This window comes from Mesorhizobium sp. B1-1-1 (assembly GCF_006442955.1).
Classification (GTDB): Bacteria; Pseudomonadota; Alphaproteobacteria; order Rhizobiales; family Rhizobiaceae; genus Mesorhizobium.
In genome coordinates, this window is record NZ_VFWW01000011.1 from 1 (window position 1) to 115,343 (window position 115,343).

Below are 115,343 nucleotides of genomic sequence, written 5' to 3' on the forward strand. Positions count from 1 at the left end.
CTGGCGGGTGTAGATCTCGCCCTTGAAATCCATCACGCCGATCATCTCGCGGCCGGTCGATTTGTTGAATTCCTCGACCTCCGGCATGGGTTCGGTCAGGAGATACATGTGCTCCATGGCGAGCACCGGCAGCTCGAGGCCGACCATGCGGCCGATCTCGCGCGCCCACAGGCCGCCGCAGTTGACGACATGCTCGGCGTGAACCGTGCCTTGTTCGGTGATGACGTTCCAGGTGCCGTCGACCTGCTGCGTCAGTTCGACGACGCGGTTGCGCAGCACGATCTCGGCGCCGAGTTTCTTCGCCGCCTTCGAGTACGCAATCGTGGTGCCGGACGGATCCAGATGGCCTTCGACCGGATCCCACATGGCGCCGACGAAATTCGTCTCGTCCATCAGCGGGAACATCGCCTTGGCCTCGGATGGCGTGATCAGCTCGGTATCCATGCCGAGGTAGCGACCCTTGGCGTGGGCAAGCCGCAGGAAGTCCATGCGCTCGGGCGAATCGGCCATCATCACGCCGCCGGTCAGGTGCAGGGAACAGGACTGGCCGGAAAGCTCCTCGATCTCCTTGTAGAGCTGCACGGTATAGGCCTGCAGCTTGGCGACGTTGGGGTCGCCGTTGAGCGTATGGAAGCCGCCCGCCGCGTGCCAGGACGAGCCGGAAGTGAGCTCCGAACGCTCGATCAGCATGATGTCGGTCCAGCCGGCCTTGGCCAGGTGATAGAGCACCGAGCAGCCGACGACGCCGCCGCCGATGACAACCGCTTTTACATGGGATTTCATGAAGCTAGGTCCGTTTTTGAAGAGATTGAATCGGGTGAGTGCGGTATGAAAACAAAGCGGAGGTCGGATGCAGCGATGTTTTCGACCAGCCTGTCGTCGAGCGCGGCGAGGATGGTTTCGCACACGGGAGTACGGTGTTTCAGGACGTCATAGCTCCAGAGGCGCAGGATCGAGTAGCCTTGGGCGCGCATGAAATCGTCACGGCGGCGGTCGTAGGAACTGTCGGCGTGCTGTGAGCCGTCGAGCTCGACGATCAGCCATTTTTCGCGGCAACAGAAGTCGGCGTAGTATGGTCCGATAGAGAACTGGCGTGTGAACTTGTAGCCACCAAGTCTGCGGGCTTTTAGCTCGAGCCAAAGCAGTGCTTCGGCTTGATTGTTGCCTTGCCTCAGCTTTCGCGCGCGTTGAGTGGTGCCCATCTTGCGGCGACTGCGGGTTTCACGAGCGGCTTCCCCCACTCCGTCTCGGCTTCGCCGAGCCACCTCTCCCCCCTCCGGAGGGAGAGGAAGGGAGCCAGCCTGGCCAAGCCCGCGCCCTTCCTCTTCCCCGTCGATCGGGGGAGAGGTGTCGAGCGTAGCTCGACGGAGTGGGGGTCGACCGTTCATCGAATCCATACGCGTGATCAGTTCATCGACAACGCAGACGATCAAAAATCGGTCGGGGCGCCGCCTTCGGCGCGGCGCTTCTGGACGAAGGCGTTGAGTTCTTCGCGGATCGCCGGGTCCATGTAGGGCTCGTCATAGGAGGCCAGCCGCTCCTTCCACACCTTGTTGGCCTTTTCGAGCGCCGTCGGCGAGCCGGCTTCGGCCCAGGTCTCGAAATTGCGCCAGTCGGACAGGATCGGCGAGTAGAAGGCCGTCTTGTAGCGATCCTGCGTGTGCTGTGTGCCGAAGAAGTGGCCACCGGGGCCGACCGACTGGATGGCGTCGAAGCCAAGCGCCTGTTCGGACAGGTCGAGCGGGGTCAAGAATTCCGCCACCATCTGCAACAGGTCGATGTCGAGGATGGTCTTCTCGTAGGAGCAGCGCAGGCCGCCTTCGAGCCAGCCGGCGGCGTGCATCATCAAATTGCCGCCGCCCTGAATGGCGCCCCACAGCGAGAACACGCTTTCATAGGCGGCCTGTGCGTCGACCGTGTTGGCGGCGCAAGTGTTGGAGGTGCGGTAGGGGATGTTGTAGCGGCGGGCGAGCTGGCCGCCGACGAGCTGCGCCTTCATGTATTCGGGCGTGCCGAAGGCGGGCGCACCGGACTTCATGTCGACATTGGAGGTGAAGCCGCCATAACCGACCGGCGCCCCCTTCCTGACCATCTGGGCAAACGCGATGCCGGACAACGCCTCGGCGTTCTGCTGCACCAGCGCGCCGGCAATGGTCACCGGCGCCATGGCGCCCGACAGGGTGAAGGGCGTGACGATGACGACCTGGCCCTTGCTAGACATCTGGATGATGCCTTCCATCATCGGCACGTCGAGTTTCAGCGGCGAATTGGTGTTGATGATGGTGAAGACGGACGGTTCTTCGAGCAGCTGCTCGTGGCTGATGCCGCGCGCGATACGGGTGATCTCGATGCCGTCGACATTTCGCTCCTTGCCGAGCGAATAGATGTGGAACACCTTGTCGGTCAGCGTGGCGAGGTCGCGGATGCATTCGAGGTGGCGGACGGAGGGGTGGATGTCGATCGGCTCGACCGGATAGCCGCCCGTGCAGTTCAGTATGTTGTGCATCTGCGCCAGGCGCAGGAAATTGCGATAGTCCTGCTGGTTGCCGGGCCGGCGGCCACGATCGATGTCCGAGCAATTGGGCGCCGAGGCCATCATCGAGATGATCAGATTGTCGCCGCCGAAGCGCACATTGTGCGCGGGGTTGCGGGCATGGATGGTGAATTCAGGTGGGCAGTGCGACACCAGATCGAGGATCATGTCGCTGTCGAAGCGCACGCGCTCGCTGCCTTCGCGCACGTCGGCGCCATGTTCCTTCATGATGCGGCGGGCTTCGTCATGCAGGACGTCGACACCGATCTCCTTCAGCACCCGCAGCGAGGCCAGGTGGATCGATTCCAGCTCGTCGTCGGAAACCAGCTTGGTCGGCTGGAGCGGGATTTTCAGCTGGCGGAACGGCGGCTGCTCGAACGCGGCCGAGCCGCCTGCGCGTTTTCCGGCGCGGCCGCCGCGGCGGGCACGATCGGTTGCCAATGCCGGTTCGGCGGGTTGAAGGGCGGCGGTCATGAGGGGCCTCGTACGATGCGAAAGTGGGCGGCATAATGGACCGGCGGCTGTCCGGCCATTGCGGAGGCGGCGACCACTAGAGCGAGGGAAGCGACATGCCGGAACGGCAGCTGCGTGGTCCCGAGGCGGGCCCGCGGATAAGGGGGCGCCATTCGTTGCAGTGTCGTCTTTTGCTTCTGATAAACTTGTGCGTCGAATATCTCCGGAGGGAGAGCCATGCCTGACGTCGTCAAAGTGCGTGCCGCCACCAACAACGAAGTCGCGTTCCTCTCCTGGGACCTCGACGGGATGATCCCGGGCTGCCTGGGCTTCGAGATCGTTCGCCTCTATCCCGACACCGGCGAGGAGCGTTGCCTGGCTTCCTGGGTGCCCTTCAAGGGACAGCGCAACAAGGATTGGATCCCCCAGGATACCGGCGTCTGGCCGGTGCAGAAGACATTCTGGCGCGATCTCACTGTCCGGCGGCGCCGCGACAGCCTGGATGTCAGGCCAGACGGCCAAATGATCGCCTACCGGGTGCGTCCGGTCGGCGACATGAAGGCCGGGCTCGATCCCGTGCCGGTGCGCCCGGAAAAGACCTATACCGGTCCAGCGCGGCCGCTGGGCTATCTCGGCCGGGGCGCGGTCAGTCCGCCGATCTTCCTCGGCCAGATGTTCGGCAAGGCGCGCGTCGCCTTCACGAATGGCGTGCTGTCGACGCAATGGATGTCGCGCGCGCTGGCCGAGGCCGGCATCAAGGTCGGGCAGCGCGATAAGATCAGGGCTGTGCTGCAGGACCCGACCAGCAAGATACGCGCCTACCTGCATGGCGACGTGCCTGATGTGCTGACCAGCCTGCTGAAGCGGGCCAAGGCCGAGGGCGGCACGGTCAGGCTTGCGCTCTACGAGCTTGGCGACGACGAACTGTGCGACGCAATCATTGCCGCCAAGGATGTCGTGGAGGTCATTCTTTCCAACTCGGGCAGGGATGACCAGACGAAGGCCTGGGACGCTGGCAACGCGCCTTACAGGAAGCGGCTGCACGACGCAGGCGTCGCGGTGACGGATCGCCTGTTCAACAACAACCATATCGGCCACAACAAGTTCGCCGTCTATCGCGATGCCCAGGGCAAGCCGCAATCGGTGATGACGGGCAGCACCAACTGGACCTCGACGGGCATTTGCGGGCAATCCAACAACGCCTTCATCCGCGACGACCCGGCGATGGCCGAGATATTCGACGCCTACTGGCAGCGCATGAAGGCCGACCTGTTCCCGCCGCCGGCCACGGAAAGCGCCGCCGGCCATGTCGCGCAGACGCAAGGCGTGCCGTTTCGCAGGGAGAACCACAGGTCAAACCCGCTCAACGGCGCCACGGCGGCGCTGGACGGCATGACGGTGTGGTTCTCGCCCAATGATCCCGAGCGCAACAAGAAGGACATCTCGGTGCGGCCGGTCGATCTCGAGGACCTCTTCGCCCGCATCAAGGCAGCCAAGCGTGCCGTGCTGTTCCTGGTGTTCAATCCTTCGCGGCTCGGCGACAATTCGATCGTCGACCAGGCGGTGGCGGCGGCAAGGGCCGATCCGAAGCTGATCGTGCAAGGGGCGATCAGCGATGAGACCGCCATGCCCAACTATGTCGCGTCGACCAAGGATCCGGTCACCCATAAGTCGAACAGGGACGGCAAGTCGCCCTTCGTCTATCCGGAGAAGGTCTGGGAGGCGCCGAACGTTTCCATCGTGCGGGCGGCAAACCTGACCGGCGCCACGATCGCCCGCGATTTCCAGGCGGAGGTGCTGACCGTCGGCCATGCCATCGTGCACGACAAGATCGTCATCATCGATCCGATGGAGGACAACGCAACGGTCGTCACCGGCAGTCACAATCTCGGCTACAAGGCTTCCTACGAGAACGACGAGAACATGGTGATCGTCGAAGGCGACAAGACCTTCGCCGCGGCCTATGCCGTGCATATGCTCGACGTGTTCGACCACTACAAGTTCCGCGCCTGGCGCAGGACCATCGGCAAGGGACCTTCGGATGACGATGGGCTCTCCATCGACGACAAGTGGCTGAAGCCTTACGCGCAAGGCAGGAAAGGCGCGATCGCACGGTATTTTCCATAGTGCTGCCGGCGGGTGCCAACGGCTTTTGACGCGAGCCTTCCGGTGCACGGCGCCGGCCGTTGGCGCAAGCGGATTTCGCTGTCCGGCCCTTCCTTTCCCGTGATCGAACCGGTAGCTGATGGCTTGCCGATCCGCAGGTCGGCGATTCACTCATGGAACGGCAGCATGGTCGCGACCGGCTCGAGCCAAGGCGAAGCGGCAACGCAGTGGGCAGCGCTCGCCGGCGTCACCGCAGCGCTGGCGATGTTCGGCGCCGCGCAAGGGCTGAGCTCGCCGCTGTTCACGCTGCTGATGCAGAAGCAAGGCATGTCGCCGGGCCTGATCGGCCTGTCGGCGGCGATGATGCCGGTTGGCTTGATCCTGTCTGCCTCGTTCGTGCCCGCTGCCGTGCGGTTGGTCGGCGCCCGCACGCTCGCCGTCGGCTGCTCGCTGATCGGTGCGCTGTGCTTCCTGGGTATCGGCTATCTGCAGGACTGGGTGGCGTGGTTCCTCCTCCGTTTCCTCATCGGCGTGGTCATCAACCCGCTCTATATCCTCGGCGAGGTGTGGGCGCTGTCGCTGGCGCCGCCGGCGCGGCGCGGCCGGGTGATGGGCGTGTTCAACACGCTGATGGGGGCCGGCTACGCGGCCGGGCCTTTCACACTGACCCTGCTCGGCACGTCCGGCTGGGCTCCCTTCAGCGTCGGCATTGGCGGGTTCGTGCTCTGCGCCGTCATTCTGCGCCTTGTCTCCTCAAAGCTCACCGGTTTCGAGGATGACGGCCAGCCAGCCGGCAGCTTTATCGGTTTTGCCCGGCTGGCGCCGGCGCTGCTGCTGGCGGTGCTGGTCTCGGCAGCGGTCCAGCAAAGCACCTATGCGCTGGTTCCGGTCTTCGGCGCCGGCTATGGCTTGCCGGAAGCCGTGCTCGCCGCTCTGGTGATGGCGTTATCCCTGGGCAATATCCTGCTGCAGATCCCGCTCGGCCTGCTCGCCGAATGCTTCGGCGGCCGCCCCATGATCCTGGCCTGTGCGGTGGCGACCACCGTTTGCGCGCTTCTGCTGCCGCTGCTGATCACGACGCCGCTGATCTGGGCGGTGCTGCTGGTGATGGGAGCGGTCGGCTATGGCGTCTACACGATGGCGTTGGTGGAACTCGGCAGCCGCTTCAAGGGCTCGCTGCTGGTCACCGGCAACGCCGCTTTCGCCTTGTTGTGGGGCGTTGGCGGCATTGTCGGTCCGCCCAGCGCCGGTCTGCTGATGCAGGCGATCGGGCCTTTGGGATTGCCGGCGGTGATCGTCGGCCTGGACGCGCTGCTGGTCGCCTTCGTGCTCTACAGATCGGCCAGCCGCAGAGGCTCCTGACAGGGTTTGGCCGGAACAAGCGTGGGTTCGGACTTTGGGGCTTACGGCTGTCGGGTCGAAACGCTAAGCCTGCAGCCGAGAGGCGATGTGGATCATGGACCGGGTGGAACCGAAGCGCGACGATACGATGCAGTGGGCAGCGATCACCGGTGTGATCGCGACCGTGTCGGTGTTCGCCATCGCGCAGGGACTGTCCTATCCGCTCTTGAGCTTCATCCTGCAGCGGCAGGGCGTTTCGCCTGTCATGATCGGCCTGTCGGCGGCGATGACGCCGATTGGCTTCATCGTCTCGTCGCCGCTCATCCCGTCACTGGCGCGGCGGTTCGGGGCAGGGCGTACGGCGCTGACCTGCGCGGCGCTTTCGGCGGTCGTGCTGGCGCTGATCGGCTGGACACAGAACGTCTATCTCTGGTTTCCGCTGCGGTTCCTGATCGGCGCGGTGACCAATCCGCTCTATGTCTTAAGCGAAATCTGGGTGATCGCGCTGGCGCCGCCGGCCCGGCGCGGCCGCATCATGGGCGTCTATTCCACGATCATCTCGGCCGGCTTCGCCGCCGGGCCGCTTTGCCTGCTGGCCGTCGGTACGGAGGGCTGGCCGCCATTCCTGGTCGGCATTTCCGCTTTCATCTTCTGCGGCGGGTGCCTCGCCCTGGTGGTCGGGCGCCTGCCTAAGGTCGACGAAGCCGGGCATCGGCTTTCGGTGATGGGCTTCATGCCGCTCGCCTGGCTGCTTTTGTCGGCAGTAATCGTGGCTGCCGGCTTCGAGCAGGCGGTGCTGGCGCTGCTGCCCGTCTACGGCACGCATTATGGCATCGCCGAGAACCGCATGTCGGCGCTGTTGTCGACGATGATCGCCGGCAACATCGCCATGCAGGTGCCGCTCGGCCTGCTGGCCGAGCGGCTGACGGCGCGCCTGGTGCGGTTCATCTGCCTGGTGCTGACGCTGCTCGGCTGTCTGCTGCTGCCGCTGTTGATCGAAACGCCGCTGGTCTGGCCGATGATCTTCGTCTGGGGCGCGGTGTCCTACGGCATTTATACGATGGCGATCATCGAACTCGGCGAGCGTTTCAGCGGCTCGGCGCTAATTGCAGGCAATGCCGCTTTCTCCCTGATGTGGGGCGTCGGCGGCATCCTCGTTCCGCCGCTTGCGGGCGGCGTGATGGACGGGATCGGCGCGAGCGGCCTGCCGGTGACGCTCGGCGCGATCTGCCTGGCGCTGGCGGCTGCGACTGTCATCCGGCGGCGGATCGTGTGACGGCCTGAAGCGATCTGCCGCGATGACGCGGCTTCAACACCTTGAATCCGGCGCCCTTTGACGCGATGTAGGCAGGGCCGCCCCCCGACTTCCCGGAGACCCGCATGACCATTTCGACGACAAAGCCTGGCTTGGCGACCGATGATCCCTTTCTTTGGCTGGAGGAAAGGACGAGCAAGGAGGCGCTCGACTGGGTACATCGCCAGAACGAAGTCACGGTGGCGCAATTGCAGGGTGATCCGTCCTACCAGGCGTCGTTCGAAACCGCGCTCGATCTGATGACCGCCGAGGACAACATAGCCGTCGGCTCCGCGCTCAACGGCTACGTCTATAATTTCTGGCAGGACAAGAGCAATGTGTTGGGCCTGTGGCGCCGCACGACGGTGGCTTCCTACAAGACCGACAGACCGGACTGGGAAACCATCATCGACTTCGACCAGCTCGCGGCGAAGGAGGGAGTGAAGTGGGTGTTCGGCGGCGCCAGCCGGCTCTACCCCGATTTCAACCGCTGCCTGGTTTCGATGTCGCCTGATGGCGGTGACGCCAGCGAGATGCGCGAATTCGACATCGCCGCCAAATCGTTCGTCGAGGACGGTTTTCGCGCGCCCGCTTCCAAGTCCGGTTTCGGCTGGCTCGACAAGGATATGGTGATCGTCTCGGCAGCCTTCGAAGAGGCCGACAAGACCGAATCCGGCTACCCGCGCGTCGTCAAATTGTGGACGCGCGGCACGGACCTTGAAGACGCGACGCCGATCTTCGAAGCGCAGAAGGAAGACCTCGCCGTCGGCGCCGGCCTGGAGTTCGATGGCGAGAAGCGGCATTTGTTTCTAACGCGGACGCTCAACTTCTTTGCATCGCACAGTTTCCTGCGTCTCCCGTCAGGTGAAAACAGACGCATTCCGTTGCCCGACGACGTTACCGACACGGCGCTTTTCAAGGACCAGATGGTGTTTGGCGTGCGTACGCCTTGGACGGCGCCGGATGGCACGTCCTGCAGGCCGGACGGGCTCTATTCGTTCGATTTCGCGCATTGGATCGAGACCGGCAGTTTCGGCGTCATCGAGACCTTGCTCGCGCCGGCGCATCGCGTGTCCATCGCCACTCTTGCCAGGACGCAGGACCGCCTATTCATCAGCCTGATGGACAATGTGCGCGGCAAGGTTGTGGCCTGCGAACGCAGGGACGGCGCCTGGTCGCTGAAACCGGTCGCGTTGCCGGAAAACGGCACGGTAGGCATCAGCCATGCCGAACATTTCGGCGCCAGCGTCTCCTTCTCTTTCACCGATTTCCTGACGCCGAGCTCGATCATCTGGTCCGACGACAATGGCGAGACGCTCGCCACAGTGAAGTCGCAGCCGTCGCGATTCGATGCTTCGCAGCTCGTCTCGGAACAGTTCGAGGCGCGCTCGAAGGACGGCACGATGATTCCCTATTTCGTCGTCAGGCGGCGTGACCAGAAGGGCCCGGTGCCGACGCTGCTCTACGGCTATGGCGGCTTCGAAGTGCCTTTGCTGCCTGGCTATGCCGGCGTGCGCGGCAGGCTGTGGCTGGAGAAGGGCAATGCCTATGTGCAGGCCTGCATCCGCGGCGGGGGCGAGTTCGGCCCGGCCTGGCACCAGGCAGCGCTCAAGGGCAACCGGCAGAACGCTTTCGACGATTTCGCGGCGGTCGCGCAGGATGTCGTCAGGCGCGGCATTGCGACAGCTGCCTCGCTCGGCATCCAGGGCGGCTCGAATGGCGGCCTGCTGACGGGCGTCTCGTTGACGCAGCATCCTGAGCTGTTCGGCGCCGTCATCATCGAGGTGCCGCTGCTCGACATGCTGCGCTACACCGAATTGCCGCCCGGCGCTTCGTGGATGGCCGAATATGGCGATCCGTCGAAGCCGGAAGATGCGACCTGGCTGGCCGCCTACTCGCCTTACCAGCATGTCGAGGCCGGTGCCTATCCGCCGGTGCTGCTCACCACCTCGACCGCCGACGACCGGGTGCATCCCGGCCATGCGCGCAAGATGGCCGCCCGCCTGCAGGAGGCCGGCCACGCCGGGACGCTCTTCTTCGAAGAGACCGAGGGCGGCCATGGCGGCCGCGGCGACCGCCGGCCGCAGGCGGCACAGGCCGCGATGAAGTACGTTTTCCTGCAGAGGACGCTGGGCGGGAAGGGCTGAACCGAAAGCCTTCGGACCGGAGCGAAGGGTGGTTCACCTCGAACCTTCTTTGCTCTAAGGTGCCTTCATGGCTCCCGTGGTGACATTGGCCGGCCTTTTCGGGGTTCGGGCATTTGGGGGCGCGGTGACGCCGTCGCTGCGCACGTTGCGCGCCGAGCTTTTGCGGCTTTGCGCCCGCATAGGTTATTCGCCACCCGCTATCCTCTGAAGAATCCGCCCCGGCGCAGCCGGATTGGTTCCAGAGGAAGATCAGATCCATGACCTATCAAAATTATTCGCTGAAGCAGCTTCAGCAGATCGACGCCGCGCATCATCTGCATCCGTTCACCGACCATAGGGAATTGCGCGAGGCCGGATCGCGCATCATCACCCACGCCAACGGTCCCTTCATCTACGATTCCGAAGGGACGGAACTGCTCGACGGCATGGCGGGGCTGTGGTGCGTCAATATCGGCTATGGCCGCGACGAGCTCGCCGAGGCTGCCTATGCGCAGATGAAGGAGCTGCCTTACTACAATTCCTTCTTCAAATGCTCGACGCCGACGCCTGTGCTTCTGTCGAAGAAGCTGGCGGAGATCGCGCCGAAGAATGTCAACCAGGTGTTCTATGGCTCGTCCGGCTCGGAAGCCAACGACACTGCGCTCAGGCTCGTGCGCCACTATTGGGTGCTCGAAGGCAAGCCGCAGAAGAACCGCGTCATCTCGCGCAAGATGGCCTATCACGGCTCGACCATCGCCGGCACGTCGCTCGGCGGCATGGACGCCATGCACAAGCAGCTCAACGGAGAGGTGCCCAACATCGTCCATGTGATGACGCCGTACGCCTATGAGCTGTCGCTGCCGGGCGAGAGCGATCATGATTTCGGCCTGCGCGCGGCAAAGGCGGTCGAGGACGCCATCCTCGAAGCCGGCGCCGACAAGGTCGCCGCCTTCATTGGCGAGCCGGTGATGGGAGCTGGCGGCGTGAAGATACCGCCGGCAAGCTATTGGCCCGAGGTACAGCGCATCTGCCGCAAATACGATGTGCTGCTGATGCTGGACGAGGTCATCACCGGCTATGGCCGCACGGGCGAATGGTTTGCCGCGCAGACGCTTGGCATCCAGGCCGACACCATCACCACCGCCAAGGCGCTGACGTCGGGCTACCAGCCGCTGTCGGCGCTGCTGGTCGGCGATCGCATTGCCTCGACGCTGATCGAGAAGGGCGGCGAGTTCAATCACGGTTATACCTATTCCGGCCACCCCGTGGCTTGCGCCGTGGCGCTGAAGAACCTGGAGATCATGGAGCGGGAGGGTCTGGTCGACCGCGTCAGGAGCGACACCGGGCCCTATTTCGCCAAGGCGCTGCAAGAGCGCATCGCCGGGCACGAGCTGGTCGGCGAGGTGCGTTCGATCGGGCTGATGGGTGCGATCGAGATCGTCAAAGACAAGGCGACCAAGGAGCGGTTCCTGCCGGCTGGAAGTGCCGCGGTGACCGTGCGCGACCATGCAATCGCCAACGGCATGATGCTGCGCGCCACCGGCGACACAATGATCCTGTCACCGCCGCTGATCTGGACCCGCGACACGATCGATATGGCCTGCGAGCGTATCGGCAAGGCGCTCGACCTGGCGCAAGCGGATCTGCGCAAACGGTAAAAGAAATGGCCGGGCGTTCGTGATCGAGACGCCCGGCCGCTGGCCCCAGACAGACTGAGGGTTCCGGTCGCCGGCGCTATCGGTTCCAACCCGCCAAGGCAGTTTTGCCGACGGGGAACGCGATGGCCGGACAACCGCTCAACCAGCCCGCCGAAATCCCGGCTGAGCTCGATCGCTGGAATTGGGGCGCCTTCTTCCTCAACTGGATCTGGGGCATCGGCAACTCCACCTTCATCGCCCTGCTGGCGCTGATCCCGATCGTCAACATCGTCATGATCTTCGTGCTCGGCGCGCGCGGCAGCCGCTGGGCATGGCGGAACCGGGTGTGGCGCGATGCCGAGCAGTTCCGCAGAACGCAGCGCAACTGGGCGATCGCCGGTCTTGCCGTCTGGGTGCTTAGTATCGGGGGCTGCGCGACGATGGTCGGTGGCATCCCTTTCATGATCAAAGGCAGTGACGCCTATCACATGACCATGGAGGTCGTTCGCGCCGATACCCGGGTGAAAGCCGCCATCGGCGACGACGTGACCGCCAATTTCTGGGTCGGCGGCCATCTCAACGTCAACGCAAACGGGACGGGTGACGCGCAGTTCAGCATTCCCATCCACGGCACCAAGGGAAAGGGCACGGTGTTTTCGCATCTTGTTCGCAATGCAGGCACGTGGAGCACGCGCCTGCTCGTGGTCGGGGTCGATGGCGCCGATGCCCCGATCGTGCTGACCAATGAAGATCACGTGCCGATCCCGAACGCGGCAATCGGAATATGAGAGATGTCGGATCCTGGAACGCAAAAACCGCGCCCCACCGGGAACGCGGCTTTGCCAGATACGCTTGGCGTTTCGCTACGCAAACACTTGGCGAAACTTACGGGCTCCGGTACGCGAGACCTGATCCGGAGCGCCGGGCGGACGCGATATCCGCCTCGCAGTCCGTTTTATAGGGACATCGTTACCGCGGAGTTATCGAGAGCTTAAGCAAACCTAAATTTTGCGGTTCTCCGGCGGGGCGTACGAAAGAAAGACGAACTTTATCAATCGCTTATTGATTGACGCCGCGCAGAAAATTTATGATCCCGGAAAAATCGGCGCCGGCGTTCCCTTGCGCGTTGAACAGGCCGTAGAGCTGTGTCGCTTCGGCGCCAAGCGGTGTCACCGCGCCCGCGGCTTGTGCGGCTTCCTGCGACAGCTTCAAATCCTTCAGCATGAGCGCGGCGGCGAAGCCGGGCTTGTAGTCGCGGTTGGCGGGCGAGGTCGGCACCGGGCCGGGCACCGGGCAATAGGTGGTCAGCGACCAGCACTGGCCTGAAGAGGTCGAGGCAACGTCGAACAGGGCCTGGTGCGCCAGGCCGAGCTTTTCGGCCAGCACGAAGGCCTCGGCGACGCCGATCATCGAAATGCCGAGAATCATGTTGTTGCAGATCTTGGCCGCCTGGCCGGCGCCGTCGCCGCCGCAATGGACGATGCGCCCGGCCATGGGCTTCAGGATCGGCTCGGCGGCGGCGAAGGCGTCGTCCGAGCCGCCGGCCATGAAAGTCAGCGTGCCGGCGGCGGCACCGCCGGTGCCGCCCGAGACCGGCGCATCGACCGACAGCAGGCCGTGCTTTGCGGCGATGGCATGCGCCTTGCGCGCCGATTCGACGTCGATGGTCGAGGAATCGATGAAAAGCGCGCCCTTCTTTGCCTTGGACGCGATCTCTTCGTAGACCGACAGGACATGCTTGCCGGCGGGCAGCATGGTAATGACAACATCCGCATCTTTCACTGCGGTCAAGGCATTGGCCATGATCGTAACGCCATGTTCTTTGGCGACGGTGAGGTTTTCGGACATTAGGTCGTAACCGTGCACGGCATACCCCGCTTTGACCAGGTTCGCCGCCATTGGATTGCCCATATTCCCAAGGCCGATGAAGGCGATTGTGGTCATTGTGTCTCTCCCGGAGTTTGCACGCTTCAGCGACCGATCAACGCGCGGGCGATGATGACGCGCATGATCTCGTTGGTGCCTTCGAGGATCTGATGCACACGCAGGTCGCGCACCAGTTTCTCGATGCCGTAATCGTGCAGGTAACCGTAGCCGCCGAGCAGCTGCAGCGCATCGTTGGCGACGTTGAAACCGGTGTCGGTGACGAAGCGCTTGGCCATTGCCGACCATTTCGAGGCATCCGGTGCCTTGCGGTCGAGCTTGGAAGCGGCGGCATAAAGAAAGATGCGCGCCGCCTGCAATTCGGTCTCCATGTCGGCCAACTTGAACTGCAAAGCCTGGAACTGGTTGATCTTCGAACCGAAGGCCTTGCGCTCGGCTGTGTAGGACAGCGCCTTGTCGAGAGCCGACTGCGCGCCGCCCAGCGAGCAGGCGGCAATGTTCAGCCGGCCGCCGTCAAGCCCGGCCATGGCGATGCCGAAGCCGGCGCCTTCGCCTGACAAAAGGTTTTCAGCCGGCACCTTGCAATCCTCGAAAATGACCTGGCGGGTCGACTGCATATGCCAGCCCATCTTGTGCTCATTGGCGCCGAAGGAGAGTCCCGGCGCATCTTTCGGCACGACGATGGTGGAAATGCCTTTCGGTCCCTCGGCGCCGGTGCGCACCATGACGGCATAGATATCGCTGTCGCCGGCGCCGGAGATAAACTGCTTGGCGCCGTTCAGCACGTAGTCGCCGCCGCTCTTCACCGCCCGCGTCTTCAGGGCAGCGGCGTCCGAGCCGGAACCCGGCTCGGTCAGGCAATAGCTCGCCAGCCATTCCATGGAGGTGAGCTTCGGCAGGAAGCGCTGGCGCTGGCCGTCGTCGCCGAAACGATCGATCATCGAGGCCACCATATTGTGGATCGAGATGAAGGAGGAAAAGGCCGGGTCGGCGTGGGACAGCGCTTCGAAGATCAGCACGGCGTCGAGCCGGCCGAGCGCGGAGCCGCCGACATCGTCCCTGACATAGATGCCGCCGAGGCCCAGCGGGCCAGTCTCGCGGATCACGTCGGCGGGGAAATGCTTATTGCGGTCCCAGTCTAGCGCATTCGGCGCGACGCGATCGGCGGCGAAGGCCTGAGCCATCTCCTGGATGGCGCGCTGGTCCTCGTTGAGTTCGAACTGACTGGTGCTCGCATCGACCGCGGCGTCCATGGCGTGCTCCCTATATGCTGGCCAGCTGGCTCGCTGGCCTGTCGTTTTTGGCTTTGCGCGCGCACCAATCTAGACCAATGATGCCGCCGCGCAACCCGAGCCGCCGCGGAGCGGCTGTGCGTCAATGCATGTCCGGAGCAAGATGTGACGACAAAATTCGATGAGCTGCTAGAGCGGTTCCACGCCTATCTCGCTTCCGTGGATGACTTCCTGGTGCAGGATGCGGTGGCGCGCATAGGGTGGGATATGCCCGCCCGCGAGCTTGAACCGCACCCACTCGGCTGCCTGCGCCATCTCGATCGCGCCGCCGAATTGACGCCGGCGCGGACCAAGCAGCTGGTGCAATTTCTGGCGCAGGAGCGCGGCGAATTGCGCTGGGGCCAGACCTACGGCGAGTCGGATTTCGGCAAGGCGTTCATCGACAATTATGGCTGGCTCGAAGTATTCGGCACCCGCGGCCACTTCGCCAACGACGAGGTCGCCGCCGGCGTGCTAATCCTTGGGCCTGATATCGTCTATCCCGACCACCATCATGTCGCCGAGGAGATCTATATCCCGCTGACCGGCGGCACCGAGTGGCGCATGGGCGAGGACAGCTTTCACAAGCGAGAGGCCGGCGAGGTCATCCACCACGCTTCTAAGGTCAATCACGCCATGCGCACCGGCAAGGAGCCGTTGCTGGCGCTCTATATCTGGCGCGGCGGGCCGCTGGCGCAGAAATCCACGATCACCGGGACCGCGACGCAGGGCAGGGGCTGAGCCATGGCTAAAGCCATTATGCTGCAAGGCACGGGTTCGGATGTCGGCAAGACCGTGCTGGTCGCAGGGCTGTGCCGCGCCGCAAAAAAGCGTGGGCTGAAGGTGCGTCCGTTCAAGCCGCAGAACATGTCGAACAATGCCGCTGTCGCCGATATTCCCGGCGACAACAGGGCTGGCGGCGGCGAGATCGGCCGCGCGCAATGGCTGCAGGCGATCGCCTGCGGCGTGCCGCCATCGGTTCACATGAACCCCGTGCTGCTCAAGCCGCAGACCGATGTCGGTGCGCAGGTCATCGTGCAAGGCAAGGTGTTCGGCGAGGCGCGGGCGCGCGACTACCAGGCGCTGAAGGGCGGGCTGATGGACGCGGTGCTGGACTCCTGGGGCAAGGTCGGCGAGGGCGCCGATCTCGTCATCGTCGAGGGCGCGGGTTCGCCGGCCGAGATCAACCTCAGAAGCCGCGACATCGCCAATATGGGTTTTGCGACGCGTGCCGATGTGCCTGTCGTGCTGGTCGGCGACATCGATCGCGGCGGCGTCATCGCCTCGGTCGCGGGCACGCATCTGATCCTGCCGGAGGAAGACCGGCGCATGATCGTCGGCTATCTCATCAACAAGTTCCGTGGCGACGTGTCGCTGTTCGACGACGGCATCAAGGCGATCGAAGCGTTCACCGGCTGGCGCTGCTTCGGCGTCGTGCCGTGGCTGAAGGCGGCGGCGCGGCTGCCCTCGGAGGATTCAGTGGTGCTGGAACGGCTTGCCTCCGGGGAGTCGCGTGCGCTGAAGGTGGCGGTGCCGATGCTCGGCCGCATCGCCAATTTCGACGATCTTGACCCGCTCAAGGCCGAGCCGCAGGTGGAAGTGGTGTTCGTGCCGCCTGGAAAGCCGTTGCCGCAGGATGCGGGACTGGTGGTCATTCCCGGCTCGAAGTCGACGATCGGGGACCTGCTGAAATTCCGCGACAATGGTTGGGACCGTGATCTTCTCGCCCATCGCAGGCGCGGCGGCCATGTCGTCGGCATTTGCGGCGGCTTCCAGATGCTTGGCCGCATCGTGCGCGATCCCGACGGCATCGAGGGCAGCGTCACCGAAGCGGAAGGGCTTGGCCTGCTCGACATCGAAACAGTGATGGAACCGGAAAAGACGGTGCGCAACGTCAGCGCCCGCTCGGTGCCGTTCGACCTGCCGCTCGAAGGCTACGAGATCCATCTCGGCCGCACCACCGGCCCGGACATGCTGCGGCCGTCGGCGATCATCAATGGCGCCGAGGACGGTGCGGTCTCGGCGGATGGCAAGGTGGTCGGAACCTACATGCACGGCCTGTTTGGCGCCGACGCCTTTCGAGGGAGGTTCCTCGAAAGCCTCGGCGTCAAGGGCGGCGGCATCGACTATCGCGCCGAGGTCGAGAGGGCTCTCGACGAGGTCGCGGCCCAGTTGGAGAGCCATCTTGACTGCGACGCGATCTTTTCGCTGGCGCGGTAGCTAGCTGCTCTTTTCTCCCGCCTTCGGCCAATAGGTGCCGAAGGACCAGACATTGCCCTCCGGGTCGCGGCAGATGAACTCGCGACTGCCATAGTCGCGGTCGGTCAATTCCTGGAGGATCGTGGCGCCTGCCTTCTTCGCCTTGGCGTAGGCGGCGTCTGCGTCGTCGACGGTGATGTAGATTGACTTGCCGCCGCCTGTGCCGGGTTCGCCAACCATTTTGCCGTAGTCGTCGTCGCGCGCGCTGCCGAGCATGATCATCGAGGAGCCGAAGACCAGTTCGGCATGGTGCACGACATCGCCTTCGCCGTAGCGAGCACGGATGCTGAAGCCGAAGGCTTCGCACAGCCAGCGGATCATTTTTGCGGCGTTCCTGTAACGCAAGGCGGGGTAGAGGCGGGGGGCTTCAGCGGGCATGGCAACTTCCTTCATTCGAGCTCATCGATGAACCCAGTCTGAGCGACAGCCGTTCCGGCGTCTTGAAGAAATGTTACCCGGGACTTCAGGCCTGTGCCGAACGCTCGATCGCGGTCGGTGTCTCGCCGGCAAGGTCGCGGAACTCACGCACCAGATGCGCCTGGTCGGCATAGCCGCAATCGGCCGCGATGTCGGCCCAATCGCAGGCTTGCTGCCTCGACAGGCCAAGCGCGCGGTTGAAGCGGACGATGCGCGACAGCGTTTTCGGGCCGATGCCGGTCGCGTCCGCGAATTTCCCCGCCAGATGCTTGCGGCTCCAGCCCAGCCTGTCGGCCAGTGACGAGACGCGCACGCGGCCGCCGGAGGCGAGGATCCTGTCATAGGCCCAGGCAACCCCGGCCTGCGTTTCCGGCGCATCGGCCAGCCGGGCGGCGACGAACATCTCGACAAGGGCAAAACGTTTGCTCCAGTCCGCCGCGTTGCCAAGCCGCTCGCGCAAGGCGACGCCTTCGATGCCGAGCACATCGTCCAGGCTGACCATGCGGTCGGTCAACCCGCTCATCGGCTGGCCAAAGAATCGGCGTGCGCCAAGCGGGGTGAAATTGACCTGGACGCAGCAGGCGCCGCCGAAGGATTCGATCATCACGGGTCCGGCATAGAGGCCGGCGGCGAAACTGGCGAAGCGATCATTGTCGCCGGGCGGCTTGCCAAGGCCGATGGCGAAAGGTTCGGCGAAGCTGATGACCAGAGGCACGGTAAGGGAGGCATATTCGACATTGCGGTAATGGCCGGGCGCCGTTTCGCGATAACCGCAAATGTCTGACACAATGCCCGCGAGGGCAGGGCTGGGAAGGCGCCGCCGCATCTCGAACCGCCCGGGGACTGACCGGTCCTGTTCCTCCTGACATGGCATCTCGATTGGCATCGACAGGACTCTAGCAGAGCCCGGACCCGAATCAAAAGCGCCCGGCTTTTGGCCGGGCGCTCCGAATTGCCTGAGATTTGAATGTCAGGCGCCGCGCATCAGGCAGCCGCCGGCACGCACGAGGTAAGCAATGGGCACGGTCCACACCGACGCGAGTGGATGAACGAAAGAGGCCGAGGGCGGCGAGAATGCCGATGAGGCGATGACAAGGGAGATGATGAAAACAATCTCGGTAGGTGCGCTGAGATTCATGTGCGGGTCCTCTCCTCGACATGATTCGAACAGCGGCATTCCATCAGGCGCGCGGGTCACACACCAATCAGGACGCGCAGCGGGTTCGCCGGGTCGGCCAGGAGCTTCGCCGCCAGAGCGACGCAGACGATGACAAGCAGCGGCTTGATCAGCCTGGCGCCGATGCGCATGGCCAGGCTGGCGCCGAGGCGGGCGCCGAGGAACTGGGCGACGCCCATCATCAGGCCGATCTTCCAGGAGATGACACCGACCGCGGCGAAGACGACGAAGCCGCCGATGTTGGAGGCGAAGTTGAGCAGCTTGGTGTGGGCCGTCGCCTTGAGTACGCCGTAGCCGGCAAGCGCGACGAAGGCCAGCATGTAGAAGGACCCGGCACCCGGCCCGAACAGGCCGTCGTAAAAGCCGATGGCCGGCACCAGCGTTATCCCGAACAGGAAGGGCGTCATACGTTCGGCGCGGTCAACGTCGGTCATGTTGGGCTTCAGGGCGAAATAGAGCGCGATGGCGATCAGCACCAGCGGCAGAAGCGCCCGCAGCAGATCGCCGGGCACGACCGTTGCCAGCAAGGCGCCGACGGCACCGCCGGCAAGCGCCAGCAGCGCAGAAGGCAGTTGCCGGCGAAGGTCGACATGGCCTTTCGCGGCATAGTGGATGGTCGCAGATCCCGAGCCGAACATGCCCTGCAGCTTGTTGGTTCCCAGCGCCTCGACCGGCGAGAAGCCGGCCAGCAGCAGTGCGGGAATAGTGATCAGCCCACCGCCGCCGGCAATCGAGTCGACAAAGCCCGCGGCAAAACCGGCGAAGGCGAGCATGGCGACGGATTCTAAGGTGAAGTCGATCATCAGGGAGAAATCAAGCCAGAGATGCTCCGGCTTCGATCACGAACACCCCGTTTGCGCAAGACCGATTTCACGCTACTTCTATCCAAGCGCGTCGCGCCTGGATTTCGCGTTGTGCTGTCATTATCCCAAAACCGCTGCGCTTTTTTGGGCTACATGGATTAGAGGAATCGGCAAAGGGGCTCCCGATGGCATTCGAACTGCTCGACCAGATACGCTCGATCTTCGATGGCGACCCCGGGGTGCGCAAGGTGGCGGACGACCCCGTGTTGTCGGCGGAACTTCTGATGCTGTTCCGCATGATCCTGGCTGACGGAACGGTCAGCGAGAGCGAGATGGTTGCCTTCCGGCGCATCTGCAAGGATGCCTTCGGCATTCCGGAAACCAGCATCGACGCCGTCATCGAATATCTCAACGAATTCGGCTACGAAACCAATGGCTCACAGGCCATCGCGCTGTTCCGCGACCTCGATGTCGAGCGGCGCAAGCAACTGGCGCAGCATATGGCCGAGATCGCCAAGGCGGACGCGCAATTGGCCGAGACCGAGGTGCGCCTGCTGCGCCGCACGCTCGACCTGCTCGACATCAGCCCGGTCGACGTGGTGAAATCTGAGCAGTAGGTTGATGGGATCCCAGCCGGGCCGGCTGTCTACGGCAGCCTCCGGCATTTGCGGCCTTTCACTCACACGGCGGATTCGCTTCGCGAACCGATCGCTCACCCCTGCTCCTGCATACGGCGTGCAATTGCCCTGTGCAGGTCCGGCGCTGCGGCGACAAGCGCCTTGGCCGCCTCGGATTGCGGGTGATCCAGCACCTCGCTCGTCCGGCCACGCTCGACGATCTGGCCGTCATGCATGACCAGCACTTCGTCCGTTATGGCGCGGGCGACGGTGAGGTCGTGGGTGATGAAGAGATAGGCGATGCCGAGTTTCTGGTTGAGCTCGGCGAACAGGTCGAGGATCTGAGCGCGGATCGAAACATCGAGCGCCGAAACCGGCTCGTCGGCGACGACCAGTTTTGGGCGGGTGATGATGGCGCGGGCGATCGACAGGCGCTGGCGCTGGCCGCCGGAAAATTCGTGCGGATACTTTTCCATGTCGTGCTGGTCGAGGCCGACCTCGTGCAGCGCCTGCGCCACCATCTCGCGGCGCTCGGCGCGCCCCGGTTTCCTGTCCAGCACGTGCAGCGGCTCGGCGACCAGTTTCTCGACCTTCTGGCGCGGATCGAACGAGCCATAGGGGTCCTGGAACACCACCTGCATGTCGCGCCGCGCCGGCTTCAGGTCCGCCTCGCTCTTGCCGGTGAGGGGCTCGCCGCGAAAGCGGATGGTCCCCGAACTCGGCCGGTCCAGCGCCAGGATCATGCGCGCCAAGGTGGACTTGCCGCAGCCGGAGCGGCCGACCAGCGCCACCGATTGGCCCGGCGCCATCGACAGCGACACGCCGTCGACGGCGCGGATATCAGGCGCGCGCCGGAACAGCGAGGTGCGCCGGCCTGGATAGTCGCGCGTCACGCCCTCCACCTCGAGCAAGGGCCGGGCTGCCGAGGCGCCATGCGGCCGGGCGCGGGCCGGCACGTGCATCGAGGCCAGCGCCAACTGGCGGGTATAGGGGTGGAGCTGTTCAGAGAGCGTGCGGGCCGTATCGCCGGCTTCCATGACTTCGCCCCGACGAAGAATGGTGATGCGATCCGCCATCTCGGTGACCACGGCGAGGTCATGCGAGATCAGGAGCAGGCCCATGCCGCTCTCCGCGACAAGGTCGCGCAAGAGGGTGAGGATTTGCGCCTGCAGCACCACGTCGAGCGCCGTGGTCGGCTCGTCGGCGATCAGCAGCTTCGGCTTCAGCGCGCAGGCCATGGCAATGACGACGCGCTGGCGCTGGCCGCCGGACAGTTCGTGCGGATAGCGCGACAGCGGGAATTTTGCCGACGGCAAGCCAACCCGGTCGAGCGTTTTTCGCGCCCGCTCTTCCGCCTCGGCGCGGCTCGCCTTGGCATGCCAGCGTATACCTTCGGCGACCTGCTCGCCGATGGTCTTGAGCGGGTTCAGCGCGGTCATCGGCTCCTGGAACACCATGCCGATATCGTCGCCGCGCAGGGCGCACATCTGATCCTCGCTTGCCGCGAGGATGTCGATGCCGTCGAAGGTGATGCGCCCGCTGGCACGCGCGGCATATGGCAAGAGCCGCATGACGCTCAGAGCCGTCATCGATTTGCCGGAGCCGGATTCGCCGACCAGCCCCATTACCTCGCCGGGCGCGATGGAGAACTCGATGCTCCGGAGGATCGGCGTGTCGCCGATCGCCAGCGACAGATTGTCGATTTCCAGCAGGCTCATCGTTGCCGCCGCGATTTCGGATCGAGGATGTCGGCGATGCCGTCGCCCAAAAGGTTCAGCCCAAGCACGGTGATCACGATCGCCATGCCGGGAAAGATCGCCATCCAGGGCGCCACCACCATGCGGGTCTGGGCGTCGAACAGCATGCGGCCCCAGCTCGGCATTGGCGGTTGGGCGCCAAGGCCCAGATAGGAAAGCCCGGCCTCGGCCAATATGCCGAGCGCGAACTGGATAGTGCCTTGCACCAGGAGCAAGGTGGCGATGTTGGGCAGCACATGTTCGATGGTGATCAGCGCCTTGCCCTTGCCCGCGGCGCGGGCGGCGAGGATGAATTCGCGCGGCCAGATCGCCAAGGCGCCGGCGCGGGCGACGCGAGCAAAGACAGGGATGTTGAAGATGCCGATGGCGATGATGGCATTAACGGCGCCGGGGCCGAAGATGGCGGTGATCATGATGGCCGACAAAAGCGCAGGGAAGGCGAAGACCAGATCGTTGACGCGCATCAGCGCCTCGTCGACGAGGCCGCCGCGCGCCGCGGCGAAAGCACCGAGCGGCACGCCGATGCCCATGCCGATGCCGACCGCGACCAGCGCTACCGCGATCGAATTGCGGGCGCCGACCATGATCATCGACAGGATGTCGCGGCCGAAATGGTCGGTGCCGAACCAGTGCGCCCAGGACGGCGCCAGCGTCTTGTCGGATATCACCAGCCGGGTCACGTCATAGGGCGTCCAGAGATAGGAGAGGATCGCCACCGCCGCCACGAACAACGTGCCGGCGAAGCCGGCAAGAAACGAGCGGTTGCCGAACGCGTTGACGAGGATGCCGCCCAGCGTCTCTTCGGGGATGTCCGGATGCAACATCATTGCCGGCTTCGGAGGCGCGGATCGACGACGGCATAAGAGAGGTCGACGACGAGGTTGACGGCGATGACCGCGGCGACCAGCAGCATGACGACGCTTTCCACGACGATCAGGTCGCGCTGGGTGATCGCCTGGAACACCAGCCGGCCGAGGCCGGGCAGGTAGAAGACGTTCTCGATGATGATGGTGCCGGCGAGCAGGAAGGCGAATTGCAGGCCCAGAATGGTCAGCACCGGGATCATGGCGTTGCGCAGTGCGTGCCGCCACAGGACCGCGCGATAGGGCAGGCCCTTGGCGCGGGCGGTGCGGATATAGTCCTCGTTCAGCACCTCGATCAGTGCCGAACGGGTGACGCGTGCCAGGATCGCGGCCTGCGGCAATGCGAGCGCCACAGCCGGCAGCAGCAGTGATTTCAGCGCCGGCCAGGCACCGGCCCCCCAACCGGGAAAGCCGCCGGCCGGAACCAGCCGCAGCCAGACCGCGAAGAGATAGATCAGCATCAGCGCGAACCAGAAATTGGGAATGGCGACGCCGAGCTGCGCGGCGCCCATCGCCGCTGTGTCACCCATCCGCCCGCGATGGTTCGCTGAAAACAGGCCGACCGGGATGGCGATGAGGGTGGATAGGGCGAGCGCGATCAGCGCCAGCGGCAGCGAGACGACGAGACGCTCGCGCACGAGGTCGATGACCGGCACCGAATAGGTGTAGGAGCGGCCGAAATCCAGGCAGAGCAGGCCGCCGGCCCAGTGCAGGTAGCGCCAGGGCAGGGGCGCGTCGAGGCCCATCTGGTTGCGCAGCAGCTCGACCTGGTCGGCGCTGGCATTCATGCCCAGCATCAGCCGCGCCGGGTCGCCGGGCAGGATCTCCAGCACCGCGAAGACGACCATGGAGGCCAGCGCCAACGTGGCGGCGGCGATCGCGAGACGCCTGAGGAGGTAGGCGGTCATCGCTTGATCGGCCAACAGTCGAAATCGGCGCTGCCCCTCATCTGCCTGCCGGCATCTTCTCCCCGTATAGAGACGGGGAGAAGGACGCCTTCGCAAAGGATTTCGCCAATCTTCAGCGTTGCAGAAAGGGTGCCGAGGTTGCGGCCAGCCCCCTTCTCCCCGTCACTATACGGGGAGAAGTGCCCGGCAGGGCGATGAGGGGCGGCGCAAACCTGAAGCGATCGTCCTGCGGCTCGGGTCAGGCAGCCCGGCAGGGCAGAGGGGGGTGAGGAGCGCAAGCGTCGCCTCTTGGCCAACGGCTTCACTCGTTCCACTTCACCTTGGTGAGATCATTGGCCTGGATCGGCGCGTTTTCCCACAGGCCCTGCAGCTTGGCGTCCCAGACGCCGACCTTGGGCAGTTCGTAGAGGAAGCCGACCACGGCGTCGTCGGCCAAGATCTTCTGTGCCTGCCCCAGCAATTCCTTGCGCTTGGCTTCGTCGGAGGTGACGTCCAGATCGGCGATCACCTTGTCGAAGGCCGGATTGTCGTAGTTGAAGTAATAATCCTTACGCGCATAGATACCGATGTCGTTGGGCTCGGTATGGGAGACGATGGTCAGGTCGTAGTCCTTCTGGGTGAACACCTGGTCCAGCCACTGCGCCCATTCGACCGGAATGATCTCGAGGTTGATGCCGACGTCACGGAGCTGCGAGGCAATGATCTCGCCGCCGAGCCTGGCATAGGTGGGCGGCGGAAGCTTCAGCGTCGCCTTGAAACCGTTCTCCAGGCCTGCTTCCTTCAAGAGTTCCTTGGCCTTGGCGACATCGTGCGGATAGCGGCCGGTGAGGTCGACGTAGTCCTTGTTGGCCGGCGACATATGCGAGCCGATCGGCAGGCCGAGGCCGGCCGAGGCACCGTCGATGATCGCCTTGCGATCGAGCGCGTAGGAGATCGCCTGCCTGACCAGCAATTTGTCGAAGGGCGGCTTCTTGTTGTTGATCGACAGGATGGTTTCGCCTTCGGTCGAACCGATCACCACCTTGAAACGCGGATCGTCCTTGACCTGCGCGAGACTGTCGGGATCGAAGAATGGGAACGCCTGGATATCGCCGGAAAGCAATGCCGGTACGCTAGCAGCGGCATCGGGCACGATGCGGAACTCGACTTTGTCGAGGTAAGCCGGCGTGCCCCAATAGCTGTCGGATTTCACCAGCGTGATCGAGGATCCCTTGGCCCAGCTCTGGAATTTGAACGGGCCGGTCCCGACCGGCTTTTCCTTGTTGGCGTCAGCGGATTTCGGCGAGACGATGACAGCATCGCCCCAGCCCATATTGTAGAGGAAGGATCCCTGCCGGTTCTTCAACGTCACCTTGACCGTTGCCGGGTCGACCACGTCGACCATATCGATGGCTGCGAACAGGGCTTTTTGCGCATTGACCGAATTGTCGGCGCGGGCGCGGTCGAGCGAGAATTTCACGTCGTCGGCGCTGAAGCCGGCGCCATCGTGGAATTTCACGCCGGTGTGCAGCTTGAAGGTGTAGGTCTTGCCGTCGTCGGAGATGGTCCAGCTTTCAGCCAAATCCGGCAGGACCTCGCCATTTGGCCCGATGCGGGTCAAGCCTTCGAACACGTTGGCGTAGAGAACCTCGTCGATTGCCGCGGCCGCGCCGGCGGTCGGATCGAGATGTGGCGGTTCGAGCGGGATGCCGATGACCAGATCGGTTCGCGCCGCCAGCGCGGGAGTGCCGACGGCCAGCGCCAGGACGGCCGCGGCCAGGATGGTTTTCCACAATTTCATCGTGCTACTCCCCGTGTGGTCAAACATGCGCTCAAACCGGGCGAATAGAAGCGTGATTTCGCACGGGAGTAAATTGCGTTTCGTGCCGCGCGGCGGCGTAGCCGGGAATGTTTTTCTCCGGACGGCCGCGTCGACCGTTGGCTCTTGCCCGTGCGGCGCTATCGGGCGCCGCGCAGCAGCACGTTGAGCCCGAACGCCATCACCTTGGCCGATTCCACCATATCCGAGATGCCGACCCATTCGTCAGGCCGGTGGGCGAGATCGAGAATGCCCGGGCCATAGGCGATGCAATCATAGACATGGCCGATGCGGGCAATGTGCTTCTGGTCGTAGGTGCCCGGTGAAATGACGTAGTCGGGCTCGCGATCGAAGATCGCGTGGACGCCTTGCGCGATTGCCTTGACGACCGGAGCGTCGCGTTCGGTCATCAGCGGCAGCACCTCCATCAGGTCACGGATCTCGTAGTCGAACTTTTGCCGATCGCGCTTCAGCCGCTCGAGAATGCCGATCACCTCGCCCTTGACCGTGGCGAGATCCTCTTCGAGCAGGAAGCGGCGGTCGATGGTCAGCCGGCAGGAATCGGGCACGTTGGGCGAGGGCAGGCCGGGCCGGAAATCCTCGGTCTGGCCGCCATGGATGGAGTTGATGTTCATGGTCGAACGCTTCGCCCCTTCGGGCACGACCGGCATGCGCGTCATCTTGCGGTCGAGCGCGGGGAACAATTCGTCCTCGAAGGCCTGCAGCACGGCGCCCATATGGCGCACCGCATTGTCGCCGAGGAACGGCATCGAGCCATGCGCGATTTCGCCCTTGGTCTCGATCTCGGCCCACCAGACGCCGCGATGGCCAAGGCAGATGCGGTCCTTGTTCAACGGTTCGGGAATGATGACGTGGTCGACCCTGGGTTTCGAGAAATAGCCGAGCCTCGCCAGATGCGCGACACCGCCGAAGCCGCCAGATTCCTCGTCGACCGTGCCTGATATCTCGATAGCACCGGGAAAATCGGGAAATACCTCCATGAAGGCTTCGGCCGCGATGATCGAGGAAGCCAGGCCGCCCTTCATGTCGCAGGCGCCGCGGCCGTAGACCTTGCCGTCCCTGACGATGCCGGCGAAGGGATCGACGGTCCAGCCGTCGCCGGCCTCGACGACATCGATATGCGAGTTGAAATGGACGCAGGCGCCAGGCGAGCGCCCATCGAAGCGAGCGACGACGTTGACGCGCGGGTAGCGGTCGGTGTCGCCGGGCGTGCCCTCGGCACGGATGAACTCGGTCTGAAAGCCGCTCTTCTTCAGCCGCGCGGCAAGAAATTCGGCGCATGGCCGGTACGCTTCGCCGGGCGGGTTGATGGTGGGAAAGCGGATCAGCTCGGCGGTCAGCGCGACGAGATCGTCACGCCGGTCATCGATCGCTTGGAAGAGTCGCTCGTTCATGGCCCGAGTTGAGCAGCGATCGGCGTCGTTTTGCAAGTCCGCTGGCAATTAGGCCGTTGCGGCGTGTCGTTACGGCAACTCTTGCGGGAATTCGTTCAAATTCGCTGCTTTGGATTGGCGAATTGGTCAAGGGTATATGTTATGCCGTTCACCTGTCATTAAAGAGATGAAAAACGACGTGAAGGCAGGCAAGGGGCAATCAAAGGGGTTTGATCGCATGAAAAAGACAGTTCTCATGGCAGCAGCACTTGTCACGATGCTGTTGGGTGCTTCGGTGCAGAGCTGGGCAGCCAGCCTCATTGCAAATATAGACGTGTCGTCGCAGACGATGACGGTCAGGTACGGCCAGGACGTTTACCGGTGGAGCGTGTCCACGGCTCGGTCCGGCTACTTCACGCCACGCGGCACCTACCGGCCGCAGCGAACGGCCCGGATGTGGTATTCGCGCAAATACGACATGTCGCCGATGCCTTATTCCGTGTTCTTCCACGGCGGCTATGCCATCCACGGAACGGGCGCGGTGAGGCAGCTCGGCCGACCGGCGTCGCATGGCTGCGTGCGGCTGCATACGGCCAATGCGGCGGCTTTCTACTCGATGGTGCGAGAAGTCGGCTTCGGCAACACGCGCATCGTCGTGAGGAACTGACTGCTAAGCCGGCTTGTGCCGGAGGCGCATCGGACGGCTCCAGACTACGCGCTTCGGGTCTTTGCCTTGCGTCGCTTGCGGCTGATGTCCCATCTCTTGTGGAACCACATCCACTGGCCGGGATCCTCGCGCACCCAGCGCTCGACCACGTCGTTGAGAAGCTGGGTGGTGGCGCGCACGTCGACACTGCCATCGGCGGTGCGGGGCAATGTCAGCTTCTCTTCTATCTCGAGCCTGAAGCGATTGCCCGGCAGCCTGACGCAGCGCGCCGGGTAGACGTCGCAATCATAATGACGGGCAAGTGTGCCGAGCACGCGATTGCTCTGGCAGGGGCGGCCGAAGAATGTCGTTTCCAGGCCGCCCGTGAACTTCTGGTCGACGAGGACCCCGATATTGCCGCCGTTTTCCAATACCGAGGCGAGCGCGAACGAAGCGCCCGCCATCGAGGGCAGCAACGATCCCATGGTCGCGCGGCGCGTCGAGAGGATGTAGTCAGCCAGGTACGGATTGTTGGGCGGGCGAAACAGCGCGGTGATATTCATGCCGAAAGTAGCCGCCGCCACCGGCAGCAATTCAAAATTGCCGAGATGTCCGGTGAAGACGATGTGCGGCTTCTTTTCGGCCGCGATCTCGACGAAATGGTCTACTCCCCTGACCTCGACACGGCCGGGACTGGTGGCGGCTGGATCGTAGTCGAACAAGGCGTCGAGAAAGATGTATTCGGCGGCCAGACGCGCCATGTTGCCCCACATGTCGGAGGCGATGACCTGGATCTCGGCTTCGCTCTTGTGCGGATAGGCCTTGCGCAGATTGTCGACGGCCACATTATGGCGTCCGACCCATGGACCGATGCGGCGGGCGACGCGGTCGGCGAAATTCAGCGCGCTGTCGGGCGGCAGCAGGCGCAGCACCGAGATGATGATCATCGCAATGCGCGCGACCAGCCAGTGCTCGAACCGGCGCAATTGCCGGCCGTAGCGGAACATCAGGTCGCGGCGAAGCTTCTTCAACACAGAAGTCAGGGCCTAGACGACGCGTAGGATGATCTTGCCAAAGACGTCGCGGCCTTCCATGCGCTTCAGCGCGGCGTCGATGTCGTCGAAGCCGACTTCGGTATCGATGACGGGTGCGACCTGTCCCGCCGCCATCTTCTGCATGGCGTTGGCCATGTTCTCCATGCGGCAGCCGAAGGAGCCGAACAGCTTCAACTGCTGCTGGAAGAGCTGCATCAGATTGACCTGCGCCGACACGCCGGACGTCGAGCCGCAGGTGACGAGCCGGCCACCGCGCTTCAGGCACAGCATCGAGCCGGCAAAAGTGTCGGCGCCGACATGTTCGAAGACGACGTCGACGCCCTTCTTCTTGGTCAGCTTGCGCACGACGCCCTCGAACCGGTCGTCACGGTAGTTGATGACATGATCGGCGCCGAGCGCCTTGGCCTTGTCTATCTTGTCGCTCGAGCCGACCGTGGTGATGACCGTGCAGCCCATCCGCTTCGCCAGCTGGATGGCGGCCGAGCCGATGCCGGATCCGCCGGCGTGGACAAGGATCGTCTCGCCGGGCTCGAGCCTGGCATTGTCGAAGAGCATGTGTTCGACGGTGCCGAAAGTGACGGGGGCGACAGCCGCGCCGATCTCGCTCACGCCTGGAGGGACGGGGACCAGCAGGCGCGCCGGCAGGTTGATCTTCTCCTGCGCGAAGCCGTCGAGGTGGAAGCCATGAACGCCCGAGACGTGTTCGCAAAGATTGTCGCGGCCTTCGCGGCAGGCACGGCAAAGGCCGCAGGTGCGCGCGCCGTAGATCGAGACCAACTGTCCCGGTAGCAGGCCGGAAACGCCGGGACCGACGGTCTCGACCTCGCCGGAGGCTTCCGCGCCGACGACCAGCGGCAGCTTGCGCTTGGCGAAAGCCATGCCGCGCCAGCCCCAGACGTCAATGTGGTTCAGCGCCACTGCCTTGATGCGCAGCGTCACCTCGCCGAGCGCGGGCGGCGGCGGGGGCGGCAGGTCCACCGTTTCAAGACGGCGGTCCTCGATAAGTTGCAGTGCGCGCATGGAGCCTGTCGGTTCTGTTCTAGCGGAAGTGGCTCGCTTAGACCGGTTCCCGCGCCATGACAAGGCAAGTGTTCTGGCCGCCAAAGCCGAAGGAGTTCGAAAGCACGGTGCCAACCTGCGCATTGCGCTTCTTGTTGGGCACGACATCGAGCACGATCGCCGGATCGGGATTGTCGTAGTTGATGGTCGGCGGAATGACGCCTTCGCGCATGGTCATGAGAGAAAACGCCGCTTCCACCGCGCCGGCGGCGGACAGCGTATGGCCGATCATGGACTTGTTGGACGAGATCGGCATCGAGCCGATCCGCTCGCCGAACACCGTCGACAGCGACAGGTGCTCCATCTTGTCATTTTCCGGCGTCGAGGTGCCATGCGCGTTGACATAGTCGATCTCGTCCTCGCCCAGGCCGGCATCGGCGAGGGCGGCGCGCACCGCCGCGATGGCCGGCGAACCATCCGGCTTGGAGCGGGTGCGGTGGAAATCGTCCGCCTTTTCGCCGCAGCCGCGCAGAATGCCCAGAACGCTTGCTCCACGGGCGAGCGCTGCCTCCAGCGATTCCAGCACCAGAGCGCCGGAACCTTCGGCCAGCACGAAGCCGTCGCGGTCCTTGGAGAAGGGCTTGGAAGCCTTTTCCGGGATGTCGTTGTGGGTCGAAAGCGCCGACAGCAGCGAAAAACGGATCAGCGCCTCGGCGGTCGCCGAGCCGTCCGCGCCGATCGACAGCGCCCGGTCGCATTCGCCTCTGCGGATTGCCTCGACCCCAAGCTGGATGGCCGTTGCACCGGAGGCGCAAGCGGTCGACAGCGTGATCGGCAGGCCGCGCGTGCCGAAACGGTCGGCGAGCCGGTCGGCGATCGACCCGAACTGCGTGGTCTCGAATGTATCGAGCTCCTTCAAGCCGCGCGCTACCCGAAGCAGCCTTTCGGCACCGGCGTCGTGCTTGTCGGAATTATAGAGCGCGAACCGCTCATGCCAGTCGAGTTCGACCGGCGGCGAGGCCAGAAACAGCGGTCCGCCGAAGTCGCTGGAATTGAGGCCGGCTTCGGCAACAGCTTCCTGCGCGGCGGTCTCCGCCAGTTCGTAGGTGAGGGGACTGGCGCCCTTCGAGCTCGACGCAAGGAAATCGACCATGCCGGAAATGCGGGTGTTGAGGTGGTCGACAGGGAAGCGGGTGATCGGGTGGATGCCCGATCTGCCCGAGGTCAGCGCCGTCCAGTTGTCTGATTTGCCGGCTCCAAGGGAAGTAACCACGCCGATGCCTGTGACGGCAACGATCGGCCTGCCCATGTGATCTCTGAGATTGGCCATCCGGAAGCCCTAACCTTTATCGTTGTATGTGGCTGGCCGCTCTATGCGGCGTTGACCAGCGCCATGCCCTCGAATTGGTGGTAGCCGATCGCCGTTGCAAGGACGCTTCTTGGAATGCCTTCGAACGGTTTCTCGGCAGCGGCATCGAAAACGGGATAAGCGGCCTTGCGGTCGACGGCGAGCGCCGCCAGCGCCACGGCGAAGGGAAACTGCGCTTCCTTCATGTGGCCGGTCAGCGTCGCGAAGCCGCGCACCGCGATCGCGGGATTGGCGTCGAATGCCGACTTCTCGGCGGCGGTAGCCGCGTGAGCGCCTGAGGCGCCAGACAGGGAAAGCAAGCCGCCAGTCGGCACGGCGGTCTTCTTGAGCAGCGCGGCGATCTCGGAATCGAGCTCGCCCTGCCGCCGCCTGGCACGGCCGGAGACGACCGGGCCGAGCTCGGCATAGATCTTGCGCCCCCGGCTTGCCGCGTGTTCGCGCTGCTCCAGCACCAGGAAAGCGCCGCCGGATCCCGACACCACGCCGCCACCTTCGGCGCCTTGCCGCTGCCAGACGGGCTTCCAGGCGCCGCGATGCAGGTAGCCGGCAAGCTCATAGCCGAGCAACATATCGGAATGTTCGGTCTGAAAGGCGCCGCCCACCAGTATATGCGTCGACTGGCCGGAACGAATGCGCGCGGCAGCCGTCTCGACGGCGGCTACGCCGGCGCCTTCCTCGCCCATGAAGGTCCTGGACGATCCCGTCACCTTGTGGACGATGGAGATGTTGCCGGCGAGCAGATTGGAAAGCTGTGCCAGGAACAGGGTGGGGCGCAGTTCGGTGGTGAGCTTCTCGTTGAGCAGCACGTCACGGTCGTTGCGGCTTTCCGAGGCGGCCAGGATGGCGGCATCGACCGCTTCGTCGCGCTCGCCGCCGCCGGCGGCCACGACCATGTCCATGGTCGTGCAGAGCTCGTCATTGCCCTTGATGCCGGCATCGTCCAGCGCAAGACCCGCGGCATAGGTGCCGAGCCTCTGCCAGGTTTCCATCTGGCGCTGGTCGCCGCGCTTGGCGATCTGCAGGTTCCAGTCGATCTCCGGCAGCGGATGGACGGTGTAGGGCGCGAAACGCTCGGCTTCGAGCACCGGCTTCTGATCCGGCTGAGTGAGCTTGCGCCAGTGTTCATCGGGGCCTTCTCCCAACGAGGAGACAAGGCCAATGCCGGTGATGACGACGTCGCGGGGGCTCATGGATGATCGGGTACGGATCAGGCGGTCTTGGCGGCGACCAGTGCGTCGATCTTGGCGCACAGGTTCTTCATGACAAAGTAATCGTCCGTCGAAGCCTTGCCGTCATTGACTTCTTGGGTCCACTTTTCCAGCGGCACCTTGATACCGAATTCCTTGTCGATGGCGAAGACGATGTCGAGGAAATCGAGGCTGTCGATGCCGAGATCGTCGATCGTGTGGCTCTCGGGCGTGATGGTGTCGATGTCGATCTCGCTGGTGTCGGCAATGATCTTGGCGACTTTGTCGAACGTGGTGGACAAGGGCTTTTCCTTCGGTTGCGGGCGGAATCTGTCCGCATCTTGTTTGGGCGCTGTCTAATCGGTTTTTCCCGGCAGGAAAAGGCCTGATACGCCGGGCGCAGATGGGTAGCGTGCCCAAGAAACGCAAGACGGGCCGCCGGTCAACCCGGCGGCCCCTCCATGGCTGGCGACCGCGGATGATGTTGGCCTCATCGTCGCGGCCCTAGCGCGGCATCTTTTTTGGGTGGTATTTTGGCAACATTACCTCTGTCGCAAGTCCTCATCGCGTGGCTGCTCGCGGATGCGCCGGTCGGCCCCGATTTAGAACGTAACCCGGCCGAGCACACGCAGACCCTCGCCCTGCGGCTCGACGACAACGGCTTCGCCCTCGCGCGGCGAGACGCCGGTCAACGCAGCGATATTTTCCAGATGAGTGACCATGACCAGGTTGTCAGAGCCGGAATAGGCGCGGATTTCCTTCATGATCGCGGCGATCTGGGCCGCCTTTTGCGCCGCGTCGCCCTTCAGCAGGTCGAGCGGCGCGAAAGGCTCCGGCTCGGTCTCGAAGGCGATGCGCGCGGTGTCGAGGCAGCGGCAATAGCGGCTGGACAGCACGCGCTCGATCGGCGCGGCGCGGGCGGCAAGCAAGGCGCCGATCTTGCTCGACTGCTGCTTGCCGCGTGCGGACAGATTGACCTGGGTGGCGCAGCTGTCGATATCAAAATTGGCGGGATCGGTGGTGCCGGTGACCATGGCATGGCGCAAAAGCACGACATGGCCGCCATCGCGCAGCAGCGCCCAGCCGGCATCCGTCGCATGCGCTGCAGCCGGAACGCCAAACAGGAACAACGCCAAGGCAAATCGGATCATCGTAATCCTTCCAGAAGCCGGGCACCGGCCACCCGCATATAGGGATCGGAAAGCAGGTACAAAGACAAGCGAAAGGCCTGCGGTCTCCGCGGTCTCACTTCTCCTTCGTCATCCGCTGCTTCACCAGATCGGTCTTCCGGTCGTGAGCGGGATGGGAAACGTCCAGCCGCCTTCGGCGATGCCCGCTTGGCAGAACAAATTCGGGGTCGAAGAAATTCGGGCGCGATTGCACCGCGACCTTGGCTCGCCTATCCCTGGAAAAATGTCTCCGCTTACCGAAACCGTCCTTTTCGTCTTCAGCCTCGTGGCGCTCGGCTACCTCGCCGGGTTCACCGGTTATATGAAGCCGGCGAGCGGCGAGGGGATATCCGATTTTGCGGTCAGCGTTGCGATGCCGCTGCTGTTGTTCCAGACGATGGTGAATGCCGATTTCCACGGGGTGGCACCGTGGTCGCTATGGGGGGCCTATTTCGCGGCGGTGGCAATCACCTGGGCCGCCGGCCATGTCGTTACCACGCGGATATTCGGACGCGACGCACGCGCGGGTGTCGTCGGCGGGGTGTCGTCGGCCTATTCCAATGTTGTCCTGCTCGGCGCGCCGTTCATTCTCGGCATATTCGGGCGGGATGGATTCGAGGTGCTGTCGCTCCTGGTTTCCGTGCATCTGCCTGTCATGATGATGGCTTCGATCGTGCTGTTCGAGATGTTCGGCCGCGGCGGCGGCGAGCATGTGCACCCCGTGCGCGTCGTCCGCAATTTCCTGAGGCGGCTGTTCATCAATCCGCTGATCATCGGCATTCTTTTGGGTCTCGCATGGCGCTTCAGCGGCATCCCGCTGCCCGAACTGGTCATGCGGCTGGTGGACGCGCTGGCCGGCACCGCCGGGCCGGTGGCGCTGTTCGCCATGGGGCTCAGCCTGCGCCGCTTCGGCATATCAGGCAATGTCCGCCCGGCGCTGGCGCTATCAACGCTGAAGCTGTTCCTGATGCCGGCGCTGGTTCTGATCTTCGTCTGGTTGCTCGGCCTGCCGCCCTTGACCGCCAAGGTAGCGGTCGTGGTGGCGGCGCTGCCATCCGGCATCAATTCCTATCTCATTGCCGTGCAGTTCAACACAGGCCAGGCGCTGGCGTCGAACCAGATGACCATCGCGACCGCGAGCGCGGTCGTCACCACTGCTTTCTGGCTGGCGGTGAGCGTGCACGTGTTCGGCTGACATGAATAAGACCGGGGTCTGAGCCGCTCGGCGTGAATCCGGTTTGACGCGATGTCTCAGCGGTGAAATCAAACCTCGGCTCTCGCCTTGCACTGGCATAACCCCTATATGCCATCTTGCGATTGCTTGCGGGGCTTTCCCTAGGTTAAGAGCAATGGCCCCAGCGCACGGTGCGCTAATCGAAGACATCCAGATAGCGGCCCGTGAGCGCCGAACGGAGGCTAGACCATGCTTCAGAAAACCAGCCATTTCATGCGCCAGGCCAATCTTATTAACGGCGAATGGGTGCAGGCCGACAGCGGCCAGACGGTCGACGTCACCAATCCGGCAACCGGCCTCAAGATCGGCACCGTGCCGAAAGCGGGCAAGGTCGAGACCCGCCGCGCCATCGAAGCCGCCGACGAAGCTTTCAAGACCTGGCGCAAGACGACCGCGCTCGAGCGCTCGAAGCTGCTGCGCAAGCTGCACGATGCCATGATGGACAATCAGGACGTTCTGGCGGAGCTCCTGACCATTGAACAGGGCAAGTCGCTGTTCGAATCGAAGGGCGAGATCGGCTCGGCCGCCTCCTACATCCTGTGGTTCGCCGAGGAGGGCCGCCGCACCTATGGTGATGTCGTGCCGTCGCCGTGGGCGGACCGCCGCATCCTGGTGACCAAGGAACCGGTCGGCGTCATCGCCGCCATCACGCCGTGGAATTTCCCGTCCTCGATGCTGGCCCGCAAGCTCGGCCCGGCACTCGCCGCGGGTTGCACCGCCGTGGTCAAGCCCGCCTCGCAGACGCCTTACTCCGGTCTCGCCTGGGGCGCGCTGGCCGAGGAAGTCGGCTTCCCCAAGGGCGTAATCAACATCCTGACCGGTGCGGCCGGCGAAATCGGCGATGAGATCTGCGCCAATCCGCTGGTCAAGAAGATCACTTTTACCGGCTCGACCGAGGTCGGCAAGATCCTGATCCAGAAGTCGTCCGTCACCGTGAAGAAGGTGTCGATGGAGCTCGGCGGCAATGCGCCGTTCATCGTCTTCGACGACGCCGACATCGACCGCGCCGTCGCCGGTGCGATCACGGCCAAGTACCGCAATTCGGGCCAGACCTGCGTCTGTACGAACCGCTTCCTTGTCCAGGCCGGCGTCTATGACCGGTTCGTCGAGAAGCTGGCTGCCGCCAGCGACAAGCTGAAGGTCGGCTCCGGCCTGGAGGAGGGCGTGCAGCAGGGGCCGCTGATCGACGAGAAGGCGGTCGAGAAGGTCGAGGAACTGATCGCCGATGCGACTTCGAAGGGCGGCAAGGTCGTCGCCGGCGGCAAGCGCCATGCGCTCGGCGGCTCGTTCTTCCAGCCGACCGTCATCGCCGATGCGACGCCCAAGATGCGCTTCATGAAGGAAGAGATATTCGGGCCGGTGGCGCCCGTCTTCAGGTTCGAGACCGAGGAAGAAGCGATTGCGCTTGCCAATGACACCGAATTCGGCCTCGCCTGCTATTTCTACACCGGCGATCTCGGCCGCGCCTTCCGCGTCATGGAAGGGCTGAAATATGGCATGGTCGGCGTCAATGAAGGCCTGATCACCACGCCGGAAGCACCGTTCGGCGGCGTCAAGGAGTCCGGGCTCGGCAAGGAAGGCGGACATCAGGGTATCGAGGATTACCTCGACACCAAATATGTCTGCATCGGCGGCCTCGGCCTCTGATAGACTGTCGCCGGGACAGGCAGGCCTATGATCTGCCTGCCCCGGCTACGAAACGGGCCGTCTGGATCAACTGACGTTTGCGGGCATGGCAATGAAGGACGGCGAGGTTTTCGGCACCACCCAGGCGGGCGACCCGATTCGCCGCTTCACCATCAGAGGCGGCGGACTTAGCGCCAATATCCTTGGGCTCGGCGCGATCATCCAGGACCTGCGCCTGGCCGGCCACGATGCGCCTCTCGTGCTCGGCTATGATAATCTATCATCCTATGAAACCGACACGGCTTTCTTCGGCGCGGTCGTCGGCCGCTATGCCAACCGCATCCGCGACGGCCGTTTCACCATCGCCGGCAAGCGCTACCAGACCGAGCGCAATTTTCTCGACAAGCACACGCTGCATGGAGGCTCGCAAGGCTTTTTCCATCGGCCGTGGACGGTTTCGCTGCACGGGCGGGACTTCGTCACGCTGACGCTGCACGATCCCGACGGCACGATGGGCTTTCCCGGCGCACTCGACGTCACCTGCACCTACCGGCTGAAGATCCCCGGCACGCTCAGCGTCGAGATATCAGCCACATGCGAGGAGCCGACGCTGTGCAATCTCACGCAGCATTCCTACTTCAATCTCGATGATGGCGGGACGGGCGACATCCTCGATCACCGGATGATGCTCAATGCCGGCGCCTATCTGCCGGTGGATGGCGAGATGATTCCAACGGGCACGGTGAAGCCTGTCGACGGCACGCCTTTCGATTTCCGCCAGGCACGGCCGCTGCGCATGGAGATCGAGGGCGAGCAGCTTGCCTATGACCAGAACTTCTGCCTCGCTTCGGCGCGCGGGCCGCTCAAGCAGGCGGCGTGGGTGCAAGGCGCGAGCTCCGGCGTCGAGATGGAACTGTGGACCACGGAGCCCGGCGTCCAGCTCTATACCGGCCAGTATGTGACGCCGCGCACGGGGCTGGAAGGGCGAAACCACAAAGCTTTCTGCGGTTTCTGCCTGGAGCCGCAAATATGGCCGGACGCGCCGAACCGGCCGTATTTCCCGCAGGCGACGCTGTGGCCGGGTGCGATCTACCATCACGTGACGGAATATCGGTTCCGGCTGCCCTGACCCTCAATCCGTTTCGAATGCCGCACGCAACGTCTCGAATGGCGCCAATGCGCCGCGAACCTGCACCACGCTGGCCGCGACACGGTGCGCGCGCTTTGTAGCCTCCGCAGGGGTGTGTCCGGCGAGACGCGCGGCGAGATAGCCGCCGTTGAAGGAATCGCCCGCGCCCGTGGTGTCGACGGGCGTGGCCACATGGATCGCCTGAACGTCCCGCAGCATCCCGTTCTCGACGATCAGCGCCGGCTGTTCCCCGTTCTTGACCACGACTTCGCCGACCAGTTGCCCGAGCCGCCCAGCCGTTGCCTGTGGCGCTTCATCGCCGAACAGCATCTGCTCGTCCGGGAAAGTCGGCAATGCGATGTCGGTGACGGCGAGCGCCTCCAGGATCGCGGCTTGCGCCTCCTCGCGATCGCGCCACAGCCGTGGCCGGTAGTTGGGATCGAAGGCGATCAGCGACCCCGCGGATCGCGCCTCGGCCACGGCCGATAGCAACGTGGCGCGCGCAGCGGAGTCCAGAATTCCCAAAGTGATTCCGGAAAAGTAGACAAGCGCCTGCTTTTCAAGGCTTTTTGCCAACGCAGCCGGATTGGAGGCAAGCTGCCTGGCAGCCGCATCGCCGCGCCAATAGGTGAAGGAGCGTTCCGCGCCGGTCAGCGTGATGGCATAGAGGCCGGGCCGCGCCCCCGGGATAACAGGGCTTTCGCCAATGCCGATGCCATTGTCCGCGAAGAAGCCGATCTGGTCTTGCGAGAAAGGATCGTCTCCGAAAGCCGAGACGTAGGTCGCTGGCCTTCCACTCAGCGCATGCAGGGCCCACAGCGTGTTGAACGTATCGCCGGCAAATCCCATGCGCCAGTTCGAACCTGTTTGGCCCGAAAGCTCGATCATGCATTCGCCGATCGAGGCGACACCTTTGCCGATCATGATCCATCCCCTGTTACGATGCTGCTGTAGCTTTTTGGAGAGTAGAGCGCCATGCTTGGCAAGGGCGGTTTTTTCCGTCACCTGCGATTCCAACAGGTTTGGCGGGATGCGATCGGTGCGGCAAAACGTTATCCCCTGAAGAGGAACCGGCTTGGCTTCGATATGGCGTTATCTTTTGGCGGGTCTTGGTCTGGCAGCCTTGCTGGCTGGCATCCTGGCAGTGGTCTATCTGACCGCACCGCGAACCGCGCAGGTTGCCGGCCCGGATATCTCCCGAACCAAAAAGACCGAGAACGGATTGTTCATGGCGAGCTTCGCGCCGGAACGCGGCGTCGTCCGTCAAGGCGAACTGGAAGCCTGGCTGTTGACGTTGAAGACGATAGCCGGGACGCCGGTGGAAGGGGCCGCGATCGCGGTATCGGGAGGCATGCCGCAGCACCGCCACGGCCTGCCGACCAGCCCGCAAGCGACGGACTATCTCGGCGACGGGCGCTATCGCATCGAAGGCGTGAAATTCACCATGAGCGGCTGGTGGCAGCTGCATTTTGTCATCTCCGCGACGGCTGGGTCGGATACGGTCGTCTTCAACGTCGTGCTGTGAGCCGCAGATGAGGCGTCTTGCGCGCTTTTTCGTCTTGATGGCGATGGCCGTCCTTGCCGGCTGCGGCAAGCCGGACTTTTCCGATGCCGAGAAGAAGACCATCGCCTCGCTGGCGCTGTCGAGGCTGCCGGCGCTGAAACCCGACACCACCAACCGGTTCGCCGATGTCCCGGCCGCCGCTGCCCTTGGCTCGACGCTGTTCTTCGACGCCAGCATGAGCCGCGACGGCACGGTGTCCTGCTCGACCTGCCACAAGATCGACAGGCAGTTTCAGGACGGCCTGCCGCAGGCGGTTGGCGTCGGCCGCACGAACCGGCGTACCATGCCGCTCGCCGGCATCGCGCGCGATCCCTGGTTTTTCTGGGACGGACGGCGCGACAGCCTGTGGGCGCAGGCGCTGACGCCGCTGGAGAACCCCCTGGAGCAGGCGGGAAACCGCGCCGCCTATGCGCATTACATCAAGGCGCGCTTCGGCGACCGCTATGAGCGCATCTTCGGTCCGCTGCCCGATCTGTCCGACATACCAGCCAATGCCAGTCCGCTCGGCAGCGATGCCGAGAAGGCTGCATGGCGCGCCATGAGCGACCAGCAGCGTGACGCGATAAACGGGGTGTTCGCCAACATCGGCAAAGCAATCGCTGCCTTCGAACGCTCGATCGAGCCGCCGCAGGCCCGCTTCGACCGGTTCGCGCTGGACCTGGCGACCGGCGCCGAGCCGAAAGGCGACGCCGCCTTCTCCCGGGAGGAAATCCTCGGCCTGAAACTGTTCATCGGCAAGGCCAATTGCGTGACCTGCCACAATGGGCCGCGCTTCACCGACAATGGGTTCCACAACACCGGCGTGCCGCCGGTCAACGGGCTGCCGCCGGATCGCGGCCGCGTCGACGCGGTACGCCAAGTTCAAGCCGACCCGTTCAACTGCTTCGGCGCCTATCGCGATGGCGATGTCGGCGCCTGCGGCGAATTGCGGTTCATGGTCAAGGATGCGCCGGAATTGGTGCGCGCCTACAAGACGCCTTCGCTTCGCGGCGCGGCGACGCGGCCGCCCTACATGCACGCCGGTCAGTTTGCGTCGCTCGACGAGGTGGTGGCGCATTATGCCAAGGCTGCCCCCAGTGTGGAGGGGACATCCGAAATTCATCCGCTGGCGCTGTCGGACCGCGAGCGCGCGGCGCTGGTGGCGTTTTTGAAGACCTTGGCGGAGTGAATTATCGATCCTTCACAGTCTCCATCGCCACGAAGGTCGAGGTCTGGGCGACATGGGGCAAGGCGGAGATGCGTTCACCGAGCACGCGGCGGTAGGCGGCGATGTCCCGGGTCCGCACCTTCAAGAGGTAGTCGAAGCTCGACGCCATCATGTGGCACTGCTCGATCTCGGGCACGGCCTGTACGGCACGGTTGAAGGCATCGAGTGCGGCCGAACGGGTGTCGGACAGTTTCACCTGGACGAAGGCGACATGGCCTTCGCCCATGCGCTCGCGGTCGATAATCGCCTGGTAGCCCCTGATATAGCCGTCCTTCTCCAGCCGCTTCACCCGCGCCTGCACCGGCGTCTTGGACAGGCCGACCTTGGCGGCGAGCTCCGACATGGAAAGCCTGCCGGCGCTTGCCAGCGCCGACAGGATGTTCCTGTCGATGCGGTCCAATTGGTCTTCCCTCATCGAAAATGCAGCCTTCTTCGGGTAGTTTGCGGTGATATGATAGATCGATCGAACTGCAATGTCGATTTCTTCAGACCGCCTGAAAATCGGGACTTGTGCTAGCTTGCGCCATTCGGTCCGGTGACCGCCGGCCCGCTCCCTTGTGCTTGCCCGTAGGACCCGCCATGCCAGCGCTCGACGCCATCCGCCAGCAAATCCGCGCCAACTATCTGCCCGACGAGGATCAGGCCGTGAAGGCGCTGGCCGAGGCGAGCGGCCTCTCGGCGGAGGACCGCCGGGCGATCTCGGCTCATGCCGCCGATCTGGTGCGGGCGGTGCGCGGCTCGTCCGATCCGCGGCTGATGGAGGTTTTCCTGTCCGCCTATGGCCTCTCCACCAAGGAAGGCGTGGCCCTGATGTGCCTGGCCGAGGCGCTGCTGCGCGTGCCCGATACCGAGACCATGGACGACCTCATCGCCGACAAGATCGCGCCGCACGACTGGTCGGCGCATTCGGGCGGCTCGAGCTCCATCTTCGTCAACGCCTCGACCTGGGCGCTGATGCTGACCGGCCGCGTGCTCGACGAAGGCGAGGGCGGCATCGAAGGCACGCTGCGCGCCATGGTGCGCAGGCTCGGCGAGCCCGTCATCCGCAAGGCGGTGGCGGCGGCGATGCGCGAGATGGGCGAGCAGTTCGTGCTCGGCCGCACCATCGCCGAAGCCGTGAAGCGCGGCCGGCCGATGACGCAGAAGGGTTATCTCTATTCCTTCGACATGCTGGGCGAGGCGGCCCGCACCGAGGCCGATGCGCTGCGCTACCACAAGGCCTATGCAGACGCCATCTCGTCACTCGATGCCGGTTCAAACGGGCCTGATATCCGCCACAACCACGGCATCTCGGTGAAGCTCTCGGCGCTGCATCCGCGCTACGAGGAAGCGCAGAAGGAAGAGATGCTGCCTGTCATGGCCGAGCGGCTCCTTTCGCTGGCGCTCGCGGCGCGCCATTCGCGCATGGGCCTCAATATCGATGCCGAGGAGGCCGATCGCCTCGACCTCTCGCTCGACGTCATCGAGCGCGTGCTTGCCGAGCCGGAGCTTGCAGGCTGGAACGGCTTTGGCGTCGTCGTCCAGGCCTATGGTCCGCGCGCTGCCTTCGTCATCGACTGGCTCTATGCGCTTGCCACGAAATGCGATCGCACCATCATGGTGCGGCTGGTCAAGGGTGCCTATTGGGATACCGAGATCAAGCGGGCGCAGACGCTGGGGCTCGCCGGCTACCCCGTCTTCACCCGCAAGGTCAACACCGACGTTTCTTATCTCGCTTGCGCGAGAAAGCTTTTGTCGATGACCGATCGCATCTATCCGCAATTCGCCACCCACAATGCCCACACTGTCGCCGCCATCCTGTCGATGACGAAGAACCGTGAGAGCTTCGAGTTCCAGCGCCTGCACGGGATGGGCGAGGCGTTGCACGAGACGGTGCGCAAGGCCGAAGGCACGCGCTGCCGCATCTACGCGCCTGTCGGCGCGCATTCCGACCTGCTCGCCTATCTGGTGCGCCGGCTGCTGGAGAACGGCGCCAATTCATCTTTCGTCCACCAGCTTACCGACGAGGATGTCGAGCCCGAAGACATCGCGCGCGACCCGCTAGAAGCGGTCGAGAGCCAAGGCCCCGCCGCCAATCCCGCGATCCCCCGGCCTGCCGTCATCTTCGGTGCAAGCCGCCGCAACTCGAAAGGGTTCGACATCACCGATCCGGTGACGTTGGCAGCGATCGACAAGGAGAGGACAGCCTTCGCGGGCCCTAACCGCTGGCACGCCAAGCCGATCACGCGCGCGGCCGGCTATGGCGAGCAACGCCCGGTCGTCAATCCCGCCAGGCCTTCGGAAGTGGTGGGCATGGTCAGCGAAGCCACCGCCAAGCAGGCGGCAACCGCCGTGCGCATCGCCGTCGAAGCGCAGCCAGCCTGGGCAAAGCGTCCGGTTGCCGAGCGCGCGGCCATCCTCAATCGCGCCGCCGATCTCTACGAGGCCAATGCCGTCGAATTCTTCGCGCTGGCCACCCGCGAGGCCGGCAAATCGCTGGCCGACGGCGTCGCCGAAGTGCGCGAAGCGGTGGATTTCCTGCGCTATTACGCGGCCGAGGCGGCCAATGCCGAAGCGGGCACCGAGGCGCGCGGCGTCATTGTCTGCATCTCGCCGTGGAATTTCCCCCTCGCCATCTTCACCGGCCAGATCGCCGCAGCGCTCGTCACCGGCAATTCGGTAATTGCAAAGCCCGCCGAACAGACGCCGCTGATCGCTTTCCGAGCCGTCGAAATGCTGCGCGAGGCCGGCGTGCCGGAAGACGTCATCCAGCTTCTGCCGGGCGATGGCCCCTCGGTCGGCGGGCCACTGACATCAGATCCGCGCATTGCCGGCGTCTGCTTCACCGGCTCGACCGAGGTCGCCAAGCTGATCGAGAAGCAACTGGCCGAGACAGCCGCGCCCGATGCCATGCTGATCGCCGAGACGGGCGGGCTGAATGCCATGATCGTCGATTCCACCGCGCTGCCTGAGCAGGCGGTGCGCGATATCCTCGCCTCCGCCTTCCAGAGTGCGGGCCAGCGCTGTTCGGCGCTGCGCGTCCTCTATGTGCAGAAGGATGTCGAGAAGAAGATGCTGGAGATGCTGAAGGGCGCCATGGAGGCGCTCAAGGTCGGCGATCCCTGGGCTATCTCGACGGATGTCGGTCCCGTCATCGACGACGAGGCGCAGGGTTCGATCCGCGATTACTGCACGACGATGGGTTTGCAGGGACGGCTGATCGCCAAGCTCGAAGCACCCAGGGATGGCCGCTTCGTCGCGCCGCATGTGTTTCGGGTCAAGGGTATCGAGGAGATGGAGCGCGAAGTGTTCGGGCCGGTGCTCCATGTCGCCAGTTTCGACGCCGATGAGATTGACGCGGTGATCGCCGCCATCAACCGCAAGGGCTACGGCCTGACGTTCGGTCTGCACACCCGCATCGAGGGTCGCGTGCAGCATTTCGTCGACGGGATCCATGCCGGCAACATCTATGTCAACCGCAACCAGATCGGCGCGGTCGTCGGCTCGCAGCCATTCGGCGGCGAGGGGCTGTCCGGGACCGGGCCCAAAGCCGGCGGACCGCATTATCTCCGGCGCTTTCGCAAGGGACCGGAGGCAGGCACGCCTGTTGGCGACGGCCACAAGGTGACGGCGACCGAACTCGCCGACAATCTGCCCGATCCCGCGCTTGGCGGCTGGTCGACGCGGCCGGACCGCATCGCCATCCTGCGCAAGCATTTGCGCGGCAAAGGTGCCGCGGCGATCGGTGCCGCCGCCGCAATCGATTTCGGCCAGGTCGACCTGCCCGGGCCGACCGGCGAGGCCAATACACTGTCATTGGCGCCGCGCGGCCGGGTGCTGTGCTTGGGACCGGACGGCGACACGCTGTTTGCGCAGACGATCCAGGCGCTCGCCGCCGGCAATGCGGTGCTGGCGGTGGCGCCAGGCGCGCCGGCGGCGCTTTCGGCGCTGACCGGCAAGGGCCTGCCGCTGGCGGCGATCGACGGCCGCCCCGATCCGGTTGAGGCGCGTTCGTTACGCGTCGACGTCGTCGCCTTCTCGGGGACGCCGGAGGCGGCGCGCATCGTGCGCAAAATGATCGCCGAACGCTCAGGGCCGATCGTGCCGCTGGTCAGCGAGGTGCTCAATCCGGCGGCTTACGCGCATGAGCGGGCCGTTTGCGTCGACACGACCGCCGCGGGCGGCAATGCCAGCCTGCTTGCGGCGGCGTGAGGACCCTTATCCGGCTGGCGAGGTTGCTTCAGGCGCCCTCGACGACCGAAAAACCCTCGAACTGGGGATGGCCGAGATAGTGGACCTTCGTCGTGCCGACGTTCCTGTGGGCGGCGCGAAAGTTCTCCGACTTGGTCCAGGCGATGAAATCGTCGTGGCTTGCCCAGACCGTGTGCGAGGCAAACAGCGTATAGCCTTCGGTCTCGTTGACTGGGCCGCGCAGCAGATGGAACTCCCGGAAGCCCTTCATTTCCGCAAGGCTGGAATCACGGTTTTTCCACACGGCCTCGAAATCGGCTTCCGAGCCGTTCTGCACCTTGAAGCGGTTCATGGCGATGTACATGGAGTTCCTTTCGATTTCCTGGACTTAGACGGGTGGTGCCGCAGGATGCCGCGTGCGGCCCCACGCCGTGCTCAGACCCCGAAGGCGATGCCGGTCTTGGCATCTGTCTTGAGTTTTCGCATGCAGGTGTTCGGCTCGACGCCGGTGCCGACGCATTCGGTCGCGCTGTTGATCAGCACGCGGCTGACCTTGGCGCAGTTGGTGCCAGCGAGATCGAAGCGCGTCACCTTCGTCTTGCCGGCCGGCAAGTCCTTGAAATCGAGCACGGTCAGGCGGTCTACGACGCCGGCGTCGTTGAACAGCGCGATCTCGAACGCCGCCCTGGAAAGGTCGGCGCCGAGATTGTTGGTGACCACGAAGGTCAGGCGGCAGCCCTTTTCAGACGGTTGCGCGCCATTGAGTTCGAGGGAGAGAGCAGGCGCCGGCGCGGACTCTTGTGCCCACGCCGGAACCGCTGCAAGCGACATCGCCAGCGCCGAGGTCAGCAGACGAAGGGATGCCGTCAAGTTCGTCATCATCATCCTCCAAATCGCATCGTTGCCGCCAGCTTCAGCGTTATGCCCGGTTCATAGACCGCGACCGTGGTGCTGCCGTTCAACGGATTGGCGTATTTGACATCGAACAGATTGTCGGCGCGGAAATCAACCTTCAGATTGTCGGTCGCCTGGTAGCTGGCGAAAGCGTTGACCAGCGTATAGTCCTCGGCGATCAGGTTACCCTTGGGCTTGCCATTGTACTGCACCTCGCCGCCGACAGTGAGTTTGTCCTCGAGGAAGCGCAGGCCGAGCTGCACGGTGACCTGCGCGGACGGTATCGTGGCAAGGTCCGCCCGATCGCCTTCGTAGGATATGGTGTGACCATTGATGATGGAGACGGAAAGTCCGGCGTAGCCCCATGCTGCATCATAAACGCCTTCCATCTCGAAGCCGTTGATCTTTGCCTTGGCGAAGTTCTGGTACTGGAAGCAGATCGGAATGCCCGGCCCGAAGGGGCAGCCGCTGGTCGGATCGAAGGCCGACAGCGTAACGCCGTCAATATAATCGTCGACGTCGTTGTTGAAATAGGCTGCCTTCAGCCGAAACGCGTCGCCGGATTCCAGAATGTCGTTCTGCTTGTAATTGACACCGAATTCGACGGTCTTGCCGGTTTCGGGCTTCAAATTGGGATTGGGCAGGAACGGGAAGCTGACGCCCGCCGGATGGTTGCCGCTGATCAGGGTTTCGGTCAGCGAAGGCGACCGGTAGCCCTCCGCGTAGGTGCCGTAGAATTGCAGGCCGGCAAGGCCGGCGCTTTCGAAAGGCGAGACGCCGACGGTGATGCGCGGCGACAGCCGGTCGCCCGACGTTTCGTGCGTGTCGTCCTCGAGGCTGTAATTGTCATAGCGCAGCCCGGCAATGACTTCGAGCCAATCCCAGCTGAGCTTGTCCTGAACGTAGGCGCCAGAAACGTTGCGCTTGCCGGAAGGCGTGTAGAAGCTGTCACCGCCTGCCGTGCCGCCAGTCTCGACGTCGTCATTCACCCAGTCGCCGCCATAGGTCAGTTCATGCGCGAGGCCGCCTGTCTCGAATCGCGACGTGTTCCAGATGTCGATGGCGGCGGTGCCGACATCGAAGGCCGACGTCGAACCCGCCGGCAACATCACGGGAAGGCCGGTGACGGGATCGAAGCGGTTTTGCGGAACAAGGCCGGTCAGGTCGAGATTGGTCTTGTTGTAGGAGGTGTTGACGTGGAGGTCGAGCCAGCTCCTGTCTTCGTCCGTGATATTGTAGCGAGCGGTGAAGGTGTTCGACTTCAGGTCGACGTCATTGACCGGCATGCCGCCGCTGATCTCGTTCCAGCCGTCGCTCGAACCGACCCAGCCGAGCTTCAGTTCGCTATTGTCGCTCGGGCGGATTGTGGTCTTTAGCAATCCGCTCAATACGTCGAAGCCGGTGCCCTTGACGGTGTCGCCGTCGCCATCCTTGTAGTCGTCATAATTGCGGTAGACGATGTTGCCCAGCGCATCCAAATTGTCGTTAAAGCGATAGGCGCCGGATGCGCTGGTGGTCCAGCCCTTGCCGTTGCTCTCGTAGCGTCCGGTGACGGAACCAGCCCATGTCTCGTCCGGCTTGAGGAAGTCCTGGGCGTCCTTGGTGTCGAAGAAGACCACGCCGCCGATCGCGCCCGAGCCATAGGTGTTGGCGACCGGCCCGCGGATCACGTCGACGGATTTGATAAGCTCGGGGTCGACGTAGAAGGTCGATTGGGTGCCATGGTCGGAACGTTGGAAGTTCTGCCGCGCGCCGTCGACGATAACCGCGACGCGACCGAAATCCTGCAGGCCGCGGATATTGACGCTGGTGCTGACGCGCCTGGCATCGGCCTGCGCCGCGACGCCGGGCACGCCGAACAGCATTTCGTTCGGCGTCGTCGCCATGCGGCGGTCGAGCTGTTCCTGGTCGACATGGCTGGCCGAGGCCAGCGATTGGATGGCCGTTTCTCCGGTGCGGCTGATGACCAGAACCTTGTCGAGCAGTGTTGCGCCCGCTGGCGCCGGCTTTTCCTGCTCAGCCTGCTTCGATTGATCGGCCTGCTCTCCCGCCGCCTGTGCTGATTGCTGAGCGTTGGCAGGTGGCACGAACAAGGCAATCGCCGCCACGCCCGCCAGCAAAGCCGCTGCACCGTTCGGCCCCGACCAGCCGCGCCGTTCCCAAATCGCTAACCCCATGTGCCCCAACTCCAAAGTTTCCAGGTTCGATGCGGGCTGGCCTGGGGCTGGCTGGCATTTGTGATCGTATTCGCGTCTTAAATCTTGACTAATTTAATCCGGTATTGCACTGACTAGTAAACATGATTATTCAAGTCAAGAATGAATCGGATTACGCAAACGCCTAGCCAGACGCCCGGCACAGGAAAGGGACCGATCCACATGAACACGCACAATCCCAACGACTTCCGCTATCGCGTCCGCCGGTCCGACGATGCTTCCGCCCGCTTCGACCGCGTTCAGCTGGCGGTGCGGACGCTGTCGAGCAACACGCTGTTCCAAGGTGAGCACGAGATCGGCATCGAGCATCACGGCGCGCTCTACCGGCTCAAGATCACCCGTCAGGGCAAGCTCATCCTCAACAAGTAAGCGTAAGGCAGCAGGACAATGGACCAGCGCGTAAAACCCACCCCGCACGAAATCCGGCGGGCGCGGACGGATAATCCGAAAACGCGCGAGCGCGATCTGGCCGCACAGCTTGGCATTTCGGAGGCTGAGTTAGTGGCCGCGCATTGCGGCGACGGTGTCGTTCGCGTCGAGCCACGCGTCAACGATCTTCTGACCGGCCTCGAAGCCGTCGGCGAGGTGATGGCGCTCACCCGCAACGAAAGCGCCGTGCATGAAAAGATCGGCGCCTACGACAAGGTCGTCACTGGCAATCACAATGCCATGGTGCTGGGCGAGAACATCGACCTGCGCATTTTCCCGAAAATATGGGCGCACGGCTTTGCCGTGGAAAAACGCGACGGCGACGACATCCGCCGCAGCCTGCAATTCTTCGACGCGGCGGGCGAGGCGGTGCACAAGGTGCATCTGCGGCCGGGGTCAAACCTCTATGCCTATCAGAAACTGGTCGCTTCGCTGGAATCGCCGAACCAGGAGCCACTGGTCGCCATTTCGGGGCCAGCCGCCGAGAACGAAGGCGAGGCGGTGACAACGACCGCGAATCTCGACGATCTGCGCGATCGCTGGAGCCGGCTGACCGACGTGCATCAGTTCTTCGGCATGCTGAAGACGTTGAAGCTCAGCCGTCGCCAGGCGGTGCGCATGGTGGGCCAGGACTATGCATGGCTGCTCGACAATGATGCGGTGAGAGCCATGTTCAATCGTGCCGCCGAGGGCGAGATGCCGATCATGTGCTTTGTGGGAAACCGTGGCTGTATCCAAATCCATTCCGGTCCGGTCAAGTCGATCAAGCCAATGGGGCCATGGATCAATGTGCTGGACGAGACCTTCCATCTGCACCTGCGCACCGACCACATTCATGAGGTCTGGGCCGTGCGCAAGCCGACCAAGGACGGCCATGTTACGTCGCTGGAGGTCTACGACGCCGGCGGCAACATGATCATCCAGTTCTTCGGCAAGCGCCATGAAGGAGAGGGTGAGCGCGACGACTGGCGCTTCCTGGCCGAAAACCTGCCGCGCATTCCAAGCCCGACGGCAGCCTGAGGAAACGATGATGGGTCTTCTCTCCGGATTGACGGCTGCGCGCGGATCGATGCTTGGCCCGATGGTCGGCCTTTCCTTTGCTTTCACAGCGCTGCAGCCGGCCGGCGCCAGCGACGGTGTTTCCGTCTTCGCCGATCCCACCAGGATCGCGTCGATCGGCGGCTCGATCACCGAGATCGTCTATGCGCTCGGCGAGGAAAAGCGTCTTGTGGCGCGCGATTCCACCAGCCGCTATCCGAAAGCCGCTCTCGACCTGCAAGATGTCGGCTACATGCGCCAGCTGTCGCCGGAGGGTGTGTTGTCGGTCAACCCTTCGGGCATGCTGGCGCTGCACGGTAGCGGCCCCAAGGAGGCGCTCGATGTGCTGAAGAAGACGAGCATCCCCTTCATCGAAGTGCCTGACCGGTACGACCGTGAAGGCATCCTCGAAAAGGTCCGCGTGATCGGCAAGGCGCTCGGCGCCGACGCCAAGGCCGAAGCGCTGGCCAGGGAGATCGATGCCAAGCTGCAGGCGGCGGAAAAGCAGACGGCCTCGATCGAGGAGCGCAAGCGCGTTCTGTTCGTGCTGTCGATGCAGGGCGGCAAGATCATGGCGGCCGGCAGCGATACCGCTGCCAACGGCATCATCAAGCTGGCCGGCGGCGTCAACGCGATCGAAGGCTTCTCCGGCTACAAGCAACTGTCCGACGAGGCTGTTGTCACCGCCAGGCCGGACGCGATCCTGATGATGAGCAATGCCGGGCCGCCGGTATCGGACGATGAACTGTTCGGCAACGCATCGATCGCCTCGACGCCGGCCGGAACCGCGCGCAAGCTGATCCGCATCGACGGCGGCTATCTGCTCGGCTTCGGACCACGCACGGCCGACGCCGTCCACGACCTCGCCGCCGCGCTCTATGGCACGCAAATTACGGACTGAGCGGCATGGTCGACCAGTCGATCGCCGGGCCGGCGGAGAGGAAGATGGCCAGCGACGGTGACCGTTCCGGGCGCGCCCGTCTGGTCATCGCGCTCGCCTGCGTCATGCTTGCGGCAGCGGTAGTGCTGTCGCTGACCTCCGGCGCCTCGGATGCGTCCGCCGTCAAGGTCGTCGGCGACTGGCTGTTCGGCGCAGCGCCTGGCGACGTGGCGATGAGCGCGCGAGATCGCCTCATCGTCTATGATATAAGGCTGCCGCGCGTCGTGCTCGGCGTGCTGATCGGGGCCGCCCTCGCGGTGTCCGGCGCGGTCATGCAGGGGCTGTTCCGCAATCCGCTTGCGGATCCCGGCCTTATTGGCGTTTCGGCGGGCTCCAGCCTCGGCGCGGTGGCCGTCATCGTGCTCGGCACGACCGTGCTGTCGTCGGTGACCGCCTGGTTGGGCGCGCTGACCCTTCCTCTGGCGGCCTTCGGCGGTGGTTTGTCGGTGACGTTGCTGCTCTACAAGGTCGCGACGCGGCAGGGCCGCACATCCGTCGCCACCATGCTGCTTGCCGGCCTGGCGCTGGCCGCACTTGCCATGGCGCTGACCGGTATCCTGATCTTCATGGCCGACGACCGGCAACTGCGCGACCTGACCTTCTGGCAACTCGGCTCGCTGGCCGGTGCGACATGGCAGAAGATCGGCTCTGTCGGCCCGGTCATCGTGCTTTCGCTGGCGGCGATGCCGTTCCTGGCTCGCGGCCTCAATGCGCTGGCGCTGGGCGAGGCGACCGCCGGCCATCTCGGCATCCCGGTGCAACGGCTTAAGTACACGGCCATCGTCGGCGTCTCGGCGGCGGTCGGCGCCTCCGTCGCCGTCAGCGGCGGCATCGGTTTCATCGGCATCGTGGTGCCGCATCTGCTGCGCCTGCTGATCGGCCCCGACAATCGCTATCTGCTGCCTGCCTCGGCGCTGCTCGGCGCCTCGCTGCTGCTTTTGGCCGACGCGGTCGCGCGCACCATCGTGGCGCCCGCCGAACTGCCGATCGGCATCGTCACGGCGATCGCCGGGGCGCCGTTCTTCCTCTGGATCCTGCTGCGCAAGCGCGGCGTCATCGACCTGTAGGGGTGTTTCATGATCGAAGCGCGCGATGTTTCGGTGGCGATCGGCAGGAAAGGCATTGTCGCCGGCGTCGATTTCGAGGTCAGGCCGGGTGAGATTTCGGCCATTGTCGGCCCCAATGGGTCGGGCAAGACGACCTTCCTCAAGGCGCTGTCGGGGGAACTCGCGCATACCGGCCGGATTGCCATCAACGGCCGCGAGCTCTCGACGATAACGCCAGTCGAGGCGGCGACGCTGCGCGCGGTGCTGCCGCAGGCGACGACCTTGTCGTTTCCCTTTACCGTGCGCGAGATTGTCAGGCTCGGCCTTGTCGGAGGCCGCTCGGGTGTGCTGCCGGGCGTGGACGAACGTCTGCCGGAACGGGCGCTGGCGCGTGTCGACCTCGACGGTTTCGCCGGCCGCTTCTATCAGGAGCTTTCCGGCGGCGAGCAGCAGCGCGTTCAACTCGCCCGCGTGCTGTGCCAGGTCTGGGCGCCGGTGCTCGACGGCAAGCCGCGCTATCTGTTCCTGGACGAGCCGGTGTCCAGCCTCGACATCAAGCACCAGCTGATCATCATGAACATTGCTCGCGACTTCGCCAGAAGGGGCGGCGGCGTGGTTGCCATCCTGCACGACCTCAACCTGACGGCGATGTATGCCGACCGGATTTTCGTCATGCACCGCGGCCGGCTTGCCGCCACCGGTTCGCCGCGGGATGTGTTGAGCGACGATCTGATCGAAAGGGTGTTCGGTTGCCGCTTGAGGGTCGGAGTCCTGCCCGCCGGCAATATGCCGTTCGTGCTGCCTCAATCAGCGGCCTAGATTCTGGCAGCGGCCTAGATTCTGGACGTTCGCCGCAGGTCCAGCCTGCGGCGAACCGGATCAGGCCGCCGGTGCGCGGCGCTCCAGCAGGTCAATGCCGAGCAGGTTGCGCACGTTCGGACGCGCCGCCACGAGATCCGCGATCGTGTAGCGGGCAAGCACCGCGAAGAAGGCGTTGAGCGCCTCGCGCAATGCGGAATTCAACGCGCAACTGTCGACCAGAGGGCATTCCGCGGCATCGTTCTCGAAGCACTCGGCCATGGCGAAGCTTTCCTCCGTCACGCGCACGACGTCGAACAGATTGATCGATTCCGCGGCACGGCCAAGCCTGACGCCGCCATTGCGGCCACGCACCGTCTCGACAAGGCCATTCTCAACCAGTGGCTGGAGGATCTTGAACAGGAAAAGCTCCGACACCGAATAGGCGGCGGCGATCTCGGGGATGCGGCTCAGCCGATCGGTATTGGCCGCGCAATACATCAGGATGCGCATGGCGTAATTGGTCTGGCGGGTAAGTCGCATCTTGTCCTCACAAAGCGCCGGCGAGCTGCGATCACGCCAGATTTTGAACTTTGCTGGTGGGGCTTTGCTCCGAGCTTTCGGATTCGCCACACTGGCCTCGGCGGAATATGGCCTATACCTTGGAATAATTCCAGACTAGCTTCGCATAATAGCTGAATATCTCCGTCAACTTTGTGTGCGCAAGGCGGCAAGACGCGGGCCGAATCGGCTGTCACGCGCATTTTCTCAGGCGAAACACCAGAGCGGTCCAGTGATCGGCAGAATGGCCGACCGCCCTAACTCTTTGTTTTCACGCAATTCCCTGGGGAAAGCGCTAGGCGCTTTTCCAGAGAACAGCGTTACACACCTTTCCTGGAATGCTCTAAATAGATCAGAGATCGACGAGGAGCGGCTCTGACATGTCACAATCAGCCACGGCCCTGGCTTCCGGCGGATATGATGCCGACGCGCATGCCAAGATTGTAATGCTGCGGCGGACCAAATTCGTCGCCACGGCGGCACTTGCGCTTTGCGTCGCCGTGTTCGCCCTGGCCAAGTCCTTCGAGAGCACCTATCCCTGGCTCGGCTTCGTCGCCGCTTTTGCCGAGGCGGCGACCATTGGCGGCCTGGCCGACTGGTATGCGGTGGTCGCGCTGTTCAAGCGGCCTCTCGGTCTGCCGATCCCGCACACCGCGATCATTCCCGAGAACCAGAACCGTATCGCCGATAATCTCGGCCGTTTCATCGAAGCCAATTTCCTTGCCCCCGAGCCGGTGCGCGAAAAGTTGGCCGAGGTCGATTTCTCGGCGCTCGTAGCCGACTGGCTGGCCGATTCCGAACGTGCCGCGGGCCTGTCGCGTTTCGTCGTGCGCCTGGTTCCGCAGACGCTTGCCGCCGTCGAGCAATCGGGGCTGCGCGGCTTCGTCACCAGCCGGATGCTGGAGCAGATCGAAAAAGTGCCGCTGGCGCCGTTGGCGGCCGAATTGCTCTCGGCCCTGACCGACGATCGCCGTCACCAGAGGCTGTTCGATGAGTTCATCAAGGTGATCGGCCGGTTCCTCAACGATGAACAGGCGCTGACGACCATGCGCGAAAAGATCCGCGAGGAACTGCCGTCGCTGTTCAACCTGTTCAGGGCCGACGCCTATCTCCTGAAGAAGATCGTCGCCTCGGCCGGTTCGCTGCTCGACGAGGTGAGAGCCGATCCCGAGCACCCGATGCGCGCAGAATTCGATCGTTTCGCACAGGGCTTCGTCGAGCGGCTGAGAACGTCGAAGCAATATGCAAGGCGCGCCGAGAAGCTGAAGCGCGATTTCCTCGCCAGGCCGGAAGTCAAGGCGCTGGCCGGCGACATGTGGGAAAGCCTCAGCCTGTTCATCGAGCAGGATGCCAAGGCGCCGCGATCGATCATCCGCGCGCATCTTGCCAACATGTTCGTCGAGGTCGGCCGGCATCTGGCCGGAGACGCCAAGATCAGGGCCGACATGAACCAGGGATTCGTGGTGGCGCTGTCCTCTTTCGTCGAGAGCCAGAAGAGCGGCGTATCGAAATTCATCGCCGACCAGGTCAAGCGCTGGGACCTGGCGCAGCTGACGCGGTTGATCGAGATGAATATCGGCCGGGACCTGCAATATATCCGCTTCAACGGCATGATCATCGGCGGTCTGGCCGGCATCGCGCTTTACACAGCTGAGCGGCTGTTTCTCGTCAATTGACGGGCGCACGCCATGCCCTATTCTCATGGACGGGCATCAGCAGTCGCGGCAACAGGGGAGCAGATGAGCATGGCCAAACAACCGGATTCCGATTCCTTCACGGACATGTTCGGCCGGTTCGGCCGTGACCTGAAACTGCCCAATGTCGATGTCGAGGCGATCCTCGCGCACCACCGCAAGAACCTTGAAGCACTGGAGAAATCGGCGCGGGCAAGTGCCGCCGGCGCGTCGTCGCTGTTCTCCAGGCAACGCGAGATGCTGCAGGACACGCTGCGCGAAATTGCCGACATGACGCAAGGCTACAGAGCGCCCGGCACGCCGCAGGACCTGATGGCCAAACAGACTGAGTTCGCCAGGAAATCCTTCGAGACTACGTTGAAGAATGCCAGCGAAGTGGCCGAGCTGGTCAGGAAATCCGGCACCGAATCGGTCGACATCCTGCGCATGCGCATCAAAGAGGCGATGGAGGAAATCCGCGCCGGCTACGAAAAGAAGTAGCTTGCGTGACAAAGACCGGTTGCCTGCCAACCCTGCGCCAGGCGAAGTTTGTTCGGATGCTCTTTCATCGGCCGCTATGCCTTTACACCATGGGTACCCTCAAATGCCAAGGCCGGGCGAACACGGCTTGACGTAGAGTGATGCCAGGATTCGCATCGATCCCAAGGGGACCGAATCATGCAGGGCGAATTGACAGAGGCCGCCGGTTCGTGGTCCGGAAGCGTTGGAAACTATCGGGAAAACAGGAATGACCGAAATACGGCCTAAGACGCCGCCGACCTACGAGCAGTTGAGGACGATGTCCGGGCAGGAGCTTGGCGTCTCGGAATGGACGACAGTCGACCAGAACCGTATCAACCAGTTCGCCGAATGCACCGGCGATCATCAATGGATCCATGTCGACCCCGAACGGGCGCGGCGGCAAAGCCCGTTCCGCACGACGATCGCCCATGGCTATCTGACGCTGTCGATCATCGGCGCGCTGGCGCTCGGCATGGGAATCGTGCCCGAGAACACGCAGGCCGCCTTCAATTACGGCTTCGACAAGGTGCGTTTCCTGGCGCCGGTCAAGGTGGGCGCACGCATCCGGCTGCGCACCACGCTGCTGTCCATGGAGGACAGGGGGCCGGGCCAATACCTGATGAAGGCCGCCAACACCGTCGAGATCGAGGGCGAGGAAAAGCCGGCGCTGACGGCCGAGACGCTGGTCATGCTCTATGAGCGCCGCAAGCGGGCAGGGGCCTGAGCGGCATTCGCCCAAGCCCCTGAATTGATCTTCGTCAGGCATTCTCCGCCCGCCGGCTCGGCAAAAGGCTGAGCGCCAGCGCCGCCACCGCCAGTGCCGTTGCCGTCTGGAAGGTCACCTGCATTCCGCTGGCCGCCGCCGCTGACGTCAGCATGCCTTGGCCGCCGGCTTCGCGTCCTCCGGCCGATGCGGCGGCGAATAGGGCGCCCATCACGGAGGCGCCCGTGATGAGGCCAAGGTTGCGCGACAGATTGAGCAGGCCGGAGATGACGCCGCGTTGACCGCCGCCGACGCTGCTCATGACGGCGGCGTTGTTCGCTGTCTGGAACAGGGCATAGCCGAAGCAGGTCACGGTGATGGGGACGACATAGCTGGCGATGCCGAGTGTCGTTATCGCCAGGGACAGGAGGAACGTGCCCGTGGCAAGGCCGAGCAGGCCCGCGACCATCATCCTTTTGGCTCCGAAGCGATCGGCAAGGCGTCCGGCAAGCAACGCCGACAGCGCCGAAACCAGCGGGCCTGTCGAGAGCACCAGTCCGGCGTTTGCCGCGTCCAGTCCGAGCCCGCGCGAGAGATAGAACGGCGCGACCACCAAGGTCGCCATCATCACCGTGGCGACGATCAGGTTCATGGCAAGGCTGGTGCTCAGTGAGAGATCGCGGAAGGCGGAAAGCTCGACCAATGGGTTTTTCGCCATCCTTTGCGCCGTGGCGAACAGGAAGATGCCGATGCCAGCCGCGACCAGCAGGCCGATGTTGATGGGGCCGAAACTGCCTCTACCCAGTGTCATCGCCAATGCGTAAGCCGCCAATGCCAGGGCCAGCAGGCCCGTGCCCAAACCATCGAAGCCGGCTTGGCCGGTCCGCACCGTCCGGTTGCCGGCAGGCAAAGCACGCCAGGCCATTGCAAAGGTCAGGATGCCGAGCGGCACGTTGACCAGGAAAATCGAACGCCAGCCGAGAGCGGCGATCAGCAGGCCGCCCATGGAGGGGCCGAGCGTGGTGCCGATGGCAGACATGGCGCCGAGCAGGCCCATGGCGCTGCCGGTCCTGGCCTTGCTCACCGTCTCGGCGACAGCGGCCAATGTCAGCGCCATCATCAGCGCCGCGCCAAGCCCTTGCACCGCCCGCGCCGCGATCAGCAGCCACAAAGCGGGCGAGAGGCCGCAGAGCACCGACGCCGATGTGAACAGCGCGATGCCGAAAAGCAGCAGCGGCCGCCGGCCGAGCATGTCGGCGAGGCGCCCGGCACCGACGATCAGGATGGTGATGGCGAGCAGATAGGCAATCACGACCCATTGCACCTGTTGGAACGAGGCATCGAATGCCTGCATCAGCGAGGGAAGGCCGACGCTGGCGATGCTGGTGCCGAGCGACGACAGCAGCGTGGCCAGCGACAGGCTCGCCAGCGCCCATCCAGCCGATGGGATTTTCTGTGCGACCGATGCGTGCTCGTTGCGATGTTGCTCAGTGACTGCCACGGCGATCTCCCTTTGTCGGCTTCAGGTCGAAGCTTCGAAGATCTAATCGTTTGCAGGATGTGGCGGAACGCGCAGCATTTGCATTCTATTCGTGCGTTGCACGCCACATCAGCGGATTTCGTGCTAGGATCGAACCATGTCGCCGCCCGATCTCAACCTGCTCGTCGCCCTCGATGTCCTGCTGGACGAAGGCAGCGTGGCGCGTGCGGCGACGCGATTACGGCTCAGCCCCTCGGCGATGAGCCGCACGCTGGCGCGGTTGCGCGCGGCGACGGGAGATCCGCTGCTGGTGCGGGCCGGTCGCGGCCTTGTTCCAACGCCACGCGCGCAGGAACTGCGCCAGCAGGTCGGCCGTGTGGTTCAGGATGCTGAAACGCTGCTGCGCCCGGCGAGGCTGCTTGATCTGCCGGGCCTGGAGAGGACCTTCACGCTGCGCACCAATGAAAGCTTCGTCGAGGAGTTCGGGCCGCGCCTGATCGCCCGCATCCAGGCCGATGCGCCGGGCGTGCGGCTGCGTTTCGCGCCGAAGTCGGACAAGGACATGGCGTCACTGCGCGAAGCGGCGATCGACCTGGAAGTAGGTGTGGCCGGCGAGACCGGGCCGGAGGTGCACATCCAGGCGCTTTTTCGCGACCGTTTCGTCTGCGCGGTGCGCAGCGGCCATCCGCTGGGCCAGGGCGCGATGACGCCGGAACGCTATGCGGCCGGCCGCCACATCAATGTTTCGCGGCGGGGCCGCGAAAGGGGGCCGGTCGACGAGGCCTTGAGCCGGCTCGGATTGCAACGAATGGTCGTGTGCATGGCTTCCGGTTTTTCGGCCGCGCTCGCGATGGCGCGCGCCTCGGAGTTGATCGCCAGCGTGCCCGAGCGGCATACGCAAGGCGCGCGCGCCGGCATGCAGACTTTTTCCCTGCCGGTCGACATTCCGGCGGTCACCATTTCCATGCTCTGGCATCCGCGGCTCGATGCCGATCCGGCGCAGCGCTGGCTGCGGAGTTGCGTGCGCGACATTTGCGTGAAGTCCTGATCGCGCAAGCCGCGCCGCAGCCGTCAGCGCGGCATGGCTGCCTCCAGCACCTTGAAAATCCGCTCGTCTTCGCATTGTGCAACGTTGAAGCGCAGGAATCGGCTGGCTGATCGCGACAGGCTGAACGCGTTCCCGGGCGCCAGCACGACATTGGCCGCAAGCGCGCGGCGGGCAATCTCGGCTGCGTCCACTGCATCCGGCAGACTGCACCAGAGGAACAGACCGGCGGGCTGCTCGATCCAGGGCGTGATCCCGATCGCCTTCAGCCGAGCGCCTGTCTCGATCATGGCGCGTGAGAGCCGGGCGCGCAGCAGGTCCATGTGCTTGCGATAGCTGCCATCCCTGAGCAGGGTCAGCACCAATTCGGCCGCGAGCCGCCCGCCGCCGAAGGTGGTGGCGATCTTGAGGTCGGCCAGCCCTTCCATCCAGTCACGGGGCGCGGCGATGAAGCCGCAGCGTATCGAGGCCGAAAGCGTCTTGGAGAAACTACCGATATGGACGACACGCTCGAGACCGTCGAAAGCCGCGAGCCTTGGGGCAGGAGCGTGTTCGAAATCGGCGAAGATGTCGTCCTCGACGATGGTCAGGTCCGATTGATCGGCGAGCTTGAGCAGCCGGTGCGCGGTGACCGGCGACAGGATCGCGCCGGTCGGGTTGTGGATGGCGGAGTTGGTGATGTAGAGGCGCGGCCGATGCTCGGCCAGCGCCTGCGCAAACAAGTCGATATCCGGCCCCGATGGCGTATAGGGGACGCTGACGACCTTGGCCTGATGGGCACGCAACAGTGCGTGGAAATTGAAATAGCAGGGATCGTCGACCAGCACTGTATCGCCGGGTTCGAGCAGGAACCGGCACAGGAGATCGATGGCCTGCGTGCCCGATTCCGTCAGCATGATCTGTTCGGGTGAAGCCTCGATGCCATGCGTGGCCATGCGCCGCGCCAGCAATTGACGCAGCGGCGGCAGCCCGAGCGGCGTGCCGTAGTCGGCAAGGGCCACATCATCGGCGCGCGCCACGTTGCGCAGCGCGCGACGTAGCGCTGCCTGCGGCATCCACGAGGCGGGCAGCCAGCCGCAGCCGGGCTTCAGCATCTCATCGCCCGCTTCCAGCGACTGCCGCGAAACCCAGAGCGGATCGACGGCGCGATCGAGTCGGGGGCCGATCTCGGCCAGCGACAGCGGCGCCAGCGATCCGGCGGCATAGAAGCCGGAGCCTGGCCGGGAACGGATCGCGCCTTCCGCCGCCAGTCGCTCATAGGCCTCGACCACTGTCGATTTGGAAACCTGCATGGATTTGGCGAAGGCGCGGATCGAGGGCAATCGGGCGCCGGGCGTGAGGCTGCGCGCGGCAATTCGCTGGCGGATGGTGGACATGACGCCTTCGACAAGGGTTCCGCTGTTGTCGAATCTCGCTGATACGTTCATCTGTACCTTCCGGCAAACCATTACAGTTTTGTTGAATTGTACTGCATTGTCTCTGGTGACGCCATGGGTATGGGCCCGATAGAGGGCGCAACGGATGGAGTGCCTGCAATGGACAAGACGACGAGCGGCTGGGTGAGCGGATTCATCGGCGTGTTGATTTTCAGCGGCTCCTTGCCGGCAACGCGCGTGGCGGTGATGGATCTCGATCCGACATTCCTGACGTCGGCGCGCGCGGTGATAGCAGCTTTGCTTGGCCTCGCGCTGCTGCTCGTCTTCCGCGAGAAGCGCCCGGAGCGTCATGACCTGATGTCGCTTGTCATCGTCGCGTTGGGTGTGGTGGTCGGCTTTCCCTTGCTGACAGCCTTGGCGCTGAAGCATGTCACCTCTGCTCATTCCATCATCTTCGTCGGCCTGCTGCCGCTGGCGACCGCGATCTTCGGCGTGCTGCGCGGGGGCGAGAGGCCGAGACCGGCCTTCTGGCTGTTCTCATGCCTCGGCAGCGCGCTGGTGGGCGGGTTTGCCCTTGCGCAAGGCGTGACGGCCTCGCCGGTTGGCGATGCACTGATGCTCGCCGCAATCGTCGTTTGCGGCCTGGGCTACGCAGAAGGCGCCGCGCTGTCGCGCAGGCTGGGCGGTTGGCAGGTGATCTGCTGGGCGCTGGTGCTGTCACTGCCGGTCATGCTGGTGGTGACCCTGGTCACCTTGCCACCGTCCTTCGCCACGGTCGGGACCAATGCATGGATCGGGCTTGCCTATGTCTCGCTGTTCAGCATGCTGATCGGCTTCGTGTTCTGGTATCGCGGCCTCGCGCAAGGCGGCATCGCCGCCGTGGGGCAGTTGCAACTGCTGCAGCCCTTCTTTGGCCTCGCCCTGGCGGCGTCCCTGCTGCATGAACAGGTCAGCCCCCTGATGGTCGTCATCACGCTCGGCGTGGTGCTGTGCGTATTCGGCGCCAAAAAGTTTGCCAGGCGGGATTTGCCACGGCCCGCAACCGGCGCCGCTGGCTAAAACTTCGTCACCACACCGATGCCGATGCCTTCGAAGCCGCCCATCGCCATCAGTGCAGCCGGCGCTTCCTCAAGGCTGATCTTCTTGCCGACCAGAAGCTCGGGTTTCAGCTTGCCGGTGCGGATCATCTCCATCATCGCGGGGTAGCGGTAGGCCTGCATGCCGTGGCTGCCGAGGATTTCGAGCTCGAACGCGATCACCTTGTCCATCGGAACCTGCGGGCGGGCGTGATCGCCCAGCATCAGGCCGACCTGCACATGGCGGCCGCGCCGGCGCAGATTGGCGATCGAATTGAACGAGGTCGTGGGATGACCGAGTGCATCCATGGACATATGCACGCCGCCATTGGTGATCTGCTTGACCGCCTTGACGACGTTCGGGGTCGTCGCCGCGTTGATGGTCGCCACCGCGCCGATCTTCCTGGCAAAGTCCAGCTTCTCTTCGGTGAGGTCGATGGCGATGACATTGGCACCCATGGCGCTGGCGATCATGATCGCCGACAGGCCGACGCCGCCGCAGCCATGCACCGCCACCCATTCGCCCGGCCTCACCCGGCCCTGGTCGACGATGGCGCGGAACGAGGTGACGAAGCGACAGCCGAGGCTGGCGGCAGTGGCGAATTCCATCTCGTCGGGCAGGCGCACGAGGTTGGTGTCGGCGTGCTCGATGGCGACATATTCGGCGAACGAGCCCCAGGCGTTGAAGCCCGGCTGGGACTGGTGCTCGCAGACCTGGTGATTGCCGGACGTGCATTCGAAACAATGGCCGCAGCCGACGGCGAACGGGACGGTGACGCGCTCGCCAGCCTTCCAGCGGGTCACCTGCTTGCCGGCGGCTACCACGACGCCGGCCAGCTCGTGACCGGGGACATGCGGCAAGCGGATATCGGCGTCATGGCCCATCCAGCCGTGCCAATCGCTGCGGCACAGGCCTGTCGCCTCGACCTTGATGACGACGCCGTCCGGCGCCGGCTTCGGATCGGGAACGGTCTGGATCGTCGGCGCCTCGCCGAATTTTTCGAAGACGACGGCTTTCATCGGCAACTCCACCTTGCGCGCACTTCGGGAAACGATAGCCGATTCCCTGGCCGGTCAAGCGGAAATCGATTCCGCCAGACAAGCCGGCCGTTTGGGCATACGCCGATGGCGACGCTGCGCGTCGCCGAAAAGGTTACTCGGCATCGATCTGGTTTTGCGGCGCGGCGTTCTGAAAGGCCGGCAGGGCCATGCAAGCGGCGTTGATGCGCGAGATCGTCGGGTAGGGCGCCATATCGACGCCGAAACGGGCATTGCTGGTGACTTGTGCCGCCAGGCAGATATCGGCCAGCCCCGGCGTGTCGCCGTGGCAGAAGGTGCCGGTCTCGGGCGAAGCCATCAACAGGTCTTCGAGTGGCTTGAAACCCTCTTTGACCCAGTGCCGGAACCACTTGGCGACATCCTCGTCGCCGGCGCCGAACAGGGTTCGCAGCGCGGTCAGGATACGCAGATTGTTCACCGGATGGATATCGCAGGCAATCATCTGCGCCAGCATCCTGACACGGGCGCGCCCAACTGCGTCCTTCGGCAGCAGAGGCGGTTCGGGCGTCGTCTCGTCGAGAAATTCGATGATCGCCAGCGATTGCGTCAGCAGGGTGCCGTCGCCCAGGATCAGCGCCGGCACTAGGCCCTGCGGGTTGACCGCGAGATAGGCCGGTTCGAGATGCTCGCCATGGCGCAGGTGATGCGGCACGTAGTCATAGGTCAGCCCCTTCATCTCCAGCGCAATCCGCACCCTGTAGGAGGTGGAGGAGCGGTAGTAGTTGTGAAGGACGATGTCGCTCATGCACTCACCGATTTGGCTGGCCGATGGTCACTTCGATCGTGCCGATGCCGTCGACGCCGCCGGTCATCGTCTCCCCAGGGTTGACCGCGCCGACGCCGGCCGGCGTGCCGGTGAAGATGAGGTCGCCTGGCTGCAATTCCATGCCTTCGCTGCAGATCGAGACGATGTCGGAGATCGGCCAGATCAACTCGGCGAGGTCGGCGTCCTGCCGGACCTTGCCGTCGACGGCCAGCCAGATACGGCCTTGGCTCGGATGGCCGGATTTTTGCGCGGGAACCAGAGGACCGCACGGCGCGGAGCGGTCGAAAGCCTTCGACCAGTCCCAGGGCCGCGCCGCTTTCTTGGCTTCGTCCTGGAGATCGCGGCGGGTGAGGTCGATGCCGACGGCATAGCCCCAGACATGATCCAGCGCCTGGGCGCGCGGGATGCGGAAGCCCGGCTTGCCGATCGCGGCCACCAGTTCGATCTCATGGTGCAGGTTGGTCGTCAGCGGCGGGTAGGGGATCGTGGCGCCGGAGTCGGCCACCGCATCGGCGGGCTTGGTGAAGAAGAAGGGTGGATCGCGCTCGTCATTGCCGAACTCCCTGATATGCGCGGCGTAGTTGCGCCCGACGCAAAAGATGCGGCGCACCGCAAATCGTTCGTTCGAGCCGGCCACCGCGACCGAGGGCGTTGGCGGAGCGGGGAGGACAAAGGCGGTCATGGTCTGTCTCTGCTGTTGGATGTCGGGGTCGCGGGCACCTTCGGCCGAATTAAGGGGTCGGGCAAGGCGTCGCTTTTCATAAAGCATTGGCTTGCCGGCCCGTATAAGGAATCCGGAGTTTCCATCACTTTCGCGGCGATGCATCCTCCGTTGGGATAGACTATTTGCCAATAAGTCGGCCATGGTCGCGGGATTATGCTGCGGCCGGCAAACCGAAACGAGCCACATGACAGCAGCCACTGACAGCGCCCGGTTCCTGATCATCGACGATCATCCGCTGTTTCGCGAGGCGCTGCACAGCGCCGTTCAGATGGCCTATCCGGAGGTCGACACGGTGGAGGCGCGGTCGATCGCCGAAGCACTCGACCTGCTGGCCGGGACAAAGCCGTTCGACCTTGCCCTGCTCGATCTCAGCATGCCCGGCGTGCACGGATTCGAGGGGTTGCTGCAGCTTCGGACCCGCTATCCGCGCCTGCCCGTGGTCATCGTGTCCGGATACGAGGAGCCCAAGATCATCTCCGAGGCGCTGTCCTACGGTGCTGCCGGCTTCATCCCGAAATCGGCGCGCAAGAGCGATCTGGCCAACGCCATACGCTCGGTGATGGAAGGTGCCATCTATGTTCCGGAAACTTATGAGGGCCGCCCGCCCGACGCCGACAGCACCGACCGTGCCGACATGGTGCAGCGCCTTTCGACATTGACGCCGCAGCAGTTGCGCGTGTTGCAGATGCTACGCCAGGGCCTGCTCAACAAGCAGATCGCCTATGAGCTGCAAGTGGGCGAGACCACAGTCAAGGCGCACGTCTCGGAGATCCTGCGCAAGCTCAACGTCTACAGCCGCACGCAAGCGGTGATCGAGGTTTCGAAGCTTGATAATGCGGAGCTTTTCAGGGATCAGGCGGGGTTTTGAGGGGCAGGTCTAAGCCAGCAGATGTGCCAGCAGCGCCCTTAGTTGCGCGGGCTTGAGCGGCTTGCGCATCAACTCGATGCCGCCGGCCCGCGCCGCCTTGGCGACGGCTTCGGAACTGTCGGCGGTGACGATCAGCGCCGGCACCGCGCGGCCGAGATAGCGGCGGACCTTCGATATGGTGGCGGTGCCGAGATCGCCGCCGTCGAGATGCTGGTCGGCTATGACGATGTCGGGCACCCAGTCCGTGTCGCCGAGCATGTCGAGCGCGTCGTCGGTCGAGGTCGCGGCGCGCACCAGGCATTGCCAGCGTTCGAGCAACGAGGTCATCGCCTGCAGCACCTCGACATCGTTCTCGACCAGCAGAACCTTGGTGCCGAACAAGCCGTAGCCGCGCGGCCGCTCCAGGCTTGCAGCGCTGGCGACGGCGTCCGCCGTGGCACCGATGCCGACGGGGACATCGATGTGAAAAATCGTGCCGCGACCGACCTTCGAGGAAAACGTCACGGGATGGCCGAGCGCGCCGGCGATGCGCCGCACGATGGCCAGCCCAAGGCCGAGGCCGCCGCCGGCGAGTTCGGCATTGGCAGGCATGATGCCGCGATGAAATTCCTCGAACACCGCCTCGCGCTGGTCGTCGGGAATGCCGCAGCCGGTGTCGGCGACATCGATGCGGATGGCATCGCCGCGGTGCCTGGTGCCGACAAGGACACCGCCCGAGCGGGTGTAGCCCAGCGCATTGGAGAGGATGTTCTGCAGGATGCGGCGCAGCAGCGTGCGATCGGAGCGAACCACTGCGTTGACGGCGCGGAATTTCAGCGACAGGCCCTTCAGTTCGGCCACAGGCTGGAAATCCGACCGCAGCGACGAGAACAGCGCCTCCAGGCTGACGTCGCCAATGTCGGGCTGGACCACACCCGCATCGAGCTTGGAGATGTCGAGCAGCGTGCGCAGCAGGTCCTCCATCGTCTCCAGCGAGCGCTCGACCTGCCGTACCAGTTTCCGGCCCTCGTCGCTGGTCTGCACTTCGGCAAGGGCGGAGACGGACAGATGCGCCGCATTCAACGGCTGCAGCACGTCGTGGCTGGCCGCCGCGAGAAAGCGGGTCTTGGACAGGTTCGCCTGCTCGGCATTTTCCTTGGCGGCGCTGAGGTCGATGTTCGATTGTTCCAGCCGCCGCAAGGTCGAGTGCAGTTCCTCGGTGCGGGCGCGTACCCTGCTTTCCAGTGAGATCGCGGTCTGGAACAGCGAGAAGGCGTTGCCTTGCTGGTCCATCGAGCGCTCGACGCGGCTGACCAGCGCGGCGTTGATCTTCTTCAGCCTGTCGGGATCGTCTATGTCCTTGAGGGGCACGGCAGCGCTCACTCGGCGGCCGGGCGCTCGCCGAAGGCGATGCCGGTGAAGGTCTGGTTGAGATGCATCGACCGGTATTGTTCGCCATAGGTGCCGAAGCCGATGACGTTGTTGACCCGGTAGAGTTCGGAAATCTCGCGAAAGACCTGGCGGTTGCGCGCATCCAGCCGGCGCAGGACACAGTCGAAGCCGATGATCATATCGATGCCGCCAAGCCTCGCCTCGACGTCGAGCAGAGCCGCGCGGGTCGATTCCACCATGTCCTTGGGTTGGGCGATCGACAGCACGACACCATCGTCGATGGCGCAGAAGAACGACAGCGAGCCGTCCGCATGCATCTTCTGGATGGAGCGGCAGTAATATTCACCGCCTACCTTCACCACCACCGGATGCGAGGCGAAGCTCAGCGGTGTCAGCGTCTGCGCGACGATGCCGACCGAAGCGGCATATTCCTCGGCCGCATTGGTGGCATTGAACTCGCGCACGATGCGGTGATCGGGATCGGAGGCGGTGACCACCAGCTTTTCGTCGGTGGGAACGAAATTGTCGGTCTTGAAGACATGGAAAGGGATTTCCGTGGCGACCAGCACGATGATGGCGCTGTCGGAGGTGACCTTGCCGTTGGAGATCAGGCTCGTCGTCTCGAATTTCAGGTCGTCACCGGCGGAACCGCCGAGCAGTGGTATGTCATCGAGGCCCCAATGGATGGCCGAACTCACCGCTTCCTCGGCATAGGACAGTCCGTCGATGAAACAGAGCGCGAAGGTGTTCCCAGCCCGCTCGCCGCCGATGCGCCCATACAGCGTGCGCCGCAGATCCTCGACATCACCAGTGACCCTGTCCAAGCCCGATGACGACAGGTTGTCGACCGTGGTGCTGACCGCGGTAAACGACGCCGAAGGGAGCAGCATGGCGAGGATATGGCCCTCCTCGAGGCCCTGCGGCGTGATTTCGCCGGCGGTCGAGCAGCCGGCGTAGTGGAGCGCCGGCGCATGAGCCGCGATTGCGCGCGAAAGGGCGCCGGCCTCGACAAGGCGCTGGGAAAAGAACAACAGGGCGAAGCCGGCCTCGATGGCGGCCGCCTCCGCCGCCACCGCGCGTGCGAAGACGTCCGGGTCGGGCTCGTCCGTGGTCAGCGCCGACAAACCGCATGCGTAGCGCGTCCGTGAAACGGTCAGCGACGTTCTCCCGCATTTCCTCCGACGCTGCCTGTGCGCGGCTGTTTATGTGCTTCTTGCGCGCCAACGTCGAAAGCCATTGTTGCCGCCAATCGGCATTTTGGCAATGGGGCGAGGGCAATGCGTGTTTCGCCCTGCCATGGCCGAAAGTACAATGATCCGGCTTTGCGCTGCGCTGTTTTTTACGGCTTGTGCGGTGTACGAATAACGCATGGCCGAAGCCAACACCGCGTCGGCAGCGTGATGACCAAGGTGATACCCAGGGAGGATTCATGTCGGACGTTTCGTTGATGGTGAACGGAAAACAGGTCCGCGGTGCGGCCGAGGACCGGACGCTGCTGGTTCACTTCTTGCGGGAGAATCTCGGTCTCACCGGTACCCATGTCGGTTGCGACACCTCGCAATGCGGCGCCTGCGTCGTCCATGTCGACGGCAAGGCGGTGAAATCCTGCACGATGCTCGCGGTGCAGGCGTCCGGATCGAGCGTGGTGACGATCGAGGGGCTTGCCAATGGTGCCGACCTGCATCCCGTGCAGACGGCGTTCAAGGAGCATCACGGACTGCAATGCGGCTTCTGCACGCCGGGCATGATCATGACGGCGACCGACATGATCAAGCGCCACCCCGAAGGCCTCGACGAAGCGACGGTGCGCGCAGAGCTCGAGGGCAACATCTGTCGCTGCACCGGCTACCACAACATCGTCAAGGCGATCCTCGCCGCATCGGAGGGGATGAGCGGCAAGGTCAGGCAAGCGGCGTGAGAAAAGTTGAGTAGTGAGTAGTCGGTACGAACCGGCGCCGATCTCCACCACTCACTACTTCCTACTCACTATTTCGGGAGGAATTTCTGATGGGCATTGAAGGTGTTGGCGCTAGCGTGGCGCGCAAAGAAGACAAGCGGTTCATCACCGGCGCCGGTCGCTATGTCGACGACATGGTGGTGCCCGGCATGAAGCATGCGGCCTTCGTGCGCAGCCCGCACGCGCATGCCCAGATCGTGAAGATCGACGTCGACAAGGCTCAAGCCATGCCGGGCGTCATCGGCGTGCTGACCGGCAAGGAGCTGAAGGCCGATGGTATCGGCAATCTCATCTGCGGCTGGATGATCCATTCCAAGGACGGCTCCCCGATGAAGATGGGAGCCTGGTCTCCGCTGGCGTTCGACAAGGTTCGCTATGTCGGCGATGCAGTCGTCGTCGTGGTCGCCGACACCAAGGGGCAGGCGCGCGACGCCGCCGAAGCGGTCGAGATCACCTACAATGAACTCGAGGCGGTGGTGGATGCGACGAAGGCGCTCGAAAAGGGCGCTCCGCAACTCCATCCGGAAGCCGAAAACAACCTGATCTTCGACTGGGAGATCGGCGACGCCAAGGCGACCGACGCGGCGATCAAGGCGGCTTCCCACGTCACCCGCATGAAAATCGTCAACAACCGGCTGGTGCCCAACGCCATGGAGCCGCGGGCAGCGCTGGGCCACTACGACAGGGCGGAAGACCACTATACCTGCTGGACGACCTCGCAAAACCCGCATGTCGCCCGGCTGGTGATGAGCGCCTTCTACAACATCGCGCCGGAAAACAAATTGCGCGTCATCGCGCCCGATGTCGGCGGCGGTTTCGGCTCCAAGATCTATATCTATCCCGAAGAGATCGTCTGCCTGTGGGCGTCCAAGAAAACCGGCGTGCCGGTGAAATGGGTGGCCGACCGCACCGAGAGCTTCCTCTCCGATGCGCATGGCCGCGATCATGTCTCGACAGTGGAAATGGCCTTCGACAAGAACAACAGGATCACCGGCCTCAAGGTCGACACGTTGGCCAATCTCGGCGCCTACATGTCGCTGTTCTCGTCCTGCGTGCCGACCTATCTCTACGCGACGCTGCTGTCGGGCCAGTACGATATCCCGGCGATCCACGCCAATGTCCGCACGGTCTACACCAACACGGCACCGGTCGATGCCTATAGGGGGGCAGGGCGGCCCGAAGCCACCTATCTCATCGAGCGCACGATGGAGACCGCGGCGCGGGAACTCGGCGTCTCGCCGGCGGAGCTTCGGCGGACCAACTTCATCACCACGTTTCCGCACCAGACGCCGGTCATCATGAACTATGACGCCGGCGACTATGGCGCCTCGCTCGACGCGGCGATGGAGGCCGCCGACTATGCCGGCTTTGCCGGACGCAAGGCGGAGGCCGCCAGGAACGGCAAGCTGCGCGGCATCGGCATGAGCTGCTACATCGAAGCATGCGGCCTGGCGCCGTCGGCCGCGGTGGGCTCGCTCGGCGCCGGCGTCGGCCTTTGGGAATCGGCCGAGGTGCGCGTCAATGCCGCCGGCACCATCGAGGTGCTGACCGGCTCGCACAGCCATGGCCAGGGCCATGAGACGACCTTCGCGCAACTGGTCAACGAACGGTTTGGGGTGCCGATCGACAGCGTCTCGATCGTCCATGGCGACACTGACAAGGTGCAGATGGGTATGGGTACCTACGGCTCGCGCTCGGGCGCGGTCGGAATGTCGGCGATTGCCAAGGCGCTGGACAAGGTCGAGGCCAAGGCCAAGAAGATCGCGGCGCACCTGCTCGAGGCCGACGAGGGCGACATCGTCATCGAGAACGGCACGCTGAAGGTCGCCGGCACCGACAAAAACGTGCCGTGGTTCCAGATGGCGCTGGCGGCCTATACCGCTCATAATTTGCCCGGTGGCATGGAGCCGGGATTGAAGGAGACGGCGTTTTACGACCCGTCCAATTTCACCTTTCCGGCCGGCTGCTACATCTGCGAGGTCGAGATCGATCCGGAGACCGGAACGACCGAGATTATCCAGTTCGTCGCGGCCGACGATTTCGGCAACATCATCAACCCGATGATCGTCGAGGGCCAGGTGCATGGCGGCATCGCGCAGGGCATCGGCCAGGCACTGCTCGAAGGCGCCCACTATGATGCCGACGGCCAGCTTCTGACAGCGAGCTACATGGACTATACCATGCCGCGTGCGGATGACCTGCCTTCGTTCAAGGTCTCGACCTCGAACACGCCGTGTCCGGGCAATCCGCTCGGCATCAAGGGCTGCGGCGAGGCCGGCGCTATCGGCTCGCCGCCGGCGGTGATCAACGCCATCACCGACGCCATAGGAATCGCGGATATCGCCATGCCGGCTTCGCCGTCTACGGTGTGGGCCGCGATCCGTGCGACGGCGAAGCACTGAAAAAAGGAGAGTGAGTAGTGAATAGTGAGTAGTGAACAAAAACGCGGTTGCCGCGGCAATTGATCACCCGCTATTCACCACATTACCGACCAATGCCTACTCACTAATCACTACTGACTACTGACTATCCACTCTTCACCAGGGAGAGCCTCCAAATGTACGCAGTCAATTACCACCGCGCCGCCTCAGTCGCCGATGCCGCGAAGCTCGTCACGGGCGGCGACGCCAAGTTGCTGTCGGGCGGCATGACCCTGATCCCGGCCATGAAGACGCGGCTGGCGGCCCCCTCCGATGTCGTCGACCTGTCGCGGATCAAGGAGTTGCAAGGGGTGACAGTGTCCGGCAGGACGGTCACGATCGGCGCCGCCACCACGCATTTCGATGTTGCCAGCGACGACAAGTTGAAACAGGCCTGCCCGGCGCTCGCGCATCTGGCATCGCTGATCGGCGATCCGGCAGTGCGCTATAGGGGCACGATTGGCGGCTCGATCGCCAACAACGACCCTGCGGCCGATTATCCAGCGGCCATGCTGGCGCTAAATGCCACCATCATTACCAACACGCGCCAGATCGCGGCCGACAAGTTCTTCGTGGGCCTGTTCGAGACGGCGCTGGAGGACGGCGAAATCCTCACGGCCGTCACCTTCACCGCGCCGGCAAAGGCAGCCTATAAAAAATTCCGCAATCCGTCCTCCCGCTACGCCATTGTCGGCGTGTTCGTGGCCAAGGGTGAGGACGGCGTCAGGGTGGCCGTGACCGGGGCCGGCGACGATGGCGTCTTCCGCTCGAAGGAGATCGAGGCCGCGCTCGCGAAGGACTTCGTGGCTTCGGCGCTCGACGGCGTCAAGGTGCCGGCGACCAAGCTGATGAGCGATATCCACGCTTCCGCCGACTACCGTGCCAATCTGGTCGCGGTCATGGCCAAGCGCGCGGTGGCCGCCGCCAACGCCTGATTCCTTCCTGCTCCTGTCAGGCAGGAGAGGGACTTCTCGCCCCTTTTCCGCAGACGGGCGCATTGTGGCAATCTCGCACTTGCACAAAGCAATATTGCACTGCACTATGCCGGCGATCAAACGCGAGCCGGGTTCGGAGTGTTCATCACGACCTGCGACCCTATTCGCATGTTTCAATGCGAAGGGAGCGGCATGACCGACATCTCCGCGACGCATGTTGTGCCGCCAAGATCCGTCGCCGACAGATCCGCCAGGACAAGACTGGCCTATCTCGACGGCTGGCGCGGACTTTCGATCGCGCTGGTGCTTATCGGCCATTTCTTTCCCGTTGCAGGGATCAATCTCGGCGTACTGGGCGTCGAATTCTTCTTCGTGCTCAGCGGCCGGCTGATGGCCGAGATCCTGTTCGTCGAGCGCTACCCGCTGAAGAAATTCTTCAAGCGCCGCTTCTCCCGCATCTATCCCGCGCTGCTGGTGTTCGTGATCGTTTCGATGATTGCGTTGTCGGGCACGTTCGTCGCCTTCAAATGGAAGGCGGCGCTGACGGCGCTGACATTCACCTACAACTATGCCGGAATTCTCGTGAACCGCGCCGGCGCGCTCGACCACATCTGGTCGCTCTGTGTCGAAGAGCATGCCTACATCATCCTGGCAGCGATCAGCGCACTTGTCGCAAGCCGTAGCCGCGTCATCCCGCTGCTCCTGGTGCTGGCGGTGCTGGCCATGGCAAACGGTGCGGTTTCGTACTGGTTCCTGCACATGGACTACGAGACCACATACTGGCGCACCGACGTGCATATTGCGTCGATCCTGCTGTCGGCCGCCATCTGCCTGCTGAAGACCGACGGCAAGCTGCCGGCCCTGTTGAAGGGCCCTTATGTGGCGGTGGCGGCGGCCATCGCGGCGGTGCTTCTGTTCATGGACCCGGTACCAACCCCGATCCACTATCTGGTCGCCGTGCCGCTCCTGGCGCTTGCCGTCAACGCTCTCGATTTCAGCACGAGATTGTTTTCTGGACTGCTGTCGTCCTGGCCTATGGCGACGCTGGGTCTATGGTCCTATTCGCTCTATCTGTGGCAGCAGCCATTCTATAAATTCGTCTATGAGCGAGGCAGCGACCCATGGCTGATGCTGGCTGGGGTCTTTGCCTGCGCGCTCTGCAGCTATTATGTCATCGAGCGGCCGTCGCGTGAGTGGCTGAACCGCAACTGGTGAGTGACGCCGCAGTGTCCCTCCCTTGCGTTGCCTAGCGGCCAAGGTCAGCCTCGCTCGATGCCGCCTGTCCGGCAGCTTGTTTGGTAAGTTCGTCCTAATATAGCCAGGGGTTACCTGGCGATCTGCTTGCCGGATAGCCCAATGTCCTTAGACATTGGTATTATGGCAGCTATTCCTTGTTGTCCCGCCCCGTGCTCCGCCTAGTTTATTCGAATCGGAGCATTGCATGGGAGGATGGAATGGCAACGACCAGGGAAAACGCTGGCGGCTGGCTCGATCGCTCGCGCACGATCGCCGAGCCCGGTTTCAGCAGATGGATGGTGCCGCCGGCGGCGTTGTGCATTCATCTTTGCATCGGTCAGGCCTACGCGTTCAGCGTCTTTAACCTGCCGATGTCGAAACTGATCGGTATCACCGATTCGGCGCCCGACGACTGGAAGCTGACCGGACTCGGCTGGATTTTTTCGATCGCGATCCTGTTTCTTGGCCTCGCGGCAGCCTTCGGCGGCGGTTGGCTGGATCGCGTCGGCCCGCGCAAGGCGATGGTCGCGGCCGCCTGCTGTTTCGGCGGCGGTTTCATCGTGTCGGCGCTCGGCGTCACCTTGCATCAACTGTGGATCATCTATCTCGGCTACGGCGTCCTGGGCGGCATCGGCCTCGGGCTCGGCTACATCTCGCCGGTCAAGACGCTGATCACCTGGTTTCCCGACCGGCCGGGCATGGCGACCGGCATGGCGATCATGGGGTTTGGCGGCGGAGCCTTCATCGCTTCGCCGCTTTCGGTCTATCTGCTGAAGCTGTTTTCGACCCCGCAGCATATCGGTGTCGCCGAAACCTTCATCGTGCTGGGCATTGTCTACTTCATCTTCATGCTGATCGGCGCTGTCATCGTCAGGGTGCCGCCCGATGGCTGGCGTCCGGCCGGCTGGACGCCGCCGACGACACAAAACACGATGGTGACAACCGCCAACGTCCATCTCGACGACGCGTTGAAGACACCGCAGTTCTGGCTGTTGTGGGGCGTGCTGTGCCTCAACGTGACGGCCGGCATCGGCGTCCTCGGCCAAGCCTCCGCCATGAGCCAGGAGATGTTCCCGGGACGCATCACGCCGGCCGCCGCCGCCGGCTTCGTCGGCCTGCTATCGATCTTCAACATGCTCGGCCGCTTCTTCTGGGCGTCGACCAGCGACTATATCGGCCGCAAGACGACCTACGCGGTCTTCTTCGTGCTGGGCGTGATCCTTTATGCGGTGGTGCCGTGGACGGGCCAGTCGGGCAACGTGTTCCTGTTCGTGCTGTTCTATGGCATCATCTTGAGCATGTATGGCGGCGGCTTTTCCACCATTCCGGCCTATCTGCGCGATGTCTTCGGCGTGCGGTATGTCGGTGCCATCCATGGCCGCCTGCTGACGGCGTGGTCGGTGGCGGGCGTGCTGGGGCCGGTCCTGGTCAACTACATCAGGCAGTACCAGATCGATGCAGGAGTAGCGAAGGCCGATGCCTACACGGTCACCATGTACATTATGGCCGGCCTGCTCGTCGTCGGTTTCCTGCTCAACCTGATGATGCGGCCGGTGGATGCACGGTTCCACATGAAGGCCGAACCGGCTGCAGCGTAAGGAGAGTGATCATGGCGCAAGACAACAGCAATTCTGTCAAATTGGTCCTTGCCTGGCTGCTGGTCGGCATCCCGCTGTTGTGGGGGTTCTGGACGACGCTGGTCAGTGCAGCGGCGTTGTTCCAGTAGCGGCAGAGACCTGGAAAGGAGCAGCGCTCAGGCGATGATCCGCCTGACGTAGTAGCGCACCGCCTTCTTGCCGCCGTGGATCACCGCGTCGCCGACCTCGGTGAAGCCGAGCGCGGCATGGAAGGCGTCCGAAGCCGGGTTGGGCGGGTCGGCATTGACCTCGCATGTGACCAGTGCGTGGCCGGCGCGCGTGGCGTGCTCGAACAGGTCCTGGTAGAGCAGGCGGGCATGGCCGCGGCCACGAGCTTGCGCGGCCACCACGACGCGATCGACATAGACGAAGCGCTCGTAGCGTTCGCGAAACCAGAGAAAATTCGGACTGTCGTACCGGGCCCCCTGATCGAAGGTCATGATGAAGGCTTCGAGCGCGCCGATGCGGCGCGCATAGAACGCCTCGCCAAGCAGGAAGGACAGGCGCTCGGGCTCAAGCCAGGACAATTCGGCGGCATGCTCGTTGTTGAGCGCGAGTATGGCCGCTTCGTCGCTTTGCGAGACACGGCTGATCGGGGAGAGAGCGGTCATGCCTTGGCCGCCGCGATCGTCGCTGCCACAAGCGGCGTATCGGTTAGCGTATTGCGATACTCGCGGTCGAGGTCGGAGCCGCCCATGCCGACCTTGGGATTGCGGTAGCGCATGGCGCTGGGCACGTCCTTGAGGGCGGCGAAATGCATTTCGGACAGTCCAGTCCTTTGCCGCACCTCGGCAATGTTGCCGAGATCGAGCCCGCCGCAGCCGAGAATGACGATGCGGTCGCCCCCCTGTCGCACCAGGTCCGCCAACAGCGACAGGCCCTCCATCGCCGTGTCGCGTTGGCCGCTGGTCAGCACGCGGCCGACCTTGCAGCGGATCAGCGCTTCCAACGCCTCGGCCGGGTCGCGCGTCATGTCGAAAGCGCGGTGACACGTGACGTTAAGGCCGCCGGCGGCCTCCGTCAGTTCGCTCATGCGGCGCTCGTCGATGGTGCCTTCGGCGGTGAGGCAGCCGAACACCACGCCGGGCACGCCGAGGTCGCGCAGGGCGGCTACGTCGGCCAGCATCGAACGGTACTCGGTTTCGCTGTAGAGAAAATCGCCGCCACGCGGCCGCACCATGACATGGAACGGCACAATCGCCTGGTCGAGCGCGGCGCGCACGGTTCCCAAGCTCGGCGTGATGCCGCCTTCGACGAGGCTGGCGCACAGTTCGACCCTGTCGGCGCCGCCGGCCTGTGCGGCCAGAAGGCCATCAATGCCCTCGACACAGATTTCGATCAGCGGCGGGCGGGCTTCTTCAGTCAAGGTGTGATCCTGTCCATGATGTTGTGAGAAGCCCGTAGCACCCGCGCGGCGGGCGCGAAAGCAGGAACGGCACGGCGCATTGGACCAGGGGGCATTTCCCTGCTTGACAGTCTTATAACTACATGGTTATGAGTTAACCCATAGCCATCGAGTTATTGATCGCGAGCGGTGGCTCGACGACGACTAAGAGGAGCACGGCATGACACAGACCAAATCGATCGTCGTTGAACGGCTGATTCCGCATTCGGCGGAGAAGATATGGCGTGCGCTGACAGTGCCCGAACTCGTCGCAGAATGGCTCATGCAGAATGACTTCGCGCCGCAAGAGGGGCATCGCTTCACGTTCCGCGCTTCACCGGTACCGGGCTGGTCCGGGGTGACGAACTGCGTCGTGCTGAAAGTCGAGGCGCCACGCCTGCTTGCCTATAGCTGGGGCGACGGAAGCGAATCCGACAGCGGACTGAAAACCGTGGTGACCTGGTCGCTCACGCCTGAGGGCGCGGCGACCCGGGTGCGGATGGAGCACTCGGGGTTCCGGCCGGCCGACGAGCGTGGATATGTCGGCATGGGAAGCGGCTGGCCGCGTATTCTTGAGCGACTTGAGCAGGTGGCTGCGAAGCAAGGCTGAGCGCCGACTCTCCTCGACCGACCGGTCGCCATGGCCGGCGAACCACAACAAGTCTCCCGGATGCGCCGCTCCCGGGCATGGCAAACCGCGCCCTGACCAAACTTTTCAAACGGAGAAACACCATGGAAGCCAGGCTCAAGAACCCCGTGATGCTCATCCCCGGCGCCCTGCAGGCGCTGCTGGCGCTGGACAAGTCGACCGAGGCGGCCGATTTGCCCTATGTGACGCGCAAGCTCGTCCATCTGCGCGCCAGCCAGATCAATGGCTGCTCGGTTTGCGTCGACATGCATGCGCGCGAACTCAAGAAGGCTGGCGAGAAGGACGAACGCATCTTTGCCTTGTCGGCCTGGCGGGAGACGCCGTACTTCACCGATGCCGAACGCGCCGCGCTTGCCCTTGCCGAAGCCGGCACAAGGCTGGCCGACAGAACGGATGCCGTGACGGACGAGGTATGGGACGAGGCCGCCCGGCACTATGACGAAAAGGCGCTTGCCGGGCTCGTCATCCAGATCGCCGTGATCAACGCCTTCAACCGGCTGAACGCCACGACACGCCAAATGGTCGGCGCCTGGGGCTAAGGCCGCGCGAAGGCGAGCCGTGCCACGGTGCAATGGCGGCTGGACTCGCGGTGCACCAAACCTGCTTGCCTAGCCCGGCCGGGTCGCGGCCGGCGGCAATTCGAACAGTTTGGCGCCATTTTCCTCGCCGCGTTCGACATAGCCGATGGTGCGAAACCATTTTGCGATTTCCGGTCCCGTGAGCCAACTGCGGGAGTGAATAGGGAGATTGCCGGCGAGCGCCTGGATCTGCCTGATATGCCGCCTGCAGAAACGCACGGTCGCGGCCCTGAAAAAGCCCTCGCGCGCCGCGAACAGCGTGTCCGCGGCGTCGCCATGCTCGTGCCAGGCGACGATTGCTACGGTCCCGTCGCTGTCGACAAGGGCATGGGCGCGGCCCTCCTTCAGGTTCATCATCAGATTGTCGTAGGCGACCTTGCTGTCCTTGCCCGCGGCGATGTATTCGTCGGACATCCGCTTGGACAAATGGCGAAACACGTCTTCCAGATCGCCGACCGTCGCTGTTCGTGCTCTCATTTCTGCTCCTTGAGCCCCGGCAGGGAGTTTGCTCCAGGAAAAGGCATTCACCAAGCAAAGGGATTTCGCGAAAAACCCAACGGGGGGAATCCGGTTCCGCCGGTAAGGCGGGCAACCGGCGTAGCATCGTCAGCCCGGTCGTGCGGAACCGGATGTGAAGAGCTGGGCCAACGCTTAACGCGGCGCGCTCCCGTGGCGAGACAGTTCGAGGAGCCGGAGCAGCGGTGGCTTACTGGCGCAAAACCGTGTTCTTGGTGCCTTCCTCGACCTGGTCGATCACCAGCAGCTTGACCGGGCCTTCACCGATATTGGTGGCCTGATGCCACTGCCCGATCATCTCGATGATGAAATCGCCAGTCTTGTAGGTGTTGCTGTTGCCGGTCTCGACATTGGTGACCTTCAACGTGCCGGCCTCGACATAGGCGTAGCGCGGGAACGGATGCTTGTGCACCGGCAAGGTCGCGCCCGGCGCTATGTCGTAGGTCGACACCAGCACCTGCACGTTCTTCTGCGGCAGCGTGATCGGCTGGCCGGAAGCGGTGGTCGTGCGCGAGGCGAGGGGTGTCACGACGACGGGTGTGCCGCTGCTGTCCAGCGCATGAGCGCCGGTCGCGAACGCCGCAGCCGCCAGCAGCAATGCCGATGCCAGGACTTTTCGCATGATTCCTCCCCAAACCGCCGCATCTATCGCGCCGCGAAGGCCGGTGCGCAAGCATGTCCCTGACGAATCTGATTGGACTCGCTGGCCTGGACGTGGCGGGCGACGTGTCAAATCGCTGCGGTAAGCTGGATCTCGACACGGATCTCGGGCAAGGCGAAGCTCGCCCCGACCGTGGCGCGTGCCGGTGGCTCCACGCCGTCGAGCCATGTGACCCAAGCCTTGTTCATCGCGTCGAAGTCTTCGACATCCCTCAACCAGATCTGCGCGAACAGCAGCTTCGATCTATCCGAACCGACGCTCGCCAGAAGGCGATCCGCCTTTTCCAATATCTCCTTCGTCTGGTCAGACGTGCCGGTTTTCTTGTCATCGGCCGTCAAGCCCGAGAGATAGGCCGTGCCGTTGTGAACGACGATACGGCTAAGCCGTTCGTTCTTGTCGAATCGTTCGATGTTCCCCATGGCGGAGGCCCCTGGTTGCGTTGGTCAAAAGCAGGCCGCCGTACGCAATCCAGCGGTCTGCTGAGCGGGATCAGACGTGCGCGACAGCGGAGCGCTGGGCGTGGGCCTGGAAGAAGCGTTGCGGACGAAACGTTTCCATTTCGTCATGGATTTTGCCGCGCACGACTTCGTCGGCGACCACCTTGCCCAATTGCGGGCCGATGGTCACACCACTGTGCGTTACGGCCATGTAGTGGCCGACGATATCCGGCATGGCGCCGGCACAGGTGTAGCCGTCCTCCGGGAACGGCCGGACCGTCGTGCGAATGGCTTCCACACCTGCGTCGCGGAGCGAAGACAGGACCTTGGTCGCCGCATCCAGGAGCGTCGCCGCCTCGTTCCCGGCAGGGCTGAGCACCTCCGGCTTCTCCAGGGTCATGTCCACCGAGACCTTATGGATCATGATGCGGCCCGCTCCGTCGGGACGGATATCCAGATCGTCGGCATGCAGCTGGCTGCGGAGCGTCAAGGCCACCGGCGGGGTGAAGGCGAGCACGCCTATGGTCGAGGAAAGTGGAATACCCTGGGCATCGCCGAGCCTCTCACTAGAGCAGCCGCCGGTGCAGCTCACGACGGCATCCGCAGGGTGTCGGTCTCCGTTCGCCGTCCGAACTGCCCGTACGCGCCCGCTTTCGGTCTCGATCTCGGTCACGCGGGAACCGAGTCTGACCTGTGCTCCCCAGCGCTCCTTCGCCGCCCGCAAAAGCCAGGCCGAGTAGAGCACCGGATCGACCCAGCCTTCTTCCGGATAGTAGGAGATTGGACAATCACCGAAGGCAGAGACATCGATATCGGGCTCCATCTCGGCGACGCGCTTCTTGTCGATCCACTCGACGCCGTAGCCCCATTCCTTCATCTGCCTGAAGTTCTCGAAATAATCGTCCATCGACTCCGGCACTGTTCGCCAATCGAAACTGCCGGTCTGGGTGAACCAGGGAGCGACGCCGAAGTCGCGCTTGAGTTCAAGATGGGCGCGCATTCCCGAGACGTTCAGATCGAAATACGGCCGGGGCTGCTTGGTCGTCGCATTTGTCCAGGCAAAGCTTACCGCCGACGTGCCGCCTGCTATCCGTCCGGCCTCCAGCACGACGACGCTTGCTCCCGCCTTGGCGCATTCATAGGCGGCGGAACTGCCGACGATACCGGAACCAATGACCACGACACGCATAAAGATGACCTCCAAAAATTCCCGGGCTAATGACGTCATCCGATACGAGTAATCTCTGAAAGACGAATCGATGCAAATGCCGCTATATCGTTGAGAGATGTTGCTGGAGTTCTTGACAGTACTGCTGACGCCGCTCTTCTTAATTCGATCGGCGCCTGCGATGTGTTTGCAACCCCGCACAACATCCTCGGTTGCCTGAAAACATTGCAATGGGTGCCAACTGCGGTCAATTGAACTGGTCGCTGCCGTTCATGGCCAAAAGTTATGAACCAATGTCCCAGCCATCTGCGGCTGCCCAGGTCGGCCCATTAGCCCGCACGGGCAACTTCTCGTGCGAAGTTATCAAATTCGGGCGCAACCGTTTGCGAGAGCAATGCTACGCTTATCGGCGCATCGGGGATCGCGGAATGGAAGAGACTGCACGGTGAGTGGCGAGCCGGAATTCCTCCTGATCGACAAGAACGCGATCCGGGACATTTTGAGCCTATCCCTGGCTCTTGAAGCGACCGAGGCCGCACTGCGCAAAACATCGAGCGGCATGGCGCGCCAGCAGATCAGGCGCACACTTGAGCTGCCGGGTGCGGCCGGGAGTTGTCTGTCGCTTATGTATGCTGCGCTGGATGACCGGCCGCTGTTCGGGGCGAAGGTGCTTTCCGTGTTTCCTGACAATTTCGCGCATGGGTTCGCGTCTCATCGCGGCGGTGTCTTCCTGTTCGACAAGGATCATGGACGGCCTGTAGCCTTGATCGACGGGGGAGAGCTTACGGCTTGGCGGACCGCGGCGGCCAGTGCTGTCGCGACGAGGGCACTTTCGCGCGAAGACAGCACCACGCTGACACTGTTCGGATATGGCGAGCAAGCGCGCCGGCATGTCGCGGCTATTGCGGACGTCCGGCCGATCCATGCGATCCATGTTTGGGGTCGCGACTTTGCAAAGGCGCAGCACTTCGCCGAGGAGCAGTCAGCCGCCGGATTCCAGGCGAAGGCACATCGCGACCCTGGCGAGGCCGTTCGCGAGGCCGACATCATCTGCACCACGACATCTTCCGAAAAGCCGGTGCTGTGCGGCGAATGGCTTCCGCCTGGTGTCCATATCAATGCGGTCGGGGCGAGCGTCGCTTCATGCCGCGAGCTCGACCTCGACTGTGTGCGCAGAGCGCAGATCTGGGTCGACTACCTGCCTATGGCGCTGACGGCCGCGGGAGAACTGATCGAGGCGATTGAAACCGGCGTGATCGGCGTCGATCATATCCGTGGCGAGGTCGGCGACGTGCTGGCAGGTGCGAAACCCGGCCGCACTGGCGACGATCAGATCACGCTTTTCCGGTCTCTCGGCGTTCCCGCGCAAGACATCGAGCTTGCCAATCTTGTCTATATCTCCGCCCGCAACGCCGGACTCGGCACCTCAATTGATTTCAGGTTGTGATGCCATGCTGAGCTGCCAACGAGATCTCTTCTCCATTCCCCGCGAGACAGCTTATCTGGATGTCGCATACATGTCTCCGATCCCGACCGCCGCCGTCGCGGCCGGCGAGGCCGGCGTCAGGGTGAAAGCCGAACCCTGGAAAATGACCATCGCCTCCTATTACGACGAGGTGGAAGAGGCTCGGCAGCTCGCCGCATCAATGGTGGGCGCCGATGCCGATGAGATCGCCATTGTGGCCGCCACCAGCTATGGCATGGCTATCGCAGCCGCCAACGTTTTGGTTGCGGCAGGTTCGGCCATCCTTCTGATGGAGAACGAACACACCTCGCACAGATATGTCTGGTATGACCTCGCGCAACGCGCCGGCGCCTGCGTTGATATCGTCCCGCAACCAGCCGACGGCGACTGGACCAGCGCGATCGTATCGGCAATCCAAGACTCGAGCCGTCCCATCGCGGTCGTTGCGGGGACGCTGGTGCATTGGTTCGAGGGCGTGGCGATCGACCTGGAGGCGGTGGCCGCCGCCACACGGGCAGCGGGCGCCAGTCTTGTCGTTGACGGAACCCAGTGGGTTGGCGCGATACCCTTCGATGTCCGGCGCGTCCGACCGGACTTTCTCGTCTTTGCCACCTACAAGTTCCTTCTGGGGCCATATCGCCTCGCATTCCTTTACGCCGACCGGCGTTGGCACACAGAGGGGCGCACTCTGGAGCATCATTCATGGAACCGGATGGGCGGGGACAAATCGGACTTCTACAAGGTGGCCGTGGCCGAGTTTCTTCCCGGCGCGCGGCGGTTCGACATGGGGGAACGCTCCGATTTCGCGGTCCTGCCTATCGCAATCGCCGCAATGAAGCTCATCCGCGGTTGGACCGTCGGGCGCGTGTTTGAGCGCCTGCGTCACCTTAATGAGCTTGTCTGGGCGCAGGCGGAAAGCAGAGGGCTGCCGGTCGCGCGTCCGCGACACCCAACGCCCCATATCGCGATCCTCGACATAGGGGGCCGTCTCGCGCCGAATGCGGCACAAGAGCTGAAGCGGGCTGACGTGCACGTCACGCTGCGCGGCACGAAGATGCGCGTGTCGCCGCATGTCTACAATGACGAAGCCGATATCGGCCGCCTGTTCGAATGCCTGCCGCTCCGCTAGAGGCTTTCAGCGGTGAATGAAAACAGTTCTGTCGGCCTGGCGGCGAGGACCCAGGGCGGTGATTCCTGCCTCTACGCCGTTCATAAAGCTTCGCGTCGTCTGGATAAGATGCTCGGTGAAGGCGTCCGCCGCCGTCGATGCAATGACACCCCAAGGCCGGTAGACGCTGAGGTTCAGATCGAGACGTGGCCGGAAATCCCTGATCTCGATCGGCAGGTCGCGTGCCAGCCACGCCGAAAGCCTGTCGACGACGCTCACGCCCGCCCCGGACGCGACAAGGGCGATGCACGCACTGGACAGACTGGCCTCTATCTTCAACAGACGTCCCACTCCGCGTTCTTCGCACAAGGCATCGAGCTGCTGCCGCATCGGATCAGCGGAGCCCATCGAGATGAAGTCGAGACCGTCGAGATCTTCTGCCTGCACCACGTCGAGCTCGGCCAGACGGTGACCCGCCGGCATGACGCAAACCGGTGGGGTCGCTGTCAGCGCTCGCCTGACGATTGAAGAATTCTCGTCCGATGCCGTTACGCCTATTCCGATGTCGAGCTGATTGCGGCTCGCCCGCTGCACCACCGTGGCGGAGCTGCGGATATCCAGGGAAATCGACACGGATGGATGCTGTTTTGAGAAGCTCGTGATGATGGATGGCAGCAGCGTGGACCCGAAGGCCGGGAGCGCGCAGATATTCAACCTGCCACTTCGTAGCTCGCGTATCTCCCTCGCGGCGCGCGAGATGCCGCGCGCGGACTCGAAAACGCGCTTCACCTCGGCATAGAGCATGTGCGCTTCAGGTGTGGGGATCAGCCGCTGCCGGCTTTTCCTGAACAGCTGGAAATCCGCCTTCTCGCTGAGTTGCTGGAGCATCTTGCTGACAGCCGGCTGCGTGATGTCAAGTGCGTCGGCCGCCTTGGTGGTTGTTCCATGCAGCATGACCGAAGCGAAGACCTCGATCTCGCGAGGCGTAAACTCTGCCTCCTTCGTGACGGTGTCCTTTTCGCCAAATTTCATGCCCGCTTACCTTGCCAGGCAGCTGGATCGCTGTGCCGAAACAGCGAGCTGCGAACGCCAAGATTAATGGGAAGGGTCGGATGTTCCAAGAGGCGCGCGAAGGAAGTTTATTCCTGGAGGTTATGAACTTTCAGCGATTTGGCGGAACTGATTTCAGTTGCTTGTCAACATTTCGGCGAGATCGAGCAAACCGGCGTCCTGACCCGGACCTGCGGCCAGTTGCACCGACACCGGAAGCCCGTCAGGAACCGGCAAAGGAATAGCCAACGCCGGCATGCCAAGCATATTTGCCCAGCGGCGGAAGCGGCCGCCGGCCAGTCCCCACGGCACCATTTCCCCATTCACCTCGGTAAGTTCGTCGGAAAGCCGCGGCGCCGATCCAGGCGCCGTAGGAATGGCAAAAGCGTCCAGGCCCGCGATTTTCTCCAGAAACCGGCCTCGCACGCCGTTACGGATTTCGATGGCGCTATCATAGGCGCCGGCATGGATGCGAATGCCGCCCTGCAGGAATGAGTGAACCGCGTCGCCGACCATGTCCGGCTTCTGCTCGATTGCATTGCGGTAGATTCGCGCGAACTCACATTGGAGGATTGTCAGTCCCGCGGCAACGAACGCCTCCCTGTCGTCGAAGGTGATCTCGACCGTGCGCACTTCAGGACGATCGAGCATGGTAGCCAACGCGATATCGACTGACGTGTCGACGTGAGCGCCAAGCAGTTCGGGGCAGATGCCGATCGTGATGCCCGTTGTCGTTTTGCTGCCCCCGCTTGCCGACGGGGCGAGCCGTTTTCCGGCAAGCGCCTCGGTCATCAGGCGAACGTCCCTGACCGAGCGTGCAAGAACGCCGACGCAGTCCAGCGAAGGCGCTATGCTCATGACGCCCTGCACGGCGATCAGATCATTCGTCGGCTTGTAACCGAACAAGCCGGTTGCAGCAGCCGGGGATCGGTTTGACCCGCCGCTGTCCGTGCCAACCGCTGCCAGGCAAAAACCGGCCGCGACCGCTGCGGCCGACCCGCTGCTCGTGCCACCTGTCCCACGGTCCGGATCAAGCGGGTTGGCGACCTTGCCGTGCCAAGGATTGTCGTGGCCGCCGACGCACAGTTCGTGCAGGTTCGTCTTGCCGATGATGATGGCGCCGGCCGCCTGAAGATTGGCAATGCATGTTGCCGTTTCCGTCGCGACGTGATCCCGAAACAACCGGGAGCCAGCCGTTGTCGGCCAATCCTTGACGTCGATAACGTCTTTGACCGCGATCGGCACGCCATGCAGCGGGCCGCGCCTGTGACCGGATCTGATTTCGCGTGTGGCCTGAAGCGCGGCGTCCAGGGCATCAGCTTCGGCCACGAAAATCATCGCCTTGATGTGTTCATTCAGTTCCTGGATGCGATCGAGGCAACCCTCCATGATTTCCACGGGCGACAGGCCGGCAGCGATCTTTTCGCTCATCTCCTCGATGGACCGGCAAGGGCTGCTATTCATATGACGACCTTAGAGCGAACGCACCGGACCGACCGCATTGCGGCCGGCCATCCCGGAACCAGCCGACGATGCCACATCAGAAATTTGGTGGACAGTCGCGAGCTTATTCCCGTGGGCGCGGGACTATCGCTGAAAACTCATAGGCGCGATCAATGGCGGCGTCGTGAACCGTTCAATTCAGCCCTGTCCTCGCACGCGCCGATCAATGAGCGCCGATCGTTTGCCGGTCGCCGGACTGCGTCACTCGAAGGGGCTATCGTCATAACTATTGGTGATGAACCGCACGGCAGGGGGCATTAGATCGAGATCATTTGAACTGTTAGCGTTTTCAAACACCGCCCTGAAAGAAGGTCGACTGAGCCGAATGGCCAAGTTCGCATCGCCGACATCCGAACCAGTCCACGATGCTCGATGCTGCCGGCTGGCCACGGGCCGACGTCGAAAGATCGGCAGATGCCCGGCTACCAGCATCATCATTGCGGAAGATACAAATCCACATAAACAAAAAGGGGAACAATCATGAAAAAGCTTGCACTCGCCTTGTCACTGATCGTGGCGGTATTTGGCGCCGCCAATTCATCGTCGGCGGCCGACGATGTCATCCGTTTCGGTGTCGCCGCGGAGCCATACCCGCCTTTCTCCGTCAAGGATGCCAGCGGCACCTGGCAGGGCTGGGAAATCGACCTGATGAATGCCGTTTGCAAAGAGATGAAGGCGAAATGTGAGATCGTCGATATCGCCTGGGACGGCATCATTCCCGCGCTGTTGGCCAAGAAGTTCGACGTCATCTGGAGCTCGATGTCGATCACGGACAAGCGCAAGGAGGTGATCGATTTCACCGACAAGTACTACTATTCGCCCAACGTGCTTGTCGGCGCCAAGGCGGATACGCGGCAGTTCGACGTGACCAAGCCGGAGACATTCAAGGGGATTGCGGTCGCGGCACAGAGTGCCAGCCTGCAGGCGACCTACATGCAGGATAAGTTCAACGGCATTGCCGAAGTGAAGATCTATCCAACACTCGATGACGAAATCGCGGACATCCAGGCCGGACGCGTGGATCTCATGGCTGCGGCAGGCATCCAGATCCAGGATTTCTTGAAGAAGCCGGAGGGCCAAGCTTATGAAATCAAGGTGACGCTGCCGCATGAGAAAATGTTTGGATACGGCGACGGCGGCGGCCTGCGCAAGGAAGACACCGCTCTGAGGGACCGCCTCAATGCAGCACTCAAGGCGGTGCGCGCCAGCGGCGAGTACGAGACGATCACCAAGCGCTATTTCGATTTCAACATTTACGGCGATTGATCATCTGGTTCAGGCCCGGGGGACGGCCGGCCCGGGGCGGCCGTCGCCATCTTCATTGAACTGGAACGCGCTGTATGAACTCGACCGTGTCTTGGGCAACCCTGCTCAGCTTCGGGGACAAGGGCTGGGGCGACGAATTGCTTCTTGGCGCTTGCCTGAGCCTTGGAATTTCGATCAGCGCCTATCTCGTGGGCCTGACCCTCGGCCTCATGGGTGCGGTGGCCAAGATCTCGAAGAACCGCGTGGCGGTCTCCGCAGCCGTTGCCTATACGACAATCATCCGGTCCGTACCGGACATTCTCATCATATTTCTCGTCTACTATACCGCGACGGACGCGTTGCGCTGGGCCGTGAGCCTGGCGGGACTGACTTCCGAATTCCAGGTCAATGGGTTTGTCGCCGCGACGCTGTCGCTTGGGATCGTTCAAGGCGGCTACAGCACGGAGGTCCTGCGCGGCGCGATCGTGGCCATCCCGCGAGGTCAGGTCGAGGCAGCCTATTCACTCGGTCTGACACGGCGCCAGACCTTCTTCCTGGTGACCGTGCCGCAAATGGTTCCCCTGGCCTTGCCGGGGCTTGGCAATTTGTGGCTGGTCGTCTTGAAGGAAAGCTCACTGGTCAGCCTGATCGGTTTTACCGAGCTCGTTCTCGCCGGCAAGATGGCTGCCGGCGCGACGCGCGATTACTTCATGTTCTATTGCGCGATCGCGTTCGTGTTCCTCGCCATGTCGGGCATATCGGCGATGCTTTTCCATGCCCTCGAAACAGCCACCGTCCGTGGCGGGAGGCGGGGCTAGCGTGACTGAGTTTGGAGCCTACCTCGCCAATCAGCTTCTGGCCGGCGCCCAGGTCACCATAATCCTGTTCCTCGGCTGTGCGGTGGTCGGCAATTTGCTTGCTATCCCGGTTGCACTGGCCCGGTTATCCAACAGGAAATGGCTGCGATATCCTGCGGTTGCGTTTATCCTCGCGTTCCGGGGGACCCCGCTCCTGGTCCAGCTTTACCTCTGCTACTTCGGTATCGGCCAAATTCTCTCGGGGATCCCCTCGATCCGCTACAGCCCGCTCTGGCCCATTTTGCGAGGCGCGGACTTCTATGCGTTTTTTACCCTTTCCCTGAACACCGCGGCCTACTGTGGCGAGATTTGGAGAGGGGCGATACAGGCCATTCCAGAAGGGCAGCGTGAGGCCGGCCAATCGCTTGGCCTGTCGAAAACACGGATCATGATTTCCGTCCTTCTCCCGCAGGCTTTCAGGTTGGCTTTGCCGGCGATCGGCGGCCAGAACATCCTGCTTTTGAAGGGGACCGCACTGGCGTCGACGATCACGGTCTTCGAACTGATGGGCGCGGCGAACCTCGTTCGCGCGCAGACATTTCGGGTCTACGAGCCTCTGTTCGCCGCCGCGCTAGGATATTTCCTGCTGGCGGCATTGATCACTATCGGCTTTGGTTTCTTCGAGAGACGGCTTGCTCGACAACATTGAGCGGAACGGATCGGTGTATCGAGCCGCTGCGTGGAAGGCGACGTGACCTTCAGGCACGCCGAATTCGACATAGAATCGCGCCGCTTCGATGACCTCGCCAAATCCCGTTTTGCAAGCAGCGGCTATTTCGTCGCGGAACTGATCCCACTCTGTCGGGGCCGTTCGCGCGCTTGACCGCGTCGGACAAAAAACTTCTCGGCCCCTACATGAACCCCAGGGTATTTCTTGAGGGCCTCCTGGTCAGTGGCGCCAAGCGGGCACGAGGTGTTCTCGCGTGCCCAAAATAACCCGAAGTTCTCCAGGGATTTTGCGCCTGTAGCGCCATCCGGCTTTGCCGCGTTTCTGAATGTGGTTCACGCCGATCGTCATAGCCCAGTGTACCCCGCAGTGTACCTCTGGGAGGCGGAAAGCCTTGCAGTGCTTGGGTTTAAAGACATTTCTGGATTAAGTGGCTCCCCGGGCCGGACAAGTTCGACAAATCGAACCGGGTGCAAAAAGTCCAGAAAACTCCTTATTTTCAATCGCTTGATGCGATCACTTCCACAGAGCGTCGGCCGCTTTGGTGTATCTCAAGCGGTAGCAGCGGTGTATCTCTCAGTCAAGAGCCGTGCCAAGAGTGCCACACCATATGCGTCTGAGCCTCATGCGGATTAACAAGGCCAGCCAGCTTGATTGCTCTGAACGACCGTAACGGCCTACCAACAAAGGATCGACTGAAAACTTTGCTGCTCATATAAGCGTTGGTCGGCCAAACACGATTGCGGCAGATTCTGGGGGCTCAATGTTAGACGGCATCAAGTTGATCGATATTCAAGCGGAAACTCGATATCCAATAGTAAGCGCATATGAATTTGAGTTTCTGAAGGGTGAAGAGGAGGTAAAAGAGCGGCTTAAAGGTTGTACAGTTTACTGCATCGTGCAACGCCCTCTTATGTGGTTCCAAAACATAACGATGGGTCAAGGGGTAATCAATTTCGAAATTTTGGACGGAATCAACAAGCCCTTAGTGTGTCGGTTCGACCTCGCGGAAGCCGAAATTATGGAAGCAGGGGGATTAGTTCAGGTCGAGATACAATACTATAAGGATGAGCCTGATGAATATCCTCCATATATGGACGTTGCTGCTTTTAAGATACTTTCAGACGATGGTAAATTTATTCTATGGGAAACTCCTCAAAAATTTTTGTATGAGGTAATAGTCAATGGGTTGCCCGCTGATATTGAGGGAGACATCGAGCCATATCTTGAGTATCATGTCCATTACATAGGAAAGGCTTGGTCTCAGGAGATTTGGGAACGCCTGACTGGACACGAAAAACTCCAGAAGATACTGACTTTGGAGGATGCGATTTCACTCCAAAGTCGAAAGACCAGCTTCGAGATCGCAATCCTTCTTCTTGATATCGTTGGATTCGATGAAGCCAATTTGATTGGCGGATACGAGTTTGCCATTCCAAAAGGTGTCAAGCCAATCTTATTTGAAATGAAGAATGAAGAAGAGATGGATAAGTTTTTCAACCAGCCAATTATAAAGCCACGCGCTCCCGAACTTACGTCTGAAGTAGAGGCTTTGCTTATCCACTTGTTTAGACCGCAATACAACGACGTATTATTTCAGAAATACCCAAATATTACGAAAGGTACCCGCTCTGTCGGCTACACGTCCGCCAGTCTTACGATAAATAGGATGCCAGTGCTTCTGAAGACGGAATATCGGCCAGCCGCAGCAATGGGGGACATGAAACTTGAAATGGAGGAGGATTCTTAGTGCCTATTCTGATTGTGTTTGAGGGATGGCCCGGTGCCGCCGCCGCTGACTATGTAATCTGACAGCCTATGCAAAATGCACATGTATGGATGCACCCCTAGTATCCTAGTAATCACCATCCGAGAGCTCCTCCTGCTCGTGAAGGTAGCTTAAACGAACGTCGGCCCAGGCTTCCGTCTCCAGCAATCTCCCGGGGAGCCTCTCGTCCAACAAGAGGAGAGCCCGCGCGAAACCCTCAGGGTCTTTGTGAGGTCGATCCTTCAGTGCCCGAGCTAGGCTTTTGACGTAACCTTGAGCGCGGCGTTCTGTTGCGGTGTCGTGATCAATCTCTGGACGATCCTCACCTTTAGCCACGCGTTGGGCTTCTGCCCAACTCATTCCCAACATCTGGTCCGCAGTTACTGCCTGCTTGGTCAATTGTCGCTTGACCCGCCTCATATTGGCCACTGAACTCTCAGCTACGGCGCATTCTAAGGCGACTTGGCTCTTGGAATAGTCGGTCCGAGCTGTGAGCTTCCATGCGGCATTTGTCTTGTCCTGAAGACTCATAGGCATCTTGTTCTTGGAATTCAGAGAGACCGCTTTCGCGAGAGCCTGTGCGAGGTCACCTGTGAATACACGGACCGGGATATCCCTTACGACTTTCGCTCGCTTGTAGGCGAGCCGCCTGTGGTGCCCGTCAAGAATGTACCAGCCCGATCCGCCCCACCAAACGGTGATTGCCTCAAGGTAGTTGGGTTTCTCAGGTCTTCCGATGGCCTTCGCCAAGACATCAACGTGAGCTTCGTGTTCTCCCTCCCGAAAGGTCAAATCCCTTGGCTGGAAGACGCTTTCGACAGCACGCAGCTGGTCGAGGTCGAGAGTCTCAGGCTCACCCTGAGGAGCCCCCGGGGTGATGGCAAGGGCCTTTCCTATTGCCTCCATAGCTTCTGCTGTATCTAGATCGTCGATGTCAGAAGCAGTCAAAACAGGCTTCCCTTGATTGCAATGGTATAGGACGCTGCGCTCAGGCCGCGTTAGCTCTGTGAAGGCCGATGCGCACAGATGCGAGGAGCGTCGCGTAGCCTTCGCCGATTGGTGATTTCACCGGCTGATCCCACAGGGACACCCCAAGATGCAAGGAGCTCTTTGCCGCAGCCAGAGCGTCAGCGCCAAGCAGCCGCTGGACCGTGCCGGACACCTTCTTCCGCTGCAACTGCGTGTGCGAAGACCAGACAGTCGGGTGTCTTGGGCCGTTGGCCGTGTAGAGGATTGTCGTCGTGTCCTTCGTCATCACAGGCATAGTCCATTTTCGGCTTGGGGTTCCCCTCTGGGTCGCCCAGCTTCCCGCCTGCGTCTCTATGAACCTCTTGCGAAATTCGGGGAGGCCATCGAAATGGAGCAGAGCCCAGCCCTCGACCGCTGCCGCGCGAATGAACCATTCCCGGAAGTCCCCGCCATTCTTGGCTATGGTAGCTTTGACGATCTCGGCACGGCCTCGTTGGGTGATCCTGCGGTGCAAATCACCTGGCCGCACGGCCCAGCTCTCCGGACGGTTGAACTTCCGGGCCTGGAAGCGCAGTTCTTGCTCGATCTGGTCTCGCTGCATCGGCAGACAGTCCTGCTCGATCCATCGCTCGATGGCCTTGGAGAAGACCTCAAGTTGCCCAAGGCTGGGCACGGTAGCAACAGGGTCTCCGATGTCCCGTAGCCGATCAGCATGGGACCGGCAGAAGCGGCTAAGCCCGGCTCGCTGATTGGTGCAACCTTTGTGGCTACAAATTAGGGCTTGGTTCCGGAGCTTCCGAAACTTGGTGAGACTGGAGCGGTCGCTTCGGTCCGTGGTCATCCACGTTGTTGGGTTTCCCCTTTGGCTCGTCACTGTGATTCTCTGGGTTATCATAAAGAGCGTGGAAGTAGCACTGGCTCCACGCCGGTATAGGATTATAAGTGTAGCAACGAATCATGGAGAATGTATGGTATCTCATCAAGGATGCTGCAGATATTTCTTCAGTTTGCTTACCTCCAGCTTGTGTCCTTTGCTGCGCCCACCAGCAACCACACGCAGCTGGATACATGTGGTGATGGTGACAGCGGAAGCGATGTCAGCGAGGAGTTCTCGATACCTAGCAGCAAACCCTTGCAGCAGAGACCTCTCTGCAGCTTCACTCCCGAAGGGCTTTTGCACATACATCAACTCCCCACGTGGTCGACGGTATTCAGCGGGACGTATTAGAAACTCATGTTCGACCCTGTTGATAAACTTTGGGTCAAACTGCTCGCGACCGGCCCCCGGGTGCCAAGAGACGATGAGGTTGCTAAGCTGGTTGTAATAACCGTGGATCTCAACGGATGGGCGCTCCGTTAGCCAGTTTGCAGGCTTCAGTAGCGCTTCAACATTGGCAACTTGAACGCCAAAGTCGTCATCGGCTTGATCAAACAGCTCACGTCTAAGATCTTTCGCGCCAAGGTCCGCAGCGGCTTGGAAGTAGTCTCCACTGGTCTTGTCGGCCGCCGGATCAACGTATCGTTTCGCGACGAGCTTCATGGAGTTTGTCCCTTCGCCGCAGCACCGGCTTTGAGGATGCGGAAGACGCTTGCTCGGCCGATCCCCAGCTGACTAGCAACGGCGTCTGCCGTAAGCCCCTCAGCCCTAAGGCGAAGCACGTCAGCAGCCTGACGCCGAGCGGTTGGAGCGCGGCCTTTATATTTGCCTTCGGCCTGGGCCTTGGCAATGCCCTCGCGCTGGCGCTCAAGCATGAGGTCGCGCTCAAACGCCGCAATGCCTCCCAATACGGTAAGCATCAATTTGCCGGTGGGCGTCGAGGTGTTGAGATCGAGCGATAAGATGCGGAGCGCAACGCCCTTGCCCTCGAGGCCCTTAGCGATCTGCAACAAGTCCAGCGTCGAGCGTGCCAGCCGGTCCGGTTTGGTGACAATGAAGGTGTCCCCATCTCTGACATACTCCAGAGCCGCATCAAGCTGGGGGCGTTTCGTGGCGACTGAAGATAGTTCTTCGTGGAATATCTTCAGGCAACCTGCGGCCAAGAGGTCCCGCTGTTGTGCTGCTAGTCCCGCCTTTTGATCTGTGGTTGAGGTGCGGGCGTATCCGACAAGGTGGCCTTGTGGCGCCGTGGGTTTCGTTGGTGGCATCCTTCACTCCGAGAGTATCATTTAACTCTTAGAGATTGTGATCCGGGCGTATCATAATGTCAATGCCCACTTGTGTGATACAACAAAAGGGGGCGCTTCTATGGTCTCACAAGGGCAAGTCTCAAAGAGACTAGCAAAGGCAACGAGACACGGAGTTCGCTGCGAAGATGCAAGCGCGAAGGTGAGCGATTTCCTAAGCGGCCTCCAGGGGGCAGGGGGAGATTGACTAGGCAAAGTATACGTATTGCGGAAACAAATTTTTCTGAAAAATGTTTCAAAGAGAGGCCCCGTACACCAACGGTCAAACCACCCCAAGTGTCTTACGAAAAACCTCTCGATTGGAAACGATCGTCAGTCTGGTGTCAGATACTCACTCGAAACTCCGCTATCGAAAAGGGTCCTTGCTTCCTTGGCATCGGCCACCGCCTTGCGGACTTCCGCGTTGGTGAGGTCCAGCACCCGGTACTTGTCGCCTACCTTCTCGACTGCCTCGATGCGGCGGTAGACGTTGGGGTGCGTTTCGGCATAGCGGGCGAGGCCGCGGAGTTTGGGCATAGCGTCGCTAAGGTGGGTGCCATGGGGGTCGACGATATCCGCAGCGATCGTACCATTCGGTTGCAAGGAAAAGAAAATAAAGTCCGGGCGGACAATCTTGGTCTGCGTGTTATTGAAATACGCGACCCCGAGAGAGTCCTGACTCGGTCGCGACGGATTGCGGTACCACGCCTGGAACCCCGGATGCCGCATCTCGGTCTCAAGCACCTTGATTTCTGGCGTGTTCATTTCGGCTGGAAAGCCGCCGGTCTCGTCGCAGAGCATATGATGCTCGTAGGTCGGGAGAGCAGTTTCGCTTCCATTCGTTTCGCGCACTGAGGTGGCAGCCATCCATGAGTTAGGTCTAGCTAGATCGATGTCCTGTGGTTCGGTGCTCATTTCCTTGATTTGGCGGTATGCGTCTCGGCGCTCGTCCGAGAGTCCCTTAATCGCGACGCGGTACTTTTCCAGCCATTCCTTGGAAAGTTTGTCCGCCTCCCCGTCCAAGTACGTCTTCACCTCTGAGACCAGCCCCAATGCCGCAATATCCGCATGGGCCTCCATGAGGGCGTCTTCTGGGGTATCTGCATGGGCCGCCTTCGTTGCCAAATATTCGGCATAGGTACGAGAAAGGTCCGGGCTCAATGCGCGGGATGCCCTGCGATAGGCGTCTTCAATAACCGAATAATCAGCTTCCTCCCAAAAGTCGTCGAAGGACTTTTCCTTCTCCTTTAGATCGGCGGTCAACGTCTTGCCGTCGACAGTGAGGACACCTTTGCGCGCGGTGGCGATTTCACCGGCGTATCGGGTCCTAGCAGCATCGAGGACCTTGTGCATCTCGCCGTGCGCAGTTTTGCCCGCGTCGGGCAGCAGCCCGTCTGCGGCTAGTTCATGAGCAAGAGCGGTCAGTCGTTTCACGGGCCTCGCTACCCGCTGGGGCAAGGCCTGTGATGGCAGCGATAGAAACTTTTCCCATATCGACTCCGGGATTGACGGGTTAGGAGTCATTTCCTTGGGGTTGATAAGAACTCGACGGCCGGGAAGTGGCGCGTCTCCAACATCACCACCTCCGTTCATCAGTGCGTCTGCAACGGCCTCTACCGACTTCACGTCGAAGAAGGGTAGCAGGCATTCAACGGAATTGAGCCTCTCGTTGCCTGGGATACGACGGGCCAACGGGGTGCGAACCATGCGCCCTAATAATTGCGTGATATGCGTACGGTCTCTGGCCGGACGGAAGGAGACCATGACCTCGGCTCTAGGGCAGTCCCACCCAGTGCTAATGGCGTCCTTTGCGATCAGCACGCGAACCCAAGTCGATTCCTGCACTCGTTCCGGGGAAATGTACGGGATTGCATGAACGCCGAACGTCTGAGTGCTGTGCTCGCCAAAAACGTGCGCGACGGAGTCGCTTGTCAGCTCCGGCCAATGCTGGAAGATCATATCCAGAGCACGCCCAATCTCATTGGGATCCGGAGTATTTGGTACCTGAAGGACCATCAGGGGCTTCACGACATCTGCATCATCTTGCTGCTTGGCGTACTCGGCCCAGGCCGCGCTGATTTCCTTGATCTTGTCCGTTGCTCGTCGGACGAGTACCGTGTCGAAATGTCCTGCCTTTTCAGGGATGTCGAGGATGATCGTATCCTTCAGCAACCCTGAATCTTGCACTTTCGCAGAGTCCACAACAACGTGGGGTAGTGTGCTTCTACCTTCGGCCCCCGCCATCGCTGCATTGAACCGCTCAACGGTCGCCGAGATACCCCATACGATGGGTATCGCGGGCACGGCGCCAGCGCCGTTTATTAGCCGTTTCACGATCGTGGACTTGGCGTCCAGCACTGCTCTTGTCGCGTTCCCCATACCCCGGTGAGCCTCGTCAAGCACGAGATAAAGGGTCAGCGAAGGGTCATCGATAGTGTTCTGAATCGTGTCCCAGATCGTGTAGGAGCGCATGTCGGGCCGCAATTCGGGGAATGGCTCTCCTCGTTCTGCATACATCGCTTCAGGGTCGTGCCCCCGCACGAGAAGGCTATTTTTGCCGAGCTTCTGCGTATTGAGGAAATATACCTTTCCGGGCTCGAATTTCTCGCGATTGAACGTGTTCTGAACGACAACAAGGTCGGTGAAGTTAAGCAGTTCTGACGCTTCCATCAGTCTGAATCGAGTCTGCTCGTTGAGCGCCGGATCATCACTGAACCAGATTACCACGGCCCCAGGATCGGCATCGAATTCGAAAGTGTCATCCCCGTGAAAGAGCGCCTCGAACGCAGCAGCTGCCATCACGGTTTTGCCAGCGCCAGTAGTGGCCGTCAGAGAAAACGCGTGTTTGTCGTTTTCCTCGTGCCAACGCCTGGACGCCTTGCGAAGGTTGACGAGGACATCGCGGACTGCCTCGTCCTGATAGTCCTTCAGCGTGAACTTCATCGATCATTCACCATTCGCGAAGCGGAAGTTTGAGAAGTAGGATTCGTAAAGTCGGATAGGTTCGACAGAGTGGGGCAGGTGACGGGAAACCGCTTGGAACCGGCGGTCATCATTGGTGACGATGTAGGCAAATCGCAGCCCTTCTGCCGCCCGGGCTGCTTCGCAGAAAGGCGTAACTTGATCCAGATCGATCAAGATTCCGTAGGTATCCGCCACCTCCCAGCCAGAAGGTGGGGGCAGGTCGATGCGTCTTCCTTGGCTCCCCGCACGCATCCACAGGAGAGGCGCAATACGAACAAAGGCGTGATTGTGGCTCACGGCCACAAGTGTTTCGTAGGTTAGAGTGAAGAACTCGGCGTTTTCCTCAAACCCTTCGGCCATAGGGAACTCGTCCGTAAACTTGTAGTTTCCTTCGATGGGTTGGCCATCGGGGCACTTGCCGCTGATTGCTGCTGCAACCCGGGGCTTTGTGATGTAGTCACAGATACCCCTGTCCTCCCATTCAGAATCCCCTGGTCGAAATCCCTGTTCTCTCAGCGCGTCTTGCTCGTTTGCAGCAACCTCGTTGTTCGTGACGGAGATGCATTGTCGACGACCACCATCTTGGCGATTTAGGCGCATGACGGCGTGGGCAGTCGTGCCGGAACCTGAGAAGAAATCAAGGATTGTCGCGTCGGGTTTATTCTTCACAAAGAAGCGTAGCGTATCCTCAACCGCGTAGGGCGATTTTGGGTATGGGAAACGCCTGCCAGGAAGCAGCGCCTTAAGAACTCCCGCGCCGTACTCGCTAGCGCTGTGGGAAACGGTGTTCCAAACTGTGACGGGACTACGGGTCCCAAACGAGTCCGCAAACTCCAGCTCCAGGGCGCCTTCGGATGTTTTGCCAACGATTGCTACTTCCCCCGATTCCAGCATCTTCCTAATACCTCGCTGAAGGTAGGAGACTGATCGCTGGCCTGTAGCCGCATCTCGCCGTCCAAATTTGACATGGCCCAGCCTGATGTATTCACGAAGGGACTCGGGGCTCAAACGCCACATCAACTCTTGGCCGTTTTGATCAATTGGCCATATGGCGACCGTTCCTGGTGGGCTGGAAACTTTTTCGGGCTTAATTTTTGCCGCCGGTGGCTCGCCCGCTGAATGGAAAGTGCCAGTCTTTGCATCAACGTAGATGGGATAAAACATACTTGGGATGCGCTCTCGACGGCTTCCTTCGCCATTTCTCATCAGCCCTGCCCATCGAACGCTTCGCGAATCGCCGTCATCCGCGCGGAGCATGTCGGAACGCCATGGAAGTACACCGGCTGTTCCGAAGTAGACAAAGAAGAGGTACTCATCGACGCGACTGAATCTGCCAGCGCGAGAAGATCCTTTAGGATTGATGACGCTACTGACCATTTGGATAGTTGCCTCTGGGAACGTTTGCTCCAAGAGCAGCCCTAAGCGAAGATATTCTTTTTCGTCGATCGTTACGATTAGTATCGAATCGGACGGATTCAATAATTGTCTAGCAAGGATTAACCTTCTCTCCATGAAGGCTAGCCATTTGCTGTGACGATAGAGGTCTTCTGCCTCCACGTAGTCGTTGTTGTATTTCCAGTCTCTCGCGCCCGTATTGTAGGGCGGGTCAATGTAGATGGCGTCAACTTTGCCTCGATGGGTATAGGTCAGTGCTTTCAGCACATGGTAATTTTCACCATTGATAACCGCGTGGAAAGGCTTGTCACCGCCGCGCTCAATCTTTCCGGTGCTTACGAGCCCGGGGTATATGAAATCTCGAAACTCGGCCACTACCACTAGGTCGGCTATCGGACAGTCCCTGGTATCCGCTCGTGTACCGCCGAGTAGGTCGAGCCGTGCATCGTTGGATTTCTCGATCTCCCTAACAATCCAAAGCCGTTGATCGCCCTTCGCCGTTGATCCGCGCTTCGGCAGCACTCGCACCTTATCGCCCTTGCGTACTGTGCGACGAGGCAACTCGACCGCCTCGGGTTGATGGCGCTCGAAATTGAGGCCAAAAGCTCGCCGCGATGATAGCGCCTTGAACTCGCGCTCGATGTCAGCTCCCAGCTGATCATTTTTTGCCTTCACTTCGGCAATGAGGTCTGTGAGTCGTGACACGTCAGTTCCTTAACGGATCACAGGATTACCCTGCGTCTGCATCCAAATTCCGTTTGAGCGAGCTGTGATTCCCCTCCAGCGGCAAGAGGCCTTCATAGCCGAGATTATTGGCGCTGGCGAACCTCAGCGCGGCACACTAGCTCTTCGCCCACGACGTTCTGTTGGTCCACCTTGGCAGGCCCAGTCTGCGCTGTGGTATCGGAAGAGCCATGACTGGCCGCCTTGCGAGCTGCGTACGATCACCGATTTCGCTTGTGCATGATCGCTTCGACAATTGCCGCAAGTGTCTGGCTTCGTGCGCCGAGTCGAGAGGCCTCAAGGAGCGCGGTTGCCATCGCGGCGGGCGTCTTTAGCACCTCATCGCGATTTTGGAGCCCGAAGTGATCCCTAACTGCATCTACTTGAGCATCATAAATCCCGACGCCGATTTCCGCTTTCAACGTTGGCTCCAATTCGGTCTCAAAAGACGCGAAGTCTGGTCCAACAAATGTGCGCGCGTCGTAAGGCTGGGCAATTCCAAATAGTCTTTGGATGGCGCGGTTCGTCTCCACGTCCTTGATGCCGTGAGGTCCTGCGTCGCAGTCCCAGACTGTGTAAACTGGTATTTCCAACTCGAGGAAGATAGTCGCTGCCTTGTCCATGCTTGATTTTCCACGAGTTTGAAGCACGGCTATCCCAAAAGCCTCGAAATCGATGCCTTCCAGTGCCGCCGCAGCTGAAAGCGCTGCGATGTCGCTGATACCCTCGACCAGAACCACAAGGTCGGCGAAGAAGCCTTCCGATAATTCTTGACCGAACACGTGGAGGCGGGCGCGGGTCGAAGCTGGGGTAAAGGTGCCAGCGGCTACATTCCGAGCTGCCTCCAAACGGGCTGCGACAGCTTGGATGCTGGAGGACGTTATGCGACATTCTTTGTGTTCATCCGGGTCCCGAAGGTGTCGACGGGCAACCCTAACCTCGTCAAATCTGTTTAGAACTACAAACAAGGATGAGTGAGAGGCGAAGACCACCTGGGTTTGAGCCGCTACCCCCGGAAGGCTCCCGTCAGTGAGGCGCGTCAGGACTCTCGCGAAGTGGCGTTGTTTCGTGGGGTGCTGGTAGAGTTCGGGCTCTTCAATTGCCAAAATCAAGCCGGGGAGGACGAAGGGAGGCACGGCAGGTGCTTGGTGAACGGCAGCTGCCTCTGGCTCAGAGCCGTTTGCACGAATTACCTCTGGTTCAATAGCAATAGCAGCAGTTGCCTCATCGTCGAGTTCACGATCGAGCGTCTCCGCTGGTTCGGGTCCAGCATCTATGCCTTCAACGGTATCATCGGCGCGAAGGCCTTCTTCTGGAGGAAGTTCAGCATCAGCGGCGCTCGCCTTTGCTAGGTGCTGAAGTAGCGTAACGATAAAGGCGCGCTGTAGGCCATGACCTTTCCGATCGACAGGACCTTCGAACCCGTCTTCATCCAAGAGCACCTCTGCCGAAGGCAGTGGCACGGCAAACTCAGCGGGAGCGAGCCATTTGAGAGCAACGGCGGCTTCCGCATAGAAGTCACGTAGCGTGTTCGTGAGGATGCCCGATAGGGCGCCCAGTTCAGGAAGGCGTTCTGGGTTCACAAGCTCAACATACTCACGAGAGATGCGCTCTTGAAAGGATCTAACATCTTGGCGCCGCTGGACCGCGCTTCTGACGACCAACTCCATAAGCCGCGCGACCACTGCGCCTCGCGCATCAACTGCGTCTGCTGATGCATCGCGTACCGCCGGTATAAAGACGAAGCTGGTGCTTTTCTGAAGGTTTCCCCTTCCCACATTCGAGAAGCCAAAGAACTGGCCGTCGTCTGGCATTAACTCGCAGTCGCCGGGGTGCGCACGTTCCCAAGCGTCCAGTTGTGGTTCAATTTCGTCTGCCCGACGCGCGAGATCGAATCCATACTGTTCTCTTGCATCATTGAAGATGCGCCGTTTCTCAAGCGCTCCTGAAGCGGCCCGAATATCGGCAAAAGGTGGATGCGCCAGTCTGGCACCAAAATACCGTCCATTAGTTCTTCCACCACCCGCTTCGAAGACACGAGTGACCGTCAGCTGATTGTCTTGTACCCGGTCCCCGAACCTCTCCAACTCGTCGGCGCTAAAATTAGTGAAGGTAAGTGAGATTTCGATGGGTTCTGAAGTGTCTCTCCCAAAGAAATCGTCCAGCTCGATAGTATTTGTAGGCGAGTAAAATTTATCGATGGCTCGGAGGACTGTAGACTTCCCTGCGCCGTTTCCGCCAAGTATTGCGGTTTGAGCTCCAAATTCAACAACGACATCACGAATCGCCCGAAAGTTCTGAATATGCGCACGGCTCAGAATCATCGTGAATCCCCCTTGTGACCTATACTAAGCACGGTTAGATAGCGCGACAATAATGGGCGGGGTTCGATGGAACGCACAATATGCGACGCAATACGTAGCCGATCGATTATTTCTTTTAATTACAAAGGGAAGGGCAGGAGGGTAGAGCCTCACACCTTAGGGTACGATAGCAAAGGACATCTTGCTCTCTGTGGATGGCAGTTGAGCGGAGGATCGGGCCAGGACTGGCGCGACTTTCATTTGTCGGGAATGTCCCAACTGGTCATCACGACTGAAAAATTTTCGGGACCGCGCAATGGGTATAAGCGTGATGACAAGACTATGAGCCGAGTACTATGCCAGCTTTAAGCGTAGCTGGAAGCATGCGCTTGGTTGGGTAGACCCACCGCCAACTAAGCAATAGGGCTATCTTTTATGAGGGCGTGCCCTCGGCTCCAAGTTTGCCCTTTCAAGCGCTCGTCTGGCGACCTCAAGGCGCGCCTCGTCGCCCCCATAGTCCTCCCCAACGCTCCCCGAAGAGTGACCTAGAACAATATCTTGATCCGACTTATTGACCCCCGCCAACCTAAGCCGATCCTTCATAAGATGACGAAGGGAATGGGTAGTGGCTTTTGGGTCAGCCACACATGCCCGCACGTGCTTCCCGAGGGCGGCAGACGCTGATGCCGGGCCTCGGGGTCGACCATAAGCAGGAAACAACATCGTTGCGTTTCCAGCGGCCTCTACGGCTTCCTTTGCGGCTTTGAGAGCCTCCCCAATCAATGGGACGTTCCGCCGAGATACCTTATTCTTTATCCGCCGATCGTCATGCCACTCGACTGTTAGATGCGGAATGGCGTGATCCAGGTGTACATCTGCCACACGAAGTCCTGAGACCTCTGCGAGGCGGCACCCGGTGCCATTTAGGAGTGACCAGATGTGCCGAAGGTCTCCCTTGGCGTAAGACGCTATGCGCGCGGTAATCGCAGTGACCTCGTCCAGCGTGAATGGACGACGCTTGTCCCTATCGGGCTCAGCCCTATCCTTCGGTGCGGCTTCCAAGTTCATGAAGGGGTTGGCGGCCCCCACAAGGTCAAACTCTCTTATGGCGTGGTTGATGACCGCCCGGACCACGTTCAAGTAGCGGTCCACTGACGACGCCTTGCGCCCATCCAACATGTGATCACGGACGTCCTTGGCATCCTCACGCTTGATGCTTGCCAGCTTGCGGTCTTTGCCGAGCGCCTCCCTGACGAGCCTGAAGACACGCTCAAGCTCCATTTGCTTGATCTCATCTCCTCCAACTCGCTCTTTAAGATACAGCCTCTTGGCGTCTTCAAGGGTCGGTGCTGGCGTGCCTGCTGGGTTTAAAACTAAGGCTTGCGCCAATGCCGAGTCGGCTTCAGTAGGGATGATAGTCGGAATATCGTCATCGTCATCGTCTTCAAGGCTATCGAAGTTCGGATCGTATTTGCGCGCCAGTTTCTCAACGACCTTTAGCCTAGCTTGCCAGTCCGCATCCTGCTCGATCTCGCGGGGATGCGGAAAATCACGGTCTTGGCGAAACCCCATCTTACGGGCAGCAGCTATCCCGTCGCGGAAATATGCGTACTCTGTTGGGACCGGCCCCTGGGCGCGCTTGACCGCTTCGGAGAAAAGTTTCTCCGCCTCGGCATGAACCCTCGGATACCTCTTGAGGGCCTCCTGTTCAGTTGCCCCAAGCGGCACAAGGTGTTCCCTCTTGCCTAGAATGCCCCGAAGTTCCTCAGGAATCTTGCGCCTGTAGCGCCAGCCAGCCTTGCCACGTTTCTGTATGTGCTTCACGTCAATCTTCATGCTCAGGGTACCCCGCAGTGTATCGCGCGGTGTATCTCTGGGGAAGTGGAAACCCTTACAGACCTTAGGTTTCAAGACTTTTCTGGATTAAGTGGCTCCCCGGGCCGGATTCGAACCAGCGACCAACCGGTTAACAGCCGGTTGCTCTACCACTGAGCTACCGGGGAACAGAGGCTCTCATGCGAGTGGCGCAGCCTATAGCAAACCCTTTTCGGCTTTGCAAAGAACCATTTCGCATTTTTCCGAGACTTTTTCGCTCAGGCGTTTCTCGCAATCGGCGGCGTTCGTCCTCATATTAGCCGTCTTGCGAGGGGCGCGGAACCGAATGCGCGGTCGCGGCTTTCGTCGTCAAGTGACATCCTCAAACCACCAGACGGACCAGCCATTCGAGATGACGGCAGCAGAAGAAAACCAGGCACCGGCGCGAAAGATATCGGTCTTCGGGCGCAAGTTCACCATGCCGCGTTCGCGCGGCCTCAGGATTGCAATCGGCGTGCTTTTGACGATTGGCGGCATTCTGGGGTTCTTGCCGATTCTCGGTTTCTGGATGGTGCCGCTCGGACTTTTGGTGCTCTCCTACGAATTCGCCATGGTGCGCCGCCATCGGCGCCGGTTCGTCGTCTGGTGGGAACGGCGGCGCCGGCCGGATTGATCGGCCACGCCGGGGACCTTGCCCGGCTTCGTCGCGGCGGCCTTTGGGGCCCGAATCAAATCGCAGCGCTATCCTGCGTTCCAGTGCTCGCCTCCTCCGGGGCGTCCTGCTGGCCTGCTCTCAGATCCTCGCTGATTTCCTTCAGGACGGCGGAAGCCGAGGCAAGGCGCGCGCGGTCGCGCGGTGAAAGCCGGCCGGTGCCTTCTATCTTGAGGCAATCCATGGCGTAGCGCACCAGCTCCTCGCACCCCAGCAGCGGCGAGCTGTCCGCGTTGTTGGTCGACTCGTCCGGTTTGGCCAGCTGCATGGCGCAGTCCTCCTCGGCCTCAACGCAGCCCGGTGCGCGGAGTTTCTCCCGATCATCCGCCATGCTTAACGGCTTGCTAACGCAGCTCGAACCGCCCTGTCTCGCATTTAGGGCGGGATGCGGGGACTGGCGCAGGCGAAACCGTCGCGAATGCATTGTCGCCGCTTGACGGCTTTTTCGCCGCAACCTATTGGAACCGGGTGGAACGCCGGGAGTAACGAGGCCTCGTGGCGGAGTGGTTACGCAGAGGACTGCAAATCCTTGCACCCCGGTTCGATTCCGGGCGAGGCCTCCAATCTCCGGCTCCCGCGCGTCAGCGCAGGGAGCTCGCCGTTCCCGTCTAAATGAACCGCGATGTGGCGCGGCAAGCGGATTGGTTGGGACATGAGCGCTGATTTCTCCGAGCTTCGCGTCAAGATGGTCGATGGCCAGATCCGCACCACCGACGTGACCAGCACGCCGCTGCTCGACGCCATGCTTTCCGTGCCCCGCGAGCTTTTCGTCGACGAACGCCAGCGCAATCTCGCCTACATCGACGAAGACATCCGCATCGCGGACGGCCCCGGCGGCGCGCGATATCTGATGGAGCCTTCGCCGCTGGCCAAGCTGATGCAACTGGCCGAGATCAGTCAGGCTGATTCGGTCCTCGATGTCGGCTGCGGCACCGGCTATGCCTCGGCCATCCTGTCGCGACTGGCGGGCTCCGTGGTGGCGCTTGAAAGTGATTCGGCGCTGGCCGAAACCGCAAAGTCGGTGCTCTCATCGCTGGGCTGCGGCAATGTGACCGTGGTCCAGGGCCCGCTGCCGCAGGGATATGCGGCCAAGGCGCCCTACGATGTCGTCTTCGTCGGCGGCAGCGTCGGCAAAGTGCCGGCGGCGCTGCTCGACCAGCTCGCCGAAGGCGGCCGCCTCGTCGCGGTCGAAGGGCAGGGCAATTCTGGCGTGGCGCGGCTTTTTTTCAAAGCAGGGGGGGTTGTAACCGGTAGACGGGCATTTAATGCGGCAATTAAGCCACTACCCGGGTTCGAACGTGAGCATGCTTTCGAATTCTGAATGATTTGGCCTTGCAGCAGAGGCTTTGTCATGGTCGCTTGCATTTGAACAATCGTTGCTGATCCCAATGGGGGCACTTTGGGCCGAGCGACAGGGAACATTCTGACACGCCGCTCCGGTTCTCCAAGGAGAAGCCGGTGCGGCGTGGTTCCCATGGAAAACGAATGAGGGTTTAATGGTGCCGTCTCTACGCAAGTCACTTTTCACCGCCGTCCTCGTTTCGGCGACCGCGCTTTCCCCGCTGGCCGCCTCGGCCGAAACCATCTCCGGCGCGCTTGCAAAGGCCTATCAATACAATTCCTCGCTGAATGCCTCACGAGCCGGCGTACGCGTCACCGACGAGAGCGTGGCCATAGCCAAGTCCGGCTGGCGCCCGACCATCACCGGGACGGCCGACACGAATTATGTGAATACCCGTGCCAGCGGCGCCAACGTCAAGACGGGGTCGGCCAGTGTGGCCATCGTCATAAACCAGAGCCTGTTCGACGGCTTCCAGACGAGAAACAATGTGGCGGCAGCCGAATCGCGGGTCAAGGCATCCGTCGAAAGCCTGCGCAACACCGAGGAGAACACGTTGTTGAGCGCGGCCACGGCCTATATGGACGTGATTCGCGACCGGCAGATCGCGGTGCTGACGGAGCAGAATCTGCAGTTCCTGACCGAGCAGGCGCGCGCCGCGCGCTCGCGGTTCGAGGTCGGCGAAGGCACGCGCACCGACGTTGCGCAGGCCGATGCGTCGCGCGCTTCCGCCGTGGCGTCGCTCAGCGCCGCCCGCGCGCAGGCGCTGGCAAGTGCGGCGAGCTATCACCAGATCGTCGGTGACGAGCCGGGCAAGCTCAGGCCTGCCTCGCCATTGGCCAGGCTGCTGCCGCCGAGCCTCGATTCGGCGATAGCCATCGCCTCGGCCGAGCATCCGGCGATCCTCGCCACCCAGCATCTGGTCGATGCGGCCGCGTTTTCGGTGAAGTCGTCCGAGGGTGCATTGCTGCCGCAGCTTTCCGCATCGGCCGGCATTTCGGAGGATTATCTGCATCGCAATCCCGACCTCCAGGGGAGCAACGGCGGTTCGACCTCGGCCAACATCGGTGCGACACTGACGATCCCGATCTATTCGGGCGGCCGCACCTCGGCGGTCGTGCGACAGAACAAGGAATCGCTTGGCGAGGCCCGCATCCAGGTCGACGTCAGCCGCGACCAGGTGCGCCAGGCCGTCGCCTCGGCGTGGTCGCAATACACCGCCGCGCAGCAGAGCGTCGCCGCCAACAGGCAGGTGATCGACGCCGCTCAACTGGCGCTGAACGGTGTCATCGAGGAACGCAATGTCGGCCAGCGCACCACGCTGGACGTGCTCAACGCGCAGGCCACCGTCATCACCGCCAAGATCAACCAGGCAAATTCCGAGCACGACGTTGTGGTGGCGAGTTATGCCATCCTGTCGGCGATCGGCCGCCTCTCGGCCGAGCGCCTTGCGCTGCAGGCGACGAAGTACAGGCCTGAAGAGCACTACAATGCCGTCAAGGACAAGTGGATCGGCCTGCGCACGCCGGATGGCCGCTAAACTCCACAGATTCGAGTAGTTCTCTCGAAGCGACCCGGCGTTCGATCGAAACGCCGGGTCGCTTCATTGTTTGCGCAACTGCGCCGGCAACCCGTCACATGCTTTTCGACGAATTGCGCTAATCTGTTGAAATCCCACATGTCCCCAGAATGGGGATTCTCGTACGGCGCTCCGTCGGTTACGCTGTCGCCATGATTCGAATCCGGCGTTTACCGGAGCGGAAGTCTGTAACAGGTCACAAGGGCGGCGGATGTGACGATGGCAACGGCAAGCAGCGCACAGCGCGAACCTTCCATGGAAGAGATACTGGCTTCCATCAGGAGGATCATCGAGGACAGCGACAGCGGCCGCAAGCAGCCGGACGATGCCGATGACTTGCGGCAGGATCTGAAGCCGGCGGCGGGCGCTGCTCCCGACGTCGATGCGTTCCGCGCCGAATTGCATGCCGCTCCCGAGGTCAGGAAGCCGGTCACGCTGGCGGAGGTGCAGGCACAGACATCGGCGGCCGAACCAACGGTCGCGCGCATGGAAGCGCCGGAGCGAACCGATCCCGTGGCACCAAGGGCGTCGATGACGCTTGCCGAGGTGAGCGCCCGGATCGCCGCCGAGCCGCTGCCCGCCGAAAGGACCGACAGGCCCGCGACGCCCGAGGCCGGCGCGGCAAGCGATGCCATCGTCGCCGATTGGCGCCGCGAGATCGCAGCGGTCGGCGAGCAGGCGAAGGCGATACCAGGCATTCGCAAGCCGGTTGTCCAGCCCGAAGCGCCGGTGGACGAGCCGATGCCGGAGCCGGCGTTCGAGCGGACCCCTTCGATCGCCGCCCCGGCGAGCACCGACGAGGCGCGCAAGGCGGCGGATGAAACGCCTGCGGCCCGTCCGGCAATCCTTTCCGAGCATACGGGCCGGCAGGTCGCCGCGGCCTTTGGCGAACTCTCCGACGCCTTTGCCAGCCGCAGCAAGAAGACATTCGACGAGATGGCCGAGGAGATGCTGCGGCCGATGCTGCAGGACTGGCTGGACAACAACCTGCCAACGCTGGTCGAGCGCCTGGTGCGCGAGGAGATCGAGCGCGTGGCGCGCGGCGCGTAATGATTTTCCCGGGTCGCCTTAGGTGGCTAGTTGGACACCGCTGCGCCTTCACCCTGGCGCAGGCACGGTAATCTCAGGATCGGCACGTCGAAGGAGGCGGTGGCCGCAATAATAGCTCCGATGATGGCGATTGCCACGACCACGCCGCTCCACGCTTCATATAGGCCCGACCCAAGCATAGAGCCCGCCAACCTCATTGTTCGAACATATCTCGGCAGTCTTTCGGGTCTTCTCCGGGTTGGACTAGGCCCATGCGGGCCAAATAGGTTTCGAGCTTCGCGGTTCGGTCTGCATCAAGAATCGCCATCACACCGATATATCCGTCCGGCCGGATCAGCACACACTCGCCCGGTGCCAGTGCATAAGCATCGCGAAGGTGTCCCCAGGCATCGATGACATCGCCTTGCGGGCCGATGTGGTGGACATGCAGCCCCTTGAGTGGCCCAACCGTCTCTCTCCCGGCTTGATGAACAAGCAGTGTCCAATGCGGCCCTTGCAGCAATTGGAACAGTCGCCATGGTTGCCCCGCCGCGCCCCTGATTTGGGCATCCGGCGCGCGGTCCCCCGCGTGCGGGCCGCTGCTGCGTTCGGCCATTTCCCTGGAGAGCGGCGATTCCGGATAGGCGATATCGAGCTGGCGCACCTCGCGGCCGCGGTGCATTCCACCCTGTTTCTGGGTGTCGAGCAGCCGGGTCGAAAGGCCGAGAACCGATTCTGCGACCGGACGTCGTTCCTGCTCATAGGTGTCGAGCAGGCAATCATCCGCGCCGTCGAGGACGGCGGCAAGTTTCCAGCCCAGATTATAGGCATCCTGCACGCTGGTGTTCAGGCCCTGGCCGCCGGTTGGCGGATGGATATGAGCTGCATCGCCAACGAGGAATACCCGATCGACCCGGTAGCGATCGGCAAGCCGGGCGTTCATCAGGTAGGCCGACGCCCAGGCGACCGAATCCACCCGCACGTCGCCGCGGCCGGTCCGCTCATTAATCAAGCGCCCCAGCTGTTCTGCTGAGAGGTCCACTTCGCCGTCCAGCAGAATGGGTGCCTGAATCTGGAAGAGATCGGTTCCGGCGAGCGGGCAAATCGCGACCATTCGCTCCATGTCACCGTCGTTGAACTGGTGCCACGCATCGCGGTCCAGCCCGGTCAACAGCACATCCGCCACGACCGCACGCACGCCCAGCGTCTTGCCGGGGAAATTCAAGCCGAGCGCGCCGCGCACGAAGCTGTGCCCGCCGTCCGCCCCGACAAGATAGCGTGCGCGAACGGTTTGCTCGCCATTCGGCCCCGCAAGACGTGCCATGACACCGTTCTCACCTTGCTCGAACCCAACCAACTCACATCCGTACTCGACCCTATGGCCTAGTTCTGCCAGCCGCTCTCGCATGATCCGCTCGGTGAGGAATTGCGGAATCATTAGCGCGATGGCGTAAGGCTCTGCCGGCGTCGGATCGGGGCGCTCGCCGGTGTCCTTTTCGATATAGCTGCCGTCATCGCCATACACGCGCATCGGCGGATAGACGCCGCCTGCGGCAACGACCCTGTCGAGAATGCCAAGATCTTCGAAAATCTCCTGTGTCCTCGGCTGGATGCCCTTGCCGCGCGAGCCACGGAAGGGTTCGCTCATCTTCTCAATGAGCTGGAAGGATATACCGCGCCGTGCAAGCTCGATCCCCAGCGTCAGGCCAGCCGCTCCTGCGCCGCAGATGAGCACATCTGCCGCAAAACCGTTTGTCATGTCGATCTCCTTGTGTGTAAAATGCACATAATGGAGAGTCGGAGTGCTGTCAATGAAAAGCGTGAAAAATACACATATTGGGAGTCATCAGATTCGTGAACTCCACGGAGCGCTGATCGAGATTGCCAGCCTTATGAACCGGCCTCAGCGCGATGAGCAGATGGTAAAGGAGGCCGGAATTGCGCTCGACCGCGCACTGTTTCCTCTGCTGGTCGGGATAGAGCGGCTTGGGCCGATAGGGATAGTGGACCTCGCCGACCGGGCTGGCCGCGATTACACCACTGTCAGCCGTCAGGTGGCGAAGCTCGAAAGCCTTGGCCTGGCCGTGCGCCGGCAGAGCGAGACAGACCGCCGCGTGAATGAGGCTGTCGTCACGCCAAAGGGCAAGGCGATGACCGACAAGATCGACGCAGCACGAGAGAGAAACGCTCGCGCCGTTTTCGAAAGCTGGGACGCACACGACATCGACGAACTCGTGCGGCTTATGCGCAAGTTCGCCGAAGCTTTGAAAGAAAAACCAGAGGACTCCAGCGCGTCCTGAGACGTCGCACTATTCCTCGTTTCGTACGACCCGAGCTGGCATTTGGGATTGGGCGGCGTAGGCGTGCAATGCCTCTCCGGCTGGAGCCGGTGACAGTGCCGACGCCACCAGGGATTGTCGCATACGGGACAGACACTATCTGAACGGTGATCCTCTTTCTGTTGTGCCGGTTGCCGAGGCGGCCCCTACGGTTGACTCGGTCAAAGCCTTCCGATTTACACCGGACCAGCAAAAATCCGACAGCGCGGACCATTTTCCCATGCTTGAAAAGACCTACGACGCCAAAACCGTCGAACCGAAGATTGCCAAGGTGTGGGAAGAGGCCGACGCGTTTCGCGCCGGCGCCGGCGCCGAGGAGGGGGCTGAGGCCTTCACCATCGTCATCCCGCCGCCCAACGTCACCGGCTCGCTGCATATGGGCCACGCGCTCAACAACACGTTGCAGGATATTCTCGTTCGCTTCGAGCGCATGCGCGGCAAGAACGTGCTGTGGCAGCCGGGCATGGACCATGCCGGCATCGCCACGCAGATGGTGGTCGAGCGGCAGTTGATGGAAAAGCAGATCCATCGCCGCGACCTCACCCGTGAACAGTTCATCGAGAAAGTGTGGGAGTGGAAGGCCGAATCCGGGGGCGCGATCCTCAACCAGCTGAAGCGGCTCGGCGCCTCGGCCGACTGGTCGCGCGAACGCTTCACCATGGACGAAGGCCTGTCCAAGGCCGTGCTCGAAGTGTTCGTCACGCTCTACAAGGAAGGCCTGATCTACAAGGACAAGCGCCTTGTGAACTGGGATCCCAAGCTGCTCACCGCGATCTCCGATCTCGAGGTCGAGCAGCAGGAGGTCAACGGCAATCTCTGGCACTTCCGCTATCCCGTCGAAGGCGTGGCCTTCGATCCGGAAAACCCGAAGACCTTCATCATCGTGGCGACGACGCGCCCCGAGACGATGCTGGGCGATACGGCCGTCGCCGTGCATCCGGACGACGAGCGCTTCCGGCACCTGGTCGGCAAGAATGTCGTCCTGCCGATCGTCGGCCGCAAGATTCCCGTGGTGGCGGATGAGTATTCCGACCCCGAGAAGGGCTCTGGCGCGGTTAAGATAACGCCGGCGCATGACTTCAACGACTTCGAGGTCGGCAAGCGCCACAAGCTGCCGGCGATCAATATCCTCACCGTCGAGGCGGCGGTAAACCTCAGGGACAACGAGGATTTCCTCGCCGGGCTCGAGGTGACGCCGGAGCGCCAAGCCGTCTGGGATGAACTCAACGGCCTTGACCGCTTTGTCGCGCGCAAGAGGATCGTCGAATTGATGGAAGAAGGCGGCTTCCTCGACAAGGTCGAGCCGCATCGCCACGCCGTGCCGCATGGTGATCGCGGCGGCGTGCCGATCGAGCCGTTCCTGACCGAGCAGTGGTATGCAAACGCCGCCGAACTGGCCAAGCCGGCGATCGCCTCGGTGCGCGAGGGGCGTACCAAGATCATACCCGCGAATTGGGAAAAGACGTACTTCCAGTGGATGGAGAACATTGAACCCTGGTGCATCTCGCGCCAGCTTTGGTGGGGCCACCAGATTCCGGCATGGTATGGGCCGGACGGGCGCGTCTTCGTCGAGAAGACGGAGGAAGAGGCGCTGAGTGCCGCGATCGAATATTATCTGGCGCTCGAAGGACCCTGGAAGGCCTGGGTCGAGGACAAGCTCGAGAATTTCCAGCCGGGCGAAATCCTGACCCGTGACGAGGACGTGCTCGATACCTGGTTTTCTTCGGCGCTGTGGCCGTTCTCGACGCTGGGCTGGCCGGATGAGACGCCGGAGCTGAAAACCTACTACCAGACCGACGTGCTGGTGACCGGCTTCGACCTGATCTTCTTCTGGGTCGCGCGCATGATGATGATGGGCCTGCACTTCATGGACGAGGAGCCGTTCCACACCGTCTACATGCACGCGCTGGTGCGCGACAAGAACGGGCAGAAGATGTCGAAGTCGAAAGGCAATGTCGTCGACCCGCTCGACCTCATCGACGAATATGGCGCCGACGCGCTGCGCTTCACGCTGACGGTGATGGCGGCGCAGGGGCGTGACGTGAAGCTCGACCCGGCGCGCATTGCCGGCTACCGCAATTTCGGCACCAAGCTTTGGAACGCGACGCGCTTCGCCGAGATGAACGAAGTCGCGCGCAACGACGATTTCTGGCTGAACGACGCCAAGCTGGCGGTCAACCGCTGGATCCTGACCGAGCTGACGCGCGCCGCGCGAGAGGTCACGGACGGCATCACCTCATATCGCTTCAACGAGGCGGCGGGGGCGGCCTACCGCTTCGTCTGGAACCTGTTCTGCGACTGGTATCTGGAGCTGCTGAAGCCGGTGTTCATGGGCACGGACGAGGCGGCCAAGGCCGAAAGCCGCGCCTGCGTCGCCTTCGTGCTCGACGAAATCTACAAGCTCCTGCATCCGATGATGCCGTTCATGACCGAGGAACTTTGGGCGCAGACCGCGGGCGAGGGCAAGGAGCGCGCTTCGCTGCTTTGCCATGCCGCGTGGCCGTCGCCGGATTTCGAGGACGCTGAAGCGGCCGCCGACATCAACTGGCTGGTTGATCTCGTCTCCGGCATTCGTTCCGTGCGTTCGGAAATGAACGTGCCGCCGGCAGCCATCGCGCCGCTGATGGTGATCGGAGCCAACACGCTTACCCGCGAACGGCTGGAGCGCCACGCCGCCGCGATCAAGCGGCTGGCGCGCGTCGGCGACATCTCGCAGGTTGACGCCGCACCCAAGGGCTCGGCGCAGATCGTGCTCAACGAGGCAACGGTCTGCCTGCCGCTCGGCAGCCTGATCGATCTCGCCGCCGAGGCCGCGCGCTTGCAGAAAGAACTGGCCAAGGTGACCGAGGAGATCGCACGCCTGCACAAGAAGCTGTCGAACGAAAGATTCGTCGCCAGCGCGCCGGCCGAGATCGTGGAAGCCGAGCGTGAAAAGCTGGCCGAATACCGCGAGGCGCAGGGCAAGCTTTCGGTGGCGCTGGCCAGGGTTCGCGAAGCGGGTTGAGGGCAGATTCGGGAGACTTTAGGGCCCTCTAAAATGGGGTGGCTTTTTGCCTCGAAACCGGCATTCCGTAGCGTTAATGTTGACGTAAACGGAAGTTTTCGCCCCATTGTTGCCATAATGTAACAATGGGGCATTCGACTGCTCAAAACTGATTATTTTTGGCCTTTTTGGCCGATTTTCTCCCGTTTTTCTGAGTGAGACACGCCCGGCGAACCGTTTTTCTGCCTCGCTGCGCTGGTCTGCATTTTGTCCGGAATGCGTCCGGTGGACATGTACATGTACGCCCCAAGAATTCGTTGTTGCACCGTTAACCCGAATTGGTTCTAGCTGGATGCACTGACTATTCGGGGAGGACATCCATGAACAATCTGCGTTTGAAAGCACTGCTGGGGGCAGGGTGCTTTTCGCTGGCTTTGCTGGGGACGGCAATGAGCTCGGCACATGCCGGCGGCCTGGAACGTGGCGGCTACGATATCGACCTGCTGTTTGATCCGGCGCCGTTCGCGACGGACGCGGAAGCGACCTATGTGATGCCGGACCGTAAGTACGAGAATGCGCGTGGTCCCGGCGGAGCCAACCTCGGTCTAAGCAGCACGGCCGATGGAGCAGAGGGTTATTGGGTGCCGCGCATCGGCGCCAAGGTCCAGGTTGTGCAAGGCGTCGACTGCATGGTCGACTATTCACAGCCCTGGGGTGCGCATACTGCGCCGGGTAGTGCGTGGAACGGAGCGGTTTCTAACATAGAAACCGATATCAAAAGCAACAACTACGCCGGTACCTGCTCCTACAAGTTTGATGCTGGTAAGGGTCAACTTCGTTTCATCGGTGGCGTGTTCTACCAGGATATTTCAGGTTTCAAGGAAAGCTTTGCGGGCTTCAATCCTGTGACCCATCAGGGGTTGCCTGGTCGTGTCGATCTGGATGCTAGCGGTTGGGGCTGGCGCGCCGGCGTTGCCTACGAAATCCCCGACATCGCGTTGCGCGCGAGCCTAGTCTACAATTCGAAGGTGAAGCTGGACAACATCTCAGGTGAACTTGACCTCACCAATGTCGGCAAGGGCGTTATCCCGATCTACGGCTCCACGCAGTACATGCCTGATTCCGTGGAGTTGAAATTGCAGTCGGGTATAGCTCCAGGATGGTTGGTCTTCGGTTCGATCAAGTGGGTGAACTGGAGCGTGCTGCAAAGCGTTCCGATCTGCGCAGTCGGTACCCCTGATGCATTGTGCGTCACCGGTGACAAGGCCCATTCAGCGCAGTTAACCTCGCTCGACCTGATGTATCGTGACGGCTGGACCGTTTCAGGTGGTATCGGCCACAAGTTCAATGATCAATGGAGTGCCGCCGGTCAATTGACTTGGGATCGTGGTACCTCGCATGGCTATGGTGCGCAGACCGATACGTGGACCGTGGGCGGCGGCGTCGCCTATACGCCGCAGCCCAACATCGAAGTGCGGCTCGCTGGAGCCGTCGGCGTTTTGACCAGCGGCCATTCGGGGACATTGGCTGGTGAGAACGGCTATGTTGCAGGCGAGGATGCCGGCTACGATTTCGGGAATGATCTGATCACGGCGATCTCTGGTGGTGTGAAGATCAAGTTCTAAGTCTCTGTAAAATCAAATGAAAGGCCGGGCAATGCCCGGCCTTTTTCGTTCCGGGGCTGTGGCCGAGCCTGTCGGCCCCAGGGCTGCGTTGCAGATAAACCGCACCAGCTCCGCCTCGTGTCGTTGTGATGTTTTGGCAACACTTTCTGAACAACCCCTGCGCTAGAAGTCAGGCCGACGAAATTGCCCATTTCCCGCCATAAACCCGGCGCACCTCGATCTTGTCTCGGGACACGCGCCAAAAGGCTCGGCGATGGGAGCAGGCCGCACCGCCCTCTTGCGAGGAAGATGTGGGGCAAGGAAGAGTATGGACGCCAAAGTCATCTCCAAGGCTAAGCTCCCCAGCCGCTATGTGACCGTCGGTCCGGCGCGTGCGCCGCATCGCTCCTATCTCTATGCCATGGGCCTGTCGGCGGCCGAGATCGCACAGCCGCTGGTCGGCGTCGCCTCCTGCTGGAACGAAGCGGCGCCCTGCAACATTTCGCTGATGCGCCAGGCGCAAGTGGTCAAGAAGGGCGTCGCGGCCGCCAACGGCACGCCGCGCGAATTCTGCACCATCACCGTCACCGACGGCATCGCCATGGGCCACCAGGGCATGAAGTCGTCGCTGGTGTCGCGCGAGGTCATCGCCGATTCGGTCGAGCTCACCATGCGCGGCCATTGCTACGACGCGCTGGTCGGGCTCGCCGGCTGCGACAAGTCGCTGCCCGGCATGATGATGGCCATGGTGCGGCTCAACGTGCCGTCGATCTTCATCTATGGCGGCTCGATCCTGCCCGGCAGCTACCGCGGCCGCCAGATCACCGTGCAGGATGTGTTCGAAGCGGTCGGCCAGCACTCGGTCGGCACGATCGGCGATGCCGAACTGCTTGAAATCGAGCAGGCCGCCTGTCCCTCGGCCGGCTCCTGCGGCGCCCAGTTCACCGCCAACACGATGGCGACCGTGGCCGAGGCGATCGGTCTGGCACTGCCCTATTCCTGCGGCGCGCCGGCGCCTTATGAAATGCGCGATCGTTTCAACTTCGCCTCCGGCGAAAAGATCATGGAACTGATCGCCAGGAACATCCGGCCGCGCGACATCGTCACGCTGAAAGCACTGGAGAACGCGGCGACGGTGGTTTCGGCCACCGGCGGCTCGACCAATGCGGCGCTGCATTTGCCGGCCATAGCGCATGAGGCCGGCATCAAGTTCGACCTGTTCGATGTCGCCCGGATTTTCGAGAAGACGCCATACATCGCCGACCTCAAGCCCGGCGGCAAATATGTCGCCAAGGACATGTTCGAGGCCGGCGGCATTCCGCTGTTGATGAAGACGCTGCTCGACCACGGCTACCTGCATGGCGATTGCCTGACGGTCACTGGCCGCACTTTGGCCGAAAATATGGAGCATATTGCCTGGAATGAACACCAGGATGTGGTCCGCCCGGCCGACAGACCTATTACCCAAACCGGCGGTGTCGTGGGCTTGAAGGGAAACCTTGCCCCCGAAGGCGCGATCGTGAAGGTCGCGGGCATGACGGAGTTGAAGTTCTCCGGCCCGGCGCGCTGCTTCGATTCGGAAGAGGAATGTTTCGAAGCGGTGACGCATCGCAACTACCGGGAAGGCGAAGTTCTCGTCATCCGCTACGAAGGGCCGCGCGGCGGACCGGGCATGCGCGAGATGCTGTCGACGACGGCGGCACTCTACGGCCAGGGCATGGGTGGCAAGGTGGCGCTGATCACAGACGGCCGTTTCTCGGGCGCGACGCGCGGCTTCTGCATCGGCCATGTCGGGCCGGAGGCAGCCGTTGGCGGTCCGATCGGCCTCATCCGGGACGGCGATGTGATCTCTATAGATGCCGTGAACGGCACGATCGATGTGGCGTTGTCCGATAGGGAACTGGCTGCGAGGGCAAAGAGTTGGAAGGCGCGCACGACCGACTATCAGTCCGGCGCGATATGGAAATACGCACAGACGGTAGGTTCCGCCCGCGACGGCGCGGTCACCCATCCGGGCGGTGCGAAAGAAACACACTGCTATGCGGACATCTGAGTTGTTGAAGTCAACACCAGAGTTGTTGAGGTCGTCTGTCCTTCCGGCACTGGTCGCGTTAGCGATCTTTGGCGCCGTCGGCCAGGCCATGGCCTTCGACGACAAGGTGTTCGACGACAAGACCGGCGTGAAGCCGCAGTCGAGCCCCTGGGCGGTGTTCCAGTTCGGTTTCTCCGCCTACAAGAACGGCCACAAGGAACAGGCCGCGGAGGCCTATAAATACGCCGCCGAGAACGGCCAGATCGGCGCCACCTGGAAGCTTGCCCGCATGTATGCCGAGGGTGACGGCGTGGCGCGCGACGATTACGAGGCGTTCAAGTTCTTCTCGGAGATCGTCGATCAGGACGTCGAGCCCGGCTCACCGGAAGAAAGCTACGTTTCCGACGCGCTGGTGGCGCTGGGCGACTATTTGCGCAAGGGCATTCCCGGCAGCCCGGTGACCGAGAACGAAGTGGCGGCCCAGGAATATTACATGCGCGCCGCCGCCAACTACCGCAACCCGAATGCCCAGTTCGAGATGGGGCAGATGTTCCTGAAGGGCGAGGGCGGCGTGAAGGCCAGCGTCAAGCAGGCCGGGCGCTGGTTCCAGCTCGCCGCCGAAAAAGGCCATGCCGGCGCGCAGGCGACGCTCGGCCATCTGTTGTTCCAGAGCGGCAAGATCGTGCGCGGCCTGGCGATGATGACGGCAGCACTCGAACGTGCGGCGCCCGCCGACCAGCCCTGGATCCGCGGCATGCAGGAGGAGGCCTTTGCCGCCGCCGGCGAAGCCGACCGCCGCACAGCGATCTCGCTCGCTGACGACATCCTGACCAAGGGCAACAGCGCCGATCAGTAAGGATGATCTCCCCACGAGGAGATCGCTAATCAGACATTAATTCTCGGTCGGCTCCGCCGGCACCATGCTGGGAGCCGGCGCCGAGATCGGCGTCATCCGCCGGTGCGGCGCCAGCCTGTCTTGCGGGCAGCTGTCCCCGACTTTCGTCCATGAGGTGTTGTTGAGCACCATCTCGCAGCGGGCGAGGTGGCTCTTGTCGGCGATCGTCAGACAGGCGACCTGGCCGACCGGGTAGGATTTTCCATTGGCAAGACATTCCTCGGCGGCGAAAGCCGTCGCAGGGACGGCGACAGCGAATGCCAGGCCGATCGGACAAAGGACAAGTCGTATGGTCATGGGAACCCCAGCCGCCATGATGATCTCCCATCATGCGCCTGATTGTGGCGATACGAGGTCCAGCGCGGGCCCGGGGTCTCCCTCAGGCCGGCAGCAAATCGAGATCGATGGCCACCGGCACGTGGTCGGACGGTTTTTCCCAGGCGCGCACATGCTTTTCGATCGAGGCCGATGAAAACCGGTTGGCGGCCTCGGGCGACAGCAGCAGGTGGTCGATGCGGATGCCGTTGTTCTTCTGCCAGGCGCCGGCCTGGTAGTCCCAGAAGGTGAAGGTGTCGCCCGCATCGGTGACCGAACGCACTGCTTCGGTGAAGCCGAGATTCTTCAGCCTGCGGAACGCCTGCCGCGTCTGCGGCTGGAACAGCGCATCATTCAGCCAGTTC

At 62.5% G+C, this 115,343-nt stretch carries 102 protein-coding genes and 2 tRNA genes (1 of these 104 running past the window's edge); 50 read left to right on the forward strand and 54 right to left on the reverse strand.

Annotated elements, in window-relative coordinates; translation table 11 throughout:
- The 3 genes from FJ986_RS22540 to FJ986_RS22550 form a co-directional block, all read right to left on the reverse strand.
- Positions 1-783: FAD-binding oxidoreductase (locus FJ986_RS22540; RefSeq protein ID WP_140675709.1), on the reverse strand; the 783-nt coding region annotated here is incomplete at its 3' end.
- A complete protein-coding gene (locus FJ986_RS22545) occupies positions 780-1,202 on the reverse strand; it encodes a DUF559 domain-containing protein (protein WP_181181915.1) in 423 nt (140 codons plus the stop codon). The genes FJ986_RS22540 and FJ986_RS22545, both read right to left, overlap by 4 nt.
- Positions 1,203-1,429: 227 nt before the next feature.
- Entirely contained in the window at positions 1,430-3,007 is a 1,578-nt protein-coding gene (locus FJ986_RS22550) for a trimethylamine methyltransferase family protein (RefSeq protein WP_140521093.1), read from the reverse strand.
- 216 nt (positions 3,008-3,223) lie between these two features.
- Between FJ986_RS22550 and FJ986_RS22555 the strand changes: the two genes are divergently transcribed.
- From FJ986_RS22555 to FJ986_RS22585, 6 genes are all read left to right on the forward strand, one after another.
- Complete coding sequence (locus FJ986_RS22555) at positions 3,224-5,113, forward strand: phospholipase D-like domain-containing protein (RefSeq protein ID WP_140675713.1); 1,890 nt, start codon at positions 3,224-3,226, stop codon at positions 5,111-5,113.
- Between the two features lie 165 nt (positions 5,114-5,278).
- Positions 5,279-6,454 carry an MFS transporter gene (locus FJ986_RS22560; protein ID WP_140675715.1) on the forward strand — a complete coding sequence of 392 codons (1,176 nt, stop codon included), beginning with the start codon at positions 5,279-5,281 and terminating at the stop codon, positions 6,452-6,454.
- 94 nt (positions 6,455-6,548) lie between these two features.
- A complete protein-coding gene (locus tag FJ986_RS22565) occupies positions 6,549-7,709 on the forward strand; it encodes an MFS transporter (RefSeq protein ID WP_140555058.1) in 1,161 nt (386 codons plus the stop codon).
- Positions 7,710-7,813: 104 nt separating this feature from the next.
- Entirely contained in the window at positions 7,814-9,874 is a 2,061-nt protein-coding gene (locus tag FJ986_RS22570) for a prolyl oligopeptidase family protein (protein WP_140675717.1), read from the forward strand.
- 257 nt (positions 9,875-10,131) lie between these two features.
- Positions 10,132-11,511 (forward strand): aspartate aminotransferase family protein, encoded by a 1,380-nt coding sequence (locus tag FJ986_RS22580; protein ID WP_140559631.1) that lies wholly within the window; start codon positions 10,132-10,134, stop codon positions 11,509-11,511.
- A 122-nt stretch (positions 11,512-11,633) separates the two neighbouring features.
- A complete protein-coding gene (locus FJ986_RS22585; protein WP_140675719.1) occupies positions 11,634-12,278 on the forward strand; it encodes a cytochrome c oxidase assembly factor Coa1 family protein in 645 nt (214 codons plus the stop codon).
- Between the two features lie 271 nt (positions 12,279-12,549).
- On the opposite strand, the gene mmsB is transcribed toward FJ986_RS22585, so the two are convergent.
- Positions 12,550-13,434: a 3-hydroxyisobutyrate dehydrogenase gene (mmsB, locus tag FJ986_RS22590; protein ID WP_140564136.1), complete on the reverse strand. Its 885-nt coding sequence runs from the start codon at positions 13,432-13,434 to the stop codon at positions 12,550-12,552.
- Between the two features lie 26 nt (positions 13,435-13,460).
- Complete coding sequence (locus tag FJ986_RS22595) at positions 13,461-14,627, reverse strand: isobutyryl-CoA dehydrogenase (RefSeq protein ID WP_140495680.1); 1,167 nt, start codon at positions 14,625-14,627, stop codon at positions 13,461-13,463.
- Between the two features lie 144 nt (positions 14,628-14,771).
- Between FJ986_RS22595 and FJ986_RS22600 the strand changes: the two genes are divergently transcribed.
- Together FJ986_RS22600 and FJ986_RS22605 are read left to right on the forward strand one after the other, a co-directional pair.
- Complete coding sequence (locus FJ986_RS22600) at positions 14,772-15,386, forward strand: dimethylsulfonioproprionate lyase family protein (RefSeq protein WP_140517255.1); 615 nt, start codon at positions 14,772-14,774, stop codon at positions 15,384-15,386.
- A 3-nt stretch (positions 15,387-15,389) separates the two neighbouring features.
- The gene (locus FJ986_RS22605) at positions 15,390-16,865 is read left to right on the forward strand and encodes a cobyric acid synthase (protein ID WP_140675721.1); all 1,476 of its coding nucleotides are present in this window, start codon (positions 15,390-15,392) and stop codon (positions 16,863-16,865) included.
- On the opposite strand, the gene FJ986_RS22610 is transcribed toward FJ986_RS22605, so the two are convergent.
- The 4 genes from FJ986_RS22610 to FJ986_RS22620 all read right to left on the reverse strand — a co-directional run bounded on the left by FJ986_RS22610 (position 16,866) and on the right by FJ986_RS22620 (position 19,301).
- Positions 16,866-17,282, reverse strand: a complete 417-nt coding sequence (locus FJ986_RS22610; protein WP_140675723.1) for a VOC family protein — start codon at positions 17,280-17,282, stop codon at positions 16,866-16,868. It abuts the gene before it with no gap.
- Positions 17,283-17,367: 85 nt separating this feature from the next.
- Complete coding sequence (locus FJ986_RS22615) at positions 17,368-18,207, reverse strand: AraC family transcriptional regulator (protein ID WP_140675725.1); 840 nt, start codon at positions 18,205-18,207, stop codon at positions 17,368-17,370.
- Positions 18,208-18,291: 84 nt separating this feature from the next.
- Positions 18,292-18,459 (reverse strand): hypothetical protein, encoded by a 168-nt coding sequence (locus FJ986_RS30540; protein ID WP_181169595.1) that lies wholly within the window; start codon positions 18,457-18,459, stop codon positions 18,292-18,294.
- 56 nt (positions 18,460-18,515) lie between these two features.
- A complete protein-coding gene (locus FJ986_RS22620) occupies positions 18,516-19,301 on the reverse strand; it encodes a TSUP family transporter (protein ID WP_140517245.1) in 786 nt (261 codons plus the stop codon).
- A gap of 185 nt (positions 19,302-19,486) precedes the next feature.
- On the opposite strand from FJ986_RS22620, the gene FJ986_RS22625 reads away from it, so the two are divergent.
- The gene (locus FJ986_RS22625) at positions 19,487-19,918 is read left to right on the forward strand and encodes a TerB family tellurite resistance protein (RefSeq protein WP_140495687.1); all 432 of its coding nucleotides are present in this window, start codon (positions 19,487-19,489) and stop codon (positions 19,916-19,918) included.
- A gap of 95 nt (positions 19,919-20,013) precedes the next feature.
- On the opposite strand, the gene FJ986_RS22630 is transcribed toward FJ986_RS22625, so the two are convergent.
- From FJ986_RS22630 to FJ986_RS22655, 5 genes are all read right to left on the reverse strand, one after another.
- Positions 20,014-21,636 (reverse strand): dipeptide ABC transporter ATP-binding protein, encoded by a 1,623-nt coding sequence (locus tag FJ986_RS22630; RefSeq protein WP_140675728.1) that lies wholly within the window; start codon positions 21,634-21,636, stop codon positions 20,014-20,016.
- Positions 21,633-22,502, reverse strand: a complete 870-nt coding sequence (locus FJ986_RS22635) for an ABC transporter permease (RefSeq protein ID WP_140675731.1) — start codon at positions 22,500-22,502, stop codon at positions 21,633-21,635. The genes FJ986_RS22630 and FJ986_RS22635 overlap by 4 nt, the downstream gene beginning before the upstream one ends.
- Positions 22,499-23,446: an ABC transporter permease gene (locus FJ986_RS22640; protein ID WP_140555073.1), complete on the reverse strand. Its 948-nt coding sequence runs from the start codon at positions 23,444-23,446 to the stop codon at positions 22,499-22,501. Before FJ986_RS22640 ends, FJ986_RS22635 begins: the two co-directional genes overlap by 4 nt.
- 301 nt (positions 23,447-23,747) lie before the next feature.
- Positions 23,748-25,226 carry an ABC transporter substrate-binding protein gene (locus FJ986_RS22650; RefSeq protein WP_140675734.1) on the reverse strand — a complete coding sequence of 493 codons (1,479 nt, stop codon included), beginning with the start codon at positions 25,224-25,226 and terminating at the stop codon, positions 23,748-23,750.
- 158 nt (positions 25,227-25,384) lie between these two features.
- A complete protein-coding gene (locus tag FJ986_RS22655) occupies positions 25,385-26,659 on the reverse strand; it encodes an acetylornithine deacetylase/succinyl-diaminopimelate desuccinylase family protein (protein ID WP_140656537.1) in 1,275 nt (424 codons plus the stop codon).
- Between the two features lie 217 nt (positions 26,660-26,876).
- On the opposite strand from FJ986_RS22655, the gene FJ986_RS22660 reads away from it, so the two are divergent.
- On the forward strand, positions 26,877-27,305 hold the full coding sequence (locus FJ986_RS22660; RefSeq protein ID WP_140675737.1) for a L,D-transpeptidase: 429 nt from the start codon (positions 26,877-26,879) through the stop codon (positions 27,303-27,305).
- Between the two features lie 44 nt (positions 27,306-27,349).
- Here the strand turns inward: FJ986_RS22660 and FJ986_RS22665 are convergent, their stop codons facing one another.
- The 6 genes from FJ986_RS22665 to FJ986_RS22690 all read right to left on the reverse strand — a co-directional run bounded on the left by FJ986_RS22665 (position 27,350) and on the right by FJ986_RS22690 (position 33,045).
- Positions 27,350-28,318, reverse strand: a complete 969-nt coding sequence (locus tag FJ986_RS22665) for a lipid A biosynthesis lauroyl acyltransferase (protein ID WP_224655883.1) — start codon at positions 28,316-28,318, stop codon at positions 27,350-27,352.
- Between the two features lie 12 nt (positions 28,319-28,330).
- Positions 28,331-29,359 (reverse strand): zinc-binding dehydrogenase, encoded by a 1,029-nt coding sequence (locus tag FJ986_RS22670; RefSeq protein ID WP_140675739.1) that lies wholly within the window; start codon positions 29,357-29,359, stop codon positions 28,331-28,333.
- A 37-nt stretch (positions 29,360-29,396) separates the two neighbouring features.
- Complete coding sequence (locus tag FJ986_RS22675; protein WP_140495696.1) at positions 29,397-30,668, reverse strand: beta-ketoacyl-ACP synthase; 1,272 nt, start codon at positions 30,666-30,668, stop codon at positions 29,397-29,399.
- A 41-nt stretch (positions 30,669-30,709) separates the two neighbouring features.
- The gene (locus FJ986_RS22680; protein WP_140670322.1) at positions 30,710-31,897 is read right to left on the reverse strand and encodes a beta-ketoacyl-ACP synthase; all 1,188 of its coding nucleotides are present in this window, start codon (positions 31,895-31,897) and stop codon (positions 30,710-30,712) included.
- Between the two features lie 17 nt (positions 31,898-31,914).
- Positions 31,915-32,196 carry an acyl carrier protein gene (locus tag FJ986_RS22685; RefSeq protein WP_010909964.1) on the reverse strand — a complete coding sequence of 94 codons (282 nt, stop codon included), beginning with the start codon at positions 32,194-32,196 and terminating at the stop codon, positions 31,915-31,917.
- A gap of 300 nt (positions 32,197-32,496) precedes the next feature.
- A complete protein-coding gene (locus FJ986_RS22690) occupies positions 32,497-33,045 on the reverse strand; it encodes a histidine phosphatase family protein (protein WP_140579794.1) in 549 nt (182 codons plus the stop codon).
- 262 nt (positions 33,046-33,307) lie between these two features.
- On the opposite strand from FJ986_RS22690, the gene FJ986_RS22695 reads away from it, so the two are divergent.
- From FJ986_RS22695 to FJ986_RS22705, 3 genes are all read left to right on the forward strand, one after another.
- Entirely contained in the window at positions 33,308-34,258 is a 951-nt protein-coding gene (locus FJ986_RS22695) for an AEC family transporter (RefSeq protein WP_140521072.1), read from the forward strand.
- A 228-nt stretch (positions 34,259-34,486) separates the two neighbouring features.
- Positions 34,487-35,944: an NAD-dependent succinate-semialdehyde dehydrogenase gene (locus FJ986_RS22700; RefSeq protein ID WP_140517224.1), complete on the forward strand. Its 1,458-nt coding sequence runs from the start codon at positions 34,487-34,489 to the stop codon at positions 35,942-35,944.
- Positions 35,945-36,029: 85 nt separating this feature from the next.
- Positions 36,030-37,052, forward strand: coding sequence for an aldose epimerase family protein (locus FJ986_RS22705; protein ID WP_140517222.1), 1,023 nt, complete (start codon positions 36,030-36,032; stop codon positions 37,050-37,052).
- Positions 37,053-37,055: 3 nt separating this feature from the next.
- Here the strand turns inward: FJ986_RS22705 and FJ986_RS22710 are convergent, their stop codons facing one another.
- Positions 37,056-37,976, reverse strand: coding sequence for a sugar kinase (locus tag FJ986_RS22710; RefSeq protein WP_140670324.1), 921 nt, complete (start codon positions 37,974-37,976; stop codon positions 37,056-37,058).
- A 151-nt stretch (positions 37,977-38,127) separates the two neighbouring features.
- Between FJ986_RS22710 and FJ986_RS22715 the strand changes: the two genes are divergently transcribed.
- Both FJ986_RS22715 and FJ986_RS22720 read left to right on the forward strand, forming a co-directional pair.
- On the forward strand, positions 38,128-38,577 hold the full coding sequence (locus FJ986_RS22715) for a FixH family protein (RefSeq protein WP_140675742.1): 450 nt from the start codon (positions 38,128-38,130) through the stop codon (positions 38,575-38,577).
- A gap of 7 nt (positions 38,578-38,584) precedes the next feature.
- The gene (locus FJ986_RS22720) at positions 38,585-39,784 is read left to right on the forward strand and encodes a cytochrome c peroxidase (protein ID WP_140517218.1); all 1,200 of its coding nucleotides are present in this window, start codon (positions 38,585-38,587) and stop codon (positions 39,782-39,784) included.
- 1 nt (position 39,785) lies between these two features.
- On the opposite strand, the gene FJ986_RS22725 is transcribed toward FJ986_RS22720, so the two are convergent.
- Complete coding sequence (locus FJ986_RS22725) at positions 39,786-40,238, reverse strand: Lrp/AsnC ligand binding domain-containing protein (protein ID WP_140495705.1); 453 nt, start codon at positions 40,236-40,238, stop codon at positions 39,786-39,788.
- A 164-nt stretch (positions 40,239-40,402) separates the two neighbouring features.
- Between FJ986_RS22725 and putA the strand changes: the two genes are divergently transcribed.
- Positions 40,403-44,014, forward strand: a complete 3,612-nt coding sequence (gene putA, locus FJ986_RS22730; RefSeq protein ID WP_140559646.1) for a bifunctional proline dehydrogenase/L-glutamate gamma-semialdehyde dehydrogenase PutA — start codon at positions 40,403-40,405, stop codon at positions 44,012-44,014.
- A 28-nt stretch (positions 44,015-44,042) separates the two neighbouring features.
- Here putA and FJ986_RS22735 read toward each other — a convergent pair whose 3' ends face one another.
- The 3 genes from FJ986_RS22735 to FJ986_RS22745 all read right to left on the reverse strand — a co-directional run bounded on the left by FJ986_RS22735 (position 44,043) and on the right by FJ986_RS22745 (position 47,064).
- On the reverse strand, positions 44,043-44,357 hold the full coding sequence (locus FJ986_RS22735) for an antibiotic biosynthesis monooxygenase (RefSeq protein WP_140517212.1): 315 nt from the start codon (positions 44,355-44,357) through the stop codon (positions 44,043-44,045).
- Between the two features lie 71 nt (positions 44,358-44,428).
- A complete protein-coding gene (locus tag FJ986_RS22740; RefSeq protein ID WP_140495707.1) occupies positions 44,429-44,872 on the reverse strand; it encodes a hypothetical protein in 444 nt (147 codons plus the stop codon).
- Between the two features lie 2 nt (positions 44,873-44,874).
- Complete coding sequence (locus FJ986_RS22745; protein ID WP_140675745.1) at positions 44,875-47,064, reverse strand: TonB-dependent hemoglobin/transferrin/lactoferrin family receptor; 2,190 nt, start codon at positions 47,062-47,064, stop codon at positions 44,875-44,877.
- Between the two features lie 201 nt (positions 47,065-47,265).
- Between FJ986_RS22745 and hemP the strand changes: the two genes are divergently transcribed.
- The 5 genes from hemP to FJ986_RS22770 are packed head-to-tail and all read left to right on the forward strand — an operon-like array spanning position 47,266 to position 51,375.
- Positions 47,266-47,472, forward strand: a complete 207-nt coding sequence (gene hemP, locus FJ986_RS22750; RefSeq protein WP_140517208.1) for a hemin uptake protein HemP — start codon at positions 47,266-47,268, stop codon at positions 47,470-47,472.
- A gap of 18 nt (positions 47,473-47,490) precedes the next feature.
- Complete coding sequence (locus tag FJ986_RS22755) at positions 47,491-48,552, forward strand: hemin-degrading factor (protein ID WP_140517206.1); 1,062 nt, start codon at positions 47,491-47,493, stop codon at positions 48,550-48,552.
- A gap of 10 nt (positions 48,553-48,562) precedes the next feature.
- Positions 48,563-49,471 carry a hemin ABC transporter substrate-binding protein gene (locus FJ986_RS22760; RefSeq protein ID WP_140675748.1) on the forward strand — a complete coding sequence of 303 codons (909 nt, stop codon included), beginning with the start codon at positions 48,563-48,565 and terminating at the stop codon, positions 49,469-49,471.
- A 5-nt stretch (positions 49,472-49,476) separates the two neighbouring features.
- Positions 49,477-50,577: an iron ABC transporter permease gene (locus FJ986_RS22765; RefSeq protein WP_140675751.1), complete on the forward strand. Its 1,101-nt coding sequence runs from the start codon at positions 49,477-49,479 to the stop codon at positions 50,575-50,577.
- Between the two features lie 9 nt (positions 50,578-50,586).
- The gene (locus FJ986_RS22770) at positions 50,587-51,375 is read left to right on the forward strand and encodes a heme ABC transporter ATP-binding protein (RefSeq protein ID WP_140675754.1); all 789 of its coding nucleotides are present in this window, start codon (positions 50,587-50,589) and stop codon (positions 51,373-51,375) included.
- Positions 51,376-51,435: 60 nt separating this feature from the next.
- On the opposite strand, the gene rirA is transcribed toward FJ986_RS22770, so the two are convergent.
- A complete protein-coding gene (rirA, locus tag FJ986_RS22775; protein WP_140495713.1) occupies positions 51,436-51,897 on the reverse strand; it encodes an iron-responsive transcriptional regulator RirA in 462 nt (153 codons plus the stop codon).
- 398 nt (positions 51,898-52,295) lie between these two features.
- On the opposite strand from rirA, the gene FJ986_RS22780 reads away from it, so the two are divergent.
- From FJ986_RS22780 to FJ986_RS22790, 3 genes are all read left to right on the forward strand, one after another.
- A complete protein-coding gene (locus FJ986_RS22780; RefSeq protein WP_140675757.1) occupies positions 52,296-53,591 on the forward strand; it encodes a DUF445 domain-containing protein in 1,296 nt (431 codons plus the stop codon).
- 69 nt (positions 53,592-53,660) lie between these two features.
- Positions 53,661-54,089 carry a phasin family protein gene (locus FJ986_RS22785; RefSeq protein WP_140495715.1) on the forward strand — a complete coding sequence of 143 codons (429 nt, stop codon included), beginning with the start codon at positions 53,661-53,663 and terminating at the stop codon, positions 54,087-54,089.
- A gap of 247 nt (positions 54,090-54,336) precedes the next feature.
- Entirely contained in the window at positions 54,337-54,834 is a 498-nt protein-coding gene (locus tag FJ986_RS22790; RefSeq protein ID WP_140495716.1) for a MaoC family dehydratase, read from the forward strand.
- A gap of 34 nt (positions 54,835-54,868) precedes the next feature.
- Here the strand turns inward: FJ986_RS22790 and FJ986_RS22795 are convergent, their stop codons facing one another.
- Complete coding sequence (locus FJ986_RS22795; protein WP_140675760.1) at positions 54,869-56,314, reverse strand: MFS transporter; 1,446 nt, start codon at positions 56,312-56,314, stop codon at positions 54,869-54,871.
- Positions 56,315-56,450: 136 nt separating this feature from the next.
- Between FJ986_RS22795 and FJ986_RS22800 the strand changes: the two genes are divergently transcribed.
- Entirely contained in the window at positions 56,451-57,341 is an 891-nt protein-coding gene (locus tag FJ986_RS22800; protein WP_140675763.1) for a LysR family transcriptional regulator, read from the forward strand.
- A gap of 23 nt (positions 57,342-57,364) precedes the next feature.
- Here FJ986_RS22800 and FJ986_RS22805 read toward each other — a convergent pair whose 3' ends face one another.
- Entirely contained in the window at positions 57,365-58,765 is a 1,401-nt protein-coding gene (locus tag FJ986_RS22805) for a PLP-dependent aminotransferase family protein (protein WP_140631149.1), read from the reverse strand.
- A 108-nt stretch (positions 58,766-58,873) separates the two neighbouring features.
- Here FJ986_RS22805 and FJ986_RS22810 point away from each other — a divergent pair, with 108 nt between their 5' ends.
- Positions 58,874-59,773 (forward strand): DMT family transporter, encoded by a 900-nt coding sequence (locus tag FJ986_RS22810; RefSeq protein ID WP_140555108.1) that lies wholly within the window; start codon positions 58,874-58,876, stop codon positions 59,771-59,773.
- Here the strand turns inward: FJ986_RS22810 and FJ986_RS22815 are convergent.
- The 3 genes from FJ986_RS22815 to FJ986_RS22825 form a co-directional block, all read right to left on the reverse strand.
- Complete coding sequence (locus FJ986_RS22815; protein WP_140517186.1) at positions 59,770-60,810, reverse strand: zinc-dependent alcohol dehydrogenase family protein; 1,041 nt, start codon at positions 60,808-60,810, stop codon at positions 59,770-59,772. The genes FJ986_RS22810 and FJ986_RS22815 overlap by 4 nt on opposite strands.
- Before the next feature lie 133 nt (positions 60,811-60,943).
- Positions 60,944-61,594 (reverse strand): maleylacetoacetate isomerase, encoded by a 651-nt coding sequence (gene maiA, locus FJ986_RS22820; protein ID WP_140517184.1) that lies wholly within the window; start codon positions 61,592-61,594, stop codon positions 60,944-60,946.
- Positions 61,595-61,598: 4 nt separating this feature from the next.
- A complete protein-coding gene (locus FJ986_RS22825; protein ID WP_140517182.1) occupies positions 61,599-62,297 on the reverse strand; it encodes a fumarylacetoacetate hydrolase family protein in 699 nt (232 codons plus the stop codon).
- Positions 62,298-62,523: 226 nt separating this feature from the next.
- Here FJ986_RS22825 and FJ986_RS22830 point away from each other — a divergent pair, with 226 nt between their 5' ends.
- On the forward strand, positions 62,524-63,207 hold the full coding sequence (locus FJ986_RS22830) for a response regulator transcription factor (protein ID WP_140495724.1): 684 nt from the start codon (positions 62,524-62,526) through the stop codon (positions 63,205-63,207).
- Positions 63,208-63,216: 9 nt separating this feature from the next.
- On the opposite strand, the gene FJ986_RS22835 is transcribed toward FJ986_RS22830, so the two are convergent.
- On the reverse strand, positions 63,217-64,557 hold the full coding sequence (locus FJ986_RS22835) for a hybrid sensor histidine kinase/response regulator (RefSeq protein WP_140495725.1): 1,341 nt from the start codon (positions 64,555-64,557) through the stop codon (positions 63,217-63,219).
- A gap of 8 nt (positions 64,558-64,565) precedes the next feature.
- Complete coding sequence (locus FJ986_RS22840) at positions 64,566-65,702, reverse strand: FIST signal transduction protein (RefSeq protein WP_140675765.1); 1,137 nt, start codon at positions 65,700-65,702, stop codon at positions 64,566-64,568.
- A 305-nt stretch (positions 65,703-66,007) separates the two neighbouring features.
- Between FJ986_RS22840 and FJ986_RS22845 the strand changes: the two genes are divergently transcribed.
- From FJ986_RS22845 to FJ986_RS22865, 5 genes are all read left to right on the forward strand, one after another.
- Entirely contained in the window at positions 66,008-66,496 is a 489-nt protein-coding gene (locus tag FJ986_RS22845) for a (2Fe-2S)-binding protein (RefSeq protein WP_140495727.1), read from the forward strand.
- A gap of 89 nt (positions 66,497-66,585) precedes the next feature.
- Positions 66,586-68,937 carry a xanthine dehydrogenase family protein molybdopterin-binding subunit gene (locus tag FJ986_RS22850; RefSeq protein WP_140675768.1) on the forward strand — a complete coding sequence of 784 codons (2,352 nt, stop codon included), beginning with the start codon at positions 66,586-66,588 and terminating at the stop codon, positions 68,935-68,937.
- Between the two features lie 155 nt (positions 68,938-69,092).
- Positions 69,093-69,890 (forward strand): xanthine dehydrogenase family protein subunit M, encoded by a 798-nt coding sequence (locus FJ986_RS22855; RefSeq protein ID WP_140675770.1) that lies wholly within the window; start codon positions 69,093-69,095, stop codon positions 69,888-69,890.
- 192 nt (positions 69,891-70,082) lie between these two features.
- Entirely contained in the window at positions 70,083-71,105 is a 1,023-nt protein-coding gene (locus FJ986_RS22860) for an acyltransferase (RefSeq protein ID WP_140517169.1), read from the forward strand.
- Positions 71,106-71,344: 239 nt separating this feature from the next.
- Positions 71,345-72,724, forward strand: a complete 1,380-nt coding sequence (locus FJ986_RS22865) for an OFA family MFS transporter (protein WP_140675773.1) — start codon at positions 71,345-71,347, stop codon at positions 72,722-72,724.
- 155 nt (positions 72,725-72,879) lie between these two features.
- On the opposite strand, the gene FJ986_RS22875 is transcribed toward FJ986_RS22865, so the two are convergent.
- Positions 72,880-73,374, reverse strand: coding sequence for a GNAT family N-acetyltransferase (locus FJ986_RS22875; protein ID WP_140521049.1), 495 nt, complete (start codon positions 73,372-73,374; stop codon positions 72,880-72,882).
- Positions 73,371-74,129 carry a copper homeostasis protein CutC gene (locus tag FJ986_RS22880; protein WP_140521048.1) on the reverse strand — a complete coding sequence of 253 codons (759 nt, stop codon included), beginning with the start codon at positions 74,127-74,129 and terminating at the stop codon, positions 73,371-73,373. The genes FJ986_RS22875 and FJ986_RS22880 overlap by 4 nt, the downstream gene beginning before the upstream one ends.
- A gap of 199 nt (positions 74,130-74,328) precedes the next feature.
- On the opposite strand from FJ986_RS22880, the gene FJ986_RS22885 reads away from it, so the two are divergent.
- Together FJ986_RS22885 and FJ986_RS22895 are read left to right on the forward strand one after the other, a co-directional pair.
- The gene (locus tag FJ986_RS22885; RefSeq protein WP_140495735.1) at positions 74,329-74,757 is read left to right on the forward strand and encodes an SRPBCC domain-containing protein; all 429 of its coding nucleotides are present in this window, start codon (positions 74,329-74,331) and stop codon (positions 74,755-74,757) included.
- Positions 74,758-74,879: 122 nt separating this feature from the next.
- Positions 74,880-75,335: a carboxymuconolactone decarboxylase family protein gene (locus FJ986_RS22895; protein ID WP_140495736.1), complete on the forward strand. Its 456-nt coding sequence runs from the start codon at positions 74,880-74,882 to the stop codon at positions 75,333-75,335.
- A 69-nt stretch (positions 75,336-75,404) separates the two neighbouring features.
- On the opposite strand, the gene FJ986_RS22900 is transcribed toward FJ986_RS22895, so the two are convergent.
- The 4 genes from FJ986_RS22900 to FJ986_RS22915 all read right to left on the reverse strand — a co-directional run bounded on the left by FJ986_RS22900 (position 75,405) and on the right by FJ986_RS22915 (position 78,387).
- On the reverse strand, positions 75,405-75,851 hold the full coding sequence (locus FJ986_RS22900) for a hypothetical protein (RefSeq protein ID WP_140495737.1): 447 nt from the start codon (positions 75,849-75,851) through the stop codon (positions 75,405-75,407).
- Positions 75,852-76,080: 229 nt separating this feature from the next.
- A complete protein-coding gene (locus tag FJ986_RS22905) occupies positions 76,081-76,512 on the reverse strand; it encodes a cupin domain-containing protein (RefSeq protein ID WP_140495738.1) in 432 nt (143 codons plus the stop codon).
- A gap of 107 nt (positions 76,513-76,619) precedes the next feature.
- A complete protein-coding gene (locus tag FJ986_RS22910; RefSeq protein ID WP_140517162.1) occupies positions 76,620-76,970 on the reverse strand; it encodes a RidA family protein in 351 nt (116 codons plus the stop codon).
- Between the two features lie 70 nt (positions 76,971-77,040).
- Complete coding sequence (locus FJ986_RS22915) at positions 77,041-78,387, reverse strand: FAD-dependent oxidoreductase (RefSeq protein ID WP_246681818.1); 1,347 nt, start codon at positions 78,385-78,387, stop codon at positions 77,041-77,043.
- Between the two features lie 121 nt (positions 78,388-78,508).
- On the opposite strand from FJ986_RS22915, the gene FJ986_RS22920 reads away from it, so the two are divergent.
- A complete protein-coding gene (locus tag FJ986_RS22920; RefSeq protein ID WP_140675776.1) occupies positions 78,509-79,603 on the forward strand; it encodes an ornithine cyclodeaminase family protein in 1,095 nt (364 codons plus the stop codon).
- Positions 79,604-79,724: 121 nt separating this feature from the next.
- Complete coding sequence (locus tag FJ986_RS22925) at positions 79,725-80,750, forward strand: aminotransferase class V-fold PLP-dependent enzyme (RefSeq protein WP_246675552.1); 1,026 nt, start codon at positions 79,725-79,727, stop codon at positions 80,748-80,750.
- A gap of 6 nt (positions 80,751-80,756) precedes the next feature.
- On the opposite strand, the gene FJ986_RS22930 is transcribed toward FJ986_RS22925, so the two are convergent.
- On the reverse strand, positions 80,757-81,761 hold the full coding sequence (locus tag FJ986_RS22930) for a LysR substrate-binding domain-containing protein (RefSeq protein ID WP_140495740.1): 1,005 nt from the start codon (positions 81,759-81,761) through the stop codon (positions 80,757-80,759).
- A 153-nt stretch (positions 81,762-81,914) separates the two neighbouring features.
- Positions 81,915-83,168 (reverse strand): amidase, encoded by a 1,254-nt coding sequence (locus FJ986_RS22935; RefSeq protein WP_224680461.1) that lies wholly within the window; start codon positions 83,166-83,168, stop codon positions 81,915-81,917.
- 594 nt (positions 83,169-83,762) lie between these two features.
- Here FJ986_RS22935 and FJ986_RS22940 point away from each other — a divergent pair.
- From FJ986_RS22940 to FJ986_RS22955, 4 genes are all read left to right on the forward strand, one after another.
- Positions 83,763-84,548, forward strand: coding sequence for a transporter substrate-binding domain-containing protein (locus tag FJ986_RS22940; protein ID WP_140495742.1), 786 nt, complete (start codon positions 83,763-83,765; stop codon positions 84,546-84,548).
- Positions 84,549-84,622: 74 nt separating this feature from the next.
- A complete protein-coding gene (locus FJ986_RS22945) occupies positions 84,623-85,345 on the forward strand; it encodes an ABC transporter permease subunit (protein ID WP_140517154.1) in 723 nt (240 codons plus the stop codon).
- A 1-nt stretch (position 85,346) separates the two neighbouring features.
- Positions 85,347-86,033 (forward strand): ABC transporter permease subunit, encoded by a 687-nt coding sequence (locus FJ986_RS22950; protein WP_140564104.1) that lies wholly within the window; start codon positions 85,347-85,349, stop codon positions 86,031-86,033.
- Positions 86,034-86,814: 781 nt separating this feature from the next.
- Entirely contained in the window at positions 86,815-87,801 is a 987-nt protein-coding gene (locus FJ986_RS22955) for a hypothetical protein (protein ID WP_140675779.1), read from the forward strand.
- A 105-nt stretch (positions 87,802-87,906) separates the two neighbouring features.
- On the opposite strand, the gene FJ986_RS22960 is transcribed toward FJ986_RS22955, so the two are convergent.
- The 9 genes from FJ986_RS22960 to FJ986_RS23005 all read right to left on the reverse strand — a co-directional run bounded on the left by FJ986_RS22960 (position 87,907) and on the right by FJ986_RS23005 (position 100,339).
- Positions 87,907-88,767, reverse strand: a complete 861-nt coding sequence (locus FJ986_RS22960) for a ParB N-terminal domain-containing protein (protein ID WP_140675782.1) — start codon at positions 88,765-88,767, stop codon at positions 87,907-87,909.
- Between the two features lie 40 nt (positions 88,768-88,807).
- Positions 88,808-89,461 (reverse strand): hypothetical protein, encoded by a 654-nt coding sequence (locus FJ986_RS22965; protein WP_140675784.1) that lies wholly within the window; start codon positions 89,459-89,461, stop codon positions 88,808-88,810.
- 306 nt (positions 89,462-89,767) lie between these two features.
- The gene (locus FJ986_RS22970) at positions 89,768-90,328 is read right to left on the reverse strand and encodes a hypothetical protein (protein ID WP_140675787.1); all 561 of its coding nucleotides are present in this window, start codon (positions 90,326-90,328) and stop codon (positions 89,768-89,770) included.
- Positions 90,325-90,933, reverse strand: a complete 609-nt coding sequence (locus FJ986_RS22975) for a recombinase family protein (RefSeq protein WP_140675790.1) — start codon at positions 90,931-90,933, stop codon at positions 90,325-90,327. The genes FJ986_RS22970 and FJ986_RS22975 overlap by 4 nt, the downstream gene beginning before the upstream one ends.
- 351 nt (positions 90,934-91,284) lie before the next feature.
- Positions 91,285-93,894 (reverse strand): DEAD/DEAH box helicase family protein, encoded by a 2,610-nt coding sequence (locus tag FJ986_RS22980; protein ID WP_140675793.1) that lies wholly within the window; start codon positions 93,892-93,894, stop codon positions 91,285-91,287.
- A 3-nt stretch (positions 93,895-93,897) separates the two neighbouring features.
- Positions 93,898-96,015, reverse strand: a complete 2,118-nt coding sequence (locus FJ986_RS22985) for a DNA methyltransferase (RefSeq protein ID WP_140675796.1) — start codon at positions 96,013-96,015, stop codon at positions 93,898-93,900.
- A 239-nt stretch (positions 96,016-96,254) separates the two neighbouring features.
- Positions 96,255-98,357, reverse strand: coding sequence for an AAA family ATPase (locus FJ986_RS22990; RefSeq protein WP_140675799.1), 2,103 nt, complete (start codon positions 98,355-98,357; stop codon positions 96,255-96,257).
- Positions 98,358-98,762: 405 nt separating this feature from the next.
- Positions 98,763-100,172 carry a tyrosine-type recombinase/integrase gene (locus tag FJ986_RS23000; protein WP_140675804.1) on the reverse strand — a complete coding sequence of 470 codons (1,410 nt, stop codon included), beginning with the start codon at positions 100,170-100,172 and terminating at the stop codon, positions 98,763-98,765.
- Positions 100,173-100,264: 92 nt separating this feature from the next.
- A tRNA-Asn gene (locus tag FJ986_RS23005) sits at positions 100,265-100,339 on the reverse strand.
- A 224-nt stretch (positions 100,340-100,563) separates the two neighbouring features.
- Here FJ986_RS23005 and FJ986_RS23010 point away from each other — a divergent pair.
- Positions 100,564-100,824, forward strand: a complete 261-nt coding sequence (locus FJ986_RS23010; RefSeq protein ID WP_140495745.1) for a hypothetical protein — start codon at positions 100,564-100,566, stop codon at positions 100,822-100,824.
- Positions 100,825-100,879: 55 nt separating this feature from the next.
- On the opposite strand, the gene FJ986_RS23015 is transcribed toward FJ986_RS23010, so the two are convergent.
- Entirely contained in the window at positions 100,880-101,131 is a 252-nt protein-coding gene (locus FJ986_RS23015) for a hypothetical protein (protein ID WP_140495746.1), read from the reverse strand.
- Between the two features lie 221 nt (positions 101,132-101,352).
- On the opposite strand from FJ986_RS23015, the gene FJ986_RS23020 reads away from it, so the two are divergent.
- The 4 genes from FJ986_RS23020 (at position 101,353) to FJ986_RS23035 (ending at position 104,831) form a co-directional block, all read left to right on the forward strand.
- Positions 101,353-101,426: transfer RNA gene (locus tag FJ986_RS23020), tRNA-Cys, on the forward strand.
- Between the two features lie 89 nt (positions 101,427-101,515).
- On the forward strand, positions 101,516-102,184 hold the full coding sequence (locus FJ986_RS23025; RefSeq protein ID WP_140495747.1) for a protein-L-isoaspartate O-methyltransferase: 669 nt from the start codon (positions 101,516-101,518) through the stop codon (positions 102,182-102,184).
- Between the two features lie 178 nt (positions 102,185-102,362).
- Positions 102,363-103,742, forward strand: coding sequence for a TolC family outer membrane protein (locus tag FJ986_RS23030; RefSeq protein ID WP_140495878.1), 1,380 nt, complete (start codon positions 102,363-102,365; stop codon positions 103,740-103,742).
- A 258-nt stretch (positions 103,743-104,000) separates the two neighbouring features.
- Positions 104,001-104,831 carry a PopZ family protein gene (locus FJ986_RS23035; RefSeq protein ID WP_140495748.1) on the forward strand — a complete coding sequence of 277 codons (831 nt, stop codon included), beginning with the start codon at positions 104,001-104,003 and terminating at the stop codon, positions 104,829-104,831.
- Positions 104,832-105,024: 193 nt separating this feature from the next.
- Here the strand turns inward: FJ986_RS23035 and FJ986_RS23040 are convergent, their stop codons facing one another.
- Entirely contained in the window at positions 105,025-106,569 is a 1,545-nt protein-coding gene (locus tag FJ986_RS23040) for an FAD-dependent oxidoreductase (RefSeq protein ID WP_140517150.1), read from the reverse strand.
- A gap of 43 nt (positions 106,570-106,612) precedes the next feature.
- Here FJ986_RS23040 and FJ986_RS23045 point away from each other — a divergent pair, with 43 nt between their 5' ends.
- From FJ986_RS23045 to FJ986_RS23065, 5 genes are all read left to right on the forward strand, one after another.
- On the forward strand, positions 106,613-107,110 hold the full coding sequence (locus FJ986_RS23045; protein ID WP_140517148.1) for a MarR family winged helix-turn-helix transcriptional regulator: 498 nt from the start codon (positions 106,613-106,615) through the stop codon (positions 107,108-107,110).
- Positions 107,111-107,369: 259 nt separating this feature from the next.
- Positions 107,370-110,153, forward strand: a complete 2,784-nt coding sequence (locus FJ986_RS23050; protein WP_140495752.1) for a valine--tRNA ligase — start codon at positions 107,370-107,372, stop codon at positions 110,151-110,153.
- 359 nt (positions 110,154-110,512) lie between these two features.
- Complete coding sequence (locus tag FJ986_RS23055; protein ID WP_140670374.1) at positions 110,513-111,757, forward strand: OmpP1/FadL family transporter; 1,245 nt, start codon at positions 110,513-110,515, stop codon at positions 111,755-111,757.
- A gap of 307 nt (positions 111,758-112,064) precedes the next feature.
- Positions 112,065-113,789: a dihydroxy-acid dehydratase gene (ilvD, locus tag FJ986_RS23060; protein WP_140495754.1), complete on the forward strand. Its 1,725-nt coding sequence runs from the start codon at positions 112,065-112,067 to the stop codon at positions 113,787-113,789.
- The gene (locus FJ986_RS23065) at positions 113,776-114,624 is read left to right on the forward strand and encodes a tetratricopeptide repeat protein (protein ID WP_140495755.1); all 849 of its coding nucleotides are present in this window, start codon (positions 113,776-113,778) and stop codon (positions 114,622-114,624) included. The genes ilvD and FJ986_RS23065 overlap by 14 nt, the downstream gene beginning before the upstream one ends.
- A gap of 36 nt (positions 114,625-114,660) precedes the next feature.
- On the opposite strand, the gene FJ986_RS23070 is transcribed toward FJ986_RS23065, so the two are convergent.
- Together FJ986_RS23070 and xth are read right to left on the reverse strand one after the other, a co-directional pair.
- A complete protein-coding gene (locus tag FJ986_RS23070; RefSeq protein WP_140675807.1) occupies positions 114,661-114,978 on the reverse strand; it encodes a hypothetical protein in 318 nt (105 codons plus the stop codon).
- Positions 114,979-115,042: 64 nt separating this feature from the next.
- Positions 115,043-115,343 carry the end of an exodeoxyribonuclease III gene (gene xth, locus FJ986_RS23075; RefSeq protein ID WP_140675810.1) on the reverse strand. 494 nt of this gene lie beyond the right edge of the window, so only the last 301 of its 795 coding nucleotides appear in the window; its start codon lies beyond the right edge, outside the window; its stop codon occupies positions 115,043-115,045.

Bases quoted from the DNA above. Each gene is read 5' to 3' on its own strand.
- FJ986_RS23050 (WP_140495752.1), top strand. From the start codon at position 107,370: ATGCTTGAAAAGACCTACGACGCCAAAACCGTCGAACCGAAGATTGCC.
- FJ986_RS22625 (WP_140495687.1), top strand. From the start codon at position 19,487: ATGGCATTCGAACTGCTCGACCAGATACGCTCGATCTTCGATGGCGAC.
- FJ986_RS22635 (WP_140675731.1), bottom strand. From the start codon at position 22,502: ATGATGTTGCATCCGGACATCCCCGAAGAGACGCTGGGCGGCATCCTC.
- FJ986_RS22765 (WP_140675751.1), top strand. From the start codon at position 49,477: ATGGTCGACCAGTCGATCGCCGGGCCGGCGGAGAGGAAGATGGCCAGC.
- FJ986_RS22555 (WP_140675713.1), top strand. From the start codon at position 3,224: ATGCCTGACGTCGTCAAAGTGCGTGCCGCCACCAACAACGAAGTCGCG.
- FJ986_RS22815 (WP_140517186.1), bottom strand. From the start codon at position 60,810: ATGAAAGCCGTCGTCTTCGAAAAATTCGGCGAGGCGCCGACGATCCAG.
- FJ986_RS22785 (WP_140495715.1), top strand. From the start codon at position 53,661: ATGGCCAAACAACCGGATTCCGATTCCTTCACGGACATGTTCGGCCGG.
- FJ986_RS22610 (WP_140675723.1), bottom strand. From the start codon at position 17,282: ATGCCCGCTGAAGCCCCCCGCCTCTACCCCGCCTTGCGTTACAGGAAC.
- rirA (WP_140495713.1), bottom strand. From the start codon at position 51,897: ATGCGACTTACCCGCCAGACCAATTACGCCATGCGCATCCTGATGTAT.
- FJ986_RS22675 (WP_140495696.1), bottom strand. From the start codon at position 30,668: ATGGCCAATCTCAGAGATCACATGGGCAGGCCGATCGTTGCCGTCACA.
- FJ986_RS22720 (WP_140517218.1), top strand. From the start codon at position 38,585: ATGAGGCGTCTTGCGCGCTTTTTCGTCTTGATGGCGATGGCCGTCCTT.
- FJ986_RS22620 (WP_140517245.1), bottom strand. From the start codon at position 19,301: ATGATCGACTTCACCTTAGAATCCGTCGCCATGCTCGCCTTCGCCGGT.
- FJ986_RS22725 (WP_140495705.1), bottom strand. From the start codon at position 40,238: ATGAGGGAAGACCAATTGGACCGCATCGACAGGAACATCCTGTCGGCG.
- FJ986_RS22640 (WP_140555073.1), bottom strand. From the start codon at position 23,446: ATGACCGCCTACCTCCTCAGGCGTCTCGCGATCGCCGCCGCCACGTTG.
- FJ986_RS22865 (WP_140675773.1), top strand. From the start codon at position 71,345: ATGGCAACGACCAGGGAAAACGCTGGCGGCTGGCTCGATCGCTCGCGC.
- FJ986_RS22905 (WP_140495738.1), bottom strand. From the start codon at position 76,512: ATGCGAAAAGTCCTGGCATCGGCATTGCTGCTGGCGGCTGCGGCGTTC.
- FJ986_RS22825 (WP_140517182.1), bottom strand. From the start codon at position 62,297: ATGACCGCCTTTGTCCTCCCCGCTCCGCCAACGCCCTCGGTCGCGGTG.
- FJ986_RS22735 (WP_140517212.1), bottom strand. From the start codon at position 44,357: ATGTACATCGCCATGAACCGCTTCAAGGTGCAGAACGGCTCGGAAGCC.
- FJ986_RS22595 (WP_140495680.1), bottom strand. From the start codon at position 14,627: ATGGACGCCGCGGTCGATGCGAGCACCAGTCAGTTCGAACTCAACGAG.
- FJ986_RS22970 (WP_140675787.1), bottom strand. From the start codon at position 90,328: ATGAAGCTCGTCGCGAAACGATACGTTGATCCGGCGGCCGACAAGACC.
- FJ986_RS22670 (WP_140675739.1), bottom strand. From the start codon at position 29,359: ATGCGCGCACTGCAACTTATCGAGGACCGCCGTCTTGAAACGGTGGAC.
- FJ986_RS22705 (WP_140517222.1), top strand. From the start codon at position 36,030: ATGGCAATGAAGGACGGCGAGGTTTTCGGCACCACCCAGGCGGGCGAC.
- FJ986_RS22940 (WP_140495742.1), top strand. From the start codon at position 83,763: ATGAAAAAGCTTGCACTCGCCTTGTCACTGATCGTGGCGGTATTTGGC.
- FJ986_RS22690 (WP_140579794.1), bottom strand. From the start codon at position 33,045: ATGATCCGATTTGCCTTGGCGTTGTTCCTGTTTGGCGTTCCGGCTGCA.
- FJ986_RS22810 (WP_140555108.1), top strand. From the start codon at position 58,874: ATGGACAAGACGACGAGCGGCTGGGTGAGCGGATTCATCGGCGTGTTG.
- FJ986_RS22760 (WP_140675748.1), top strand. From the start codon at position 48,563: ATGGGTCTTCTCTCCGGATTGACGGCTGCGCGCGGATCGATGCTTGGC.
- ilvD (WP_140495754.1), top strand. From the start codon at position 112,065: ATGGACGCCAAAGTCATCTCCAAGGCTAAGCTCCCCAGCCGCTATGTG.
- FJ986_RS22900 (WP_140495737.1), bottom strand. From the start codon at position 75,851: ATGAGAGCACGAACAGCGACGGTCGGCGATCTGGAAGACGTGTTTCGC.
- FJ986_RS22745 (WP_140675745.1), bottom strand. From the start codon at position 47,064: ATGGGGTTAGCGATTTGGGAACGGCGCGGCTGGTCGGGGCCGAACGGT.
- FJ986_RS30540 (WP_181169595.1), bottom strand. From the start codon at position 18,459: ATGAATCTCAGCGCACCTACCGAGATTGTTTTCATCATCTCCCTTGTC.
- FJ986_RS22585 (WP_140675719.1), top strand. From the start codon at position 11,634: ATGGCCGGACAACCGCTCAACCAGCCCGCCGAAATCCCGGCTGAGCTC.
- FJ986_RS23055 (WP_140670374.1), top strand. From the start codon at position 110,513: ATGAACAATCTGCGTTTGAAAGCACTGCTGGGGGCAGGGTGCTTTTCG.
- FJ986_RS22975 (WP_140675790.1), bottom strand. From the start codon at position 90,933: ATGCCACCAACGAAACCCACGGCGCCACAAGGCCACCTTGTCGGATAC.
- FJ986_RS22605 (WP_140675721.1), top strand. From the start codon at position 15,390: ATGGCTAAAGCCATTATGCTGCAAGGCACGGGTTCGGATGTCGGCAAG.
- FJ986_RS22910 (WP_140517162.1), bottom strand. From the start codon at position 76,970: ATGGGGAACATCGAACGATTCGACAAGAACGAACGGCTTAGCCGTATC.
- FJ986_RS22990 (WP_140675799.1), bottom strand. From the start codon at position 98,357: ATGATTCTGAGCCGTGCGCATATTCAGAACTTTCGGGCGATTCGTGAT.
- FJ986_RS23010 (WP_140495745.1), top strand. From the start codon at position 100,564: ATGACGGCAGCAGAAGAAAACCAGGCACCGGCGCGAAAGATATCGGTC.
- FJ986_RS23035 (WP_140495748.1), top strand. From the start codon at position 104,001: ATGGCAACGGCAAGCAGCGCACAGCGCGAACCTTCCATGGAAGAGATA.
- FJ986_RS22700 (WP_140517224.1), top strand. From the start codon at position 34,487: ATGCTTCAGAAAACCAGCCATTTCATGCGCCAGGCCAATCTTATTAAC.
- FJ986_RS22935 (WP_224680461.1), bottom strand. From the start codon at position 83,168: ATGGAGGGTTGCCTCGATCGCATCCAGGAACTGAATGAACACATCAAG.
- FJ986_RS22875 (WP_140521049.1), bottom strand. From the start codon at position 73,374: ATGACCGCTCTCTCCCCGATCAGCCGTGTCTCGCAAAGCGACGAAGCG.
- FJ986_RS23015 (WP_140495746.1), bottom strand. From the start codon at position 101,131: ATGCAGCTGGCCAAACCGGACGAGTCGACCAACAACGCGGACAGCTCG.
- FJ986_RS23025 (WP_140495747.1), top strand. From the start codon at position 101,516: ATGAGCGCTGATTTCTCCGAGCTTCGCGTCAAGATGGTCGATGGCCAG.
- FJ986_RS22770 (WP_140675754.1), top strand. From the start codon at position 50,587: ATGATCGAAGCGCGCGATGTTTCGGTGGCGATCGGCAGGAAAGGCATT.
- FJ986_RS22680 (WP_140670322.1), bottom strand. From the start codon at position 31,897: ATGAGCCCCCGCGACGTCGTCATCACCGGCATTGGCCTTGTCTCCTCG.
- FJ986_RS22755 (WP_140517206.1), top strand. From the start codon at position 47,491: ATGGACCAGCGCGTAAAACCCACCCCGCACGAAATCCGGCGGGCGCGG.
- FJ986_RS22550 (WP_140521093.1), bottom strand. From the start codon at position 3,007: ATGACCGCCGCCCTTCAACCCGCCGAACCGGCATTGGCAACCGATCGT.
- FJ986_RS22845 (WP_140495727.1), top strand. From the start codon at position 66,008: ATGTCGGACGTTTCGTTGATGGTGAACGGAAAACAGGTCCGCGGTGCG.
- FJ986_RS22695 (WP_140521072.1), top strand. From the start codon at position 33,308: ATGTCTCCGCTTACCGAAACCGTCCTTTTCGTCTTCAGCCTCGTGGCG.
- hemP (WP_140517208.1), top strand. From the start codon at position 47,266: ATGAACACGCACAATCCCAACGACTTCCGCTATCGCGTCCGCCGGTCC.
- FJ986_RS22945 (WP_140517154.1), top strand. From the start codon at position 84,623: ATGAACTCGACCGTGTCTTGGGCAACCCTGCTCAGCTTCGGGGACAAG.
- FJ986_RS22630 (WP_140675728.1), bottom strand. From the start codon at position 21,636: ATGAGCCTGCTGGAAATCGACAATCTGTCGCTGGCGATCGGCGACACG.
- FJ986_RS22780 (WP_140675757.1), top strand. From the start codon at position 52,296: ATGTCACAATCAGCCACGGCCCTGGCTTCCGGCGGATATGATGCCGAC.
- mmsB (WP_140564136.1), bottom strand. From the start codon at position 13,434: ATGACCACAATCGCCTTCATCGGCCTTGGGAATATGGGCAATCCAATG.
- FJ986_RS22790 (WP_140495716.1), top strand. From the start codon at position 54,337: ATGACCGAAATACGGCCTAAGACGCCGCCGACCTACGAGCAGTTGAGG.
- FJ986_RS22655 (WP_140656537.1), bottom strand. From the start codon at position 26,659: ATGAACGAGCGACTCTTCCAAGCGATCGATGACCGGCGTGACGATCTC.
- FJ986_RS22895 (WP_140495736.1), top strand. From the start codon at position 74,880: ATGGAAGCCAGGCTCAAGAACCCCGTGATGCTCATCCCCGGCGCCCTG.
- FJ986_RS23040 (WP_140517150.1), bottom strand. From the start codon at position 106,569: ATGACAAACGGTTTTGCGGCAGATGTGCTCATCTGCGGCGCAGGAGCG.
- FJ986_RS22980 (WP_140675793.1), bottom strand. From the start codon at position 93,894: ATGAAGTTCACGCTGAAGGACTATCAGGACGAGGCAGTCCGCGATGTC.
- FJ986_RS22560 (WP_140675715.1), top strand. From the start codon at position 5,279: ATGGTCGCGACCGGCTCGAGCCAAGGCGAAGCGGCAACGCAGTGGGCA.
- FJ986_RS22850 (WP_140675768.1), top strand. From the start codon at position 66,586: ATGGGCATTGAAGGTGTTGGCGCTAGCGTGGCGCGCAAAGAAGACAAG.
- FJ986_RS22710 (WP_140670324.1), bottom strand. From the start codon at position 37,976: ATGATCGGCAAAGGTGTCGCCTCGATCGGCGAATGCATGATCGAGCTT.
- putA (WP_140559646.1), top strand. From the start codon at position 40,403: ATGCCAGCGCTCGACGCCATCCGCCAGCAAATCCGCGCCAACTATCTG.
- FJ986_RS22660 (WP_140675737.1), top strand. From the start codon at position 26,877: ATGAAAAAGACAGTTCTCATGGCAGCAGCACTTGTCACGATGCTGTTG.
- FJ986_RS22570 (WP_140675717.1), top strand. From the start codon at position 7,814: ATGACCATTTCGACGACAAAGCCTGGCTTGGCGACCGATGATCCCTTT.
- FJ986_RS22885 (WP_140495735.1), top strand. From the start codon at position 74,329: ATGACACAGACCAAATCGATCGTCGTTGAACGGCTGATTCCGCATTCG.
- FJ986_RS23000 (WP_140675804.1), bottom strand. From the start codon at position 100,172: ATGAAGATTGACGTGAAGCACATACAGAAACGTGGCAAGGCTGGCTGG.
- FJ986_RS22650 (WP_140675734.1), bottom strand. From the start codon at position 25,226: ATGAAATTGTGGAAAACCATCCTGGCCGCGGCCGTCCTGGCGCTGGCC.
- FJ986_RS22565 (WP_140555058.1), top strand. From the start codon at position 6,549: ATGGACCGGGTGGAACCGAAGCGCGACGATACGATGCAGTGGGCAGCG.
- FJ986_RS22800 (WP_140675763.1), top strand. From the start codon at position 56,451: ATGTCGCCGCCCGATCTCAACCTGCTCGTCGCCCTCGATGTCCTGCTG.
- FJ986_RS22805 (WP_140631149.1), bottom strand. From the start codon at position 58,765: ATGAACGTATCAGCGAGATTCGACAACAGCGGAACCCTTGTCGAAGGC.
- FJ986_RS22830 (WP_140495724.1), top strand. From the start codon at position 62,524: ATGACAGCAGCCACTGACAGCGCCCGGTTCCTGATCATCGACGATCAT.
- FJ986_RS22580 (WP_140559631.1), top strand. From the start codon at position 10,132: ATGACCTATCAAAATTATTCGCTGAAGCAGCTTCAGCAGATCGACGCC.
- maiA (WP_140517184.1), bottom strand. From the start codon at position 61,594: ATGAGCGACATCGTCCTTCACAACTACTACCGCTCCTCCACCTCCTAC.
- FJ986_RS22740 (WP_140495707.1), bottom strand. From the start codon at position 44,872: ATGACGAACTTGACGGCATCCCTTCGTCTGCTGACCTCGGCGCTGGCG.
- FJ986_RS22860 (WP_140517169.1), top strand. From the start codon at position 70,083: ATGACCGACATCTCCGCGACGCATGTTGTGCCGCCAAGATCCGTCGCC.
- FJ986_RS23065 (WP_140495755.1), top strand. From the start codon at position 113,776: ATGCGGACATCTGAGTTGTTGAAGTCAACACCAGAGTTGTTGAGGTCG.
- FJ986_RS22545 (WP_181181915.1), bottom strand. From the start codon at position 1,202: ATGGGCACCACTCAACGCGCGCGAAAGCTGAGGCAAGGCAACAATCAA.
- FJ986_RS22855 (WP_140675770.1), top strand. From the start codon at position 69,093: ATGTACGCAGTCAATTACCACCGCGCCGCCTCAGTCGCCGATGCCGCG.
- FJ986_RS22930 (WP_140495740.1), bottom strand. From the start codon at position 81,761: ATGAAATTTGGCGAAAAGGACACCGTCACGAAGGAGGCAGAGTTTACG.
- FJ986_RS22615 (WP_140675725.1), bottom strand. From the start codon at position 18,207: ATGCCAATCGAGATGCCATGTCAGGAGGAACAGGACCGGTCAGTCCCC.
- FJ986_RS23070 (WP_140675807.1), bottom strand. From the start codon at position 114,978: ATGGCGGCTGGGGTTCCCATGACCATACGACTTGTCCTTTGTCCGATC.
- FJ986_RS22955 (WP_140675779.1), top strand. From the start codon at position 86,815: ATGTTAGACGGCATCAAGTTGATCGATATTCAAGCGGAAACTCGATAT.